At 36.8% G+C, this 115,343-nt stretch carries 97 protein-coding genes, 1 other RNA gene and 2 pseudogenes (1 of these 100 running past the window's edge); 56 read left to right on the forward strand and 44 right to left on the reverse strand.

Annotation, left to right across the window (positions count from 1 at the left end; all coding sequences use genetic code 11):
• Positions 1-275: 275 nt before the first annotated feature.
• Entirely contained in the window at positions 276-1,169 is an 894-nt protein-coding gene (locus F6K18_RS02235) for a DUF4437 domain-containing protein (RefSeq protein ID WP_287518240.1), read from the reverse strand.
• 256 nt (positions 1,170-1,425) lie between these two features.
• Here F6K18_RS02235 and F6K18_RS02240 point away from each other — a divergent pair, with 256 nt between their 5' ends.
• Positions 1,426-2,208 carry an SDR family NAD(P)-dependent oxidoreductase gene (locus F6K18_RS02240; RefSeq protein ID WP_287518242.1) on the forward strand — a complete coding sequence of 261 codons (783 nt, stop codon included), beginning with the start codon at positions 1,426-1,428 and terminating at the stop codon, positions 2,206-2,208.
• A 350-nt stretch (positions 2,209-2,558) separates the two neighbouring features.
• Here the strand turns inward: F6K18_RS02240 and F6K18_RS36350 are convergent, their stop codons facing one another.
• A complete protein-coding gene (locus F6K18_RS36350) occupies positions 2,559-2,807 on the reverse strand; it encodes a DUF29 family protein (RefSeq protein ID WP_353735000.1) in 249 nt (82 codons plus the stop codon).
• Positions 2,773-2,934: a DUF29 family protein gene (locus F6K18_RS36355; protein WP_353734987.1), complete on the reverse strand. Its 162-nt coding sequence runs from the start codon at positions 2,932-2,934 to the stop codon at positions 2,773-2,775. The genes F6K18_RS36350 and F6K18_RS36355 overlap by 35 nt, the downstream gene beginning before the upstream one ends.
• Before the next feature lie 600 nt (positions 2,935-3,534).
• Between F6K18_RS36355 and F6K18_RS02245 the strand changes: the two genes are divergently transcribed.
• Positions 3,535-4,008, forward strand: coding sequence for a hypothetical protein (locus F6K18_RS02245; protein ID WP_287518244.1), 474 nt, complete (start codon positions 3,535-3,537; stop codon positions 4,006-4,008).
• 178 nt (positions 4,009-4,186) lie between these two features.
• Here F6K18_RS02245 and F6K18_RS02250 read toward each other — a convergent pair whose 3' ends face one another.
• Both F6K18_RS02250 and F6K18_RS02255 read right to left on the reverse strand, forming a co-directional pair.
• Positions 4,187-5,197, reverse strand: coding sequence for an NADPH:quinone oxidoreductase family protein (locus F6K18_RS02250; RefSeq protein ID WP_287518245.1), 1,011 nt, complete (start codon positions 5,195-5,197; stop codon positions 4,187-4,189).
• Positions 5,198-5,657: 460 nt separating this feature from the next.
• Positions 5,658-6,104: a DUF3598 family protein gene (locus F6K18_RS02255; RefSeq protein WP_287518248.1), complete on the reverse strand. Its 447-nt coding sequence runs from the start codon at positions 6,102-6,104 to the stop codon at positions 5,658-5,660.
• 308 nt (positions 6,105-6,412) lie between these two features.
• Between F6K18_RS02255 and F6K18_RS02260 the strand changes: the two genes are divergently transcribed.
• The 4 genes and pseudogenes from F6K18_RS02260 to F6K18_RS36360 all read left to right on the forward strand — a co-directional run bounded on the left by F6K18_RS02260 (position 6,413) and on the right by F6K18_RS36360 (position 8,732).
• On the forward strand, positions 6,413-7,231 hold the full coding sequence (locus F6K18_RS02260) for a hypothetical protein (RefSeq protein ID WP_287518250.1): 819 nt from the start codon (positions 6,413-6,415) through the stop codon (positions 7,229-7,231).
• 561 nt (positions 7,232-7,792) lie between these two features.
• Positions 7,793-8,032, forward strand: a complete 240-nt coding sequence (locus F6K18_RS02265; RefSeq protein WP_287518251.1) for a hypothetical protein — start codon at positions 7,793-7,795, stop codon at positions 8,030-8,032.
• A gap of 53 nt (positions 8,033-8,085) precedes the next feature.
• Positions 8,086-8,319: a hypothetical protein gene (locus F6K18_RS02270; protein WP_287518253.1), complete on the forward strand. Its 234-nt coding sequence runs from the start codon at positions 8,086-8,088 to the stop codon at positions 8,317-8,319.
• Positions 8,316-8,732 (forward strand): annotated as a pseudogene (locus tag F6K18_RS36360) (putative toxin-antitoxin system toxin component, PIN family). The gene F6K18_RS02270 and the pseudogene F6K18_RS36360 overlap by 4 nt, the downstream one beginning before the upstream one ends.
• 460 nt (positions 8,733-9,192) lie before the next feature.
• Here the strand turns inward: F6K18_RS36360 and F6K18_RS02285 are convergent.
• The 6 genes from F6K18_RS02285 to F6K18_RS02310 all read right to left on the reverse strand — a co-directional run bounded on the left by F6K18_RS02285 (position 9,193) and on the right by F6K18_RS02310 (position 16,734).
• Positions 9,193-10,710, reverse strand: a complete 1,518-nt coding sequence (locus F6K18_RS02285) for a GMC family oxidoreductase (protein ID WP_287518258.1) — start codon at positions 10,708-10,710, stop codon at positions 9,193-9,195.
• Positions 10,711-11,435: 725 nt separating this feature from the next.
• Positions 11,436-12,050, reverse strand: coding sequence for a heme-copper oxidase subunit III (locus F6K18_RS02290; protein WP_287518260.1), 615 nt, complete (start codon positions 12,048-12,050; stop codon positions 11,436-11,438).
• A gap of 440 nt (positions 12,051-12,490) precedes the next feature.
• Positions 12,491-14,185 (reverse strand): cytochrome c oxidase subunit I, encoded by a 1,695-nt coding sequence (ctaD, locus tag F6K18_RS02295; RefSeq protein WP_287518261.1) that lies wholly within the window; start codon positions 14,183-14,185, stop codon positions 12,491-12,493.
• A 159-nt stretch (positions 14,186-14,344) separates the two neighbouring features.
• A complete protein-coding gene (locus tag F6K18_RS02300) occupies positions 14,345-15,250 on the reverse strand; it encodes a cytochrome c oxidase subunit II (protein ID WP_287518263.1) in 906 nt (301 codons plus the stop codon).
• Positions 15,251-15,631: 381 nt separating this feature from the next.
• Positions 15,632-16,297: a DUF2231 domain-containing protein gene (locus F6K18_RS02305; RefSeq protein WP_287518264.1), complete on the reverse strand. Its 666-nt coding sequence runs from the start codon at positions 16,295-16,297 to the stop codon at positions 15,632-15,634.
• On the reverse strand, positions 16,234-16,734 hold the full coding sequence (locus F6K18_RS02310) for a DUF2231 domain-containing protein (RefSeq protein ID WP_287518265.1): 501 nt from the start codon (positions 16,732-16,734) through the stop codon (positions 16,234-16,236). Before F6K18_RS02310 ends, F6K18_RS02305 begins: the two co-directional genes overlap by 64 nt.
• Positions 16,735-17,456: 722 nt before the next feature.
• Here F6K18_RS02310 and F6K18_RS02315 point away from each other — a divergent pair.
• Positions 17,457-19,685 (forward strand): FG-GAP-like repeat-containing protein, encoded by a 2,229-nt coding sequence (locus F6K18_RS02315; RefSeq protein WP_287518268.1) that lies wholly within the window; start codon positions 17,457-17,459, stop codon positions 19,683-19,685.
• A 408-nt stretch (positions 19,686-20,093) separates the two neighbouring features.
• Here the strand turns inward: F6K18_RS02315 and F6K18_RS02320 are convergent, their stop codons facing one another.
• Together F6K18_RS02320 and F6K18_RS02325 are read right to left on the reverse strand one after the other, a co-directional pair.
• The gene (locus tag F6K18_RS02320; protein ID WP_287518270.1) at positions 20,094-21,167 is read right to left on the reverse strand and encodes a YheT family hydrolase; all 1,074 of its coding nucleotides are present in this window, start codon (positions 21,165-21,167) and stop codon (positions 20,094-20,096) included.
• 1,012 nt (positions 21,168-22,179) lie between these two features.
• Entirely contained in the window at positions 22,180-23,115 is a 936-nt protein-coding gene (locus tag F6K18_RS02325; protein ID WP_287518273.1) for a DUF1624 domain-containing protein, read from the reverse strand.
• A 20-nt stretch (positions 23,116-23,135) separates the two neighbouring features.
• On the opposite strand from F6K18_RS02325, the gene F6K18_RS02330 reads away from it, so the two are divergent.
• On the forward strand, positions 23,136-23,288 hold the full coding sequence (locus F6K18_RS02330) for a hypothetical protein (protein WP_287518276.1): 153 nt from the start codon (positions 23,136-23,138) through the stop codon (positions 23,286-23,288).
• Positions 23,289-23,402: 114 nt separating this feature from the next.
• On the opposite strand, the gene F6K18_RS02335 is transcribed toward F6K18_RS02330, so the two are convergent.
• From F6K18_RS02335 to F6K18_RS02345, 3 genes are all read right to left on the reverse strand, one after another.
• Positions 23,403-23,723 (reverse strand): reverse transcriptase domain-containing protein, encoded by a 321-nt coding sequence (locus tag F6K18_RS02335; protein WP_287518739.1) that lies wholly within the window; start codon positions 23,721-23,723, stop codon positions 23,403-23,405.
• A gap of 204 nt (positions 23,724-23,927) precedes the next feature.
• Positions 23,928-24,659, reverse strand: a complete 732-nt coding sequence (locus F6K18_RS02340) for a hypothetical protein (protein ID WP_287518278.1) — start codon at positions 24,657-24,659, stop codon at positions 23,928-23,930.
• Positions 24,660-24,916: 257 nt separating this feature from the next.
• Complete coding sequence (locus F6K18_RS02345) at positions 24,917-25,210, reverse strand: EamA family transporter (protein ID WP_287518280.1); 294 nt, start codon at positions 25,208-25,210, stop codon at positions 24,917-24,919.
• A 396-nt stretch (positions 25,211-25,606) separates the two neighbouring features.
• Between F6K18_RS02345 and F6K18_RS02350 the strand changes: the two genes are divergently transcribed.
• Together F6K18_RS02350 and F6K18_RS02355 are read left to right on the forward strand one after the other, a co-directional pair.
• Positions 25,607-26,059: a VOC family protein gene (locus F6K18_RS02350; protein ID WP_287518282.1), complete on the forward strand. Its 453-nt coding sequence runs from the start codon at positions 25,607-25,609 to the stop codon at positions 26,057-26,059.
• Positions 26,060-26,106: 47 nt separating this feature from the next.
• Positions 26,107-27,285, forward strand: coding sequence for a hypothetical protein (locus F6K18_RS02355; RefSeq protein ID WP_287518285.1), 1,179 nt, complete (start codon positions 26,107-26,109; stop codon positions 27,283-27,285).
• A gap of 527 nt (positions 27,286-27,812) precedes the next feature.
• Here F6K18_RS02355 and F6K18_RS02360 read toward each other — a convergent pair.
• On the reverse strand, positions 27,813-30,713 hold the full coding sequence (locus F6K18_RS02360; protein ID WP_287518286.1) for an AAA-like domain-containing protein: 2,901 nt from the start codon (positions 30,711-30,713) through the stop codon (positions 27,813-27,815).
• A gap of 627 nt (positions 30,714-31,340) precedes the next feature.
• On the opposite strand from F6K18_RS02360, the gene F6K18_RS02365 reads away from it, so the two are divergent.
• Together F6K18_RS02365 and F6K18_RS02370 are read left to right on the forward strand one after the other, a co-directional pair.
• Positions 31,341-32,000, forward strand: coding sequence for a hypothetical protein (locus F6K18_RS02365; RefSeq protein WP_287518288.1), 660 nt, complete (start codon positions 31,341-31,343; stop codon positions 31,998-32,000).
• Between the two features lie 376 nt (positions 32,001-32,376).
• Positions 32,377-32,670 (forward strand): hypothetical protein, encoded by a 294-nt coding sequence (locus tag F6K18_RS02370; protein ID WP_287518291.1) that lies wholly within the window; start codon positions 32,377-32,379, stop codon positions 32,668-32,670.
• A gap of 331 nt (positions 32,671-33,001) precedes the next feature.
• Here F6K18_RS02370 and F6K18_RS02375 read toward each other — a convergent pair whose 3' ends face one another.
• Positions 33,002-33,823, reverse strand: coding sequence for a tetratricopeptide repeat protein (locus tag F6K18_RS02375; RefSeq protein WP_287518294.1), 822 nt, complete (start codon positions 33,821-33,823; stop codon positions 33,002-33,004).
• A gap of 665 nt (positions 33,824-34,488) precedes the next feature.
• Complete coding sequence (locus F6K18_RS02380) at positions 34,489-35,811, reverse strand: ATP-binding protein (RefSeq protein WP_287518296.1); 1,323 nt, start codon at positions 35,809-35,811, stop codon at positions 34,489-34,491.
• Positions 35,812-36,900: 1,089 nt separating this feature from the next.
• On the opposite strand from F6K18_RS02380, the gene mazG reads away from it, so the two are divergent.
• The gene (gene mazG / locus F6K18_RS02385) at positions 36,901-37,710 is read left to right on the forward strand and encodes a nucleoside triphosphate pyrophosphohydrolase (RefSeq protein WP_287518298.1); all 810 of its coding nucleotides are present in this window, start codon (positions 36,901-36,903) and stop codon (positions 37,708-37,710) included.
• A gap of 222 nt (positions 37,711-37,932) precedes the next feature.
• On the opposite strand, the gene F6K18_RS02390 is transcribed toward mazG, so the two are convergent.
• Positions 37,933-38,757, reverse strand: coding sequence for an alpha/beta hydrolase (locus tag F6K18_RS02390; RefSeq protein ID WP_287518301.1), 825 nt, complete (start codon positions 38,755-38,757; stop codon positions 37,933-37,935).
• 106 nt (positions 38,758-38,863) lie between these two features.
• Between F6K18_RS02390 and gcvH the strand changes: the two genes are divergently transcribed.
• Together gcvH and F6K18_RS02400 are read left to right on the forward strand one after the other, a co-directional pair.
• The gene (gene gcvH / locus F6K18_RS02395; protein WP_287518303.1) at positions 38,864-39,262 is read left to right on the forward strand and encodes a glycine cleavage system protein GcvH; all 399 of its coding nucleotides are present in this window, start codon (positions 38,864-38,866) and stop codon (positions 39,260-39,262) included.
• 1,313 nt (positions 39,263-40,575) lie between these two features.
• The gene (locus F6K18_RS02400) at positions 40,576-40,923 is read left to right on the forward strand and encodes a hypothetical protein (RefSeq protein ID WP_287518306.1); all 348 of its coding nucleotides are present in this window, start codon (positions 40,576-40,578) and stop codon (positions 40,921-40,923) included.
• 351 nt (positions 40,924-41,274) lie between these two features.
• Here F6K18_RS02400 and F6K18_RS02405 read toward each other — a convergent pair whose 3' ends face one another.
• On the reverse strand, positions 41,275-42,339 hold the full coding sequence (locus F6K18_RS02405) for a pentapeptide repeat-containing protein (protein WP_287518308.1): 1,065 nt from the start codon (positions 42,337-42,339) through the stop codon (positions 41,275-41,277).
• 676 nt (positions 42,340-43,015) lie between these two features.
• Between F6K18_RS02405 and gcvP the strand changes: the two genes are divergently transcribed.
• The 3 genes from gcvP (at position 43,016) to F6K18_RS02420 (ending at position 49,459) form a co-directional block, all read left to right on the forward strand.
• Positions 43,016-45,928 (forward strand): aminomethyl-transferring glycine dehydrogenase, encoded by a 2,913-nt coding sequence (gene gcvP / locus F6K18_RS02410; protein ID WP_353734988.1) that lies wholly within the window; start codon positions 43,016-43,018, stop codon positions 45,926-45,928.
• A gap of 349 nt (positions 45,929-46,277) precedes the next feature.
• A complete protein-coding gene (locus F6K18_RS02415) occupies positions 46,278-46,778 on the forward strand; it encodes a hypothetical protein (RefSeq protein ID WP_287518310.1) in 501 nt (166 codons plus the stop codon).
• On the forward strand, positions 46,775-49,459 hold the full coding sequence (locus F6K18_RS02420) for a ParA family protein (RefSeq protein ID WP_287518312.1): 2,685 nt from the start codon (positions 46,775-46,777) through the stop codon (positions 49,457-49,459). Before F6K18_RS02415 ends, F6K18_RS02420 begins: the two co-directional genes overlap by 4 nt.
• On the opposite strand, the gene F6K18_RS02425 is transcribed toward F6K18_RS02420, so the two are convergent.
• Complete coding sequence (locus F6K18_RS02425) at positions 49,456-49,587, reverse strand: hypothetical protein (RefSeq protein ID WP_287518313.1); 132 nt, start codon at positions 49,585-49,587, stop codon at positions 49,456-49,458. The genes F6K18_RS02420 and F6K18_RS02425 overlap by 4 nt on opposite strands.
• Before the next feature lie 60 nt (positions 49,588-49,647).
• Between F6K18_RS02425 and F6K18_RS02430 the strand changes: the two genes are divergently transcribed.
• Positions 49,648-50,271 (forward strand): hypothetical protein, encoded by a 624-nt coding sequence (locus tag F6K18_RS02430; RefSeq protein ID WP_287518315.1) that lies wholly within the window; start codon positions 49,648-49,650, stop codon positions 50,269-50,271.
• Between the two features lie 684 nt (positions 50,272-50,955).
• Here F6K18_RS02430 and F6K18_RS02435 read toward each other — a convergent pair.
• On the reverse strand, positions 50,956-51,255 hold the full coding sequence (locus F6K18_RS02435) for a L,D-transpeptidase (RefSeq protein ID WP_353735001.1): 300 nt from the start codon (positions 51,253-51,255) through the stop codon (positions 50,956-50,958).
• Positions 51,256-51,796: 541 nt separating this feature from the next.
• Positions 51,797-52,363 (reverse strand): 2'-5' RNA ligase family protein, encoded by a 567-nt coding sequence (locus F6K18_RS02440; protein ID WP_287518318.1) that lies wholly within the window; start codon positions 52,361-52,363, stop codon positions 51,797-51,799.
• Positions 52,364-52,387: 24 nt separating this feature from the next.
• Between F6K18_RS02440 and F6K18_RS02445 the strand changes: the two genes are divergently transcribed.
• The 8 genes from F6K18_RS02445 to F6K18_RS02480 all read left to right on the forward strand — a co-directional run bounded on the left by F6K18_RS02445 (position 52,388) and on the right by F6K18_RS02480 (position 58,920).
• Positions 52,388-52,654 (forward strand): YciI family protein, encoded by a 267-nt coding sequence (locus F6K18_RS02445; RefSeq protein ID WP_287518320.1) that lies wholly within the window; start codon positions 52,388-52,390, stop codon positions 52,652-52,654.
• A 23-nt stretch (positions 52,655-52,677) separates the two neighbouring features.
• Positions 52,678-52,774: signal recognition particle sRNA small type (gene ffs, locus F6K18_RS02450), an RNA gene on the forward strand.
• 893 nt (positions 52,775-53,667) lie between these two features.
• Entirely contained in the window at positions 53,668-54,036 is a 369-nt protein-coding gene (locus F6K18_RS02455; protein WP_287518323.1) for a hypothetical protein, read from the forward strand.
• Between the two features lie 77 nt (positions 54,037-54,113).
• The gene (locus F6K18_RS02460; RefSeq protein ID WP_124143008.1) at positions 54,114-54,539 is read left to right on the forward strand and encodes a hypothetical protein; all 426 of its coding nucleotides are present in this window, start codon (positions 54,114-54,116) and stop codon (positions 54,537-54,539) included.
• A gap of 170 nt (positions 54,540-54,709) precedes the next feature.
• Positions 54,710-55,549 (forward strand): 16S rRNA (cytidine(1402)-2'-O)-methyltransferase, encoded by an 840-nt coding sequence (gene rsmI / locus F6K18_RS02465; RefSeq protein ID WP_287518326.1) that lies wholly within the window; start codon positions 54,710-54,712, stop codon positions 55,547-55,549.
• Between the two features lie 344 nt (positions 55,550-55,893).
• Positions 55,894-56,655, forward strand: coding sequence for a hypothetical protein (locus F6K18_RS02470; protein ID WP_287518329.1), 762 nt, complete (start codon positions 55,894-55,896; stop codon positions 56,653-56,655).
• Positions 56,655-57,548, forward strand: coding sequence for a hypothetical protein (locus F6K18_RS02475; RefSeq protein WP_287518332.1), 894 nt, complete (start codon positions 56,655-56,657; stop codon positions 57,546-57,548). The genes F6K18_RS02470 and F6K18_RS02475 overlap by 1 nt, the downstream gene beginning before the upstream one ends.
• 109 nt (positions 57,549-57,657) lie before the next feature.
• Positions 57,658-58,920, forward strand: a complete 1,263-nt coding sequence (locus F6K18_RS02480) for a folylpolyglutamate synthase/dihydrofolate synthase family protein (RefSeq protein WP_287518334.1) — start codon at positions 57,658-57,660, stop codon at positions 58,918-58,920.
• Here F6K18_RS02480 and F6K18_RS02485 read toward each other — a convergent pair.
• On the reverse strand, positions 58,900-59,334 hold the full coding sequence (locus tag F6K18_RS02485) for a response regulator (protein WP_353735002.1): 435 nt from the start codon (positions 59,332-59,334) through the stop codon (positions 58,900-58,902). The genes F6K18_RS02480 and F6K18_RS02485 overlap by 21 nt on opposite strands.
• Before the next feature lie 42 nt (positions 59,335-59,376).
• Positions 59,377-59,610 (reverse strand): hypothetical protein, encoded by a 234-nt coding sequence (locus tag F6K18_RS02490; RefSeq protein WP_287518335.1) that lies wholly within the window; start codon positions 59,608-59,610, stop codon positions 59,377-59,379.
• Positions 59,611-59,689: 79 nt separating this feature from the next.
• Between F6K18_RS02490 and F6K18_RS02495 the strand changes: the two genes are divergently transcribed.
• Entirely contained in the window at positions 59,690-60,259 is a 570-nt protein-coding gene (locus F6K18_RS02495; RefSeq protein WP_287518338.1) for a hypothetical protein, read from the forward strand.
• A gap of 175 nt (positions 60,260-60,434) precedes the next feature.
• Here F6K18_RS02495 and F6K18_RS02500 read toward each other — a convergent pair whose 3' ends face one another.
• On the reverse strand, positions 60,435-61,712 hold the full coding sequence (locus F6K18_RS02500; RefSeq protein WP_287518340.1) for a sugar ABC transporter substrate-binding protein: 1,278 nt from the start codon (positions 61,710-61,712) through the stop codon (positions 60,435-60,437).
• Positions 61,713-63,184: 1,472 nt separating this feature from the next.
• On the opposite strand from F6K18_RS02500, the gene pilM reads away from it, so the two are divergent.
• The 10 genes from pilM to F6K18_RS02550 all read left to right on the forward strand — a co-directional run bounded on the left by pilM (position 63,185) and on the right by F6K18_RS02550 (position 73,776).
• The gene (gene pilM, locus F6K18_RS02505) at positions 63,185-64,282 is read left to right on the forward strand and encodes a type IV pilus assembly protein PilM (protein WP_287518342.1); all 1,098 of its coding nucleotides are present in this window, start codon (positions 63,185-63,187) and stop codon (positions 64,280-64,282) included.
• Positions 64,283-64,289: 7 nt separating this feature from the next.
• Positions 64,290-65,117, forward strand: coding sequence for a PilN domain-containing protein (locus tag F6K18_RS02510; protein WP_287518344.1), 828 nt, complete (start codon positions 64,290-64,292; stop codon positions 65,115-65,117).
• Between the two features lie 2 nt (positions 65,118-65,119).
• Positions 65,120-65,911: a pilus assembly protein PilO gene (locus F6K18_RS02515; protein ID WP_287518346.1), complete on the forward strand. Its 792-nt coding sequence runs from the start codon at positions 65,120-65,122 to the stop codon at positions 65,909-65,911.
• A 429-nt stretch (positions 65,912-66,340) separates the two neighbouring features.
• A complete protein-coding gene (locus F6K18_RS02520) occupies positions 66,341-68,734 on the forward strand; it encodes a type IV pilus secretin family protein (RefSeq protein ID WP_287518348.1) in 2,394 nt (797 codons plus the stop codon).
• 84 nt (positions 68,735-68,818) lie between these two features.
• Entirely contained in the window at positions 68,819-69,394 is a 576-nt protein-coding gene (locus F6K18_RS02525; protein WP_287518351.1) for an IS607 family transposase, read from the forward strand.
• Positions 69,297-70,472 carry a transposase gene (locus F6K18_RS02530; protein ID WP_287518354.1) on the forward strand — a complete coding sequence of 392 codons (1,176 nt, stop codon included), beginning with the start codon at positions 69,297-69,299 and terminating at the stop codon, positions 70,470-70,472. Before F6K18_RS02525 ends, F6K18_RS02530 begins: the two co-directional genes overlap by 98 nt.
• An 85-nt stretch (positions 70,473-70,557) precedes the next feature.
• Positions 70,558-70,698, forward strand: coding sequence for a hypothetical protein (locus F6K18_RS02535; RefSeq protein WP_205127210.1), 141 nt, complete (start codon positions 70,558-70,560; stop codon positions 70,696-70,698).
• A 1,290-nt stretch (positions 70,699-71,988) separates the two neighbouring features.
• The gene (locus F6K18_RS02540; RefSeq protein WP_287518357.1) at positions 71,989-73,233 is read left to right on the forward strand and encodes a hypothetical protein; all 1,245 of its coding nucleotides are present in this window, start codon (positions 71,989-71,991) and stop codon (positions 73,231-73,233) included.
• A gap of 182 nt (positions 73,234-73,415) precedes the next feature.
• Complete coding sequence (locus tag F6K18_RS02545) at positions 73,416-73,583, forward strand: hypothetical protein (RefSeq protein WP_205127506.1); 168 nt, start codon at positions 73,416-73,418, stop codon at positions 73,581-73,583.
• Complete coding sequence (locus F6K18_RS02550; protein WP_124146825.1) at positions 73,576-73,776, forward strand: alpha/beta fold hydrolase; 201 nt, start codon at positions 73,576-73,578, stop codon at positions 73,774-73,776. Before F6K18_RS02545 ends, F6K18_RS02550 begins: the two co-directional genes overlap by 8 nt.
• Before the next feature lie 194 nt (positions 73,777-73,970).
• On the opposite strand, the gene F6K18_RS02555 is transcribed toward F6K18_RS02550, so the two are convergent.
• Positions 73,971-74,570, reverse strand: a complete 600-nt coding sequence (locus tag F6K18_RS02555; protein ID WP_287518362.1) for a nitroreductase family protein — start codon at positions 74,568-74,570, stop codon at positions 73,971-73,973.
• 775 nt (positions 74,571-75,345) lie between these two features.
• Between F6K18_RS02555 and F6K18_RS02560 the strand changes: the two genes are divergently transcribed.
• Together F6K18_RS02560 and F6K18_RS02565 are read left to right on the forward strand one after the other, a co-directional pair.
• Entirely contained in the window at positions 75,346-75,750 is a 405-nt protein-coding gene (locus tag F6K18_RS02560; RefSeq protein ID WP_287518364.1) for a trypsin-like peptidase domain-containing protein, read from the forward strand.
• Between the two features lie 24 nt (positions 75,751-75,774).
• Positions 75,775-76,818: a formylglycine-generating enzyme family protein gene (locus F6K18_RS02565; RefSeq protein ID WP_353734989.1), complete on the forward strand. Its 1,044-nt coding sequence runs from the start codon at positions 75,775-75,777 to the stop codon at positions 76,816-76,818.
• 310 nt (positions 76,819-77,128) lie between these two features.
• On the opposite strand, the gene F6K18_RS02570 is transcribed toward F6K18_RS02565, so the two are convergent.
• The 3 genes from F6K18_RS02570 to F6K18_RS02580 form a co-directional block, all read right to left on the reverse strand.
• On the reverse strand, positions 77,129-78,004 hold the full coding sequence (locus F6K18_RS02570) for an SDR family oxidoreductase (RefSeq protein ID WP_287518366.1): 876 nt from the start codon (positions 78,002-78,004) through the stop codon (positions 77,129-77,131).
• A gap of 353 nt (positions 78,005-78,357) precedes the next feature.
• Positions 78,358-79,143 carry an exodeoxyribonuclease III gene (xth, locus tag F6K18_RS02575; RefSeq protein WP_287518368.1) on the reverse strand — a complete coding sequence of 262 codons (786 nt, stop codon included), beginning with the start codon at positions 79,141-79,143 and terminating at the stop codon, positions 78,358-78,360.
• Between the two features lie 1,051 nt (positions 79,144-80,194).
• Entirely contained in the window at positions 80,195-82,633 is a 2,439-nt protein-coding gene (locus F6K18_RS02580) for a GH116 family glycosyl hydrolase (protein WP_287518371.1), read from the reverse strand.
• A gap of 999 nt (positions 82,634-83,632) precedes the next feature.
• Between F6K18_RS02580 and F6K18_RS02585 the strand changes: the two genes are divergently transcribed.
• Positions 83,633-83,950, forward strand: a complete 318-nt coding sequence (locus F6K18_RS02585) for a transposase (RefSeq protein ID WP_287518373.1) — start codon at positions 83,633-83,635, stop codon at positions 83,948-83,950.
• 176 nt (positions 83,951-84,126) lie between these two features.
• Positions 84,127-84,444: a hypothetical protein gene (locus F6K18_RS02590; protein WP_287518375.1), complete on the forward strand. Its 318-nt coding sequence runs from the start codon at positions 84,127-84,129 to the stop codon at positions 84,442-84,444.
• 609 nt (positions 84,445-85,053) lie between these two features.
• On the opposite strand, the gene F6K18_RS02595 is transcribed toward F6K18_RS02590, so the two are convergent.
• Both F6K18_RS02595 and F6K18_RS02600 read right to left on the reverse strand, forming a co-directional pair.
• The gene (locus tag F6K18_RS02595) at positions 85,054-85,998 is read right to left on the reverse strand and encodes an alpha/beta hydrolase (protein ID WP_287518377.1); all 945 of its coding nucleotides are present in this window, start codon (positions 85,996-85,998) and stop codon (positions 85,054-85,056) included.
• Positions 85,999-86,221: 223 nt separating this feature from the next.
• The gene (locus tag F6K18_RS02600; RefSeq protein WP_287518379.1) at positions 86,222-86,851 is read right to left on the reverse strand and encodes a hypothetical protein; all 630 of its coding nucleotides are present in this window, start codon (positions 86,849-86,851) and stop codon (positions 86,222-86,224) included.
• Positions 86,852-87,085: 234 nt separating this feature from the next.
• Between F6K18_RS02600 and F6K18_RS02605 the strand changes: the two genes are divergently transcribed.
• From F6K18_RS02605 to F6K18_RS02620, 4 genes are all read left to right on the forward strand, one after another.
• Positions 87,086-87,430 carry a hypothetical protein gene (locus tag F6K18_RS02605; RefSeq protein ID WP_375339663.1) on the forward strand — a complete coding sequence of 115 codons (345 nt, stop codon included), beginning with the start codon at positions 87,086-87,088 and terminating at the stop codon, positions 87,428-87,430.
• Between the two features lie 59 nt (positions 87,431-87,489).
• On the forward strand, positions 87,490-88,038 hold the full coding sequence (locus tag F6K18_RS02610; RefSeq protein WP_287518381.1) for a GIY-YIG nuclease family protein: 549 nt from the start codon (positions 87,490-87,492) through the stop codon (positions 88,036-88,038).
• Positions 88,039-88,405: 367 nt separating this feature from the next.
• Positions 88,406-89,350, forward strand: coding sequence for a tetratricopeptide repeat protein (locus tag F6K18_RS02615; protein ID WP_287518384.1), 945 nt, complete (start codon positions 88,406-88,408; stop codon positions 89,348-89,350).
• A 350-nt stretch (positions 89,351-89,700) separates the two neighbouring features.
• Entirely contained in the window at positions 89,701-89,823 is a 123-nt protein-coding gene (locus F6K18_RS02620) for a hypothetical protein (RefSeq protein ID WP_287518386.1), read from the forward strand.
• A 415-nt stretch (positions 89,824-90,238) separates the two neighbouring features.
• Here the strand turns inward: F6K18_RS02620 and F6K18_RS02625 are convergent, their stop codons facing one another.
• Positions 90,239-91,351, reverse strand: coding sequence for a geranylgeranyl reductase family protein (locus F6K18_RS02625; protein ID WP_287518388.1), 1,113 nt, complete (start codon positions 91,349-91,351; stop codon positions 90,239-90,241).
• Between the two features lie 559 nt (positions 91,352-91,910).
• Entirely contained in the window at positions 91,911-92,156 is a 246-nt protein-coding gene (locus F6K18_RS02630) for a DUF4278 domain-containing protein (RefSeq protein ID WP_287518389.1), read from the reverse strand.
• A gap of 464 nt (positions 92,157-92,620) precedes the next feature.
• On the opposite strand from F6K18_RS02630, the gene F6K18_RS02635 reads away from it, so the two are divergent.
• Positions 92,621-92,800 carry a hypothetical protein gene (locus F6K18_RS02635; protein WP_287518390.1) on the forward strand — a complete coding sequence of 60 codons (180 nt, stop codon included), beginning with the start codon at positions 92,621-92,623 and terminating at the stop codon, positions 92,798-92,800.
• 99 nt (positions 92,801-92,899) lie between these two features.
• Here F6K18_RS02635 and F6K18_RS02640 read toward each other — a convergent pair whose 3' ends face one another.
• Together F6K18_RS02640 and F6K18_RS02645 are read right to left on the reverse strand one after the other, a co-directional pair.
• Positions 92,900-94,771, reverse strand: coding sequence for a PBP1A family penicillin-binding protein (locus tag F6K18_RS02640; RefSeq protein WP_287518745.1), 1,872 nt, complete (start codon positions 94,769-94,771; stop codon positions 92,900-92,902).
• A gap of 895 nt (positions 94,772-95,666) precedes the next feature.
• A pseudogene (locus tag F6K18_RS02645) lies at positions 95,667-95,916 on the reverse strand (ATP-binding cassette domain-containing protein); the annotation flags it as partial.
• Between the two features lie 629 nt (positions 95,917-96,545).
• Here F6K18_RS02645 and F6K18_RS02650 point away from each other — a divergent pair.
• From F6K18_RS02650 to F6K18_RS02690, 9 genes are all read left to right on the forward strand, one after another.
• Positions 96,546-97,856, forward strand: a complete 1,311-nt coding sequence (locus F6K18_RS02650; RefSeq protein WP_287518392.1) for a DUF3326 domain-containing protein — start codon at positions 96,546-96,548, stop codon at positions 97,854-97,856.
• Positions 97,857-97,860: 4 nt separating this feature from the next.
• Positions 97,861-99,183 (forward strand): DegT/DnrJ/EryC1/StrS family aminotransferase, encoded by a 1,323-nt coding sequence (locus F6K18_RS02655; RefSeq protein ID WP_287518394.1) that lies wholly within the window; start codon positions 97,861-97,863, stop codon positions 99,181-99,183.
• A 6-nt stretch (positions 99,184-99,189) separates the two neighbouring features.
• A complete protein-coding gene (locus F6K18_RS02660) occupies positions 99,190-99,816 on the forward strand; it encodes a class I SAM-dependent methyltransferase (RefSeq protein WP_287518396.1) in 627 nt (208 codons plus the stop codon).
• A gap of 156 nt (positions 99,817-99,972) precedes the next feature.
• Positions 99,973-100,320, forward strand: coding sequence for a cupin domain-containing protein (locus F6K18_RS02665; protein ID WP_287518398.1), 348 nt, complete (start codon positions 99,973-99,975; stop codon positions 100,318-100,320).
• 22 nt (positions 100,321-100,342) lie between these two features.
• Positions 100,343-101,086, forward strand: a complete 744-nt coding sequence (locus tag F6K18_RS02670) for a CmcI family methyltransferase (protein WP_287518400.1) — start codon at positions 100,343-100,345, stop codon at positions 101,084-101,086.
• A 5-nt stretch (positions 101,087-101,091) separates the two neighbouring features.
• Positions 101,092-101,382, forward strand: coding sequence for a cupin domain-containing protein (locus tag F6K18_RS02675; RefSeq protein ID WP_287518401.1), 291 nt, complete (start codon positions 101,092-101,094; stop codon positions 101,380-101,382).
• Between the two features lie 156 nt (positions 101,383-101,538).
• Complete coding sequence (locus F6K18_RS02680; protein WP_287518404.1) at positions 101,539-102,267, forward strand: CmcI family methyltransferase; 729 nt, start codon at positions 101,539-101,541, stop codon at positions 102,265-102,267.
• 14 nt (positions 102,268-102,281) lie between these two features.
• Positions 102,282-103,427 (forward strand): TauD/TfdA family dioxygenase, encoded by a 1,146-nt coding sequence (locus tag F6K18_RS02685; RefSeq protein WP_287518406.1) that lies wholly within the window; start codon positions 102,282-102,284, stop codon positions 103,425-103,427.
• Positions 103,393-103,812 carry a cupin domain-containing protein gene (locus tag F6K18_RS02690; protein ID WP_287518408.1) on the forward strand — a complete coding sequence of 140 codons (420 nt, stop codon included), beginning with the start codon at positions 103,393-103,395 and terminating at the stop codon, positions 103,810-103,812. The genes F6K18_RS02685 and F6K18_RS02690 overlap by 35 nt, the downstream gene beginning before the upstream one ends.
• 201 nt (positions 103,813-104,013) lie before the next feature.
• On the opposite strand, the gene F6K18_RS02695 is transcribed toward F6K18_RS02690, so the two are convergent.
• The 7 genes from F6K18_RS02695 to F6K18_RS02730 all read right to left on the reverse strand — a co-directional run.
• The gene (locus F6K18_RS02695) at positions 104,014-105,540 is read right to left on the reverse strand and encodes an NAD(P)/FAD-dependent oxidoreductase (RefSeq protein ID WP_287518410.1); all 1,527 of its coding nucleotides are present in this window, start codon (positions 105,538-105,540) and stop codon (positions 104,014-104,016) included.
• Between the two features lie 484 nt (positions 105,541-106,024).
• Positions 106,025-107,827: an ABC transporter ATP-binding protein gene (locus F6K18_RS02700; protein ID WP_287518412.1), complete on the reverse strand. Its 1,803-nt coding sequence runs from the start codon at positions 107,825-107,827 to the stop codon at positions 106,025-106,027.
• Positions 107,828-109,193: 1,366 nt separating this feature from the next.
• Positions 109,194-110,174, reverse strand: coding sequence for a chlorophyll synthase ChlG (gene chlG / locus F6K18_RS02705; RefSeq protein WP_287518415.1), 981 nt, complete (start codon positions 110,172-110,174; stop codon positions 109,194-109,196).
• A gap of 454 nt (positions 110,175-110,628) precedes the next feature.
• Complete coding sequence (locus F6K18_RS02710) at positions 110,629-111,723, reverse strand: ArsA family ATPase (RefSeq protein ID WP_287518417.1); 1,095 nt, start codon at positions 111,721-111,723, stop codon at positions 110,629-110,631.
• Positions 111,724-112,224: 501 nt separating this feature from the next.
• Positions 112,225-112,998, reverse strand: a complete 774-nt coding sequence (locus F6K18_RS02720) for a class I SAM-dependent methyltransferase (RefSeq protein ID WP_287518420.1) — start codon at positions 112,996-112,998, stop codon at positions 112,225-112,227.
• A gap of 557 nt (positions 112,999-113,555) precedes the next feature.
• The gene (locus tag F6K18_RS02725; RefSeq protein ID WP_287518423.1) at positions 113,556-114,320 is read right to left on the reverse strand and encodes a peptidylprolyl isomerase; all 765 of its coding nucleotides are present in this window, start codon (positions 114,318-114,320) and stop codon (positions 113,556-113,558) included.
• A gap of 380 nt (positions 114,321-114,700) precedes the next feature.
• Positions 114,701-115,343 carry the 3' portion of a TIGR00297 family protein gene (locus F6K18_RS02730; protein ID WP_287518425.1) on the reverse strand. 212 nt of this gene lie beyond the right edge of the window, so only the last 643 of its 855 coding nucleotides appear in the window; its start codon lies beyond the right edge, outside the window — the gene reads right to left on this strand; it ends in the stop codon at positions 114,701-114,703.

Raw genomic sequence — 115,343 nt, forward strand, 5'->3', positions numbered from 1 at the left:
ATGGCAACTATTTTAGCCATAACTATTTATCATCTTAAACATCAACTATTGTCTAAATATCTAGTATCTGAACTTAAATATCCTACAATTAAAATGACTGTTATTTAAGTTTTGATGGATTGTTTATAATCAGCAAAACTTGGCGATCGCTATAATTTTTTTTAGCGTTAGCGGAGCTTTGCGTCAGCAATCGCTTGATTTACCATGCGCTATATATAGTGTCTTTGCGTAAGTCCTGATAAATAGAGAGTTAATAATTCTCTTTCTTTGTTGATCTATAAGCGGTTTTTATAGGATAAAACAACTCCAGGTTTTGAGAGATCCCTATCAACTCTAACAAAGGCTAAACAACCATCATCTGTAATATGTCTAGGAAGAATATCAAAACTAGGACAATACCAAAAGTGATCCTTTACTAATCGATAATCGTCTAGATCAACATAGCCTGCTAAACAATATCCTTCTTCGTTGTAGCATTGAATCATGGGATAATGCCCATCATAATGAGGTAAAATAGCTATAATCCAAACACCAACACCACGATCATTTTTTCTTAAATATTTCTTTTTAGCAACTTCAAATTGGGTAGTTTCTGTTTTTCCCCAAGGTAAAAGTTTACTATCCAATGCGGGAATAAATTCGTTCATTCTAGCATTAGGACGATCTATTTTTGAAGCTTCATATTTAAAAGGAACTGGTCCATTTTCCATCCAAAGAATTTCTACAGGTTTATCTCCTAAAACCTTCCAAGGACCAACCCTAACCCCGGCAGGAATAAAAGAGTAACCATGTTTATCTAATTGGCATTCTCCTATTTGAATTACACCACTAAGGACAAAAATTTCTAGATCGGCTGTAAATATTCCTGCGGGAGCTGTAAATTGAGGTGGGAAACTAACCCTTGATGTGGATGCACCACAATTATGCCAAGATAGTAATCTTCTTGTTGCGAAAGGGACAGTTTCTGGCATTCCCTGGATGCGCCAATCTAAAATTTCTGGTATAGTATTAGAGTCAAAAATTTGGTATTGACGAGGGATAAACTGAGGATAAATTGCTGTACTTCTCCCAGATAAATTCATCCGTCCTCTACCATCTCCTCCCCAGTCTTCTTTAATTGATGGTACTTCAAATTCACTATTGCTATTTTCTTGGTTTTCGCCCATCATACTTTAGTCCCCTGTTGAAATTGGTATTTTTTAAGTAAACTATAATGTAATCTATAGTTCTTTGAAATGGCAAGTTCCACTATGCAAAATTAATTTAATATGTTGGTGGAGGTAGAAAATAAAGAATAGGGAATCAAAAATATATCTGAGTAGTAAATATCTTAATAATTGTGTCTATCTATTTATTCTAAAGGAGACAACATAGACTAATCTAACTATTAATCTCTAAACTTAAAACTTAACTATTTTAATAATTATGAAAGTTGCTTTAATTACTGGTGGAACTCGTGGAATAGGGTTAGCTATTTCTCGTAAATTAGCTGAAGATGGTTTTAATCTTATCCTGGGATATCATTCTAACCATGATGCTGCTCTTGCAGTTAAAAAAGAGTTAGAAAAATCAAATATTAAGGTTATTACTGTAGCTGGAGACATCAAAAAATCTGAAACCGTTGATGCTTTATTTCAGGTAGTCGAAGAAAACTTCAATAGTCAACTTACAGCTTTTGTTCATGTCGCTGGTTATGCTATTACCGCAACACTACCAGGAAATTTTACTTTTGAACAGTATGAAGCAGCTCAAGAAATTTATCCTAAAGCATTTATTCGCTGTATCGAAAAAGCTCTAACTTATATGGTTGATGGTCAAGGTAGAGTCGTTGTCATTTCTGCAACAGGTGTTCATAACCCAGGAAAAGTTTATGGAATGGCCGCACCAGCTAAAGCAGCAATGGAAACTTTAGCCAGACATTATGCGATCGCCGTTGCTCCACGGGGAATTACTGTTAATATTATTACCCCTGGTTATATCAAAACTCAAGCTTGGGATGGCTATCTCGATAAAGTACCTTATATTGATAAAATGCCTCCCCAAGTAACTCCTATGGGAAGATGGGGGCAACCGGAAGATATTGCTCCTCTAGTTGGGTTTTTATGTTCTCCAGAAAGTCAATTTATTACAGGTCAACATATTTATGTTGATGGAGGATTAGAATTATCTTTATTTTGGAATATTCATCGGTTTAGTCAAACTCTATAGCGCTACGCGCTAGGGAATAGGGAATAGGGAACAGCAAACTGTAATACCAAGCGTGATAAATGTTTGTTACAAATGGTAGGGACGTTGCATAAGGGCGTCCGTACGAAAGAAGGAAGAGGAAAGAAGGAAGAAGGAAGAAATATTTAAAAAAATGGAAAAACGATATAAATAACTATCTAAAAATGAACTATAATAGTTATTTTTTAGCATACCCGATCAAGGTCTACATTTTTGTAGCATTCTTTTTTTAAATTGGTGTAAAAGGATTTTAGGATTGAAAAATGTCCTAACCAATTCTTGTAGTGCTATAAAAGCAGAATAATCGATCGTCGTGATGAAAACCGCTATAATCAATTTTCTGGCAATCTTTTCATCAAATCTTCAAAAGTATAAGGACAAATATCAGGTAAACTAACATCATACATTTTTAAAACTTTGCGCTTTGCTCGCTCATATTCAGCTTCAATATTGGTTTTATTTAATAGATTATTAGTAAGTCTTCTTTCAATTTCATCTTGGAAATCATCAATTTCATCTATCCAATGTCTGCGCGATTGAATCTCGTTAGTGTAGTCTAGCTTTAACCTGTGGATTATAATTTGTTTTAATGTGGATTATAATTTGTTTTAAAAAGCTATGAACTTCATTAATTTTCTCTTTTCCCAAATTGTCTATCTCCTCCTTTAAATTCTCCAAATCAAGTGCTTTTTCATTATGTTCGCTCAAAGCTTTTGCTTGTTATTCTGTCCATTGAACAAAATCTGTTTCATCGTAAAATTTCGGTAAGTGGGAAACCACCGTCTTTTAAGCGTTGGATGGAAACGACTCGACGGATTTTAATCCGTAGTCAAAAATGTGTTATAATTAACCAATAACTTAAAAAGTAGCCTCAATGGTCTTTTGGCCGGAGAGAGTAGTGGCAATTGACACCGCCTAGTTGACTGCTGCTGTATACGTACTACGGTACGGTACTGGCAATGTGGTTGTTACGAGCAATGTGAAAATCGTGGTTTTAACCCGATTTACAACTCCTCTGAATAATCCACGCGGATTTATCCCGTGGAGTGTCAAATAGGTTAGTCATTTCAGTTATCAGTTAACAGTATTCCCTACTTTAGTAGGAAGTTTGAAGTACGAATTTTTCTCTTTAACTTTTAGCCCCTCCCCCTCTCAGGAGGGGAAGTCGGGTAGTTGGGGAGAAGTAAACATAATAATAATTAACACTAACATAGCTAAAATTAGCAAAAAAAATATTTAGATAACTTTATTTAATGTTATTTTATTTTTGGACATTTAACTATTGTCCAATAGTTAAGGAAAAAAATCATGGGTACTAGAGAAGCGTCTTTTTTATTAGGTATGTCTCGTCAACGTTTATTAGTTTTATTAGCTCAAGGAAGAGTTAAAGGAGCCGAAAAAAAAGGCAGATTCTGGGAAATACCAGTATCAGAAAGTGGAATGCCCGTAATAATTCCGGCTCGGCGGGGTCCGAAAGGTATGTGGCGCAAGAAAGAAACTACTACACCAAAAATGATTCATGTCAATCAAAACAAAATTCAAAGTAATAAAGGTAAGCCTCCAACAGAATTGGAAGCTGTAGTGTCAGTCAAGCATGGCAGTAATAACCATTATGGTTATGAGTTATATATTTCAGGTCCTTGCCAAATTGTCTATCGACCTTACAAACCAGCAAGTTGTGGCGCTCATCTGTGGATTAATACTTTTGATTCTGTGCAATTTATAGATACTAAATCGAATCCAGCTACTGCAAGGCAATCCAGCAAACAAATTTACGCCTAGTCTGGTTTCAAAGGCAGTCCGCTCATCACCAAAAAATATTTCCAAGCTCAGAGCAGCTCAACTGACAATAACTTCAGCAGGCTTTGTGCTGTTTGTTTGTGGGAAATCGTCACAGTATTTAAGATAGAAAATTTTGATTTTCCTAATTTTTGAACTCCCTACCTACTCCCCCACTCCCCTACTCCTCTACTCTCCTACTCCCCCGCTCAAGAAAATAAGGAACTACAATAATTTTTCCCATCAAACGACGCTCCTCCATTTTCGTCAATGCTGCGGACAGTCCTTCAAGACCTACTACTTGCTCAATAGTTGACTGTAACTTTCCCTCCACAAATGCTGGTATAACTAAATTTTTGAGACTTTGCCAACTTGCCTGATAATCACTGTTATACCAAATAGCAATACCGTAAACTGTAATATTCCGCCCCAGTAATTTTCCCATTGGTAAAGTAGCATCTAAACCAGTAGTCGTACCATAACAAGCAATACGACCATTATTAGCTATAACTTCTAAACAGTCAGCAAATGTCACCTTACCAGCACCATCCACTGCCACCTGTACTCCTATATTATTTGTAATTTTTCTGACTTCAGAAACTACACTTTGACTGCTATAGTCAATGCCATAGTCAGCACCCAGTTTCAATAGGTATTCCACTTTAGCTTTATTACCAGCAGTGGCAATAACTTTTGCTCCCAATAATTTTGCTAGTTGTATTGCTGCCGTCCCCACACCACCACTACCAGGATGGACTAATACCCACTCTCCAACCTGCACTTTTGCCCGATAGATGAGAGCTAAAATAGCAGTCAAATAATTAATAGGTAAACTGGCAGCTACTTCAAAAGATATATCGTTGGGAATAGGTAATAATTCTGTTGCCGGAGCGATCGCTTTTTCGGCAAAAGCTCCTTTAACGTGTCCTACCACCCGCATTCCTGGGAAAAACCCTTCAACTTTTTCCCCCACTGCATCAACTATACCTGCTGCTTCTTGACCCAGAATTTGGGGTAGTGCGTCATCCCCTGGTCTTTTATATTTTCCGTAGGTCATTTGCAGGTCTGAGTTATTAATTCCTGCTGCTCCTACACGCATTCTAATTTCACCAATATTTGGCGTTAAAGTCTCTGTTTCTTCTACTCGAATACCATTAATACCTGTATATTCATGTATACGAACTGCTTTCATTTTTTGTGTGTAATACAAATTGATAAGTTTTTGCTACAAATAGCTAGTAGCTCGTCTAAACTAAAATTGTGAGTAAAACCCAACGCTACGATCCCCCCCAACCCCCCTTGGAAAGGGGGGAGAGGTCTACATTTTCTAAAATTTACCCACATTTTCAAGCTAGACGAGCTACTAGGATATTTCTTAGGAGTCAGGAGTCAGTAGGGGAAGAAACAAGAGTATAAGGAGAAAGTTTGTTGTTTGCTGGCGCAAAACGCACGTTAACGCGGAGCGCGGAACGGAGTTCTATCCCTAATTATCCGGACATGATATCATACCTCAAATCACCAACGCCATATTTTTTAATTTCTTCCCACACTCCCCACACTCCCTTTTTTCCTTCTTCTTCTTCCCTCCTGACTCCTGAGGACTGACTCCTGACTCCTCTCTCGTTATTTATAACTATTCAACCAGACATAATTCAACCTACTCTTTCTTCTTTAATTATTGTTCGTTTAACTATTTGATGATTATTAAACCAATGCCAAGTTCTAGCGCGATGATTATTATCGGGACTAATATTAATCATTTCATAGATATATAAATCTGGCATTCCTTTATATGTAATCCACAAAATAATTGTTGAATCATCTGCTTCCCAAGCGTAACCATCCAATCTTTCTGTATCAAACCAAATTTTTTTATCTCGATAAATTCCTGGAAATTTATATTCTTCTTTTTTACCATTTTCCCACTCATAACGATTAGTTTGAAAATAGGGATATTCTCCATTATCTGGAAACTGACAAGTTAAATGGGAATTATGGCGATCGATAATATTTCCCTGATTATCTACTATTGTATATGTTCCTTTCCAATCTCCTTCATGACGGACTAATACGGGCATTTCTTCTCTAATTGTGGACATAATCTAACTCCTGATGGGACAAAGATAATTATGTTATAGCAGAAGGAAGAAGGAAAAAGGAAGAAGGAAGAAGGAAGTAAGTTTGTAGGTTGGGTTGATGCCAGGTTAACCCAACAAAAACAGGTAGATGTTGGGTTGCACTACCGCTTTTAATGTGGCGTTTCATGTTCCACAGACGATCGACGGTGCGTTATGCTTTGCTAACACACCCGACTGGACTACAATTCTTTTAAAATCAGGAATTGACAGAAATTAAATTGTAGATATCCAAATATATTGGGCAAAAATTAAAGGAATAAAAATTAACTATGGCAAGTAAACTCTGGCGGAATATTTGGCAATTTCTCAACACAGAAATAGAATTGAATTTATCGGAAACTGTTAAAGGTGGGGTTGAGTCAGCTAAGGCAGTTTTGGAAATAGCAAAAGCTCTACAAGAAAATCAGGATGCTAAAGAGTTAAAACCTTTTATTGAGAATATTGATTCTGTTTTGGATGTACTAAATTCTCCCCTGGGAAAAGTTGCCGGATCTGGTTTACCTTTTTTGCCTATTGCAACTGGAATTATTACTTTTATTATTGAAAAAAATCGTCAGGAGCCAACTTTAGAAGATGAAGTAAAATTGGTGGCTCAGGTGGCTTATTTAGAAAGTTTACGAATATTTTTAATAGACCATCCTGAAATATCGGAAAAGCTGACAGAAACTGAGGCATCGGAAGCAGTACAAAAACAGATTAAAAAATTGGATGAAGAAATAGATTTTAATGACCGAGATGCTAGGGATACTTTAATTTGTTTCTATGATTCACCTTTGAGGAAAAAGTTTGATGAAATTTTGATTGAACGTTTTAAAGAATCTGATTTGGATGAAAATCAAGCAAAAATTGTCACCGAAAGAATTTCTCGCAGTACCCACCGTTATATGAAAGAAGCAGTGCTGGAGGTGAAAAACAATGCTAAAAAATTAGCCGGAATTTATGGATATGGATGGCAACAAGATTTGGAGATTTATAGCAGTCTTGATAAATATTTAGAGAAGAATATTGCTACTAAACCAGACGAAGAAGTATTTGATGAAAAATTCACTTTTAGGCAAATTTATGTGCCACTGTTGGACAATAGTTAGCCTTGCTAATTCAATCTAAAAGTATTGAAAGATAAAGGTTTGACCATTGATTTTTGAAAAAATTACCGTTCTCACATCTCTGTTGCGCCAGAGCGATCGCTGATTTTCAGACTTTATTGATGTTTGATTTATCTGTTGGACAATAGTTAGCCTTGCTAATTCAATTTAAAAGTGTTGAAAGATAAAGGTTTGACCATTGATTTTTGAAGTAGCATTCTCACATCTGTACCGCGATAGCGATCGCTGATTTTCAGACTTTATTGATGTTTTATTCATCTGTTGGACAATAGTTAGCCTTGCTAATTCAGTCTAAAAGTGTTGAAAGATAAAGGTTTGACCATTGATTTTTGAAGTAGCATTCTCACATCTGTACCGCGATAGCGATCGCTGATTTTCAGACTTTATTGATGTTTTATTCATCTGTTGGACAATAGTTAGCCTTGCTAATTCAGTCTAAAAGTGTTGAAAGATAAAGGTTTGACCATTGATTTTTGAAAAAATTACCGTAGAAAAATACATATTATAATATTTATATCAAAGCAATTTGAAGGAATAAAAATCATGTCAGAACTACAGGAATTAAGAAAAAAATCTCTGAATTTATCAGTAAGCGATCGCCTGTTATTACTTAAGGCAATTACAGATTCTTTGAATGAGGAACTTCGCCCTCGGCCAGAGTTACCTCCTGATTTCTTAGACAAGTTCCGAGGCATAGGAAAAACAGATAGTCCACCTTCAAATGATGAGGAAGTTGAAGCTATGCTAGAAGAACGTTTAGTGGAGAAATATTTAAAATCCTGAGAAAAATACATACTATAATATTTAGATAAAAGCAATTTGAAGGAACAAAAATTATGTCAGAACTACAGGAATTAAGAAAAAAAGCTCTGAATTTATCAGTAAGCGATCGCCTCTCTTTACTCAAGGACATTACAGATTCTTTGAACGAGGAATTTCGCCCCCGTCGCGACCTCAAAGCTGCTATAGAAGGTTTGCGAGGTATAGCAAAAACTGATGGCCCGCCTCCGACTGATGCTGAGGTTGAGGCGATGCTAGAGGAACGCCTAGTGGAGAAATACTTAAAATGAAAGTTTTAATAGACACTAATATTGCGCTTGATTTTCTCCTACAGAGAGAGCCATTTTTCGGCGATGCTGATGCTTTATTTGAAGTTATTAAAAATCAGCAAATTGAAGGTTTTGTGACAGCAACAACCTTAACTAATATTTTTTATATTGTCAGAAAACAAACCAAAAGTATTGAAAGAGCAAGAGAAGCAGTTGCTATGACATTAGCATTAGAAATTTGTGACGTTAATCGTAATATTTTATAAACTGCTTTTGCTTCTAATTTGAGAGACTTTGAAGATGCAGTGCAATTAGCTTGTGCTTATGCTAAGAATGTTGATGCTATTATTACTCGTAATGCTGATGATTTTGTTGGTGCAAGTCTACCTATTTTGTCAGTTCAACAGTTATTTGAACAGATGAATAATTCTTGAGTAATATTATATTCGGACAGTAAAGTATTTGTTTGTAGTTGAGCTTCAGCGCTGCTAGATATATTTGAGGCGCTAAAGGGCAACTATGAGCTGTTATTATAAGTGTTGGTAGTCCTCAATAGTAATAGTATGCAGAAACTAAGGAATATCTTATATCATGTTCCCCCTCCAGGGGAGCTACGAATTGCGGATAATCAGTTATAATACAATTTAAGGACTCCGGGTATCGACAGTACCAAACAAATACTTAAATTATCAATACCCCCAATACCAATATTTGTTCTTTTTCTCCAATATTTCCTCCTGACTCCTGAGGACTGACTCCTGAGGATTCACAACAGTCATTTATAAGTATTCAACCGTTAGCGTAGCTCCCCCGGAGGGGGAACATGATATTACACGGGAGCAAGATGCTCCCACTGTTATGCTTCGTCAAAAAAATAATGACAATGCACGACCATTACTGTAATCTTTCCTTCAAATGTTCCCCTACCCGCAGAGCATTAGCAATAATAGTCAATGCAGGAGTCACTGCTGAACTTGATGGGAAAAAACTGCTATCCACAACATATAAATTATCAACATCGTGGGCACGACAGTTAATATCCAAAACCGATGTTTTCGGGTCTTCCCCAAACCGACAAGTACCACATTGGTTTGCTACAACCTCAATGGGAACTTCCCCACGGGGATAAATACTGCCGCGCTTCAATACAGCATTTCCCACCTCTTTGTCTACCAACTTCAATACATCCATCCAACGATGTACTAGGCGATCGTGTGCTTCCCAGTTGTTGGGAGTGTAATGGAAAAACAACTTATCCCCTTTGACTTCAACTCGGTTATTGGGGTCTGGTACTATTTCCGAATGCAACCACCAACCAATGGAACGCAATGCTAACTGTTTCAACCCAAACCCTGGCATCGCTTTTGCTAACACAGATAAAATTGGTGGAGACTCAGCAAAAGTAATATCTTGGAGCAAACCGCCTGTATTTTCAATGTGACCCATGGGATAGGCAAAATTCTCATCCCCCCAATAAAAATCATTCACACTCACACTTCTGAGAAAGTTCCCAGAGTTTGGTTTAGGACTAGGTTGCACTATGGCAGTCATCAGATGTTTCATCAGGTTGCGTCCAACTTGTCCGGAACTGTTTGCTAAACCATCGGGATGTTTTTCATTAGCAGAACGTAATAGTAATGCTGCTGAATTTACCGCTCCACAAGCAAGTACGACAATATCCCCAAAAAATAGAAATGATTGTTTGCCAATTTCTACTTCTACTGCTTTAACAGTATTGCCAGAGGAGTTGGTGAGTAAACAGACTACTTTTGCATTAGCTTTAATAGTAATGTTAGGAGAGTCGAGCAGTGGTGCAATACCGAATACTTCCGAGTCTCCAGTAGGGTCTTCCTCTTCACGGGTGAGAGTTAATGGTAAAGTTTCTGGATGTAAACCTTGCCCGGCGATCGCTTCTACAACTTTTTTAATTTCTGGATCGTGGTCAACTGCGGGATAAGGATATTCTGCACTGTGGGTAGGTTCAGTTGGGTCTTTGCTAACTTGACCGTGAACTTTATAAAGTTTTTCTGCTTCAGTGTAATATGGTTCAAAGTCTTTGTATTTGAGACACCATTCAGGAGAAATTCCTTCTTGATGTTTTACTGTTTCAAAGTCTTTTTCTCGCATTCTAATGAGAGCAGCACCATAGATTTTTGTATTGCCACCTACGGCATAATTTGTCTGAGGAGAAAAGGGTTCCCCTGCGTTGTCATACCAATTTTCGGGGGCACGATAAAGTTCTTTTTTGAAGATATCAACATGAGCTCTATTTTGAATTTCTAGGGGCATAAAATCACCCCTTTCTAAGATGAGTATTTTTTTCCCGGTATTAGCAAGTTTAGAGGCTAAAGTTCCTCCTCCTGCACCTGTACCGACAATAATCACATCATAATGTTGGTCGTCAATAATCATTTTATTCTTCCTTTAATATTTTTTTTAGGTGTTTGCTTTGTTTTTTTTGAGGTGTATTGAATAAGGATATAGGAGTCATTTCAGTTATCAGTTATCAGTTATCAGTACCTCTGCTGTTTGCGTGGCATTCCCCAGGAAAGTCAGAGGCTTGAAATATTGAACTTGATTTTTTTTTCATCCCCTTGAAAGGGGAGGCTTGAGACCCTATTTTTTGGTCAGAATTAATGGAATGATAATTCAACTTAAACTATCAATATTTAATTTTTTAGTAGTGGGAGTATCTTGTTCCCAGATTCAAAATTATCCCATTTTCAGATTTTGGTAGTGAGAGTATCTTGCTCCCAGATTCAAAATTATCCCATTTTCAGATTTTGGTAGTGGGAGTATGTTGCTCCCAGATTCAAAATTCTCTCATTTTCAGATTTTGGTAGTGGGAGTATGTTGCTCCCAGATTCAAAATTCTCTCATTTTCAGATTTTGGTAGTGGGAGTATGTTGCTCCCAGATTCAAAATTCTCTCATTTTCAGATTTTGGTAGTGGGAGTATGTTGCTCCCAGATTCAAAATTCTCTCATTTTCAGAACCCTGGTATGTGGAAAATTCTCTCATTTTCAGAACTCATGCGTGAGCGAGACGCTCACACTATCAACATTTTAAAATCTTGTAAACAGACCGCTACACAATTTATTCTGACTCCTGACTCCTGACTCCTGACTCCTAACTATTTCACTGCCAAATATAAATGAGGATAAACAAAATAATCCAAATTACGTCAACGAAATGCCAAAATAAAGAAGTAGCATTGATGCCAAAGTGACCGTTATCATAGTTGCCAGGAATGAAAGAGCGACCCAACATAATACCCTGCAACAAAATACCTGTCATAACGTGCAGACCGTGAAAACCAGTCAACAGATAGAAAGTTCCACCGAATACTCCCGTTGTGAAACCAAACTCTAGACTATTCCATTCAATTCCTTGACCTACTACAAAGTAAGTTCCCATTGCCATTGTAGCAAACAGAAATATGCGAAACCAAGTCAAGTTATCCTTTTCTAAAGCTTTTTCGGCAAAATAGATAACGAAACTACTAGAAACCAAAACTACTGTATTAATAGCAGGTTCTCTAACTTCCAAACCAGACACACCTTCTGGTAACCAGTCGGTGGCACTTGTTTTGTAGACAATATATCCGACAAAAAAACTCAAGAAAATTACGCTTTCTGAAAGTAAGAAAACGATAAACCCGAACATACTATTGCCTTCTTCATCGTGGGTATGTTCGGCAACTGCTGAATGCAAAGGTTCCTGCACTTGTTCTGGCGCAATCGAACTATCCATGTTTTAATTCTCCTTTAATTTACTGGTTTTATCCTCGCTATAGTTGCCGTAGTGGCGCGTCAAGCTTGAAATAGTGTTTTAGGAAAATTCTCCCAACCTTAGTTAGAGCAAGAATTATACTCAAAAATTTAATACACCATTTTCAGCTTGACACGCCAGTAGGTTGGGTATCGGAACGTTAGCGCAGCTTATCTGTAAGATAAACCCAACAGAAACATATTACAGTACAGATATTTTTGTTGGGTTCGCTTTCGCTTAACCCAACCTACTGGACTAAATTTGAGAGGAGCGAGAATCCCCTAACCGCCCTGACGACTGCTATATTACAAACAAATATTTTTGTTGAGTTGCGCTGTCGCTTAACCCAACCTACCACTCTTAATTTATAAGAAGAGGTAATTCGCGCATTCTAAATTCGCGCATTCTAAATTCTTGAACACCTAATTAACAGGTTCGGCAACTTCTGCATGATGTCCGTTGGGGTCATTAGAAGTCAAAGGTTCCGACTTAGCATAACCGTAGGGTTCAGCAATAATTATCGGAATTTCTTCAAAATTCTCCACATCTGGTGGGGAAGAAATCATCCATTCTAAACCGATCGCTCGCCAAGGGTTAGCAGGTGCTTCCTTACCTTGTATCCAGGAACTGACAATATTTAAAATGAATGGTAAAGTAGACATTCCTAATAAAAATGCTCCCAGACTTGCAACCAAATTCCAAAACTCATACTCAGGTGCATAAGAAGAAACTCGGCGCAACATTCCCTGTAAACCTAATGGGTGCATGGGTAAAAAGTTGAGGTTAGTGCCGATGAATGACAGCCAAAAATGCAACTGACCCAAACCTTCATAATACATTTTCCCAGTCATTTTGGGGAACCAATGGTAAATAGCAGCATACATTCCCATGGTCACGGTGCCATAGAGAACATAATGGAAGTGACCCACAACAAAATAAGTATTGTTAACGTGAATATCTACCGGAACTGCCGAAAGCATAATGCCAGTAATACCAGCAAACACAAACATGATCAACCCACCCAAGGCAAATAGCATGGGAGTATTCAACCGAATCTTTCCTCCCCAAATAGTTGCCACCCAGGCAAATACCTTAATTCCAGTCGGTACAGAAACGCACATGGTTGACAGCATAAAAATCATCCGCATCCAGGGAGGAGTACCACTCGCATACATATGGTGTACCCAAACTAAACCACTTACCGCAGCAATGAGCATTGATGAAATTACTACCACTTTGTACCCGAATAGTGGTTTGCGACTGTAGACTGGGAATATTTCGGAAAAAATGCCAAAAATAGGCAGAATAATCACATAAACTGCTGGGTGGGAGTAAAACCAGAAAAAATGCTGGAAGAGAACCGGGTTTCCTCCGTTTGCAGGATTAAAAAATCCAGTTCCCATCGTGATATCAAATAGTAACATCACTGCACCTGCTGTCAGTGCTGGCAGTCCGAACAATTGAATAATCTGAGCAGCAAATACTGTCCAAACAAAAGCTGGCATCCGGAAAAATGTCATACCAGGCGCTCGCATTCTCACAATAGTTGTGACAAAATTAACTGCCCCCATAATGGAGGAAACACCAGAAATGGCAACGGCAAGAATCCATAGTACCTGACCGTTGATTAAATTACCCGTGGGATTTTGTATACTTACTGGAGGATATGCCCACCAACCTGATTGTGCGGGGCCACCAGGAACAAAGAAACTGGCTATCATCAGGACGCCAACTACTGGGACCATCCAAAATGCTGCTGCATTTAAACGAGGAAATGCCATATCTCGCGCTCCAATCATTATGGGTACGAGATAGTTTGCTAGACCAACTAAAGATGGAAATGTCCACAGAAACAGCATGATCGTGCCGTGCATGGTGAACATTCCGTTATAAATGGTGCGGTCTACGAGGTCTGATTCTGGTGTCATTAGTTCGCCGCGAATTACCATGGCGAATATTCCACCTACTAAGAAAAATAGGAAAGAGGTAACTAGGTATTGGATACCGATGACTTTGTGGTCGGTACTGAAGCTGAAGTATCGTCGCCAGTTAGGTGGTTGTTCGTGTTCTGGTTTTTCCGTGACATCACCGATGCCGTCAATTGTTATTTCTTTCATGGAGTAATTCTTTTTTTGACTAAATGGTGTGGATAAATCAAATAAACTGAGTTGATTTGTATTGCAGTTAAAAGTTTGCTTAGGACATTATCAAATTTTTATGCCTTAGTCACATTAGGAATTTTACTTTTACTTTATGATGCTTTGCCCGTTTTACTGTCAACTATGATAATTAACAACAGGAGGTGCAGCGGGTTTAACAGTAGGCCAACCTGCTTCCACTGGTGCTTTTAATTTTTCAATATATTCAGTGGTTGCCTGATTTGCTGCGGTCGAAAGTTCGGTATTTGCTGCTTCCACAAGCCAGTTTTGGTAATCTTGAGGAGATTCAACTACTACATCTGCTGCCATTGTGGCAAAATAAGTACCGCTATATTGGGAGTCAGTGAGACTATATTTACCAACGCGAATGGGAGTAAATTCAAAGTTTATTGAATGGTTGGGAATAATGTCTTGCTTCAGTCGGAATGCTGGAATATAAAATCCATGCAGCACATCCTCTGAATTTAATGCTACCCGTACTCGCTTATTTGCTGGTAAGTGTAGTTCGGTGCTAGTAACGCCATTTTCTGGGTATCTAAATACCCAAGACCACTGTTTGGCAAAGACTTCGATTTCTTCTACAGGTTCAGTTACGGGTTTTAGTGGATCTGCAATTGCTGATTCCATTTCTAATGGTGTATGCAGATGTACTAATTCCATTGGCCCCTGAATTCCCATTTGTTGGTAGATATTGTAGCTATAAGCAGCAATCCAAAATACGAGAAAAATTGGTATTGCTGTCCAGACAACTTCTAGAGTGATGTTGCCTTCAATGTGGGGTCCGTCGCTGTAGTCATATTTAGCAGCACGTTGGAAAAGAACTGAATATATCAGGGTTCCAGTTACTCCCAGAAAAATGAATGTACCAAGGGTGACTAGAAAACTAAATAGGTCATCAATTAATATAGATTCTGCTGCTGCTTGAGGTGGTAACCATGAATAGGATAGTCGTCCAACCCATATACTCACAGCAGTTAAAACGAGAGCGATCGCTCCCAATGTCAAAATAGTCCTGATTTTCATATCAAAATACCCTACTAAATTACTTAGGGAAATCTAAAAGCATTAACATATAAAGACAAGTGCCTTTTTGGGGTCGAAAAAAGTGCCTGGTTTTCAGCTCTTGATGCTCATGCATGGAGCGTATTTTAGGCGCATAGTTGGGCAGAAAAATCATTCTTACAATTCTTACCGAAAAATTGTGATTTAAAGCCTCCTCTTTTCAGGGGATAAAAAGAAAAATTTCCTTAAGCGTCAATCCTATTAGAGGAGAGGTAATTGTTAATTATTAATTATTAATTATTAATTGTTGAATCCTACCTCCTATAAATTCCCCGTTCCTCCTGTCTCCTGTCTCCTGTCTCCTGTCTCCTACCCCATACTAAAAGACTTTTTCAGCAAACCCTACTTAAGCACCTGGTTGGGGTTTTCGCCTATTTTTAGCAATGCATCAGCAGTATTATGTACTCCAAACTCCGCAGCTAACTGTGCTCCCAGAGTTCCGTGAACATACATCAGAAACATGATGAATAAACCCACTGCTAAATAGCTCCACTGCACTTGTTGGAGTTTGTCCTTAGACCAGATATAGCGTTGAAATCCTCTCCAGATTGTCATACCCACAATGAAGGCCAACAGGAACACACCACCAACACCGTGCCAGAGCATAGTATCCATAGCTCCCAACCCCCAGGCACTTTTTAGCTCTGCGGATGGTCTCGCTAGCATGATTTCATAAAAACCTGCTGCTACCGTGAAAAATGTAATTATTGATGAAGCTAGCATATTGTACCAACCTACATCAAAAAAATTAGAACGAGTAGTGGATATTGCTAAAAGTTTAAAGACTGGTTTTTGTAGAGGAAAGAGTATACCCACGATATCAAAGGCGATCCCCATAATAAACAAACCTAAAGTCAGATGAACTAAATTAGGATGAATTGGGATGCTGTATGGGAGACCATTTGCCCCTAATTGAGAACTCAAACTATCTATTAATTCTGGGTTCATTGTAAAATTCCCTCCTCGATCGCTTCCACTACTGGTACTGTATGTAACCCATATACCCAAACCAGTTTATCTCCAAGATATACCTGGAAGAAAACTATACCTACTAGCACCAACCCCAATCCCAGATATGGCATCGGCAATTTTTCTGTATTATTTGAACGAATCACATACCGCCAACCAGTAAGTGCAGCAATGATTCCTGATAGAGACCAACCAATCAAGGTATGTAAATTTAAGACTGGTTGGACTGCTTCGTAGGGTTGTGCCAGACCTGCTTCAAACTGACCAAATATTATGGCGATAAAAATAGAAATTGTGGCGAAAAACATATTCCACCAGCTTACTTCATATAAACGGTAATTATGAGTAAAATAACCAATAAGATCGCATACGAAAGCAAATAATACCATCGCTATTACGAAGTGGACAACGATGGGATGTATTGTATCTGGGTAAGGCAAGTAATGATCGTTTAATTGTGGTAGATACTCCCACATAGTCTTCTCCTTCAGTAAATCAGTAGATATGCGTGAAAAAAATGTAAATTTTACGAGTTACTACAGGCAAATATTTTCATCAATTTTTTCTCACAACTTTCTAACTGAATTTATAAAATCTGTCTGTTTTTTACCGTATCAATTCTCACAGTTTTTCTCAAAACATACTCATTTTTTTTCTTTAATCAAAGTGAAAAAGTAATGTAGTCAAGACAACATAATTTTTTTTTCAGATTTTACGGTTTGTCATAATTAACTAAACTATTTTTATTCTGAAAAGGTAAAAAAAATCATAATCCGTAGGTCTGACAATCCTGAAAATTACATATCTTTTCTATAATGGCTATATAACTTGATTTTAAGAGATTATAGGTATTTAATTAGAGGGGATTATAAGTCGGATTTTGTATTAGTAATACTCGACCTAAACTCTATAAAAGCTAGATATTTAATTAAAATTTAATATTATGATATTTTCAATCTGAATCAAATCCTGTAACTAAATTTACAGAAAAATTTAATGTTTTTTCAGCCAAATCAGTCTTGCTTTCCAGATTTTTTTATGCTCTAATTGAGATTAGCTGAAAAAGTCTTTTAGTAGGGGTAAGAGACAGGAGACAGGAGATAGGAGAAATGGGAATGAGCGAGGAGGTAGAAATAAGAATTGTCCCAAGATTGTTCTGCCCAACTATGCGCCTAAAATACTGACTTTTTGAGCGTTTTTGCCAGAAGTTATTCAGGGGTATTCGGGGGTGTTTGCGGTTTCCTTTAGTGAGCCTACTACTTTTGCGGTGGGAGATTGGGCAAACTCAATAGTAGTAGGGGAATTCAATGGAGATGGCAATCTTGACTTAGCTACAGCTAACTCTGATTTCTCTTCTTTCTCTCCTTGGAGTGGTAGTGTCTCAGTATTATTAGGAAATGGAGATGGCACTTTTGCTGCTCCTACTACTTTTGTGGTAGGAGGTCCCCGAAGATCAATAGTAGTAGGAGAATTCAATGGAGATGGCAATCTTGACTTAGCTACAGCTAACTCTGATTTCTCTTCTTGGAGTGGTAGTGTCTCAGTGTTATTAGGAAATGGAGATGGCTCTTTTTCTGAGCCTACTAATTTTGCGGTAGGAGATAGGCCAAGCTCAATAGCAGTAGGGGAATTCAATGGAGATGGCAATCTCGACTTAGCTGTGGCTAATATTATATCCAATGATGTGTCAGTATTATTAGGAAATGGAGATGGCACTTTTGCTGCTCCTACTACTTTTGCGGTAGGAGATGAACTAAACTCAATAGCAGTAGGAGAATTTAACGGAGATGGTAATCTCGACTTAGCTGTGGCTAATGGTTTATCCGATAATGTGTCAGTGTTATTAGGAAATGGAGATGGCACTTTTGCTGCTCCTACTACTTTTGCGGTAGGAGATTTCCCATTCTCAATATTAGTAGGGGAATTCAATGGAGATGGCAATCTCGACTTAGCTACAGCTAACTCTTGGTCTGATGATGTGTCAGTGTTATTAGGAAATGGAGATGGCACTTTTGCTGCTCCTACTACTTTTGCGGCAGGAGATCACCCATTCTCAATATTAGTAGGGGAATTCAATGGAGATAGCAATCTTGACTTAGTCACGGCTGACTATTGGTCTGATGGTGTGTCAGTGTTATTAGGAAATGGAGATGGCACTTTTACTGCTCCTACTACTTTTGCTACTACTTTTACGGTGGAAGATGAACTAAACTCAATAGCAGTAGGAGAATTCAATGGAGATGACTATCTCGACTTAGGCACAAGTAATTTCTCCAATGTCTCAATACTACTCAATACTACCGGACCTCCTGGCACTCCAGAAGACGATAATCTCTCTGGCACCTCCAGAAACGAATTGATTGATGGATTAGCAGGCAATGATACTATTGACGGTGCAGGGGGAAATGACACTCTTCTGGGCAATACTGATAACGACTCCCTCATAGGTGGTGCTGGTGACGATAAACTTGATGGTGGCTCAGGAATAGACATAATGATTGGTGGGCCTGGCAATGACTCTTATGTGGTAGACAACTCAGAAGATACCGTCATAGAACTAGCTGATGCAGGTAATGATACTGTCAATTCCTCCATCACTTACACTCTAGGGGATAACTTAGAAAACCTGAATCTCACAGGCAACAATGTCATTAACGGTAAAGGCAATAACCTAGACAATACCATCACAGGCAATGGAGCAAATAATCGTGTTAATGGTAACGACGGCAATGACATTCTCAATGCTGGTGGTGGTAACGATACTGTTAATGGTGGTAGTGGTGCAGACCAAATTATTGGTGGTAGAGGCAAAGACTTGCTCCGTGGCAACGACGGCAATGACATTTTCAATGCTGGAGGTGGTAACGATACTGTTAATGGTGGTAGTGGTGCAGACCAAATCATCGGTGCTGGAGGCAATGACCTGCTGCGTGGTAACGACGGCAATGACACTCTCACTGGTCGCCCTGGGTCTGAGATCTTACTCGGTGGTAATGGTGACGACATTTTAAACGGTGGTATTGGTCGCGATCGCCTCAACGGAGGTGCAGGCAACGATACTCTCACAGGTGGAGCTAGCATTGACCGCTTTATCTTCAACACTAACCAAGAGTTTGAAACCTCCGCAATAGGTATAGATATAATTACAGACTTTGATGTACAACGAGACTTGATTTTGTTAGACAAAAAAACATTCACTGCTTTAGAGAGTGATGCAGGTGAAGGTTTCAGTGTGGAAACAGATTTTGCCATAGTTGAAAGTGATGATGCTGTTGCCACTAATGGTGCTTTTATTGTTTACAGTTCTGCCAGTGGCGCATTATTTTATAATGCTAATGGTAGTGAATCTGGTTTAGGAGATGGTGCTCAATTTGCAGTTTTGAATAATGATGTTTCTCTGGAAGCGAATAATTTTCAAATTAGGTAGTAAAATTAATTGGCTAAATATTGCTACAAAATGAGCAACTAATTAGGATTTGCTGAAAAAGTCTTATGAGTGAGGGTAGGAGACAGGAGACAGGAGACAGGAGACAGGAGAAATGGGAATTATAGAGGAGGTAGTCGGAAAAATTGTCCCTCAATTTTTCTGCCATAACCATCCCAAAATACTAGCTTTTTGCAGCTCTTGCCACTGAAAAGCTGGTACTTTTTTCAACCCAAAAATGCTAAAACCTTTATATGTCAGTGCTTTTAGATTTAATCAGTAAACCCTAATTAATATCAGGGTAAGCATTCCGCAGGAAGAGCTGACTGCTAATAGGTGTTTGCGCAGCATTCCGGAGGAAATGCTTACATATCAGGAATTAGGATTAGAACCCAATTCCAAATGATTAATTTAAGCAGTAACTGAAGTAGTTAATGTTGACATTTCATTTTGTTTAATCCACTCAAAAACTCGATTCAATGCCCACCAAACATCAGGATCTTGAGCATTAGCTTGACAAGATTTACTGCTAACATGAGCTACATGACCACCATAACGAGTTAACATTAAATCAATGGCAGAATTACTCTCACAAGCAGTTTTTAAATCTGCTCCAATTGTTGGGTCAAACATTGGATCATCTTCAGCATAAATAATCAATGTTCGTTTTTTTAAATGAGGTAAAAAATATAGAGGACTTGTTGCTTGATAGTAAGCTTCTACTGATGAAAATCCTAACTTTTCAATAATAAATTCTTCATGAAATTTCCACATACAATCTGCTCGTTCTATTGCCTCTGGATCGATAAAATCTGGATGATGTTCATGAATTAACCGAACTAATTTTTTGAGGTTTTTAGTAATTCCTTTATCCAAGTATCTTCCTAAAGGAGAACTATCTAAATAAGAGAGAGAACGTTGAGCTTCTAGACTGGGGCAAATAACTGCACAACCACCAATATCTGTTTCTGCTAATCCTAATTCTGGAGCCAAACTGTCTGCTAATTTTGCACCCCAAAGTGCTAGTTGCCCTCCGAAAGAATATGCAGTAAACCAAAAATTAGGCGGACAACCCATTGCTTTTGCTTGAGCAGCAATATGAACAAAATCCTGCCCTTCATAAATGCCATCTGAAGTTAGAGCTTGTGATAATAATGCTGTCTTGCCATGGGCACGCCAATCAAATAAAATAATGGCATAACCTTGAGCATAAGCTTTGCGTCCTAATAGTTTTAAGAACCATTGATTATCTAACTCTCCTGTAATTCCATAAGTCCCAATAATTGTACCTTTTGGGTTTTCTGGAATAGCCATCCAGCCAAAAATTGGCACATTATTTGCTCCCATAAAAATTTTCTCTTGGTAAGAAAGCTTCGGAAATGTAGTAGTTTCTTCCCAAAAACGGGGTATCCAAAAGGCTGCATAAAGAGTCATTGCTAAACCATTTTTCAGGAACCACGGAGGAGTATAAGAAGGATAACCCATAGATAAATTTTAATCTGATAAAACTTAAATTTGTTGATTAGATAGTATATCAGTTGGCGATGAAATTTTATAATCCAGAATTTTTCGGTCAATAACTGAGCAAGCATTCAGCCGTCAGCACTTCAGCCATCAGCTATTGCTTTCAGTTTTAGATAAAAGCTTTACTAATTGAGTCAGAATTTATACTTACTGTAAAAGCTGGCTGAAACAGTTTATATTCATTAAAACCCCCTCATGAGAGCTGACAGCTGACAGCGAGCTAGCTGTTTGCGCAGCATTCCGCAGGAAATGTTTACTTTACCCATACTTTTAATTCTTTGAAATCTCTCAATTGCTTTTTCCTCCTTTAAAGCTAATAAAACTGATAGCTGATAGCTGACTGCTGAATGCTTACATAACTGGTCTTTATAAGTAATTCAACCACCACTTACCGAAAAATTCAGGTATAAAGCCTCTCCATTCATAGAGAAAAAAGCGGTCGATCTTCGGAGCTTCCCGGAGGGTGGGATGGCAAGGAAACCTGCGCTATATCTATCAGACCAAGAGAAGAAAAAAATCCTTTTATCCAATTCTCTTATTTATAAGAAGAGGTAATTCTAAATTCTTAATTCGCCCATTCTAAATTATTGAACTCGATGCTTTTTCTTATACTTAGCGAACCAGTCATTTCAGTTATCAGTTATCAGTTATCAGTACCTTCTACTGAATTAGAAAGCTACGAAAACCCGATATTTATAAGTAATTTAACCACCACTTGCCTCGATGCTTTTTCTTATACTTAGCAAACCAGTCACAGATAATGTATAAAAGGAAGGTTATTAACAACCAAATTAGATAAACAATTGGTAAATCATACCCAAATTCTTTTGGTTTCCAACTGATGCCTACTTGGGAGAAAGTAAAAGGTTCTATTCCATATCTAGAAAGGGCAAATCAAATAGCAGTTAGATGAATTAAGTAGATGTGTATAACATAGAAAAATAATGGTTGCTGACCTAATATAATTAATGGTTTAAAATAACGTATTTTTGTTTTTTCCAAACAATAAAGTAATAATATTGCTAGACCGAGTGTAATTAGTAAATAGAGTAGAGAAGGCGGATGATTTATGACAATCGATAAAAGATAGTAAGGTATTAGGAAAGTTAGACTGGATTGACCAAGGATTGGGGTCGCCATAAATATTAGTTGCTCGGATAATGATAAAAGCAGCAATCGTACTTAAACCGATGTTTCTTAATAGCTGAAGTCGCCGTTCTTTTTCCATTTCAAATAGTGTTCCGAAAGCATAACCTAATGCCATTACTCCGATCCAAGGAATAAGAGGATAAAGGATAAACAAACGAAACCCAGAAATTGGTTCAATCATTTTTTGCTCGTGAAGTATTGTCCAAATCCAACCAATATTTCCTAATTGTTCTGCTTGTACGTTATCAAAAAGATTATGTCCGACTATCAGGAAAATTCCAATTGTCGCAATTATTCGAGTAGGAAGATAAATTATTGCTGCTAAGAAAATCATCGAACAACCGATCGCCCACAATACTCCGGCAGCAGAAAAAATGCGACTCAGGTCAAACCTCCAGCTAAAACGCACTATTGTTAAGTCTAGAAATACTAACCACAGTCCTCGGAGCAACAAAAACCGAGAAAGTTGTTGTTTAGTTTTGCCACGTTTGAGAGAGAGATAAGCGCTAATTCCTGCTAAAAAAATGAATGTAGGCGCGCAAAGATGAGTTATCCACCGTGTTAGAAATAGAGGAATGTTTGACTGAGTAAGGTCTAAAGGATTAAAGTCGGCATTGGAAAAAAATCCTCGTACATGGTCTAATGTCATTAGCACCATTACGAGTCCACGCAAAAGGTCTATTGATATTATTCGTGGAATGCGGTCTGGAGTTTGATTATTTGCGATTAAGACTAGCTGGTTTATATTAGATTTTTCCATCGGTGAGCGTGATAAATTAGTTGCTATTCAAACAACCAACATTTTTACAATATTTTCCTTTCCACAAGATAACACCATTGGCAACAATTTCAATATTTGAAGTGGCGTTGCTGAATCAAGGTATGAAAATAAAAACTGAAGAATCTCAAATATTTGTCATTAATATAGTTTAGCAATCGCCAAAAAATACAAATCATACCCCAAATCAGCAACGCCTTTGAAGTGTATTTTACATCTGAAGAGCGATCGCTGATTATATCATGTCTGGTAGCATCGTTAGTGTATAATCAAGTTGAAGAAAAAAAGAGCGATACGGCGCTCCACCACGCTCCACGAACGCCACTATGCCAAAACGCTTTATAGAACCCATTGGATATGTCAGCATCTAGCACATATTTAGACTTTTTGTTGGTGCTGGCATAGATGGCTGCTATGGCATCATGCGTTGGCCACCGGAAAAGACCATAGCTATTAGGTTCAAAACGTCCCTCCCATTCTGCTTCCATACCTAATTTCACCAGGACTTGTAATGCATGATCGTACATTGTTGGAATTCCCAGCGGTCGCTTTTCATCCTTTCCTGGTTTTGGTATCCAGACTCTAAAGATAGACTTTTAGGTAAAAAAGGTATAAATCCAGTATTGATAAGGGTTTTAGCCAATTTTATGGCTTTGACATCTTTCCCCTGCCTAGCCATTTTTTTAGCTAGTTTATAGTCGAAAAAATGTCTACAGCAGTTTTTATTTGAATCGACCACAGTAGGGACGTTCCATGGAACGTCCCTACAAGTATTATTGTTTTGAATGTGTGGTTCACCAATCTGAAAAGCGCTGTAAGTACCATGATCTAGGAATAACTGAAGTTATTAGCCAATATAGCTTATGCCTGAAAAAATTTTTCTCTACATTTTTCTCTACAATTGTAGGTTTTGTAGGTTGTTTCATTACCTGTAATAATGAATTTAAAGCATAATCTTCAGATGAGTTGACTTGCCTATCAAAAAGAGCAATATTCATCGCTAAAGGAAGAGCGATCGCTGCTACATCTGGCTCTAATTCTTCAACTAATAAATCGATAGATTGAGGTACTCTAATCGCAGAACGAATTCCGTCTAACATATTTTCATCTAATCCCAATTGTTGTAAATTAGGACATATTTCTTCCCATTTAATTTTCTGATTTGGTTCCCCTGCTTGAATAAGATAAGCTATCAACCTTTGCAGTTTTCCTTGTTGCTTGGCTGTCATTATTTGGATCGGTTCGGTTGCAGTTATTTCTTGGGAACTATTTTGAGGTTTTTCTATATTAATGCCATCGACAATTTTTTGCCAATCTTGGTTATCGCAAGATTCTGGTTTTTCTACAGTTAAGGAAATAGTTATTTTTTTGTCTGGACTAGCATCAAGTTCGGTTACTTCTGCTTTTACTCCCAAAAAACCTAGCCATTTAGCAATTGTATGAATTAATGTTAGACGGGTTGAGTGACAGTTTGCTAATAACCGAACCTGGGTCCGAACCATGGGACGAACTATTTGTGTCAGCATTATGATTAACGTACTGTCTTAGCTATAAATTTACCTTTTTAGAGCATAACTAATTTTTCTAGAATAAATAGCAGTATTAGCTACAGATTTTTATTAATTGAGGGAATAGGGAATAGGGGTTTTGGTTATGACGTGAGGTCATCAATCTCAAAAGCGCTGATTAATCCGAATGAAAGCAAAAATTATAGAATTTTCAGCAGACTGCCAAATACCTTGATTTGGAACAGTTATTGTTTGGAATGCGTAAGTCCTAGTTCTTATTCTTTAACAGCAGATTGACTGGATACGGCTAGATAAAGACCTAGCAAAATCGCAAAAAAAGCTACCGAGTCAAATAAGGTTAAGGCTTCACCAAAAATTGCCCAAGCTGCTATGGCAACCAGAATTGACTCTAGTAAAAGAACTAAAGCTACAAATCCAGAGGAAAACTTTTTCAGACTATAAGCAAGAAGCCCCTGACCTAATACTTGGCCAACTATAGCTAGAGAAATGACAAACACCCACCCATTTACCGAATAAACGTTTAGAAGGGGACTGTTACCCCGACTCAACCTTCCGGTTTATAGAAACCGGGGATTTAAACCCAGAGCTGCTAAAAGCTGATAGCTGAATGCTAAAAGCTAATAGCTAGTTAAACATTTGCAAAACTGACTTCCTCCCCCAGGATAGAAAGTTGAAAGAAGGCAGAAGGCAGGTGGCAGAAGGCAGAAGGAACTTCTCACCAAGGGGATTGGGACTCCTCCACGCCCAAGAGCCACACCAACCGAGTGAGCGTGGGGGATTTAAACCCTTGCTCCCGACCGTCGCTCTTAGGTACCAGGCAGATTGCCTTTGACCCTCTGTCTTCGTACTTCTGCCTTCTTGTTAAAAAATAATTAAACTTTACTTTTAAGCCAAGGCTATAAGAGTAGCATACAAAAAATGTTTTTAGAGAGTAAGAGTACAGAATGGACTTAAAACCTTTCCATTTAGCTTTCCCCGTAGCCGATCTAGAAGAAACTCGTGACTTCTATTGCAATGTAATTGGTTGCCAAGAAGGGCGAAGTACAGAGCTTTGGATCGATTTCAACCTTTACGGCAGTTCCATCTCCGCTTATTTGCATCCAGAAGAGGCCACCAGAAAGATTCCGTCCAATCACGTCGATCGCGACCAAACCCCACTACACATTCCCGTGCGCCATTTTGGAGTAGTTTTGGAGTGGGACGAATGGGAAGAACTGGTAGAGCGTTTAAAAAGCAAAGGGATCGAGTTTACCATCGGACCGCGAGTTCGTTTTGTGGGAAAAATCGGCGAGCAAGGAACGATTTATTTTAACGATCCTTGCGGTAACGTTTTAGAGTTTAAAGCATTTAAGAATCCAGAACAAAGGTTTCAACCCTTCAGTGCGAAACAAGATTAATTCCCAATTTTCAAACAGAGCAAACACAAAATATTAGGTGGTGTAAAATGAAGTCAACTATAGAAAGACTAGAACATTCCTTGGCAGATATCTTTATTGCCTGCGATAACGATCGCAATGTTGACTACTCCTATGGAGGCACTCGGATGGTGAGTCCTGAAGTTGAGAACTCAGAAGCTCAAGAGGTCTGCATTTCTTTGATGCGAGACGAAAGTGCTTTTAAAAATTATTTGATTAATGCGGCATTGCGTCAAGGGGTGGTGGACTCCTACAGGAATCGCCTTCCCGCAGGTTTCCTCAATAGTAAAGTTGGTGGTGCTCGTTGCGTCATCAAACCTAAAAGTCCAGAAACTTTTTCGATCCTCACCGATCCTCTACACCCCCAATGGGAAGATTCCATTTCGCCCATATTTAAAGAAATCGGCAATTTTCTCAACCAAACTGGCGGAAAAATTAAGCTCACCCCAGACTTCGGTCGGTTTGCGGGATTGGCAGACACCCTGAATCAGTTTACGCCTCACTCATTAGGCATTCGCTGCGAGGAAGGTGGCTGCGGGGGCAAGTCTTCTTATGCGGCAACAGGTGTTATTGCTGCCGTTGAAGCAGTTGGTATCCCAGAAGGCAAAAATAATCCAGTGACGCTAATAGGTTCGGTGGGGGCGATGGGCAGCGACGTACTCGAGTATTTTCTGAAGGAAGAGTATCCAAATCTAGCAGTCTGCGATTTAGCTTACGATGATTCTACCAAGGGAATTGCTTCTCCCAAAGGTGCGATTAAATTAGCTTCTCGATACAAAGCATTTACCGTAGAATGTTTAGAACGGGGCGGGGCGATCGTAGCTACCACAGTCGGTCAGGAATTGGAAAACTCCTTGTGGGAGACAATTCCTTCGGGAACGATCTTACTATTAGCGCACAATATGGCAATTCCGGCGGGGGATGCGGGCATCAAATTGATGCAGCGGATTCAGCAACAGGGTATTTTTGCCTTACCAGGTCAAGTGCTTACGTTAGGAGGAGCGCTGACTTCCCGAATTGAATGGTTCTGGCGACATTCTAATGCTGGCATTCCTTTTGACAAACCTCTTGCTCACGAGGTCGTCAGAGCTGTTGTTCGCTTTTTGGTGGGTGAAATCAAGGAGCGATCGGCAACATCGGGAGTGACTCCTTACGAAGCAACTCTCGATTACGCTCGAACCGAGGGGAGTACGAGCAAAATTATTTAGTTCTGAATTATCAGCACTATCAAGAATTATAACGATCTTGATAACGATATTAATATAGAGCTTCAGAAAACGGTCCGCACTCTTCTACTAAAGGCTTAAATTCATCGGGCAAATTTACCTAGAATTAATTACTGTATAATACCAAGTTTGGGCAAAAGATGACAATTCCCCTATAAATAATAGTTGAGAGTCTTTTACTCCAGGTTGCCAACTCAGCATTTTTTCTGAAAATTCTAGCCCGAATTTAGAGCATACAGCGCTTTCCTTTGTTATGAGGTAGACCAATCGCGGGCAAGATCCCGCACTAGGAAACTTTAAGCATTTGTCCTGTACATCATTTGACCGAAATATGCTGTAAGAGATTGAGAACTTTTTTCAGATTTTTGATGAAATCAGTTGAATCAATAATTAGAGGTGTCGTATCGCTGAATGCCTCAACTTCTTTGAAAACGAAGGAACTCCGGCAATTCCTTAATCCCAAATCCCAAATTCCTAAATCATCCCGCAAAGCAATGCAAGGCGTTTTCTTACTTTAACAGCATTCTGGCAAAATGTTCTAACAATAATCGATGAATAAAAATATAGCCACCTCCTACTTTCTGTAGAAAAATCAACTGAGTTGCATAGTTAAGAAAACGAGTATAATTCCAAGGGATATAACCATTAAAATACAAAATAATTCGTAAAATAAAATGTTTGACACAAGCTTCCCCTCCTCCCACAGCTAATCCGAAAATTAACCCATATTCACCCCAAGCTATGAAGTACCAGTCTAATAATTTAGCAGCTAAAGTCATTACTATTGCACCAACTAAACCAAAGATAAAAGCATTTTTAGTTGACTGCCAAATTCCTTGATTGGGAACAGTTACTTCTTCTATTCCTGGACCTGTCATACCACGAACTATTCCTAGAATTAGCCCTAAGCTTAATCCAGCTATTACTCCTCTAAGTAGAGGATGACTAATTTGATTAGGAATTTTTAAATTATAGTAGAAAATAACTGCAGATAATATACCAGAAATTAGTCCGATAGTTATGCCAATAACTACTTGGTTGATAGTATATTTTCCTAACCATCTCAAAGTAGTGACTGTTTGAATAGTTTTAAATCCAAAAAAACGCCAAAAATATACAAAACAAAATGCTACAAGTAACGCCATTTTAGGCAAAGTTAAAAATCGATAAAATAGGTTCCATAATACGAAGAATATTATCGTCAAAAGAGTAATAATATAACCAATAATATAAATTTTATTTCGTAGCCAAGTTGGCTGCATTCTTTCAATTAAAAATACAGTTTCTGACTCGCTTACCATTTGCTTTGCTAACCAAATTAGCCATTTTTTTACTTTCTCTTGAGAATAGAGAATATTAACCGAACGACGCTTAAACATTCGCTCAATATAAGCATTAAATAAATGTTCCCTTAGTTCAGTATTACTGGGACTAGGTAATTCTTCAATTGATATTCCTTGATAGGCTAAACTGATAATACTTAAAATCAAAGGAGAGCGGGAAAATTCTTGCAATTTAACATCAGATTCTAATGCTTTTCTGACTGCTGCTAATTCTGAACCTGCATTTTTTAAATATTCTTGAATTTGCTCTAAACTTAAGGGCTGTAAATATATAGCTGCTTGAAATTTCAACTGACTTGCAAGAGCTTCATAATCACGAATCCGGCTACAAACTACTATTTCTGTCTGCCCGTATTCTTGACAGAATTTATTCAAAGCATCTACACAATCTTCTCGTTTTTCTCTACTAACTTCATCTAAACCATCCAGCAATAAAAGTAACTTTTGTTCTTGTATCCAAGCTTTGCTAATTTGTTGAGAAACTTGATATTTAGTATGTAATTCTATAACTAACCAATCAGCGATCGCTTGTTTTTTACCCTCCCAAGAAGACAAGTTAAAAACAACAGGTATTGGTTGAGTTAAATCAGCTTCAGTTCTATTAATTAAATCTCGTGCTAATTCTAATAAAGTTGTCGTTTTGCCAGAACCAGGTTCACCCAAAATTAATAAAGTTCGCCCCGCACCTAACTCATCAAATTTATCAATAATTCGAGTACCGGGCGGTAATTCTTGTTGGGGATTTTCTAAGTCTGACCACAGTAAACCCCAAGGACGATTTACTGCATTTTTTCGTTCTTCTAATCCTAGTTCAATTAATACTTTACCGTGCAAGGAAGTTTCTAGAACACCTTTAACCCAATAATTTTTTACCTTGTTCAACAATATCTGACTATTTCGATATTCCTGCCGATTTATTGATAAGTTAGTATCCGAATTTCGCAGATATTTACTATCTTTTACTATTCCCGCTTCTGGCAAAACATTATTTATCCAATTTAGATTAAAAATTGCTTCATAAATGCGATTATAAACCTTTAACTTACCTCGGTTATGAACAACTAACCCAGTTAATCTTAATTCTAATTGTTCAGGACTTTGATTAACTTTTACTCCTTTTGTCTGCAAAATTTTTTGATATAACAATAATAACTTCTGACGTTGATTACTTAATAAAAGGCGGTCGCGAATCGTCCGTAAATGTTGTGGTTCATCCTGACTTTCCCAATTCTCTATTATCATGCTTCGGACAAAATTTTCTACCCATTCTTTCTCCCTACCAAGGGGAATAAAAGACTCAGATTTTAGGATGAGTTGGCATAGCTTCTGAGTCAGAAAAGGTTGCCCCCCAGTCCAATTTAATATTGCTTGTAATATTTGTTGATTATTATTATATTTTGTAGCTAATCCTGTTACTAAAGGTTGAGCTTCTTTGAAACTAAAACCAGTTAATTCTATTCCACGACCAATGTTAAAAGGACTCCCAATTTTATCTCTAATTAGATCGGCAGGAGTAGCTACACCAAAAAAAGAAAAAGTTAAACGTTTATATTCCTGATTTTGCCCTCTTTTATCGTAACAAGAGCGAATCACCCTAAAAAAATCATCTACTTGAAATTTTAAACTGAGGGTACTATCAATTTCATCAATAAAAATTATAATATTTCGGGAAATTAACTTGAGAATAATCGATTGAATAAATTTGCTAAAACGCTGCCCATAAGATAAATTATTATGCTCAAACCACCAACTTGTTAAATCGAAGCGATCGTACAAATCTAAACTACTAACAATACTGTCAATTACACTTGCATACCACTGTTCGGGAGTAATGTCTAAATTACCAATTGCACTTAGATCGATACCAGCACAAATAATTCCTTCCGTTTGTAAAATTTCCATAGTTTGTATTCGCAAACTAGACTTACCCATCTGTCGAGAATTAAGAACATAACAAAATTCTCCTGCTTTTAATCCACGATATAATTCTAAATCTGCTTGACGTTTAATATAGGTGGGAGAATCAATTGGTAAACATCCACCGACTTGATATTGATAATTTGTCATAGCTTATTTTGGCGGAAAAGAAAAAATAAAAAGTTGTAATTTATAGATTTTAGCAATTATAGCAACTTTAATTTGTATGAGAATTTTTTTTTGGTAACTAGATTAGTTTTACCGAATAATTAATAATTAATAATTAATAATTAAATAATTCTGGTTTAAAGCCTCCCCTTTTAAGGGAAAAAAAAGTGCTAGGAGATTTCCTTATATTCAATTCCGTAACGGTTTTAACCATAGGTAATTATCAATTATCCATTATCCATTAATGAACGACCTAATTTATCTCCATTTTGTACAAATTATTGATGGTTTGAAATAGATAAAAATATTGTTAGATAATTATAGATAAAGTTAGCGTTCGCCGGATAGCATGATTAAAGTCAATGGGAAAATTCTGGGAAAATTCAGTATTTCAAGCTTCTTACTGAAGATATGCTCCTCGAATAGCTTCTAATAATAGACATCTCTAGAAATTAACAATACAGTCGTGCTACTGAAGTCGATCCTATTGTGAAGCTTAAGCGAGATACGGACATAGAAGAAACCCAGAGAGAACTTAATGAAATTAAGTCAAAAATTGAGGAAATCGAACAACAACTTGACTAGATATCACAACCAGGTATTACTTTTATGGATAAAAATACTGAGCTTCAAGAACAATGGGAAGTATTGTCTACAAAAATTCGTGGCTTAAGAAAAGCTATTGCTACTGAACCAAATCCTACTCATAAATTAAATTCTCAAAGAGAGTTAGAAGAGGCTGAGAAAGAACGTTCTGAACTTGAAGAAAAAATAGATTTTATTCAAGAAGATAGAATTATTTTAAATTTGAAAGGGAGCAACAACGAAGTTCATTGTGTTTTTAAAGATTGGGCTATTATCGGGCGATCGCCAACTTGTGGTTTTTGGATTGATGATGATTCTCATCAAATCAGTAATTTACACGCTGCTATTTCTTATAATTTAAAGACTTCAGATTTGTGGGCATTGGGTGTTTGTGCTTATAGTTTACTGACAGGTATTAAGCCATTTGAAGGAGATACAGAACAAGATTTATCAAAAAAAATATTACTTAGTATTCCCGAACCTCCCAGCCAAGTATTAGAAGAAATCGATCCTAATGTTGACCCTTATAATTTTGGTGTAACTCTTCTCTTAGCCAATGGCTATTTTGAGGTAGATCTATATGAAGAATGTAAACAGGTATGTGATTATTACCTCGCTATATCTAGTTATAGCTTTGAATTTTCCGATCTTAAAAAAATATGTCAATTAAATATGGATAAGTAATCATGCAGTTTAATGTCAGATATGTGCCATATAAAATACAATTTTATGGAAAGGGTTCAGTCTTTTTCAATGATACTGCTTTAATATTTGAAGGAAGTGTTAGTAAATTTTCTATTCCCTTAATACAGCCTGTCTATCAAAATGTTATCCTTGTAAAAACAATAAGGACAGTTCCTTACTCTACAATTTTCAATTACAAAAAAATAATATTATCACTAAAATGTTGTCAAATTGATTACCGTTTACCTGATGGAAAAAAGACCGGTATAAAGTTCGTTATTCAACAAAAAAAACAAAGGTTTTTCTAAATAAGCTAAAAGAATATATGATCGCGGAAAAAAATTTATAATGAGGCTATTCTAAAATAGAAGTTAATATGACAGGTATAGGCAGCTTAATAGGTGCGATTTTATGGAGCATTGTAGTCGGCTACAATGCAAGAAAAATGGGCTATTCTGGTATATTATGGTTTTTGGTTTCAATCATTTATTGGCCTTTTGCTTCTTTGTATCTACTGGCTTCATTACCTAATAAAAATCTAGACAAAAGACGGAAACAAGAAATGCTTTTACTTCAAAAACAGCTTGCACAGAGAATATCTGCACCAATAGGTAGTTCTTCCGACATATCACGTCAAACAATTAGTGACGATCCAACAATACGATCTTGACAGAGAAAATATTGCAGCCTATTATCAACAGCAATAGGTATCAAATGTCTATTGAGAGGAGGTTTCCTCATGTTAGCGACAGTCACCCGGTATAACTTTTGTAGAAACGACATCTGGCTATTTTACCTTGAAAGCGTAGATCCTCCTCTGAAGACACTTTAGCTGCTTTGAATGACGCGATATTCTGCAACATAGAACTAAATGTTGTATCTGACCCTAGTGCAGGATGGCGGAAATAACTGGTTACAAAATCCTAAAACAATTACAAATCAATACTTTTGAATTTTGACTTTTGAATTTTGACTTTTAACTTCCGCGTAGCGGCACTAACTCATGGAGAAACCCGATCTGGAGACGAAGGTGGTAAATCTTCTATTTGAGCTAAAGTTTCTTGAATACGCGGAGTTGCCAGAAACCTTTTTGCATCCTCCAGCAAACGTTCTCCCCACAAATTTTGGTCAAGATAATCAATATCTGCATATCTGCTATCTAGTTGTAGAGCTTTTTCTCCCATAGCAAAACCTTGTTGTTTATCCCCTTTAGTGTAGAGAGCTACTGATAGCGCTAGAAGTGGTTCTGCTGCCTTACTATCTAAAGAGATAGCTTCACGCCATTTTGCGATCGCATCATCCACATTTCCCATCTCGTACTCAACTAAGCCAATATTATTAATTGCAGGCCATAGATTTTTTTCGAGGGAATAAGCTTCTTCATATTGATCGATCGCTCTTTTAAATTTACCACGTTTGTAATAAGCATTACCTAGATCGAATAAAGCACCAGGACTATCTGGTTTGAACTTCAAACCTGCTCTTAACTGCTTGATCGCTTCTCCATAATCAGCTTTTTGAAAGTAAGCTCTACCAAGAACAAATCGAATCTCAGCATTACTTGGATCGAGTTCTTGAGCTTGTTCTAAAGCTGTAATACCTTCTTCTAACTCTTCCGCTTGAATGTATAGACTGCCTAATAGTGCCCAGGTCTGTTGACTATTCGGAGCTAACTCAGTGGCCAATTCAGCTCTTGATAAAGCTAACTCAAATTGTTGAAATCTTGCTAACTGTACAGCTTCCTCAGCTAAACTTAAACCCGTTTGTTCCAATTGAGCTGAGTTTAGCTGTAGTATGTGAGGAACTAATGCTTGTCCCAGCATCGGTTTCACTGTAGTGCCCCATAGGCCAAGGGTAATGAATAAAGAAACTAAGAAATTTCGATTTGGCACGGTAAAGAGTATTTATGGTTAAGAAGTTCAGTTGAAAGTATAAAGTATATAATATGATAGGATACCATTCGACTAAACTTACCCAAACTTACCCAAAACGGTATTTTGAGCTTTGGAGCTAGCTTCCTGCGCGTGCTGACGCAATGCTGCGCAAACACTGAAGACCACTGACCCCAGTCTGTAACTTATCTTCTCCACAGGTTTAAAATCCCTGGAAACTCCACCTAGTAATTCAAGTATAACAGAAGTTTTGCCATTTACCACTAAAAAATTTGAAAAAAAGTAGGGAAAGAGTATATTTAGGTAGGATTTGAGCTTCTGTTTTTACCCTAAAAATTTTATAATTTGCAGTATACTACTATTACATATATCTGATACATATATCTGAAAAAGAATCTGAAACCCTTATCCTGTACAGGTGAAAATCTAATTTCTGGAGATGTCTATTGGAAATAATATATCTATAAATAATACGTCTATAATTTCCGCTTCAGGCTTTTAAGAAATTCTCTTGGTAAAGATCCTCTGCTCTTTTTTTTTCAGTAAGGACTGTCTGATTTATATTTTTTCTTTTCTAGAGCGTGAACAGTATTCAATTAAACTATTGGTATAATAATTTCAAATTCAGTACCCTTGCCTGGTAAGGAATTTAGTTTAAGCTTTCCACCATGTTTTTCAGTAATAATTTGGTAACAAATAGCTAGACCCATACCTGTTCCTTTACCTACAGGTTTAGTGGTAAAAAAATTTTCAAAGATTCGATCTTGTATTTCTAGAGGAATACCTTGCCCATTATCAGCTATTCTAATAGTCAGCCAATCAGACTCTTTCCTAACTATGACTTCTGTGCTTATTTCAATTTGAGGTTGCCAATCACACAAGTCCAATTCAGCTAATTTTTCATTAAGTGCATCAATACTATTACTAATTAGATTCATAAATACTTGGCTAAGTTGACCAGAATAGCAACTAATCATTGGTAAATTTGTACAATAATTCTTAAGAATTTTGATACCATTTTTAAGACGATTATTTAAAATAAGTAAGCTACTATCTATACATTCATGGATATATGCTTGTTTCTTTTGAGACTCATCCATGTGAGAAAAATTGCGAAGACTATTCACAATTTTCAGCAGTTGTTCTGAGCCAAGTTTAATACCTTGAGTCGTCTCAGCTAATTCTTCTTGTAAAGAATCATAATCTATTTGTTCTTTAATTCGATTGATAATTGGAGATGGCTCTGATATTTGATCATAAGCAGATAAAAGCTTAGTAATTTCTTCTAAATAAGAAGTTAGAAATATTAAATTATTCCAAATACAGTTAACAGGATTTCTAATTTCATGGGCTACCCCGGCAACCATTCTTCCCAAGCTTGCCATTTTCTCCGTTTGAATAGCTTTTGCCTGAGTTTGTTTTTGTAGTAGATAATTCGTAAGTTTGTGAATATTTGACTGAGCGACTAATAACTGATGCACATCCAAAAGTCTATAAACATTAGCTTCTATTTCTACAACTATTGGGTCATATAATAACTCAGGCTGTCTCTGCAAAGATTTTTGTGCTGCTTCTACTATTAACGTATTACCAGGAAGAATAGATATATCTGTTTTGGAGACATGATATAAAGCTTCTATAGGTAGCTTGTAAAACATCTCCATACCATAGCGACTTCCCATTTTTTCAAAAAATAATCTTCGGGAAATCATACCAACTAATTTATCTTGCCGATCTCTCAAAATCACACCAGGCAGCAAAGGGTTGGCTTCAAACACAGTTGCAATATCTTTCCCAAGGTAGCTAGATGCAATTTGAAAGTCTTGCAGAGGTAGTTCCTGTATAGTTGACTCTAAAGATAAAAATTGACTTTTCACCTCTAAATTAGGCACAATAAATGAATCTGATATATGACTCATACAAAGCAAACATATTAAGGGAATTCCTCGTATTTTTGTATCAATAGATACTATTTATCAAAATATTCCTGATAGTTTGCTTGCACATCTGGAATATATTATCATGGCTATCTTTAACTTTTCTAGCACAATCCTCAGAAGATCATCAGATCTGATAAAAATTGCTTAATTTTATTTCTTAATAGATTTGTTTGTTTTATCTAATATGTATAGATTATGTGGCCTATATCTTGGTCACAAATAAAAAAAGGTTTAATTATTTCATTGCACACTACTTGATAGATAATAATCTATATAGTTGGATACTATGATAAATTTATGACTGTAAATGTAGGTAAATCAGTAATTATTCTTATAAAATTTAAGTAAGTAAATTGAGCAAAGTACTCAATATTGTTATCTATAACTAATACCAATTTTATGTGAGGTTGCACAGAATTACGTGTTAGGTATTGGGTGGCGCGGTGGCACAGAATTATGAAATTTATTAACTTGTATATCTTGATCTACAATCAACTCTGATTAAAATATTATTCTATGCAACTTCATATTAATTTGGTATAACTATAATATATAATTCTGTAACGATACCAGTTATTTTTTAATAAATTGGGATCAAAATTTAATAAATTGAATATATGTAAATATGTGTATGATTATAGTTAAGATATATGGATTCACTAAGCTTACCTACTTACTTAAGTAGAAATACAAGTACTCACCCGTAAGAGTTGTCATAAATCCTAAACTTTAGACCTCTCCAAAAATAACAATTTTAGAACGGTGGCGTAAGGGTTTGAGAACCTTTTCTGGAGAGGTCTTTTCTAGATAAACAGTTTGAAAATCTTGATCCACGCTGCCTTTTTCCAGAATATTTATTATATAATCATCAAAGATGGCTGCTAGATCAAATCCTCTTAATTAGCTATAAATACTGTTTTTTTCCTTAAACTTAAATAACAGCAAAATTACTGTAGGACAAAAATATTCTAGTAATGAGTTTGGAAGTCTGCTCTATAGACAATAGGCTAAACATTAGCAAGGATTTTACTTATTTAATATTAAAATTAAACTATTTTGTTATCTAATATGGATTCAACATTGACTGCGTTACAAGAACTAATAGAAATAGTAGCAAAATTACGTTCTCCAGATGGGGGGTGTCCCTGGGATTTAGCTCAAACTTCAGAAACTTTAACTCCTTACATTATTGAAGAAGCTTATGAAGCAGTTGATGCAATAAAAAGCGGAGAGAAAGAAGCAGTAGTTGATGAATTAGGAGATTTATTATTACAGGTGGTTTTGCAAGCACAAATAGCTAGTGAAGCAAATGATTTTACCTTAGCTGAAGTCGCTCAAAAGATTAATCAAAAAATGATTAGAAGACATCCTCATGTATTTGGAGATGTGAAAGTAAATAGTACAGAAGAAGTTAAGCAAAATTGGGAACAAATCAAAGCAGCAGAAAAAGGAGAAACTAATGATTTATTTAGTACAAAACTCAGTCGATACGCTCGACAGTTACCTCCACTTATGGCAGCAATGAAAATTTCTAAAAAAGCTGCTGCTCTTGGTTTTGAATGGGAAAATATTGAAGGAGTTTGGAGAAAATTTCACGAAGAAGTTGGGGAGTTTGAAGAAGCTTTACAATCTGAAGATCAGGAACATCAACAAGCAGAAATGGGAGATATTTTATTTGTGTTGGTGCAATTGGCCAGGTGGTATGATTTGAATCCAGAACAAGCTTTACAAGGAACTAATCATCGATTTTTGCAACGGTTTGCTTTAGTAGAAACAATGTGCAACCGTCCTCTTTCTGAGTATACTTTGGCGGAGTTTGAACAAATGTGGCAAAATGCAAAAGCACAATTAGCAAGGGAAAAAAAGAAGTATGTATAGCAGTTAGAAACTGGATGAAATACAAATTTATAGATAATTGGCTCTATCAGATTTTAGGTAATATTATGTCCGTTTAATAGGGTGATGAAAAACTTTCTTCTCTTTTTCCTGATTCTTCCCTCCTGACTCCTGACTCCTCGGTTGTTATTTATAAGTACTTAATTGGACATGATATAAGTATCAAGAAACTTAAAATTATTCTTGAATCAAACTTAATTCCTGTTATTGATTTTGTTGCACCAAATTAGCAAACTCAATCATCACTTTTTCATACTTTTCACCCGCCACTTCTAATAAATCAATATGACCAGCACCATCAACCCAAAAGGAAAGCTTAGGCTCATTAGCTGTGTTAAAAAGTTGTTTCCCCTGGGAAAAAGGAATCACTCGGTCAACATTTCCGTGGATTACCAAAACTGGGCAATTAACATTTTTTATCTTATCAATATTGCGAAACCTGTCAAAGGGATAAATAGGGATACGCGTCACAACCCGAAACGCAGTTGTAAATGAACTTTCAACTACTAAACCAGCCACAGACTGCCGGGATGCCAAATCTACTGAAGGCCCTCCACCAACTGAACGTCCATAAACAATAATTTGGTTTGTAGGTATGCCCAACTGCTGGATCAAGTATTCATAAGCTGCATTAATATCTTGGTAGGCATTTTTAACTGAAGGGTTTCCCTGACTTGTTCCATAACCCTGATAGTCGTAGGAAAATATACTAAACCCAATATCTCGCAAATCTCGCAACCTGGGCAAAATTTCCCCTAGGTCTTCAGCATTACCATGACTGTAGAGAATAGTATACTTTGCTTTGGGTAATGCTAAATAAACACCTGTAATTTGGACTGTATTACTAGACTGAAGCTTGACAAATTCCTGGTTTTCTTGATAGCTAGATGGACGGGGTAAAAAAATCAGCCAATCTGAGAAAAAGAAAGCCCACAAACCAACAAGGACATAGATAATTAGGGTAGATCTGATTAGCCTAAGAACAGAAAATTTCCCTATAAGTAGTCCTATAATATTTTTCTTATCCATAAGAAAGAACTGGATATTTACCTATATTATTCTATACGGAATAATTTGTAACGCAGGTCTAGTGTTGAGCTGGCTAGCATTATTTGTACTATTGCGAGGAATATAAATGCAATTAGAATTTCCAGATGACCTCAAGTATCTTGAAACCCACGAATATGTAAGAATGGATGGCGAAATTGCCACTATTGGTATTAGTGCTTATGCTATTGAACAGTTGGGGGATATTGTATTTCTGGAGCTTCCAGAGGTAGGAGATCAAATAGAAAAAGAGGGATCGTGTGGTAGTGTTGAGTCTGTCAAAGCAGTTGAAGACTTGAAAGCTCCTATTACTGGTACAGTAATAGACCGCAATGAAGAAATATTAGAAAGTCCAGAGCGGTTATCAGAAGAAGACCCATACATAGAGGGTTGGCTAATGAAGGTACGTGTTAAAGACCCTGATGAACTAGATGGAGATGATATTTATTCTGCTGAGGAGTATCGTGAAATGGTAGAGGGAGAGTAGGTACTAAGTTTATTATATACTTCCAAAAAAGAATGTAGAGATGTTCCATAGAACATCTCTACAAGGATTGGTCGAAAACGATGGAGGAGTCAGAACTCATGAGGAAAAAATTAGGAACAGGAGAAGAAAGTTTTTTTCACGCTATTAAACGGATATGAGATAAGCCTTAAATGATGAAAATTTTTCAGCATGGGTAGACTTTTTTCTGACTTTTTCTGCCTAAGTTATTTGAAATAGTATCTAGTTAAATAAGTATTTTTCAGATTATTTACCTGATCTGCGTTTATTAATTTTTCTGCCTTATTTTCTCTAATGACGGAGGAGTAAGAACTCAGGAGTCAGGAGGAAAAAATCAGGAACAGGAGAAGAAAGTTTTTTTTCACGCTATTAAACGGAAATTATATCAGCTTTAAATGATGAAAATTTTTCAGCAGGGTGTAGATTTTTTATGACCAAAAAAGAGGGTCTCAAGCCTCCCCTTAAAAGTTATCCCTTATAAGGAACTCCTGAAAACCTTGTGGGGAGGGTGGGAAGTGTGGGTGGCCAAAATATTGTCTACAGTTCTCAAAAAAATGTATTTTTCAATACACTTTTCTCCGAAAAAAGCCGCTCCAAGACATACACATAACTTGTCGATTTTGTCAATTTTTATGTTAAGAAAGATGTTTATAAAGCATAGCCTTAAAAGGGGATGAAAAAAAGTAAACTTCAGTATTTCAAGCCTCTGGCTTTCCTACGGAATGCTGCGCAAACAGCGGTCGGTACTGAAGTCCGCAGTTCCGACCATTGGAGGCTAACTGATAACTGAAATGACTTTTTCTGACTAAGTTATTTGAAATAGTATCTAGTTAAATAAGTATTTTTCGGATTATTTACCGAATAATTAAGGTAAAAATCCTCTCCTTTAAAGGAGAAACAAGCGGTCGTTAGCGCAGCTTCCCGTAGGGTGGGATGGCGTACTTCGGAGCGGCTCTGTCACTCTTCGGGTCTCCTCGCCATATCCAATCGACCAAGAGAAGAAAAAATGTTCCTTTTATTCAATCCTCTTCCTTTTAGGGAGAGGTAATTATCAATTATCAATTATTGAACTTATCTGCATTTATTAACTTTTCTGCCTTATTTTATCTGCAGAAGTTAGTGGTATTAATGTTATTTTCTTCCTCATCATAAATTGTTTTTTGTGAATTTATCTGGTCAAGCATGGCTGATATTTTTTTTAGTTAATGTGGCTATCTTAATTCCCGGATTATGATAATTTGAAGGTGATCTGATATAATAGGAATATATAAAAAAAATATAGTCGGGGTAGTACAATGAAAAAATATATATGGTTTAGTTTAACTGTCATAATCGGCTTAATACCTATATCTGTAAAAGCAGAAACATGGAATGGGGAAAAAATTTCTCAGATGATTGGTGCTATGAGTTGGTGTACAAATAATGCTGCTAAAAATCCTTCGGAAGCATCTATTTATCAGTCTGCTAGACGTGCTGGAACCATGGCACTTAAGAAGGCTATTGATAACGGAGATATAGATAGTAATGAAAGTCTGGAAATCTTAAAAAAATCAGAGAGAGAGGGAAAGTATTTTGACCAAACACTGAATCCAGAGCGTTGTAAACAAATCTGGCAAAGTGTTAATGAAAATCCAAAATTTTAGAGACTGTTTGTAAATGTTATTAAACTACAGCAGGAATTGACAATAATTAGTTCCTGAAATCTTTGTAGTTTTTACCGAATAATTAAGGTTGAAAGCATCTTCTTCTTTGAAGAAATAAAGAAAAAAAAATCCTGTTTGCCAATCCTAATCGGTTTTCAAGCGAGGTAATTGTTAATAATTAATTGTTGAAGATATGCTTCATCTATAGGACTACGCAAATAGGACGCGGACATTCCTCTATTCCCTACCCCCTACTCCTTACTCCCAATTCCGGTGCGGAATGCTGCACAAACCACTCAAATTTATTGTCAAACGCCAAAGAACTTGCTGCTATATCACCCTGGGCGATCGCTAAGGACATTGTTCATTAGAAATTTTTCCATCTGGCATAATTGTTTGACACAAAGTAGCAAATAACAACGTTGTTTTTTTATCCAGTTTTGCACCACTAAGATTCGCATTAGTTAAGTTAGCTTGACTTAAATCTGCACCTCGCAAATCAGCATTATTTAATGTAGCAAAACTGAGATTTGCTTGATATAAGTTGGCATTATTAAGTTTAGCTTCTACTAATCTTGCATAACTTAAATCAGCTTCTACCAAAGTAGAATTTGTCAATTTGGCATGAGTAAAATTAGTACCACTTAACTTGGCTTTTTCTAAATTAGCATTCATTAATTGAGAATTTTCTAGATTAACTCGATCCAGAGAAACTATTCGATTGCAATCTGCATCTAATTGTCTGCATCGAATTAATTCTGTATCATATAGAAATTGTAATAATAATCCTTTGAGTATTTTATTATCTTCTAAACGAATTGATAAAGCTAATGTATTAGCCCTAATTAAATCTAAATAATCAAATTTATCCGTATCAGTATTATTAATATTTGGTCGGTCTACCAAAATTTCTCGTATTTCTTTCAGGTAGTTTTCCCATATTTGTTCGTGGAGGCGTTTATCAGCAATTTGTTCTTGAATTTGTTCTAAATCGTAAGTAATAAAACTGGCAATTAAACCGATAAAAACAGGCAAAAATATTTTCTCAAAAACTTCCCAAGGTTCTTTCTTAGCTATAGAGGATAAGAGGTTATTCAAGTAGATAACTGGATGAACCCTTTCTGGCTTCATTGTAATCGGGTTTAACTCTTTTTCCCGATAGATTGCAAAGACAAAAATAAAGAAAAATATGAAAGTAATTCCTATAGTATATCTGAACAAAGGCAAACTATTAATTTGTTCTAAAATAGATTCCCAATTAAAAAAATCTTCTCTTGAGTCATGCTGCCAAGTTTCAATTTGAGCATAATTAACAGTACGATCGAGTACTTGATTCTGGCGTAACTTAACTACACTAAATGATACTGATAAAATACTCAAAATTCCTAAGCCAGCAGCAATAAATTTTATTTTCATAGTCAAAAAAATACTATAGTAATCCTATTTTATTTGTGTATAAAAATCTTACTGTTTTTAGGGAACAGGAAACAGGGAACAGGGAACAGGTAAGAGTTTCAGTTTTTTTATCTACTTTTTGATTTGTCACAACCAATTTAGGATTGCTATATTACAGCAATAGTATAAACTTTTACCGAATAATTAAGGTTTAAAGCCTCTCCTTTAAAGGAGAAAAAAGCGGTCGTTTTGCTACGCAACATATTTGCGGAGCATGACCTAGGAAAAAGCGCAGCTTCCCGTAGGGTGGGATGGCAAGGTCTCCTCGCCATATCCAATCGACCAAGAGAAGAAAAAATTTTCCCTACCGCGTCAATCCTCTTCTTTTTAAGGAGAGGTAATAATTAATAATTAATTGTTGAAAATATCTTCATACTGAAAAGTTTCGATTCCGTATTATTTCAGTTCCAATAATAAAAAATCAAATCAATTATCCCACAGAAATTATCAATTCTTTCCCTTTACTGCCTAACCCCTACTCCCTACTCCCTCTTTTCCGGAGATGCCTACTGATAACTGATAACTGAATTGACAATCCCAAAATTTGGCCTCTAAACTAAAAAAATTATTTGATCTCCCATGAAGTTATGAATTTTTGTTAAAACTTAATCAGAAGTTAACTCCAAGGAATATAAAAGTGGTAGCAATACACAAATCTAATACAAAGTCAACCTATCAACCACAACACCAGAATAACGGCCAGAAATCTACTAACTTTTGCCCAAGGCATATTGGCCCAGCCTCCGACGCAATTCAAAAAATGTTGACAGTATTAAGTATTTCCTCCCTAGATGACCTAATTGACAAAACAGTTCCACAAGTAATTCGATACCAAAAACCCCTAAATCTACCAAAATCTCTGAGCGAGACTGCTGCTCTTGCCCAAATCAAAGAAATAGCGTCTAAAAACCAAGTCTTTCGTTCCTTCATAGGAATGGGTTATTACGACTGCATCACTCCACCAGTCATCCTCCGCAATATCCTAGAAAACCCTGGTTGGTACACTGCTTACACTCCTTATCAAGCAGAAATAGCTCAAGGACGAATGGAAGCATTGCTGAATTTTCAAACCATGATTACAGACTTAACAGGTTTAGAAATAGCTAACGCTTCCCTACTCGACGAAGCTACAGCAGCAGCGGAAGCAATGAGTATGAGTTACGGTCAGTGTAAAACTAAAGCAGAAGCTTTTTTTGTTGACTCTAACTGCCATCCTCAGAATATTGAAGTGGTGAAAACTAGAGCGCAACCATTAGGAATAGAAGTTATCGTTGGCGACTTTCGCACCTTCACCTTTGACAAACCAATATTCGGCGCACTCCTCCAATATCCTGCAACCGACGGAGCAATTTATGATTACCGCGAATTTGTGGCAAAAGTTCACGAAGTCGGTGGTTTAGTTACTGTTGCTGCTGACTTACTCAGCTTGACTTTGTTAACACCTCCCGGAGAATTTGGTGCTGATATTGCTGTAGGTAATACTCAACGTTTTGGCGTGTCTCTAGGATATGGCGGTCCTCATGCTGCCTATTTTGCCACAAAAGAAGCTTATAAACGACAAACTCCAGGTCGTATTGTCGGAGTTTCTCAAGATTCTAACGGCAACCCAGCGCTAAGGTTAGCATTGCAAACAAGAGAACAACATATTCGCAGGGAGAAAGCAACGAGTAATATTTGTACTGCTCAAGTTTTGCTAGCAGTAATGGCAGGTATGTATGCAGTTTATCACGGTCCGGATGGTTTAAAAGAAATTGCCGAAAATATCCATAATTTAACATCAAAATTGGCAGCAGGTTTAAAGCAGCTTGGTTATCAAATTGGTAGAGAACCATTTTTTGATACTATTCGGGTAAAATTAGGTGCTGACTCTCCCCTGAAAAGTGCAAAAGAAATTATTGATGCTGCTGTTTCAGCAGGTATTAATCTCCGGAGTCTCGACGATCGAACTTTCAGCATTTCCCTAGATGAAACCACAACTAATATAGATGTGCAAAATTTGTGGGAAATTTTTGCTGGTGGAGAAGCATTACCAGACATAGAAAACATTTCCCCTCTTGCTCAGAGTTCATACTCCCGCACCAGCAGTTATTTAACTCACCCAGTATTTAACAGCTACCACTCAGAAACCGAACTATTACGTTACCTCCACCGTTTACAGGCAAAAGACTTATCCCTGACAACATCAATGATACCGTTAGGTTCCTGTACAATGAAACTCAACTCTACAGCAGAGATGATACCTGTAACCTGGCCGGAATTTGCCAAAATTCACCCTTTCGCCCCCACTTCTCAAACCAAAGGTTATCAAATAATGTTTGAACAACTAGAGGAATGGTTAGCAGAAATCACAGGTTTTAGCGCCATCTCTCTACAACCAAATGCAGGTTCCCAGGGAGAATATACAGGTTTATTAGTAATTCGTGAATATCACGCTCACCGTGGGGAAGCACATCGCAATATTTGTTTGATTCCTGAATCTGCTCACGGTACAAACCCTGCTTCAGCGGTGATGAGTGGGTTAAAAGTTGTAGTCGTCAAATGCGATAAACAAGGAAATATAGATATCGCCGATCTAAAGACGAAGACAGAAAAACACAAAGATAACTTAGCCGCCATTATGGTTACTTATCCCTCAACCCACGGTGTATTTGAGGAAGAAATTTCAGAAATATGCGAAATTATCCACAGTAACGGCGGTCAAGTTTATATGGATGGAGCGAATATGAATGCTCAGGTAGGTTTATGTCGCCCCGCAGAAATAGGAGCAGATGTTTGTCATTTGAATTTGCACAAGACTTTTTGTATTCCTCACGGTGGCGGTGGTCCGGGAATGGGTCCCATAGGCGTTCAATCTCATTTAGCAAAGTTTTTACCAGGTCATTCTGTGATTAATATTGGTGGAGAAAATTCTAGTGGAGCGGTATCTGCTGCACCTTGGGGTAGTGCGAGTATTCTGCCAATTTCTTGGATGTATATTGCCATGATGGGTGCGGATGGTTTGACTGAAGCGACTAAAGTAGCAATTTTGAATGCTAATTATATTGCTCAACGGTTGGAGAATTATTATCCAGTTTTGTATAAAGGTAAGCATGGGTTTATTGCTCACGAGTGCATTTTGGATTTGCGTCCGTTGAAAAAATTGGCTGGTATTGAAGTGGAAGATATTGCCAAACGTTTGATGGACTATGGTTTTCACGCGCCGACGGTTTCTTGGCCTGTAGCGGGAACAATTATGGTGGAGCCAACAGAAAGTGAGTCTAAGGAAGAGTTAGACCGTTTTTGTGAAGCGATGATTTTGATTCGCCAGGAAATAGAAGAAATTGAAACTGGGAAAGCAGATAAACAGGATAATTTGTTGAAGAATGCGCCTCATACTGCTGAGAGTTTGATGGTGGATGAGTGGAAACATGGTTATTCTCGACAACGTGCCGCTTATCCCGCACCTTGGACGCGGGAGCATAAGTTTTGGCCTGCTGTGGGAAGGGTTGATAATGCTTTTGGCGATCGTAACTTTGTCTGTTCTTGTTTGCCGATAGAAGCTTATAGTTAAAGAAGCAGTCAGCAGTCAGCTATCAGCTATCAGCTAAATTTGTAGTGGACTGACACAGCTAATTTTGTGCGTTAGATTTTGGGGCGGGTTTATTTTATCCAATAGTTAAACTCGTTAATTTCAAAAACAAACCTGCCCCTAGCTATTGCAAAATTTTAGATGTGTCGGTCTACTAATGTTTTTAATAATGATGGTATAGACAGAACTTCATCAAAATCCTATAATTAAAGCTATTATGTTTAATCCTCTGTCAAATTTAGACTTTTCTGAACTAAAGCTTGATTCACTAACACTAAAGGCGATCGAGGACTTACTCAATTATACAGAATCACTAATTGAACCTGCCCAAATGCCAGAGGTGATCGCTTCTTTGCATGACTTAAAAAAACAAGTTTTCCAACTTAAAAATAAAAAAAATAAACTAGGTTCTCAAATGATTCCCGCAGGTCAGAGTGATTTACGGCAAGCTTTTTATGCTCATAAGAAAGAAGCAAAAAAAATCTCCGGAATCTGCTCTTATCTGTTACTATTTTATGCTGCTGAATGCGGATTAAAAAGTATTTATTTAAAAGGGAATAACTTATCAAAAACTGATAAAATACAAAACCAGGCATTACTATCAAAAGATGGACATAATTTAGACAGATGGATAAAAGAACTTAAAATTTCTGCTAATCAAGTTGGAGCTACACCTCATTTTCATCTAGCTAAGGGCGGTTCTAGTTTAGACATAGAAAAAGCGCATCAGGTATGGCGATACGGAATTAAAATAAAACCAGAAGATGAAAAAAAGTTAGTTGAGTGGCTAAAAAATGTTTGTAATTATATAGAGGAGAATATTAACCGATGATACCTTCAGATATTCGGCTTTATACTTGGGTTGATGTAGAAGATGTTTTGCTACGAATAAAATCTGATGAATTGCCTAAATGGTTAGTTTTTGCTCGATGCTATTGGGATGAATTAAGTATCGGAATTTGTGTGGGAAAAAAAGCAGAAGCTAAAGAGTGGCTAGAAGAAATTTTTGAGCCGAGATTCCGAGCAGGTAAAACTGAAGAAATGACAGACTGTTTCATAATATTAGAAAGTATTAAAGGAGAAGAAAGAACTCTTCCTATTTGGTTTGAAGAAACGGATGAACAAGCTCCTACTCCTAAATTAATACCTAGTTTATCAAGACCAGGAGTTATTTGGTTCGAGCCTCAAGATCGAGATATTCAACCTCCAGAAATATTTCCATCAAATATTCCTCCAATTGTCGCTTTTCATTCTTTTAAAGGAGGGGTAGGAAGAACAACTCATGTCCTAGCTTTAGCTCAAGCTTTGATTCAAGAAAAAACTACCAAAAAACGAAAGGTTCTTGTGGTAGATGGAGACCTAGAAGCACCAGGAATAAGTTGGATGTTAGAGGGAAGATTGCCTAATCCTCCTATTTCTTTTGCTGACTTTTTAGCCTTAGCTCATGGAGACTCAGCTCCCACTGCTGAAGAGGCAATTAAATTAGTCAGCGATCGCCTAAAAAGTGCTTTAATTGATGGTATTTATTTTTTACCTGCCTTTCGTTCCACTAGAAAATTTACTACCTTAGAAGTTAAACCAGAACATCTCATTAAAGGTGCTAAAAATCCCTTTTTACTAACAGAAATTTTAGCCAATTTAGGAAAAGCTTTAGGGGTAGATATTGTGATAATTGACCTTCGTTCAGGACTATCTGAACTTGCTACAGGTTTAATTTTAGATCCAAGAGTTTATCGTGTATTTGTGACTACATTAAGCGAACAATCAGTGGCGGGTACAAAGCAACTTTTAGAACTAATAGCAGAGAGAGCTATTTCCACTGTAGAAGAAAATCCATTACCTGCCGTAATTTTTACTAAAGTTCCTGAAAACGAACAGTTGAAATATTTAATAGTAGAACCAGAAGAAAGACTTTTAGAAACTATTCAACCTTTTCTAGAGAAAGACCGAGAACCTGTGAGAATAATTACACCATTTGCAGAAAATTTATTAGTATTACCCCAGAGTTTGGAAGATGTCATAATTATTCTTCAACAGTCAGGAATTGTAGAAAAAATGCGTACATTTTTAGAGTGGCTGCCAATAGATGACACTCAACTCATTGAAGAGAAAAGTTTAACATCTAAAAGAAAAAGTCTTAAGGAAAAAGCTGAAAAATTGGTATATGCTGAAAGGTCTTCAGAAATCAGTGATTTTTTTGCTACTACCCCTCTAAGAAACTTAGCATCCCGCTATCAAAATAGTCTTCCCATTACTGTAATAGTTGGTGCAAAAGGTTCGGGAAAAACTTATACATTTTTACAAATTGTGCGTCGAGAAAACTGGGGAACTTTTGCTAGAGATGCTGGTGCTATTGAAGTAGATTCTCAAGCTTTAATTGTCCCCATTTTAGAATCAAGAAACCTTGACTCTAACGCTCAAAATTTAGTAACAGAAAGACGAAATAAAACTGTAGGTGCTTTAGGTTTTGATCGACCTCAAGATGCCACAAGTATTCGGGATTGGATTTCAGATAATTGTCAGACTAAACTCCATGAGGGTCAGTGGCGAAAAATCTGGCTCGATATAATGGCATGGGCAATTGGTTTTCAACCAGAAAATAAGGATGCAGGTCAGAAGTTGACTGAGTATTTAACGCAACAAGACCAGCAAGTTGTTTTTGTCATTGATGGTTTAGAAGACTTGTTCCAAAACTTTGCCGATGATAAAAACCAACAAACAGCATTACGCGCTTTGCTTCAGGAGGTTCCTCTATGGTTAGAACAGCAACCTGGTCGTCCTTTAGGAATTGTAATTTTTATTCGACGAGATATGGTAGTTGCTGCCATTCACCAAAATGCTGCTCAAATGATGGATCGTTATCGACCTTTTGCTCTTAAGTGGAGTCGGGAAGAAGCATTAAGGTTGGTAGTATGGGTGATCGGCAAGTTTAAGATTATTGAAAGGCTTGAGATTGATAAACTTCGAGAAATGGGCGAAGAGGAATTAGCTAGAGAGCTAGTTCCTTTGTGGGGTAAAAAATTAGGTAGCGATCGCTCCAAAGAAGCACGTTCTGCTAAATGGGTATTAGATGCACTTTCTGACTTCAATGCACAAATTCAATCTAGAGATTTAGTGCGTCTTTTATCTTTAGCAGCGAGCAATTCAATCAATGATACTCGATTCGAGGATCGTCTTTTGATTCCTACAGGAATTAGAGATGCACTAACAGAATGTAGTATTCAGAAAATTGAGGAAATTTCCTTAGAAAATACAGTCTTAGAAAAAATATTTACTGATTTGAACAACTTACCTGAAAAAAGCAAAAAAACTCCTTTTACAAGGGAGAATATGCAATTATTATCTTTAGAAAAACTGAAAATATTAGAAGACAATGGTGTAATTATTCGAGAAGGAGATAATTATCATATAGCAGAAATATTTCGGTTAGGATTAGGTTTTTCTCAAGCGATCGGTCGTACTAAAATCATATCTTTAGCTAAAATAGCACGTTCTCGTGCTGCACTTGACTAATATTTTTTGTAGCCAAATTTGTAGTGGACTTCTACCTCCTGTAAATTCCCCATTTCTCCTGTCTTTCCCTCCTGGGAGGGGTTAGGGGTGGGTTGTCTCCTCCCCCTACTAAAAGACTTTTTCAGCAAATCCTAAATATAGCAATCAAAACAAAGATTAGAACATACCCCCCCCAAAAATTAAAACCAATGTCTTACAGTAAATTCACTATAGAAGAGTTGCAAAAAACCTTTAATTTAACAATAGTTGAAACCGTGGGAAAATTTAATGACTTGCCAGAAATTCCACCCAGTCAATTTTTACAAGAAGCATTGCAATATTACTTACCGTTAGCAGTCGCTATTGGTACAGAAAAAGCACGATCAGAGTTAATTATTGCGCCGATTTTATTTGCAATCAAAAAACAGTTAGACAATCAAATAAGCATTTTTTCTGGTGTAGAATTTAATATTGATATCGAACAGGGATTGAATGGTTTTTGTGACTTTATTATTAGCTGTTCCTCTTTGCAACTTTTGATTGAAGCGCCAGTTGTTGCTTTGGTGGAAGCGAAAAACGATAATATCAAATCTGGTTTGGCTCAATGTATGGCAGAAATGGTCGCAGCCCAAGTTTTTAATCAAAGAGAAAATAACGAAATTCCTCTAATTTATGGGGTTGTTACTACTGGAACTACTTGGCAGTTTTTAGAGTTAGAATCTCAAACTATGACAGTTGATTTGGAAGAATATTCTGTTAAGAATTTACCGAAAATTTTAGGAATTTTAACGAATTTTGTAAGTTATTCGACCGTGAGAATGGAAAACAAATGACAATAATCCAGGACATAGCTACACAGAAGTATTAAAGAGGCATAATAAACTTAAATCTAGAATTGATAAATTTCACAAAGTGTGAGGATGGTTGGATGAAGTTGAGAAACGCATCGGTCAACACTTTATAGATATACGTTATTCTGCTATTGACCCTAATGATAAAAATTATAAAAGCTGGTTCAACACATATCAAAAGCTTATAAAATGGCTACAAAAACAAGCCAATACACTTTAAAAAAAGAGTTTAAAATGCAAGAAAACTGGTAAGTATTACTGAAGCAGAATATCAAAAAACAATACATTAAAAATCCTAAAGAGACTAAAGAGTGGATTGATGTAAATATTTCCACATCAGGTTTGCTGAATTTAACTTTAGTTAGCGATGTGCAATTAGACGGATTTGATATGAATCGTCAAGGTGCAGTATAGAACATTTATCCCACCGCTTACCATTATGAATGGCTTTGTTGCATGAAAGTGCTAGAAGCATTATAAAACAAGGGTTTACCAATAAAACAGATAAATGAGAAAGTGCTGCCCTGTAAGGGTTTCAGGATATTAGTGCAACAAAGCCATTATGAATTAATAAAGTTAACTGAGAAACTGTAAATTCAAAGTCAAGCGATCGCTCCCGGAATTCTAAGCAAGCTGCTCTAACTACAACTGAATGCTAACACAAAGCTAGGGAACAATTTCAACAACAGTTCCAGTATCTACAAAACTGTAAATCTCATCCACATCGTGATTTTTGAGAGAGATACACCCCAATGTCCAATTTAACCGTTTTTCAATCAGAGAATCCTGACCTGCTGGCACTCCATGAATACCGATTTCTCCACCAATTGGGAGTTGCCAGTTAATATGACCAGAAAATTTCGCCTGGAAATGCTCGCGCCAAGATTCGGGTCTTGGATAATCTATCCAAATAAATTTAGACGAACCTATCCCAGTAATAAGATTTTTGCTAAAAACCCTAAATATTTTGAGAGTTAAAAACGAAAAATTAAGCTTTTAAAGTATATTTAATTTCAACAAATAAGCCTGTTAAAAATAGTGGGATAGGTTCACCAACTTGGGTGCGGGTAGAGATCGCGAATATAATAAACTCCTTCAGGGGTTTTCGATCTCCTTCATAAAGTTTGTCTCCAGTTGGGGAGCTACCCAATACAATAGGATACGACTTTAGAGGTTTAAGATTAGAGAAAATTGTTAATCTAAATTTGGATTTCTCGACAAGAATTGATATACCTTCTCGGTTTGGCTCTTTTTCCAAGAGTTGTTGTCAGGATTTTTCGTAATTTAAAAGGTTTTCGCCTTTTATTGAAGGATGAAAAGATTTCTCAGACTGACAGGAGGAAAAACACGCTACTGATAGCACTTCTGTCAATGGCATTAGGAAGCCAAACTTAGTGATTAGAAAATAAAATGTAACCCCTCCTGCTAAAAAAACAAAGAGTAATTGTAATCTTTTCTTTATAGGTACTTTGAGCTTCATAATTATGTATATGCCAAAATTGTGTATTTAGTATTTTTGAAATCCTCTAAAAAGAAATTCATTACAAATATCCCACCGCTTACCATTATGAATTAATAAGGTTAACTCAGAAGCTGTAAATTCAGAGTAAAGCGATCGCTCTCGAAATTCTAACCAAGCTCCTCGAAAATTCGTTTTAGTTAAGTCTCGAAAAGCTACTGTTACATGGGGAGAAAAAGGGCGAATTTTAGAAGGGGGATGTACAATTCCTAAAGTAGTTTCTGTAAATTGAATTAAATCTTTTTGTATTTTTAATAGTTCTGGAGTTTTGACAACATTAATATAGATAACACGAGGTGGAAAAGCAGAAAACCCAGACAAAGTAATGGGAAAAACAGAGCAATTTTGAGCAAAAGTCTGTAAACACTCCTGCAAAACTGCTAAATTTTCAGTCGGCCATTTAAAAGGAGGTTGTAAAGTAATATGAGGCACCGATTTTAAAGCATGACTGCTATTATATTGACTAGCAAAATATTCCTTAATTTCAGTTACTTGATTTTGAATATTTTCAGGTGGCACAAGAGCCACAAATAATAAACGTTTTGATTGACCCATAAAATTCAAAATTTAAAAAATAAAATGCCTTGGTTTGCCAAAATAGAAAAAGGTATAGTCGAAAAAACCATATTTGACCAGTATGTACCAGACCATATAGCTTATGTCCAAGAATTAATTGCTAAAGGACATAAAGCTCAGACTGGTTACTGGAAAAAACATCAAGGAGGAATGTTACTATTTGAAGCTTCATCTATGTCAGAAGCCCAAAAAATAGTGGCCCAAGACCCTCTCATCAAAAATAATTGTGTCAGTTATGAAATTTATCAGTGGTGCATAGTTGCAGAATGAAAATTTGTGTTATAGTAATAAGTGATTCGGACCAGCGCGGCTGTAACGCCTAAACCTTGTCAGGACCGGAAGGTAGCAGCAACACGGGATGCTTATGGTAGGCGTTGGCTCCGGGTCACCCAACTAAATGTCACGAGGGGTCTCCTGTTATACCTGTTAATCCTAACGAGAGGGAAATAACGACCCGCAAAAAAACGAGTAGCGTTCTTTAGTTGACAAGGTAGCTTAAGCCTTCTAAGTTCAGGCAAGTTAGGAGTAGCGGCAATACGCGCCTGACTGCTGAATCTAGACAACTCAAGATGTGGGGTTCAACTGGTGAAGTTCTGGTAATTCCGTATTTGAGGTAAAATTCCCTGAAGGTTGATTAACTATTAGACTTGTCGCTTTATAACTATAAAAAACTGCTAAACCCTTATCATGTAAGGATTTTAGCAATTTCCAGTTCAAAACGTATGGAATTACTACTGTGTCTTAATTTGAGCGATTTTTTCTATCTATTTAGCGACAACTCTATTGTTGATTTGCTAATATTTATTCACATAAATTCATATACGTTGATATAGTTATACCGATATAGTTGCATAGATTGTGCTATAATCATGTGCAGACAGAGTAGTTTATGGTGCAAAACCATGCCACTATGTAACCGCTATCCTGATAAGTTACCCCTAGCATGGTCAAGTAATTGAAACTTCTGCGAACGTCGATAACCAAGACGATGTAAGTGTTTAAAAAGCGTCTACAGGTTTTCTTGTAGACTTTGGGAGATACCCCCTCAGTAGGCGATCTTGCTGTGCATTGTTAACATTTGTTAGCAAAATCGTATCGGAAACCAGGTGAGTACAGAACTTTTAGTACAAGACAGCGGTGGGTCTCATCGTTGCTGCCTGTGGAGGCTTAGACATTAGTCAGCCAGGGAAGCAGGAATATCCATCCGTGAGGAGGAGAAACTTCCGCTATAATAGCGAGATTTAGCGGGAGATAACGTCACTTAACAGGAGCCAGGATATATTATGGATAATTTCGGAGGAATTATTCAAAGGGCGGTTTATCTAGGAGTGGGATTAGCCTCTTATGCAGGAGAGAAAGCTAACCAAAAATTGGCAGAACTAAGAACAGAGACCCAAAAACTGGCAGATGAGATGGTTAAGCGTGGTGAAATGACTACGGAAGAGGGTCGTAAATTTGTCGAAGATATGATGAATAAAGCTATGCAAAAGCCAACGGTAGAATCATCTCCAGAAACAGGACCAAGGGAACCACGTCGTATAGAAATTCTTTCTGAGGATGACAGTTCATCAGAGTCAAACCAAGAAGTAGATAAAATGCGCCAAGAAGTGCATAAGCTACAGGATGAATTGCGTCGGCTACAAAAAGATTAAATCTTAGGCCAAAATTAAGCTCTGCTCCAAGAGTTTAGACACCCTAAGTTTAAAGAGAAAAGCTCAAACAGATAATCATGGAAGACTGGTCAAAAAACTTGTTTGAAGTAATTGAAACTGCTGCATTAGAGGTAGAAAATTTCTTCAATGAAATGTCAGAAGAAATTTCTGAAGTATTTGATGAGTGGGGAAAGTTCTCGGAAGAGATTACTGAAGAAATACGTACTAACTTTATTGTAGAGATAGATGAGTATCTAAATGATTTAATAGATCCTATTATCGAAGTATACCTGGACTTAGATTTTGATGTGGGAGGGGAAGATATAGACTATTTTGTTGATCGTGTAGAACCAACAGTAGAAGAACATCCAGCTTGTAGGGGATGTAATAATTATCATGGTCAAGTTTATGGTGGAAATTTATTAGTTTGTGGAATGCACCCTTATGGTGTAGAGGGAGAAACTTGTCCAGACTGGGAATCAGATAATAGTAATTTGAACTAAACCAAAGTAGTAAATTTATTGGAATCAAAATTTTACGATTAATTTAGTTGTAAATTGGATCTATTTAGAAATCAAATTATTTTGACCATTCAGAGTTACTCTCTAAGCATTGAAAAACTAAAGAGACTTTACTCCTAAATGAAAGATCGAGGAAGTAGAATAGTCAAGTTATGAGTGAAGTAAATTTAGGGACTCTTTACATTGTTGGCACACCAATAGGTAATCTAGAAGATATAACATTTCGAGCAATTAAAACCCTACAAACAGTAGACTTAATAGCAGCAGAAGACACTCGCCACACCAACAAATTATTACAACATTTTGATATCCAAACTCCACAATTAAGTTACCATCAACATAACCAACAAAGTCGTATACCTGAATTAATCGAAAAATTACATCAAGGAAAAACAATTGCTCTAGTAACTGATGCAGGAATGCCAGGAATATCTGACCCTGGATATGAAATAGTAAAAGCTTGTGTTGGAGCAAATATATCCGTAGTACCAATACCAGGAGTAAGTGCAAGTATTACAGCATTAAGTGCTTCTGGACTACCTAGCAATAAATTTATATTTATCGGTTTTTTACCAAGCAAAAGTAAACAACGTCAACAAGACTTAGAAATTTTACCCAACTTACAAGAAACCATAATTTTATATGAATCTCCTCATAAGCTAAAACAAACCTTGGAAGATTTAGCTAAAGTATTAGGTAAACAGAGAAAAATAGTCTTAGCTAGAGAATTAACAAAACTCTATGAAGAATTTTGGCGTGGTACAATTGGACAAGCAATTATTCATTATCAAACTAATCAACCAAGGGGAGAATTTACCCTGATTATTGCAGGAGCTGAACCAGATACACCAGTAATATCAGAAGATACTATTAAAGTAGAATTACAAAAACTTTTAGAACAAGGAATTTCGCGATCGCAAGCTAGTCGCCAACTGGCCTATCAAACAAACCTGTCCCGTCGCCAAATTTATCAAATAGCTCTAAAAATATAGTTAGGGTTTGGGGTAGGAGACAGGAGACAGGAGACAGGAGACAGGAGAAATAGGAATTTAGAGGAGGCAGGAGTAAGAATTGTAAGAATTATTTTTATGCCCAACCTTGCCTAAAATACTAACTTTTTGAGCGTTTTAGACGTGATACCAGGCACTGCAATTCGACCCCAAAAAGGCACTTGTTTTTTATATGTCAATGCTTTTAGATTTAATCAGCACGCCCTAGTTATCAGCATTAAATATTAAGAAGATCAAAAAAAAAATAGGAAGTCATTATCGAAAACAAGATAAGATTGTATAACTTGAGTTCAACCTCAAATTTACCTAAAAAAATACACTCAAACATGAAAGTTTTCAAGGTACTGCAGGTTTCTGTAATTAAGATTACCGAGTCTCCGCTGAAGCTCTGTATTCAAGCAGAGGGACTGAGTGCAACTTCCGGATGGACAAATCCTCGTTTAGATAACTCAGCCGATCCTAATCCAGATGATTCTGTCCTAGAATTTAGTTTTGACGCTGATAAACCATCAGATGTTAGTCTTCCACGCTTAACGCCAATTATGGCTACTGTGGATTTTACACCGACTAATGGTGCAGATGCAGTAATTGTTTCAGCCCGTATTAATTCCATTACTGTTCATGCTGGTGAGTTTATCACACCTGGCCAGATAAGCTCTCAACCTACAACATTGGCGTATGGAGAAGAAGAGCCTCAATTTACGACACAGGCAGTAGGGGAGGAAGGTCCTCAACCAACGACATTGGCATACGGAGAGGAAGGCCCTCAACCAACGACATTGGCATACGGAGAGGAAGGTCCTCAACTCATTTCACAAGCTCAACCGACGACATTGGCATACGGAGAGGAGGAAGGTCCTCAACCAACGACACAGGCACTAGGAGAAGAAGGTCCTCAACCAACGACACAGGCACTAGGAGAAGAAGGTCCTCAACCAACGACACAGGCACTAGGAGAAGAAGGTCCTCAACCAACAACACAGGCACTAGGAGAGGAAGAACCTCAAGCAACGACATTGGCATATGGAGAAGAAGGTCCTACTACTTATGCTATAGGTGAAGAGAGTGGTCCGTTTGGTCGGTACTAATGATTAAATCAGGAGATGGTGGATGTTTGCTAATTGCAGGTGGGGGGTTAGATCCGAATCTAACTCGACTAATTGAAATTGCTAAAAGTCAACATGTTCCTGTTTGCGAATTATGCCATGGGCAAGAAGAGAGTCCAGAGTTTTCATGGCATCTTACCCAGGGACAACCTAGAATAAAAGACCGAGTTGTATCGGCAACTGGAGCGTTTATTCGGTATGACGTTTTTGGTAATTTGAGCGCTCCCAAATCTGGAGCATCACAACGGGCGTCGGGTTGGTATCAAACCCTCTATGGTTGGTTACTCTCACAACCTAAGATCCGTTTGTTCAATCGTAACCATTTACCTGCAGTTGGCAATAAGGCAGCAATGCTAATTTTAGCCCAAGAGTTAGGGTTGCTCATCCCTGATACTTTGATTACAAACGAAGCCGAGGAATTAGGCCAATATCCTGTGGGGAGTGCAATTGCGAAGCCAGTTGCAGGGGGTGATTTTTGTTATTCCCTAGAACAATTGTATTCCTCTATCCAGTTTAGGAATGGTTGTGCAGCTATGCCAGCTATTGTCCAAAATCGATTAGTTGCGCCAGAAATTCGGATATATATAGTAGGAAATTATGCCTTTGCTTTTGAAATTCGTAGTCAGCATCTAGATTATCGGGTCAAACCAGATGCGGAAATCATTCCTCTTGCAACACTGCCAGATGAAGTGGAGCTATTACGAAAGTTTATGGCCAATTTAAGGATGGATTTTGGAGCTGCTGACTTCAAAACAGATCCAAAAACGAAGAAACTTGTATTTTTAGAACTAAATAGTTCACCTATGTTTGTTAGGTTCGATCAAGTGGTCAAGGGGTCTCTATGTGAGGCGATGATTCAGACCTTGATAGGATAGGGGCAAACTACAGAAGAAAAAAATGGACATAGTTAGAAATTTACTGTAATATTATCAGATTACATCTACATTATATGAGGAACGCGATCGCTTTTTGGTATAAAAAACTGTGAACTCAATAGACTCTTTCCTGAAACGCTTTGAACACTTTGGCGTTGAGCTTGGTCTGGAACGCATCTACCAACTCTTAGATAACCTAGGAAACCCTCATCAACAAGTACCCATTATTCACGTTGCGGGGACAAATGGTAAAGGTTCTGTCTGTGCTTACTTATCTTCGATCCTCACAGCAGCGGGATATAAAGTTGGACGTTACACTTCACCCCATTTAGTAGACTGGACAGAACGTATTTGCCTTAACGAACAACAAATTTCTCCGACTAAACTAGAAGAGTTATTGGAAGAAGTAGAAGCAGCTATTAATCCAGAACAAGCTTCACCCACTCTGTTTGAAGTTATTACTGCAGCAGCTTGGTTATATTTTGCTCAACAAGAAGTAGATGTAGCAGTTGTAGAAGTAGGTTTGGGAGGAAGACTAGATGCCACAAATGTTTGTCAGCAACCAATGGTAACTGTGATTACTTCAATTAGTTGGGAACATTGGCAAAGGTTGGGTCCAACTTTAGCTGATATTGCTGGTGAAAAAGCGGGTATTCTGAAACCAGGATGTCCTGCAGTAATTGGGCAACTACCACCAGAAGCGGAAAAAGTAGTACAAAAACGGGTTAATGATTTGGAGTGTCCCGTAGTTTGGGTGAAACCTGCTGAATTATTAGAGGGGAGTAGAGAAAATGATTCTCTGCCAATGGCTAATTATCAAGGTATTGAATACCCACTCCCATTACTTGGAGATGTACAGTTAATAAATTCAGCGATCGCTATTGCGACAATTCATATCCTGGAAAAACAGGGTTGGCAGATTTTTCCAGCAGCAATTAAAGAAGGAATAGCTAATACTAAATGGCCTGGGCGTTTGCAATGGACAAAATGGCAAGACAGTAAATTATTAATTGATGGTGCTCATAATACTGCTGCTGCCCAAGTATTGGGGAGATATGTCAAGACACTGAGTTACCCATCCGTAAGTTGGGTGATGGGTATGCTTTCAACTAAGGAACATTCAGAAATTTTTCGCGCCTTGATTAGACCAGGCGATCGCTTGCACCTAGTTCCTGTGCCAGACCATAGTTCAGCTGATACGGGTCAGCTTACTACTATAGCTAAGAATATTTGCACAGAATTAGCATTCTGTCAAGCTTACCCCAATTTAAGAACCGCGATGGAAGAGGCTGTGGTTGACAGTGAAAATCTGATTGTTTTATGTGGTTCTCTGTATTTATTAGGACATTTTCTAGCAACTAGCGGGAACTAAAGACCCTACTACTGAAATTTCTGTTTTTGTGTTTGTTAAAGACAGGTATTTATGAAAAATTGCCTCAATTTTTTCTGGGTTTATTGGTTTATTTATAAATTCAGAACATCCTACAAACTGAGCGCGAACTCGATCAATTATACTGTCTCTCCCAGTTAGAATTACTACCGGAGTATTTTTTAAATGAGGTACTCTACGAAGTTGGCGACAAATTTCATAGCCATTAGCAATAGGCATTTCTATGTCTAAAAATATTAAATCTGGTTGTATTTCTATGAGACTAGACACAGCTAATGTAGACTTTTGAATTCCTATAAATTGATAGCCTCTTTTTGTAATAATTTTCCCCATAATTTGACTAATTATGGGGCAATTATCAATACAAACTACTAATTTTTTCTGGCTCTTTATAATAGTTTATGGTAATGATTAATTTTGTGTTTGAATCTCTTTTGCTTAACTTTTTAGTGCATCAATTTTCACTACATATAATGCAGGTAGATCAGGCAAATCAGTCAATTGAATTATTTCTTGACTCACATAATTCATCAAGATTTTAGTCAGACTTAATAAATCCTGCTTCAAGTAAAAAGCCAAATCTCGCAATGTTAATTTTTTACCGATTAATGCCTGAAATTTTTGGTAGATCGGAGTATATGTGTGTTGTTTTAGAGTTTCAGGTTTGTTCAATAGAGGTGCTAAATTGGGAGAGTAGTTGTGTAAATTTGCCTCACACCAACCTTGCCATATTGGTTTAACTTTGGTTAATATGGCTTTAAATGCTGGGGTAAAACCCTCTGAAATCTGTGCTTATGTTCAAGATGACAACTTAGGTATGGGGGGCTTAAAAGCACTCAGACAAGCTGTAGCACAGGCACAGGTTGAAGAGAAAATTTTGCGTGTTTATGACCAAGTTTTAGAGTATAAAGAAAAGGGAAATCAAGACAATCCTTTGCTTAGTCCTGTAGGATTTTATCCCCGTAATACTCTTTATGTCAGGGAAGGTTATAACTCATTAAAACAGTGGAAAAAAAACACGAAAATAAACTTTAGATTAGTCGTTACAGCAGGAACTTCTGCTAATATCACACGATTTATTAAGTTAGCTCAATACAAAGGAGAGGATTGGGCCATTTTATCCCTGTCATCTGGTCATATAGAAGAATTACAGTTCGATAGTGCCTATCTTCGTGCCCATTCCCTGTCTTGGTCGATTGGATATGGCGAGGTTTCCTCGCCATCCCACCCTACGGGAAGCTGCGCTAACGACCGCTGGCGTCTGTCGCCGACGCGGGGTCGCACCGCTTTTGCCCTCTGCCTTCCTTCCACCAAAATATAAGTATTCAAGCAGACATGATATTATAATTTTATATAGATACAACAAATAATTAGTAATAAAAACACTTCTTTCTCCTGGTAAATTCTTTGATCCTGACTCCTCCCTAATTATTTATAAATGTTTAACCGGACATAATATTACTACTTTAAGAATTCCCAATTTTCAACCTGAAAAACTATAAATTATCCCATTCAAACGCCGCATCAGCGATCGCCTGCTCAACAGTTTTCTCTGCTAACATAGCTGCCTGTAAGTTTTGAGAAATAATCTGTTTCAACTCATTCAAATTTTTAACTGTTGGAAGTAAAACTTCTGCTTTCAGCATTTGATTAGCACTAATAATTCGAGCTTTATCTTGAGTAGAAGCATTAGAAGGAAGATTTTGAAAATAACTATTCTCTAAAGTCTGAGTTATAGAAGGTAGAACATTAGTCTCTTGAGTAAAAGCCGTTTGATTTTGATTATTAGTAATAAACAAAGCAAATTTCAGCGCTTGGTCTGGTAGTTTAGTATTACTAGAAATAGCTAAATTCATTAACATCATACTTTTTTTACCAGTTTCACCTGTAATTTGAGATACAGGTTTTGATACTTGTCCAATCTCTGGTGTATCTTCAGATATTACCCCAATAACTTCTGAACCAGAAAACAACATAGCTATTTCTCCAGCTTGATATAAATCAATACCAGCTTGACTTCCTTTTGTCAATACCTCCTTTGGTAATAGCCCATCTTGATATAGATCGACCCAATACTTGAATACTGCCTGACCAGTTGGGGTATTAAAAGCAGCATTTCCATCAACATCTATCAGTGTCACTCCCATCTTGCCAAAAGATTCTAGTACCTCTGACAATTCTTCCGGTAGAAAAGAAATAAAAAATGCGTACTTATCAGTTTTTTCTTTAATCTGTTTAGCCACCTCTGCTAACTCTGAATAATTTTTGGGAGGTTGTTCTAGTTCTGCTTGTTGAAATAGCTGAGAATTATAAATAGTTATATTTGTTGTGGCATACCAGGGAATACCAAAACTTTTACCATTAATTTGACTAGCCTGCCAAAAGTTAGGTAAATATTGATTTTTTACCGAATCTGATAATATAGTATCCAAATTTAACCAGGCATTAGTTTCAGTTAATAGATATGTAAAACTTGAGTTAAGATTAACCACATCTGGAAGAGTATTTGTCAAAATAGCACTCTGAATTTTCTTTTCCATCATTGACCAAGGTATATCAATCCATCGTACTGATAAATCTGGATTATCAGTTTCAAAATCAGTAATCAATTGATTAAAATAATTCGTAAATTGAGGTTGAAGCTGTATCGTCCAAAACTTAATTTCTTGAGTATTTAAGTTAGGAGAGAGAGTGGTGCAACTAATCAAAAATGTTAAGATTAGTCCGAAGATAGCAAATAGTCTAAAACGTTGCCATTTAACAATGTAAAACATTTGATGAAATCTATAAAAGTATCTGAAATATAGTTATTTGATTGAAGTTATGATAATTTTTGCGCCTTCCATTATCAAGGAAAAATAAAATTCTTATATAATTTAAATTACTATCTTTTTGTCTATTTATAGTAGAGGTTTTATCAATATATAAAATTTAAATTTGAAAGGTGATTCAGGAATTAATTTGGGGGGGAAACAGTTAATAGCTTATAGCAGTTTTCATTAACATAGAATACAGAGATTTTGGCTTAAAGGCAGAAGGCAGAGGGCAGAAGGCAGAAGCAATGCAAGTCTACCTTTGTGAACACCGCTATAAATTGAGAATAGTAAAAAATTATAAGATTAGTTTTTAGTAACTGAATCTCAATAATTTTCTCGTTAAAAAACATTGTTTTAGATTAAATTTAAGCTGTAAAATGATACTTTTTAAAATCACTTAACTGTCTATAAAATATAAGCAATCTAGTTTTAATTTGGAAAGATATAAGCAAAATTAATTACATAATTTTATGGTAGACTAAATAGCTTATACAAAATTAAAGTGAAGTTGTATAGAATAATATTTTAATCAGAGCTGACTGTAGAGCGAGACAGAAAAGTTAATAAATTTCATAATTCTGTGTCGCCTCACGTAAAATTGGTATTATACCTAACGCCCAAAAATGAACACCTAATCCTAACCCTGTGTCGCCTCAGATAAAATTGGTATTAGACAAATATTGATTGTCTATTAACAAGTCCATCATTGACTCTTCACTATTGAGTTATCAGTTCACTGTTTCTCACTCCAATAGACAATTTTTTTGCTAATTAAACGGATTTAATATTAATTGTTTGGAGTAGATTAGAATCAAGAGTATCCCGGACTTCTTTGAGCACAGAATTGGCAAATACAGTTTCAATACTGAACCACTTTTACCAATCGCTGATAACTGCTCACTTTTTTTAACTATATTTGGTTTTCCCTTGGCCATAATTGGGAGATACAGTTGAAATGCCGAAACACTTTTACCGATTACTGATAACTGATTCAAAGCATTTTTCAGAAATTAATGCTATTCTTGGAAAATGGAAAAAATCAGCATAACAAAAGTTATTAAATACTAAACACTAACTCTTGGAAAACAAAAAATCATAGTTAAGACTTTTGGTAGTTAGTATGAGTATTTTAATAGAAATCTGATAATAAACACAACTAACTATACCTTAATACTTAATTAACTTATAGATAGTATTGCCAAGATGATCATCATCAATTTATCAATAGTTTTTAACATTGTATTTCCAACCCTCACGTTTATTTGAAAAATTAGTGTGTACATTTTTGGTAAATCAAAATCCCCATCATACACCAGAATTTCGCAGTTCCTCTGCAGGAGGCGAACTGATTCAAAACTGCCATAATTTCTAGGTCTAGTCATGGCAAATTTAGAAAAACATATTTGTATTAAATTAAAATTAGGATAACTATGGTTAATTACTTAAAAAAATTGTTAAAAAAAAAGCAACCAGGAATAGGAGTAGAGATAGGCCCAGAAAGAATTAATATTGCTGAAATCCGTCAACAAGGAGAGCAATTAAAGTTAGTAACCCTTGCCACAGCAGAAGTGCCAGAAGATGTATTTTTAGAAGGTCAAATAGTTGATCCCCCTACAGTATCAGAGCTAATAGAGTCAGCTATAGAAGAAAACAATATAAAAACCAGAAGAGTAGCAACAGCAATTCCAGGCAGAGAAGCAGTAACTCGTGTAATACCTGTACCAGCAGAATTAAACGACCAAGAATTGCAAGATTATATGAATCAAGAAGCAGGTTTATACTTACCATTTCCCAGAGAAGAAGCAGATGTAGACTACCAAAAATTAGGAATAATAGTAGACCCAAATGATGATTTAGAAAAAGTACAAGTAGCCTTAGTAGCAACTAGAAAAGAAGTAACAGATAGCTACATAGAAGTATTCACCCAAGCAGGATTAGCAATAGACGTTTTAGAAGTAAGTAACTTTGCCTTAATCCGAACAGTAAAAGATATACTTCAACAATATGGACCCCAAGAAGCAACAGTAATAGCAGATTTAGAATTTGACAGTACTGAACTTGCTATCGTAGTAGATGGAATACCTCAATTTAACCGGACAATTCCCATTGGTACTTATCAAATGCAATCTTCCTTAAACGAAGCAATGAACTTACCTCCGACCAGAGATACTACCGAACTACTGGGAATGACCGTTCCAGTATTAGATACAATGGGAGTCACAGGCAACGAACCCAACCCTGGAACTAATGCCTTACTAAAAGTATTAGCAGAATTAGGGGATGAACTGCGACGCTCAATAGATTTCTATCTCAATCAATTTGAAGATTTGGAGGTGGCACAATTATTATTAACAGGATCGGGTGCAGCAATAGGACAAATAGATGACTTTTTTATGCAACGTTTAAGTTTACCCGCATCCAAAGTCGATCCAATAGAAACTTTAGCCCTAGAAATAGAACAAGAAATTCCACTAGAACAACGTTCCAGTCTAGGAGTCGTATTAGGTTTAGGATTAAGAGAGGTTTAAATTAATTATGTATGGCTTAGATATAAATTTTCTTAACGATCGCCCAGAATATAAAAAAGATATTCCCAAACCAATAAGTGGTGGTGGACTATCACTAGAAGACCCCAGACCAATTCTGATTGGGGCAGCAGTAGCAGTAGCAGTTAATGGTCTAGTTGCAGGTGGATGGTTCTATCTCAATCGAGTAAACACCAAATTACAGGCAGACCTAGACAAATTAAATGCCGAATTGAGCAAACTAAACACTCAAATTAAAGATATAGAAGCAATCAAAGAAAAAACTAAGACATTTAAAGCAGAGGCAAAAGCCTTAGCAACAGTTTTCGACCAAATTAAACCATGGTCAGCTTTATTGGGAGAATTTGGCACCCTCATACCTAGCGGGGTCAAAATAGCTAGTATAGAACAAAAAGAACCAAAAATAGTTGCTCCAGCAGCACCTCCAGCAAGTAAAAAAGCTCCAAAAAGGGATAAAAAAGAACAGGCAGCAGCACCCCCAAAACCAACAGCAACTATATCATTTTCTGGGACAGCAGATTCTTATGGTCAAATTAATGACTTTTTATTGCTACTGCAAAACTCCCCATTTTTCCAAGGAGAAAAAACAAAACTAATTAGTGCTGCGAAAAAACCTAATCCAACCAGACTAGAATTACAAGAATCTAGGTCAACTTTAGCTCCGGATATACCAGAATTACCACAAGTAGTTGAATATAAAATCGAAACAAATCTCAGCCCCTTAGGCGCATCAGAATTATTGCCTCAATTAAAAAGTCAAGGAGCAATTGGATTAGTAGATAGGATAGAAATATTAACACAAAAAGGAGTATTTTAAAAATGGTAGTAGCAAATGAATGGAATCCAGAATTAGAAGAACAAGAAGCAGAGGGTCCGAAAATATTCGGTATCTCACTCAAAGACCCCAGATTTATCGGAGCAGTTATTGGCGTTGTCGGATTAGGAGCAGCAGGGTTTTTAGGATATAGTCATTTCAAACCAGCAATTGAAAAAAGTGCGACATTAAGAACAGAAATAGAGACAGCAAAAAACACTATAAAAGAACAGAAAAAACAAATAAAAGAACGACCAAAAGCAGAAGCAGAAAGGGCAGAAGCTGAGAAACAAAGAGAAGACGTAACCAGCTTATTTGCCAGTGAAAAAACCATGAAAACTCTGCTGTACGATATGAATAAACTGATCGATCAAATTAATACAGGAATTAGTAATGAAGACCGACAAGCCAAAATGATTAAATTTGAACCAGTGGAGTCAAAAGATGGCAACTATATAGTTAACGATAATTCATTAGGACCACTGGTAAATGGTAAATTAAAGCGACGAGAATTTAAAGTAGAATTTGAAGGAACTTATGCCCAAACAAGAGCCTTTATGATTGCTTTGGAGAGAATGCAAACATTACTGGTAGTAAAAAACTTAAATACTAAACTACAGCAAGGAAATCAGATTATCGAAGTTGAATGGAGACAAAATAGATTTATACCAGTCAGGCAACCAGAAAGTAGACTCAAAACATCCTTTGATATGCACGCTCTGTTGGCCTTAAGCAAACAAGAATCATTGGCTAAACCAGAACCTGCCAAACCAGAAAAGCAAAAAAAGAAAAGATAACATAATTTGCCAAATACTATGGTATCCTATGTTGTTATATTTATGTAAATTTGACAGTTAGTGCTTGGAAGGGTGGGAAAAGTAGAAAAAAGAAAAATTTGAAAGGTGACAGTTCCAAAGCTGTGGATAAAGCCCTATACTCTAGCCAAATACATAAAAAACGACGGTAGAGAGTTAGCTAGGCGGATTTATCCCCTGGTTGAATAACGACACGGGAGTTTTAACCCGAAGTAAAAATCTGCTCTGAAAGTAAGCTCACAGGTGGATTTTTGTCTACCCCGAGGAGTCTAGAAGTCTGTTGACAGGCTGGAAGTAAAAGTGGATTTGTCCCTTTTGCGGTGTTTTTTTACACAGAATCCAGGGTGTTTCAACCCCTGGAGATGTCAAACCAACATTTTCCTAATCATGGCCTAGCGTGGAGTGAGGACAGTGAAACAGCAAATTCAATTTAGTAGTGGACTGTTAGGAGGGGTAGCTGCGGTAATCATCGCCCAGACACCAGCTTTTGCAGTTACACAAATTACCCAAGTCCAGTTAAATTCAGCAGAAGGGGGCATGAACATTGTCCTAGTGACAAACAATGGCGATCGCCCCGAAGTTTTCTCAGTTAATAGAGATAACTCTTTCGTTGCAGACATAATCAATGCTCAACTGAGGATTCCCGAAGGCAACAAATTTCGGAAAGATAGTCCAGCACCTGGCATAAAATATGTAGAAGTAATGCAGGTAGATGCCAACAGTGTGCGGGTAGTCATCCAAGGAACAAAAGGCCCTCCCAGAGGCAGAATAATTCAAGGGGGGGGGCGAGGAATTATTCTGAGCGCTGCTGCAGGGTCAGGAGAAGTAGCTCAGGCATCCACACCTAAACCTAATAGTTTTCCCCCACCCTCAGAAGCATCTGAACCTGCCCCCCCACCTGTACAACCAGAACCTACTGTAGTACCTCCAAGAGAAACTACTACAACCGAACAACCAAAGGTATTATTACCTGATTCTGAACTCACAGGAGACGGTTTCCCCACCCTACCAGGACAACCATCCCCCAGTGAAGTCCCTCCTTTTCAACCACGAGCAGTAGCACCACCAGTAGGTGACATAGCAATATCCAATATTAATCCCTCAGTAGAAGTTATAGATTTAGGCACACAAGAAAGAATACCTCGTTTAGTTTTGCGAGATGCTCCAGTCAGAGATGTTTTAGCTTTACTAGCTAGAGCTGCCGGGTTGAATGTAGCCTTCAGTTCAGGTGGGGAAGAAGAAACTGGACCTAGTATTTCCCTAGATATTGAAAATGAGTCTGTTCAAGATGTTTTTAACTATGTTCTGCGTCTAAGTGGTTTGCAGGCCAACCGAGTAGGGAATACAGTATTTGTGGGGCAAGAATTACCAGCAGAAGCCAGAAATGTTGTAGTCCGTTCTTTCCGCTTAAACCAAGTTACTGCCCAAGCTGCTGCGGGTTTTTTAGTTAGTATGGGAGCTGAAAGTGCAGTTGTGACAAGTCAGCCAGTAACTCAGGTAAATACAGTTAATATTCCTGGAACTAATCAGGCAATTACAAATACAGAAACAATTGAAAGAACAGTTATTCAGCCTCTACGCTACGACCCCCAAGATGCTCCTCCGTTGTTAAAAGGTTTACAGGTAGTAACTGATAGCCGACTTAATAGTGTTACTTTAGTAGGTCCACCACAACAAGTAGAGATTGCTGCGGCCCAATTGGTACAGCTAGATTTGCGACAAAGGCAAGTAGCTGTAAACGTAAAGGTTATAGATATTAACTTATCAGCAGAGGAAAACCTTAATAGTAGTTTCTCCTTTGGGGTTAATGACAGTTTCTTTATTAACGATAATGGGGCAGCATCTCTAAACTTTGGTAGTCTTCAACCTGCTAGTATTACACAACAGAATGCTACTAACCCTCTTTCCCGCCCTGTCACTGGTAACCCAATTTTGGGAGACCCATTCTTTGATAGCCAACGTACATTTGAAGTTCCAGGTACTGGTATCCCTAACCTTAATCAGGGTAGAGGAACTTTCCTCAGACCTATAGCTCCCACCACAGGTGAACCGACAAGAGTTGGTATTGATGATTATGAACCATCAGAAATAGATGTTGATGATAATGGGGTAATAGATGTGGAATTAGGAGATGCAGAATTTGGCTTATTCCCTCAAATTTTGTATCCAAGGCGATTTCTCGGTCAATTAAGGGCTACTGTGAGGACTGGTAATGCCAAGATTCTCACCGATCCAACTTTAGTGGTTCAAGAAGGAGAAATAGCTAGTGTCAGACTTGTAGAAAATATTGTCAGAAGTATTGACAGTAATTTTACAGATGATGGAGGTACGAGTCGAGAAACTAGAACTGTTAGGTTTGAAGATGTAGGTTTAACCCTAGCTATACAGGTAGAGAGAATAGACGATAATGGTTTTGTGACTGTAACAGTAAATCCAGAAGTAAGCTTTATTTCAAACAGGGTGCCAACAGACGCTGATAATCAAAGTGAATTTGGTACAGAAATTGCCAGGCGTCGGGTAGAATCCGGTAGAATTCGCCTGCGGGATGGACAAACTCTGATTATTTCTGGCATTATTCAAGAGCAAGAAAGAACAATAATAGATAAAGTGCCTATTTTGGGAGATTTACCCATCATTGGTTCCCTCTTCCGCAGCAGCCAAAATGACAATCAACGAGCAGAGACAATTGTCCTACTAACACCTCAAATATTGGATGATGGCGATCGCTCTTCTTGGGGTTATCGATTTAATCCTAGTCCAGATGCTTTGCAAATGATGGAAAGGGGTCAACCAAGGCCACGCTAAAGTTAAATTTAAGGGTTGACTAACTATTATCTATTTGCTCACATATATTCACATAAGCTCCTATATGTATGCCAAGATAGCATTATGGGTTATGTTCCACCCCAGAAAGCCGTAGAAATACTTGGCTTGCATCCTAACACACTACGCAAATATGCAGATGAAGGCAAAATCGAAATTATCAAAAACGAAGCCGGGCAAAGATTGTATAACGCACAATCTTACATCAGAGGTGCAACTAGAACTACCCTTATTTGCTACTGCCGAGTCTTATCAGCAAAACAAAAAGATGACCTCAATAGACAAGTTGAGTTCATGCAAAACCAGTACCCAAAAGCAGAAGTTATCAAAGACATCGGCAGTGGACTCAACTTCAAACGAAAAGGTCTTAGAGCCATACTGGACAGACTCTTGCGAGGGGATCAGCTCACAATTATTGTTACCTGTAGGGACAGACTTACCAGATTTGGATTCGAGCTTATACAGTATTTGGTCGAACAAAACGGTGGGGAAATCCTGGTTCAAGGGCAAACTATATATTGTCCAGAATCAGAAATGGTCGCCGATGTTCTCTCGATCATTCACATATTCTCCTGTAGAGTCCACGGACTTAGAAAGTACAAACAAAAAATCAAAGAAGATTCGGATTTACCTAAATTGTGAACAAAAGCAACTACTCAGACAATGGATAGGTGTGGCTAGGTTTACCTATAACCGAACCGTTGAATACCTTCAGCAACCTGATACCAAGGCTAATTGGAAAGCAATCAAGGGTGGGATTTTGAAAAATTTACCTGAGTGGTCTAAACCTGTTCCTTACCAGATAAAATCTATTGCTGTTCGTGATGCTTGTATAGCAGTTAGAGAAGCAAAAGTTAAGTATTCTCAAACAGGACAGGTACAGCAGGTAAAATTCAAATCTCGTAAAAATCCTATTCAGTCTTGCTACATACCTAAATCGGCAGTATCAACAAAAGGTATTTACCACACTAAACTAGGTCAAATTAGATTTACAGAACCAATACCAGAAGGTTTTGGGGATGGCAGAATAGTTGTGCAACGAGGACAATATTACCTTTGTTTGTCAGTGGATTTACCAAAGTACAATCTGGAGAATCAAGGACGAGTTGTAGCATTAGACCCCGGAGTTAGAAACTTTTTAACCCTATTTTCAGAAAATAGTTTTGGTTGGATAGGTTCTGGTGATATAGGCAAAATCCAGAGACTTTGCTATCACTTAGATGATTTGATTTCTAGGCTAACTAAAGCTAAGTCTAAAACCAAGCAACGGATGAAAAAAGCAGCTAATCGAATGAGATTGAAAATTAGGAATCTTATTTCGGAGCTGCATCACAAAGTTGCTTTATTTTTAGTTCAAAATTTTGATGTGATTTTACTCCCAACTTTTGAAGTTTCTCAGATGACAACCAAATCAAGCAGAAAACTCAGAAGTAAGTCAGTGAGACAGATGTTGAACTGGGCGCACTATAGGTTTGAGCTTTTCTTAAAGCATAAAGCTGCTGAATATAACAAAGTAGTTGTAGATGTAAGTGAAGCCTACACTAGCAAAACCGTTAGCTGGACTGGTGAAATCCTCAACAATTTAGGTGGCAAAAAAGTTGTGACTGGTAACGATGGTTTTCGCCTCGAACGCGACTTAAACGGAGCGCGTGGAATTTTGATCAAAAGCGTGGTAGAAAAATTTTCTACCACATTGGGAGATACCCCCTCAGTAAGTTAATCTTACTGTGCATTGTTAACAATTGTTAGCAAAATAGTATCGGATGGTGTATATTTATCAGTTTGAACCATCCCAATTTTGTTGATTGAAAAACCTTCGTCTTACATTACCTTCAATAGGTTGGGTGCGTCTTGCCAAACCATTACCTGTAACAGCAATACATAATTGTGTGATTTCTCGTACTGCCGATCAATGGTTTATAGCTATTATAGCGGTTTTCAAATAGATAGACTACAGTGGCCAAAGCATTCTCCTACTGTCTGCTCCCTACTCCCTACTCCCGTGCACCAACAGAATTTTGTAGTCTACTTAAATGAAAAGTGCTGTAAATATGAAGTTGAGAAACCAAGTATTGAAGCACAAAGACCTACAATTGGTGTCAATATTGGAATTAAGGAATTAGCCGTTTGCTCTAATGGTAAGGTGTTTAAAAGTCCAAAAACTTATAGACCCATGAGTAATATCATGTCCGGTAGCATCGGAGCGTGTATAAAATTAAGGTGACAATAGGATAAAACCTTCTGCCTCCTGCCTCCAGCATAGCTGCCTTCCTTCCAGCAAAGTCTAATTATTCAACCGGACATGATATAAGTGTTTAAAACACCTACAGTGTCAAGTGAGCAAGAAAGTGAACGCTGCCAAAAATATTCTCAAGAAAGCACTATGTACGGTGGGGCACACCGGAACCTACCCTTGGGGAGATTGGCCTTCTGGCTGAGTTGGAGAAATTCTGCGAGGTGATGTTGAGTCAGTGTTCGCGCAGCGTTGCGTCAGCGAACCAAGAATCCCCGCATTTTTAGACTGGGGAATATCAATCTGAATACTATATAGCAATTCCCATAAACAGTGAGATACAAAATTCGTTTGTTTGAGGCAGTAGGGAGCACTAGATAACTATAATTTACTTCCTAAAAATGAAAATTCTGTACCGACCAATATTAGTACTTTTGCCAGACTACTTATTCTTAACAATGGTGTTGGTTGTAATTATTTGATTACGAATTATCCGTATTTACACTTAACTAAAAGCTTCTGCATTTACAGGATTTCAGTAAACTTATCATCAAAAAATCTACTGAACTCTTAGATTCTTCATCAAATCTTTACATAAATTCAAGTAATTCCAGAGTAAAATTAATAGTTAGAGTATAATCTAATTTTTATACTTAATTTAGCTTATAAAGATTAGTTATGGATAGGACTAAGATTGTAATAAGCAAAAGTTATAAACTAGAGTGAGTATTACAAACTTTAATCTGTATTTCAGATTTAACCTAATTCATAACGCATATTTTTAGGTAAATACGGACATTGAGCATATTTTTATATGAGTTAAATTTACTATCATAATCTCAAAAATATTGGTCTAACAAATCTGTTCAAAATTGCAATTTAATTCTTATTGAAATATCTATTCTACTAAGCCAGATATAATCATCAATTATTACAAAAATCTACTTTATTGAAGAGCAAGTTAAATTAGCTTATAATTAATTATCAGAGGGGATTTTCAAGAATGTTAAATTATAATTTAAACTCTTTATCAACTAATAATAATCATCAATCGGCCAAACAAGAACAGCGACTTTATCAGCATTTACAAGATTTAGCTCGTCAACAAGACCCCGAAGAGTTAATTGGTAATTTTAGGGCTCTATTTATTGATGCTTCTGGATATTTTATCCCTGAAATATGGCAGGTAATGGAAACAATTATTCATGCCGATCCTGATGAAGAAGAATTTCATAATATTCTCAATAGAAGTTGCTATATATTAATTAACTGTTGGTTACAAAACCCACAACTGCAAAAATCAATTCCAGAATTAGTAAGTATATTCCAGGTAAAACCAAATAACCTGCCCTCTTGTTGGACTTCTAAACGTGTACGCACTTTAATTAGCAGTTTTACTGAGACTGAAAAATATGTTGCCTTACAACGTTTAGCTAAGATGTTTATCAGGGAAACTCAAGAAAATACAAAAATTGCAGATCGGAAGTTAGAAAAATTAATTGATCGATATCCATATCTATATGAACATTGTTTTTTCAATGATGAGAGTACTGATGAAGAGCAACAAGAAATTAAAATGATTGGAAGAAGACAACAGCAAAAATATGAAATAGATTTGTCTAAATATATCACTTATCAAAGGTTGCCCAGGAAAAGCAATTCTATTGAAAATCCTACTTTAATGAAAGACGAAGAATTAAATGAAGTAGTTAAGTATTTTACCAAAAAAGTTCATGGTTGCCAAACATTACGAGACCAAGCTCAACAGTTTCAAACTTATTGTGATTTTACTTGTTCTTATGGTACTTTTAAAGATGGACTATATGAATACTTAACTGATACAATCGATCCTGGTTATAGTAAATGTCAATTTAATCGCAAATTATATGATAAATTACAAAATACTTGGTCTGATAATAATACTCAAAAACCCAATGATTCTCTAATTTTAGGTACTTGCAAAAAAATGTTAGATTTTCTAGTTGTTGAGAGTCTTGAGCAACCAAAACATTTTGTTTTTTATGACCTGATTAATAATCTTGGAGCGACAATAGTGATTGGTATGTTCTTGAAGATTGTACTATTTTGTCACCAAGCTAAACCTTATTTAGAACAAAAATTTTCTATTCTTTTTAATCATTATCAAGGAGCTACCACTGGTAAAGTTTGGTGGTTAGTGAAGTCCATGGAAACTCTTAATGTTGCTTTTAGCACTAACTTAGTAGGGATAAATCTATGGTGTTTTTAACTATTTATTCGGCGTTGCACAGTGACGAATGATTACGAGAATTGAGGAATTTGCCGATGTTTCAAATCATAGATCAGCAAGGGAATTGATCTGTACCAGTTTCATGTCTGTTATGAAGACTACCGTGCTGTTGCCTCTATTGACTTAGAGCATGATGCAGCAGATATTGACACGAAAATACAGTGTCCGTTATTGGTATTGTGGGGAGAGAAGGGAGTCATATCAAATCCGGTAGCATCGGTGTAATTAGATTGGGGGATGGGGAGATGGGACCCACCCCTCGCCCCTCCCCCTCCCAGGAGGGGAATGTGGGGAGATGGGGAGATCGAGAAATATTTGGTAATGGTTGAAGATGAAACATTTTTTTATACCGAATTAAACGGATTTGATATCATGGGAAAACTTTATGATGTTTTGGAAACCTGGCGAGAAATAGTGATAGAAGGTTTGTTGCAAGGTCAAGGTTTGAAATGCGGTCATTTTATGCTGGAGGAAGTGCCAGATGAAGTAACTCAGGCGTTGCTTGATTTTTTTAGAGGATAATTACAGGGAAGCTATGAAAATTGTACCCGACTCAAATATAATTTTGGGTAGGGCGATCGCCCTACCCTATAGTCAGTTATTAGCTAGTAGGTTGGGTTGAGGAAAGAAACCCAACACGGGCGTTATTATTGTTGGGTTTCCTACGTCAACCCAACCTACAGGAATGACAAATATTCAATTCGCTTCTTTAAAAACTAAATAAATGAAGCAGTTTGACCCCACTCTCCAGTAAATACAAAAGAATTTATCGGTTTACGACTGCGGGGAGAAAGTTCCCTCTCTCGTAAAGACTCAGGCAAAATATCGGGTTCTCCTGGATAACCAATAGCTATAGCTGCTACTGGTTCATATTCTGCTGAAATTTTATATAATTCCCGTGCTTTATCAACATCAAAACCTCCCATTTGATGAACTCTCAAACCCATTTCTGTTGCTTGAAAAGTTAAGCTGGCAACTGCTAAACCTACATCGTGAAAAGCGTGTCTATTTGGTTGATTATTTCTGTCAAAAGAAAGTTTCGCAATGGATAACATTAATACAGGAGCAAGACCTGCCCAAGGTTGATTTCCTTCTACAATACAACTAAAAAGACGGTCATATTCAGTGGGGTTTTCCTTAGTAGCAATTATGAAACTCCAAGGTTGTTCATTGAAACAAGAAGGAGACCATCTTGCTGCTTCTAGAAGTGAAAGTAATACTTCTGAGGAAACCATTTTGTCAGCAAAAGCTAAAGAACTCCAACGTTGTTTTAATAACTCATTAATTGGATATTGATTTTTTGCAGGTTTTTCCATTTTTTGAATTTTTAATAACTACTTGAGGTATCTAAATAATATCAAAATTTGTTGCTGCTTATATCATCTTTAGTTGAATATTACATTTTAGAGGGAGGAAGGAAGAGAGCAGAAGTAAAGTAGTGGCGTGACCACCTAAAATGTTACAAAAGTAGGGGCGGGTTCCAGGTTAAATTAATGGGGGTGACAAATGATGAGATAAATTCGCCCCCGCACCAATAATAACTGAGCAAATTAACTGTTTCGGTCTAGTATTAGGGTCTGGTTCCAGGTTAAATTAATGGGGTTACAAATGATTTAGATAAACCCGCCCCCGCACCAATAATAACTGAGCAAATTAACTGTTTCGGTCTAGTATTAGGGTCGGGTTCCAGGTTAAATTAATGGGGGTGACAAATGATGAGATAAATTCGCCCCCGCACCAATAATAACTGAGCAAATTAACTGTTTCGGTCTAGTATTAAGGCCGGGTTCCAGGTTAAATTAATGGGGGTGACAAATGATGAGATAAATTCGCCCCCGCACCAATAATAACTGAGCAAATTAACTGTTTCGGTCTAGTAGTAAGATTTAAAGGTAGTAGCTCGTCTAAACTAAAATTGTGAGTAAAACCCAACGCTAAAATCCCCCCCAACCCCCCTTTCCAAGGGGGGAGAGGTCTATATTTTCTAAAATTTCACCACATTTTCAAGCTAGGCGAGCTAGTAGAATGAGGTAAAATTTGGTTTTAATTTTCAGGGAAAAGCTAATCTTTATATTACTAAAGAATAAAAGAATGAACGGACAGTTAGAAAAATCTATTGTTTTAATTACCAGTGCTAGCGATCAATCTTTCAAAGCAGATGTTATTGGTACTGGGTTTGCTTTTTATCAAGAAGAAAATTACACTTATTTGCTGACTTGCGCTCATGTTGTTGAGGATGTGGGTGGTGAGGAAAATGTATTGGTAAATAATATTTCCGCAGAAGTTGTGGCAATAGGAGATACTCAGGGTTTTGATTTGGCAGTTTTGCGAGTCAAAGAACTTTTGTCTGTTCTTCCTTTAGGATTAATGATGTTACCTGGAGAGCTAGAAATAAGTTTAAAAATTTCAATTCCTGGTTATTTTCTTTGGGGTAAAAATAAGGTGCGTCGTCGCAAAACAATCAAAGGAATTATGATGGTTGAAGTTGGTGAATAAAAGGCATTCCAGATTATCAAAAATGTGGGAGAAGAAGTTGCTATTGGGAAGCTAAAAATAGAAGCTGGTAAATTGCAAAAAGGTTATAGTGGAGCACCTGTTGTAGATTTAGAAACAGGTTTTGTTGTGGGCATAACTACTCACATGGAGGGGAAAAATGAAGAGGAAGGAAAGGAGGGAACGGCAATATCTATTGAAGCTTTGAAGAAGATTTGGCCTGAAATTCCTCCTGATGTTTTTCATTTTTACTTGGAAAAATTTGACGTAATAACTGTAAATATGAAAGGCGAAGAAATTAATCGTCATTCCCACAAAGCAGCATTTTTCACTGAAGATTTGGGTAATGGTGTGATGTTGGAAATGGTAGCTATTCCTGGAGGTACTTTTACGATGGGTTCGCCAGAAAATGAAGAGGGAAGAAATTATTGGGAAAGTCCGCAACATAAAGTTACTCTGCAACCTTTTTATATGAGTAAATATCCTATTACTCAAAACCAATATCAAGCAATTATGGGTAAAAATCCTTCTGATTTTCAAGGGGGAAACCGCCTAGTAGAATCTGTGTCATGGTACGATGCAACAGAATTTTGTCAAAAGCTATCTCAGAAAACTGGGAAAAACTACAAACTGCCGAGTGAGAGTCGGTGGGAATATGCTTGTCGCGCAGGTACAACCACACCTTTTTATTTTGGAGAAACTATAACGTCTGAGTTAACTAACTACAATGGCAAATATATTTATGGCAAGGCATCTAAAGGTAAATATCGAGAAGAAACAACAGATGTAGGGAGTTTTCCTCCTAATACTTTTGGTTTATACGATATGCACAGCAATGTCTGGGAGTGGTGCGCTGATGACTGGCATCAAAACTATGAAGGCGCCCCTACTGATGGTAGTGCTTGGCTAGAAAATGATGGAAAAGAACATTATCCCGTACTGCGTGGCGGTTCCTGGAACTATAATCCTAATTTCTGCCGTTCTGCGATTCGCTACTTCAACATTAGGCGCGACATCCACATCAACCTTTTTGGTTTTCGTGTAGTATGCGATGCCGGGAGAGCTACATGAAGTCAGTAGGGGCGAATGGCATTGACTAACGTCAAGCTCCGCTAACGCCCTCACTCGATTTAGTGTCCCTGCGTAAGTCCTGATAATATTATTGGTAGTCCTGCATAGTAATGTTAGATAGTAACAATCAATGTTTACAGGGAGTACGGGAGCAAGATGCTCCCACTGTTGTGCTTCCTAACAAAAATAATTACAATGCAGCACTATTCCTATTTTTTATTGTTTAAGATTTTCAGAATTTACGCAAAACCAATATATCTAGGGCGAACGGCCGTTTGCTTGCACATACTTCGTAACGTCCCTACTTTATTCACACTCCCATTTTTCGGCGAATAAAACTCTCTACAGATTCCATTTTCATCTCAAATATTCTCTCTAAATTCTCAATTTCTTCTGGAGTGCAGAAAAATTCATTTGCCAATAATACTCTTAAAGTACCTAGACTTTTTTGTAACTCAGAATTAAACAATCCCACAGTATTTCGTAATCCATCAAACACAAATAAAGGTGGATTAATAACTATCGGTTCCCGGTTAAAAACTTTGCTAAATATCTGAGAAATTTCTCCTCTAGAAATAATTTCTGGTCCACCTACAGGCAAAATTTGATTACAAGCAGCTTGTACAGAAACAGAATCCACAGCAATTTTTGCCAAATCATCTGTACTAACTATTGAAGTGCGATTTTTGTCATCTCCAATAAGTAGATAAATTCCTGTATCTTTAAATCTTTCTGCCAGTGGTAATAAATTAGAAGCAAAACCAGAAGGTTGCAAAATAGTATAATTTAATCCACTCGTTTTGAGATATTTTTCTACCTCTCTTTTTGCCTTAAAAGTAGGTGAATCTTCATATCCTCTTTCTGCTCCTAAGACGGAGATAAATACAAAATGTTTAACACCAACTTTCACCGCACAATCTATCAGTTCAATATTAGCTCGGTAGTCAATTGCTTGAACATCATTCGCCCCACCATGAGCGCTAATAATATATTCAATTCCTTGACAAGCTTTTTCAATATCCTTGTCTATTTTTAAGTCGCCTATGAAGATTTCAGCTCCACGATTTTCTAATTCAGAATAAGAAGAATTTAGTCTGGCAAAAGCACGGACTAATATTTCTCTTTCTCTCAATATTCTGATTATTCTTTGCCCTAAGTCTCCGGTTGCTCCTGTTACTAAAAACATAATTATTTTTTGTTGGTTATTAATAGTTTAATTGGAAAATTTACCAAATAAAAAACTTAGTATTAGCTATAAATAATTGAGGTATAGTTTTAGATCCCCCCTAACCCCCCTTAATAAGGGGGGAACTTTCAAAGTCCCCCTTTCTAAGGGGCATTTAGGGGGATTGTAAATGTACCTCATAATTGTGGAAATTGCTATAAAGGAAAAAGTCCCCCTTTCTAAGGGGGATTTAGGGGGATCGTAAATGTACCTTATAACTATGGAAATTGCTATAAAGGAAATGGTTTCTATAATTACCTAATTATTGCTTCAATCTTCCCTTCTTCCTCCTTCCTTCTTCCTTCTTCCTTCTTTCAAAATTCCACAATAACTGGCGTATGGTCGCTAGGTTTTGGTAATTGTCTTGGAGATTTGTCAATTATACAACTTGTGGCTTTTTGAGAGAGGGGCAAACTCAGATAATGATGGTCAATACGCCAACCACGGTTACGGCGAAAACCTGCTGCTCTATAGTCCCACCAACTGTAGTGACCTCCTTCGCTGGTAAACTGGCGAAAAGCATCTACTAATCCCAATTTGAGAATTTCTTGTAAAGCTTGGCGTTCCGCATCGGATAATCCCACAGAATTTTTACAACCTTCTGGGTCGTGAATATCTCGGTCTTCTGGGACAATATTAAAATCTCCACATATACACAAGTTTGATGATTTGTCAAGAACAATTTTGATATATTCTTGCAAAAGTTTCAACCAATGAAGTTTATAATCATATTTTTCACTGCCAACACTAGCACCATTAGGAACATAAAGATTCAGAATACGAACATTATTTACTACCCCAGTAATTAACCGTTTTTGTATGTCAAAATCTCCCACTTTATCCTCACCTAAAATAGGTGCAAACCCACTACTAACATCTTGCATTGGGGAAAGACTAAAAATTGCTACACCATTATAAGATTTTTGACCAGAAATATAAGTATGATAGCCTAATTCTTCAAAAGGCGATCGCGGAAAATCTTGGTCAATAACTTTGGTCTCTTGTAAGCAGAGAATATCAACAGGATTTGTTTGTAACCATTCTATAACTTGTTGTTGACGAGTTCTAATTGAATTGACGTTCCAAGTAACTATTTTCATAATTTAAAGAAGGAAGAGGGAAGAAGTAAGAAGGAAGAAGGAAGAAAGAAGGAAGTTGGAAATATTAAGGAAGGAAGAGGGAAGAAAGAAGGAAGTTGGAAATATTAAGTAAGAAGGAAGTTAGAAAGTAAGCATTCAGCTATTATACCAATTTGATAAATGTTTGTTACAAATGGTAGAAGTAAGAAAGAAGGAAGAGGGAATAAGGAAGAAGGGGTAAATATTGAAAAAATAGGGAAAAAAAATAGACATAACTATCTCAAATGAACTGGAGTCGCTATTTTTAAGAATATCCGAGCAATATCTACTTTTTTGTAGCATTCTTTTTTCAAATTGGTATTAGCTGTCAGCTCGAGCGCAAAAGGAAGGGGTTTTAATGAAAATAGACTTTTTAGCCCGCTTTTATAGTTAAATATAAATTATGCCTCAATTAGTAAAGCTTTTATATAAAACTAAAAACAATAGCTGATTGCTGATTGCTGAAGGCTGTTTGCGTAGCAGTCAGCAGGAAATGCTTACGTTAGAAATATTAAGGGATGCTATTCTTTTTCATAATTTTAATTATTAGAAATCTCCAGAAAAGAGAGAACAGGGAACAGGGATTATGAATTTAAAAATGTAATAGTTCAAATACCTCCTAACTCCTAAATTCTAAATTCTAACTTTTGACTTTTGAATTGAAAATTCTAACTTTTGACTTTTGACTTTTGAATTTCAAAACCTCCTAAATTATAAATTCTAACTTTTGACTTTTGAATTTTGAATTGAAAATTTTGACTGTTGAATTGAAAATTCTAACTTTTGACTTTTGACTTTTGAATTTCAAAACCTCCTAAATTATAAATTCTAACTTTTGACTGTTGACTTTTGAATTTCAAAACCTCCTAAATTATAAATTCTAACTTTTGACTCTTGAATTGAAAATTCTAACTTTTGACTCTTGAATTTTGAATTGAAAATTATAAATTCAAACTTTTGACTTTTGACTTTTGACTTTTGAATTGAAAATTTTGACTTTTGAATTGAAAATTTTGACTTTTGAATTTTGACTTTAAAAACCTATCGCCCAAATTGCCATTGCTCTGAGATAATGACTAGCTCGAAAAGTTCCGTCAGCAGTAATAGCTTCTGGGGTGCGAAATTGTAGACCATTTTCATAAATTTGTCGCACCACCGCTTCAGTTATTTCAAAAGCTTTATCCTTCATTCCCATTTGCACCATAAAAGCAGCTAAACCAAAATTAATTCCCGTCCAAACTTCTAATGGATGGGTAGCATCAGGATTTTCTGGAGAACCATCAGGTAATACTCCATTCACTGCTCCAAACTTGCCATTATGAAACTTTTTAAAACAAGAATTATAGACAGTATTCAAAGCAGAAAAAGCACATTCATTAGGTACAATATCCGGCAATTTTAATAACTTAGCATAAAATTGACCACATAATTGATCCGCCATTACCACTTCCGAATTACTATCACTATCCAAACGATAAAATTCCCCATTCCATAACTTCTCTTGATAAACAACTAATCCTTTTTCTAACCAACTTTGATAAACAGAAATTTGATTATTAATAGCATCCACAGAATTTTTATCGACCTCAGACTGAAAACCTTGAGGTGGATAATAAGGAATTTCTCTCGGATGCTCAATTAAAACTTTCCCAATAGCGATCGCTGCCTCCAAAGCAGCTAACCATAACCCTCCACAATAAGCGCTCACTCCCCGCAACTGCCAATCATCAAAAGTTTGGTCTGGCGCTCCCTCATTTTCAGGAATACCATCATTATCCTTGTCAAAAGCCTTAAGATATGCTAGTGTCTCCACCACAGCAGACCAACATTCCCAGAGAAACTCATAATCATCTGCACCAGTCAACAGAAAATCCCGATAAACCTGCAACACAAAATCACTAGACAAATCCTTCCATTGATTGCAGTCCTGATAACTGGTGTAATTTGTCTTTTCCCAAGGATGCTCATTTGGTGCCCCCAAATCATGGGGTGTTGCTCCTGCTATCTTTCTCACCGCTGATGCTTGATTATAACCAATAATTCTCGGTGTATCATCCGCCGTCGATATTGCTCGTGCAAACGCTACTAACACCGATTTTTCCAAATCCGGCCACAACATTAACAGCCCAAAAGAACCATATAACCTCACATCTAAACTCTCATACCAACGATAATCCAAACATTCCAGAACAGCAAACTGACCTTTAGGAGCGTCTTCGCTAGCAGCACTCCAAATAGTTCCCCCACTCGTGAGGTCATAAAGTTCATTAAACAAAGCCATCTTAAACCAATTAGGCAAATCTTCCCGTTGTAGAATCGGATTTTGCCAAGCTTCAATATTCTCGCGCCAGGTTTGATAATGTTTCATGGCAGTACGAATCATCGACCAAGCATTTTTGCCATTGCGACCATAAAAATCAGTATAACGGCGATAATATGAAACCCCCGCACCAAACTCAGTCACAGGCAAATCCCAAGCTAAGAAGAAAGGAATTTTTCTGCTTCTCCCTGGTCTGATAGTGAAACGAACCGATATCCCTACTCCGATTTGCTCTCCTTCTTGTGCAGGTAGTTCATTCTCTTCATCCATCAGGGTTCCGTCTATTGCAAAGTAGCGCCAGATATCTTCTCCATTGCCAACAGGGTTCCAGCGCGTGTGATAGCTAACTTCAACACCAGCATTAGTAAAAGTCGCGATCGCCATTTGACCTTCCCCTTCTGCGGGGTCATCAGCAATGCTCAACTTAGTCATTATGCAACCGATACGATGGAAATCTTCCACTAATAAATTAAAGTTGTCCGTACTTTCTCCCCACCTTGGTTTGTATTCATAAACTGGACTACCATCATCTCTAACTTGCACTTGTGGTGTTTTCACAGAATTGGTAAACCAACCGATGGTATTTTGCCAAGTGAGCATAATGCTGAGAGTGATGGGTTCATCGGTGGGGTTGTGAGCAACCCATTCAAAGATGGCAACGGGGTAACTGGTTTCTTGATAATTACCTGCCCAAATAGGGGAAAATTGTTCGCAGCTTAATTGTGCGGTAAATACGTTTTCATAGACAAACCAACTGCGGGGATAAAGAGCATGATAAGTGCCAGTATGTAATCCTGCTTTTTGTTTCGGATACCACTGCCAAGTTGAGAGACTGCCATCAGATGGTGACTCGGTAGATAAAGCATAAGCTTGCTTGTGGCCTTTTGTTTCTTCAAAAATGCTAAATTGACAGGCAGGTAGATTTTGATAAATGTGTTCGCCACCGTCGAGATGCCAGAGATTAAAATCGCCCCGTGGGGAACGACCGATGGCACCTGCACCGAAACCTCCGAGGGGCATTCCGTGCCAGGGGCCATCATCAAGGTTACTGCTATAGCGCACTGTGTAAGGTTTGTCCCAATTGAGACCAATGGGACGATTCCAGGTATAGGGGGGAATGTTAGGGGTAGGATTTGGATTTATTCGTTTCATGCCCTATATTTTATTCAGTCAAAAGTTAAAAGTCAAAAGTCTAGTACATTGCGTAGTCAGGAGAAAGGAGTTGTCGGTAACGGAGTTTGTCCAGTTTTTAGTAGGAGTCAGAATAAGGAAGAAGGAGTCAGGGAGACGGTTTGGGAGAAAGGAGGCAAAACCCTCAAAAACCCAAAAGAACCCAAAAGCGCTAAAAATTATTAAAACACCCGCAGCGCAGGGAGTCAGAAATGCGCAGTGCTCAGAAGTTGTGGTACTGAATGCGCGAGAATGTAAACCCGAGTCAAGCGAAAATAGAAAGAAGGTAGAAAAAACTTGTTGAAACTGGTATAATTAAATGCAAAAAGACCACAAAACAAAAAGAAGAGGTCCAACTAATGAAACACAACCCCCAAGGTCATCCAACCCGACCCATGCAATCTTCATCCCCCCAAATTCCCACCTCCTGCAACCCCCAAGGTCATCCAACCCGACCCATGCAATCTTCATCCCCCCAAATTCCCACCTCCTGCCATGATCTTGTGCCAATGTGTGACGAGGACTTGGATGCCGTTTCGGGCGGCAAATATGCATATGCGAACAAACATTACGGCCGGAAATATTAAAAAAAAAAGAAGAAATAGAATTGATCGTGAGTTAAGGGGGAGCGCTAGGGAGCGCTGCTAGTCGTATATTAGTATGTATTATGTATGTGTGTGCGTGGTTCTTCCGCGCTCGCCGCTCGCTCGCGCTCTGGGGCGACGGGAGGACGGGAGGTGCTGTGCCGCTCTATGCGTGTATGAACAGTACCACACTCGCTGGTTTTATGCTAGGTATTGGCAGAAGCTAGAAAGTATAAACCATTTAAAGGCCGAAACTTTTCAGGTGATACCTGGCACGAGGAGAGAAGTCAGAAGTTTGTTTGCGCAGCATTCCGCAGGAAAGTCAGAAGTCAGAAGTGTTCGGTGTAGTTGCCAACTGACTGATAACTGATAACTGATAACTGTTAACTGAAAGGACATGGGCAGACCAAAAAGAGAATTCAAAGCAGATTATTCGTACCACATTACGACTCGGTGTAATAACAGAGATTTCAACCTCACCCGCCGTGAGACCAGAGAAATACTGTTACATATCATCAAACAAGCACAAGAAAAATACCCATTTAAACTGTATGCCTTGTGCATCATGCTCAATCATGTCCATTACTTGATGGAAGCAGAAAATCCTGTGTCATTGCGAGCCGAACGAAGTGAAGCGTTTGCGGAGCATTCCCGAAGGGAAAGCAATCTCAACCGTCGAGATTGCTTCATTACGCTGACGCTCCATTCGCAATGACTAGGTAGTAAATGCACTGGATAAATTGGTATTCTGCCATGTCTTTCAACGCCCTCCTTAACCGCAAAGGACACTTTTGGGAACAAAGGTAAACCTGCCATGGCTTCCCCAACTCTGACAAAGAAAGGGCCTTAAACACCATCCGTTATATTCATGCCAACCCCAAGGCAGCAGGGATGAAAGAAGGCTTTTTATACGACTTTTCTAACTATGGCACTTATGAACAACTAACTACCGATGGTATTACTCAATGGCATCCAGCCTTTTTTGAGTTAGGCCCATCCTTGTCAGAATGCGCCGATAGATACAAAGGTTTCTGTCGGCGTTACAAACCAAAGAAAAAACAAGCCCGTAATAACTGGGGTAAGAGAATATTGAGGGGGATATTGAGCAAAGTTCCTAAAACTAAGGTATCCCCCGGTCAAATTCCCTTACCTATTGTATGGAAAAAATTGTCAAGATTGAAATTCCAGCGATCGCCAAAACAGCGATAGATTTTATTAAAGCGAATCGTTTTCCCTATTATTCTGTGGAGTGGTAGGGGCAGGTTTAGCCAAAAACATTGATATTGACCAAGAAATTAAATAAACCCGCCCCCAAAACCAACGGGTGAAATAGGGGGCGGGTTTAGCTAAACCTTTGAAGGGATATCGATTTCCCTTGATGAACCCGCCCCTACAATTCAATTTTTTTAACGTTTAATATTCATACCGCCCTTAACATTGATATTGACCAATGAGTTAAATAAACCCGCCCCCAAAAACAACGGAAGGTAGGGACGGGTTCAGCCAAAAACATTGATATTGACCAATAAGTTAAATAAACCCCCCCCCTGGGGTTTCATATCAAATCCGGTTGAATAGTCGTCATTGCGACGATAGGAAGCAATCTCCGCGCACCCCTGAGATTGCTTCCTTCCACTCCGTTCCAGTCGCTTCGGACTTGGGTATAGTAATTATCAGGATTTGATATCATTCCCAAATCAATAAGATAGGTCTAGAGCAATACTACGAGGGAGCGTAATTGTTTGTAGTTGGGCTTCAACCCCCTCGTCCGCCCCAGACAGTAAAGACAGGAGAAATCCTGACTCTTCCCTCCTAACTCTAACTCCTAACTCCTGACTCCTGACTCCTGAGTTGTGTTAAAATTCCCTCCTGACTCCTGACTCCTGACTCCTCCGCTGCAGCAAAAAATTCCTCCAATGCTGCTAGATAGCGATCGCTATCTACTTCTGCCAGGTCATTATGTCCAGCATTTGGTATCAACAGCAGTTTTTTCGGTTCGGGTGCAGCAGCAAATAATTGTTGACTCATGGTTGCAGGTATAGTTTTATCGTTCACACCATGAATAAATAAAACGGGCATTTCCAATAATTTTACTTTGTCAATGAAGTCAAATTTTTGGGTGACCAGTAAGTTGAGGGGAAATATCTGGATTCGACGTCTGTGTCTGTATTTAGCCATATCTTTGATAGAAGTAAAGCAACCTTCAGCTATTAATCCTGCTGCTTGCGGTTGTTGTAAGCAAAGATTAGCAGCGACCGCTCCTCCAAGAGAGTATCCATAAATAAAAATTTCTTCTGGTGAAAAGTTTTTTTCTTGAGTTAAATAATTCCAAGCTACCAATGCATCTTCATAAACAGTAGCTTCTGTGGGAAACCGTCCTTTACTGTTACCGTACCCCCGATAGTCAATCATAAATACCGAAAATCCCAACTGATATAGTTTAGCAACCCGCTCGAGATTGTAACTATTTTTCCGAGCTGCCATGTTACCTTTAGCACCATGTAGAAAGAGAATAACTCTAGAATTGCTATTAGTTTGAGGAATCCACCAACCAGATATTTTTTCTGTCTGTTTGTGAGAATTTGGAATTGACAACCAAACTTCTTGATATGGAAGATTAACAGTACCAGGAGTTGCTAATACCGATGGTGCAGGTTCAAATATCAATCGGTTTTGCAGCAATCTTAGCAACACAAAAGCAGAAGTGTAGATAGTTGCTAAACTTATTAATAGAAATTTCAAGAAAGTTTCAAAAATAGTCATTAGTTAAAAGTGAATTTCTGATTTACAATAGTATCAGCTATTAATAAAATAATTTTTCTAGAATTCTAGAAGTGGAATTTATCTAGATCCACCCCAAATTTTCGATATTATAATTTTGCCATAAACATAAATTTGATTGCTGCCCAGATAACGGGGGAAAAGTTATAGATCCAGGAAAATCAAAACGGATTTTCAACTGTCTACTTTCTGCACAGCCTAATAACTAAGACTTGATTATTTTCTGTAGTTGTTTAACTGCACGAATTAGATGAATAAAATATGGCCTAACTATATCTCTGTTTAAGTCTTGTAATTTATTTACTTGTTCTTGTAGTTCCTCAATTTTATTAGACATAGAAGCATAATTTGTTGATTGTAAATTATCTCCTAAATCCTGGTGTAAATCTGTAGTTAAATCTTTTAATGATTGTAATTCCTCATCAATATCTGAAAATTTAGTATTTATTGTGTCCCAGTCTTCTTTGGTAATTGTATTAAATTCAAAATCTGATTGATTTTGAGAAAAATTTATGGGATATTCTGGAGTTAATTCAGTAATTTTTTCTTGTGTTTTCTCTGAATACCGATCGACGGAATCAATATCTATTCTTAGTTCTTCTACCTCATTGTTAATATGTGTTTGTATTTTTTCTTCAAATCTTTTTCTATTAATTGAATTTAATATTAATGCCAATGTTATTGGAGGTGCAACAAACGAAATTTTTTCCCATACTAATGCAAAACCTGAACCAACAATTGAAGCCCCTAAAGCAGTATATTCTGCTATTTGTAGCCAATGAGGCTGACTTTGGGAATTATTTGAAACTTTTGATGATGTTTCTGTGTCTTCCATAAATCAAGATCCCCATTGAATATGTTAGGTTTTATAGTCTAATAGTAGACAATACAATATTTAGGTAAAAATTTTATCATAAATTATTAGATAAAATTTTATTTTAACAAATCTTTATATTTATTTTAAGGTAGTTGAGTTGAATCAAACAAATAGTAATATAAGTAAAGGCTATTTTCTGTTTTATAGGAAGAAGCAATACTATCTCAACAGCCATAGCCCAATTTGATGAAGATGGAAAAGGAAAAAAAAGTGGGTATAAAAATTATTGAAAGCTTTGAAAGTAGTTTCACGTTAGAACAAAATGCTCAACAAATGTTATTCAAATTATTAACAAGTGAAAATTTTATTCAACAAATTACTTCACAATTACCATATGAAAAATTAGAATTTACTGAATTAATATTTCAACCAATTCCCTATAGTAAAGAAACACCTAAAGGAATGGCAAAAGAATTTGAGCAGTATCACGAATCCAGTGACTATATTATCATTAACGTTCCGCCCAACTTCATGTTTAAAGCTAAAATATTTCAACCAAGCCGTCTCTGCGCCATCTATAAAATCACCAGAGATTAATCAACTTTTATCAATTCCGAATTAATTAACATTACCCTTGAACAGGAAAATCTCAAATAATGACTAATACCGAAATTCAAATACCAGAACTGTCAGAATTAGAATATTTACCTTATATTGATTCTCAAGGAAAATTACCAATTTCTTTACAAGGAAAAATTGGTGTTTATGGAATTTTTGATCGGGATAAAAAATTACTATTTGTAGGTTATTCTCGTGATATATATCAGAGTATTAAACAACACTTAGTCCGTCAACCTCATAGTTGCTATTGGCTAAAAGTACAAACTATTGAACGTCCGAATCGTACTATATTAGAAGGTATAAAAACTGCTTGGATTAATGAAAATGGGTCTTTACCTATAGATAATGATGGCGCAGAAGCAAAGTGGAATCAGCCAATAGATGCTAAACAAGAAATGACAGAAGCAGAAGCAATACAATATCACGACCCATTAACTGATGAAGTTGCTAAAGAAAAACTCTTAAAAAATATATCTAGGCGAGTTGAAGCTAATATTTTAGAAATATTAAAAACTAGAGGTTTAGAAGAAAATATTCGCTTTAATCCCAAGCTAAAAACCAGCGGTTTATTAGATTTGAAATAATTGATACTATTGGGATGAATATTTGCTGCAAAGTAAGCATTCAGCAGTTAGCTATCAGCTATTAACTCATTGTAAGTATTCAGCTCTTAGCTTTTTAATCAATGAAGCAAGCATTCGTTTAACTTCTATTACATTTTTAATCAGAGAATGAACTACAAGAACGATGATTTTGAGTTCAATTGATACAATTCTACGGTGTGAAGTGTAGATGTTTCTCAAGAGCTGATAGCTAACTGCTGTTTGCGCAGCATTCCGCAGGAAATGCTAAATGCTTACGAAAAATCTATATTGCTTCATAAGTAAAAATCTTTGAATTTCAAGACCATAATGATTAAAACTATTTATTTCTTCTTCCTTGAAAAATGAAATGGATGGACGAATAAAAATTTCCCCAGATGATTATCAGAGCTGGTACAATATGGGAGTAAATTTTAGTAAATTGGGGAAGCATAAACAGGCTATTACTGCTTTCGATCAGGCAATAAAAATTAAACCAGATTACTATGAAGCCTGGAATAATCGAGGTAATTCCTTGAAATTAATAGGTAGATTCCAGTCAGCTTTAAATAACTTTAATCGTGCGATAGAGATTCAACCAAATTATTATTTAGTTTGGTATAATCGAGGTAATTTACTCAATAATTTAGAACAATATCGAGAAGCGATAACTTCTTTTGAGAGAGCAATAAAAATCAAACCAGATCTATATCAAGCTTGGTACAATGTTGGAAATACTTGGAGTAGTTTAGGACATTATCGAGAAGCAATTGAAAATTACAAACAAGCAATAAAGTTTAAACCAAGTTTATACCAAGCTTGGCATAATCAAGGCAAGGCATTATTTGAATTAGGAAGGTATCAGGAAGCCTTGAATTCTTTTGAACAAGTCATTAAGCTTAAGCCTAATCATTATATAGCTTGGAATTTTCAAGGAAAAACTTTATTTTATTTGGGGAATACTAAAAGAGAAATTATTAGTTATGAGAAGGCAATAGATATAAAAGTAGACTATCAGGAAGCTTGGAATAATTTAGGTCAAGCTTTATCTAATTTAGGAAATTGGGTTGAGGCGCTCGCTTGTTTTGACCAAGCCATAAAAATTCAGTCAGATTATTCTTTGGCTTACTATAATAAAGCTCGTTGTTATGCTTTACAGGATAAGCTATATTTAGCTATTGAAAATTTAGAACAAGCAATTAATTTAGGTGCTGGTCAACCATATCGAGAAATGGCAGAAGCTGATGCTGATTTTTTTAAAATTAGCTCAAATCCTAACTTTAAAGCTTTAATTAAAGATGATTTAATTGATTAATTAGGGTTTGCTGAAAAAGTCTTTTAGTAAGGGTAGGAGGTAGGAGACAGGAGACAGGAGACAACCCACCCCTCGCCCCTCCCCCTCCCAGGAGGGGAAGACAGGAGAAATGGATCGGGAGCGAGGAGGTAGGAGTAAGAATTGTAAGAATGATTTTTCTGCCCAACTATGAGCCTAAAATACTAACTTTTTGAGCGTGAAGAGCTGAAAACCAGGCACTTTTTTCGACCCCAAAAAGACACTTGTCTTGATATGTCAATGCTTTTAGATTTAATCAGCAAACCCTAATTAGCTATTACCATTCAGCTATCAGCTAAAATCGAGGGGTATAATACCAGTTTAATAAATCTTTGCTACAAATATTTAGGTTACTGCTATTGAGTCAACCCACCCCTCGCCCCTCCCCCTCCCAGGAGGGGAATACAGGAGGACCGAGTTGTATGGGAATAGGTTTGATACCATTTTTTATTTAGTAATTTATCTTTTTCGTCCAATATAGCAATCCTAAATAAGTTGTGACAAATCAAAAAGTAGATAAAAAAACTGAAACTTCTACCTGTTCCCTGTTCCCTGTTCCCTGTTCCCTAAAAGCGGTAAGATTTTTATACACAAATAAAATAGGACTGCTATAGATATTTCCTACAAATTATTTTAATACTGCTTATTATTTGTAACATTCTTTTTTCACCCTTGGTATAATACTAAATCTCCAAAGTTTTACGACATCTTAATATCATGTTCCCCCTCCGGGGGAGCTACGCTAACGGACGGGTCATTTATAAATAAAATTTAAGAACTGACAGTACCGAAGAAATGCTAAAATTATCTTGAGTTTTCTCCTTTTTTTCCTTCTGCCCTCTGCCTTCTGCCTTCATTTAGAATAAATTTTTATCTTTGCCAAAGTCGTCGCAAAGCAGAACCGACTACATCAGAATAACGCAATTCTCCAGACAAAATTTTCGTCATAATAGTAGTAGCACGAGGTCGCTTTACCCCTACTTGATAACCAATATGTGAAAAACGAGAAAATCCTTGAGCTAAACGTTGTGCCCAAACCATATCTTTACCCCATTCTTCATTAATTATTTGAGTGTATTTTTCTAAAGCAAATAAATCCCCATTTAGAGAATTATGAATTGCTGTTGCTGCTTTAATACCTGTAAACATAGAAGGACGAATTCCTTCAGCAGTAAAAGGGTCAACAATACAAGCTGCTTCTCCTGCTAAAACAGCATTTTGTGTATGTAATTTTTGATTCCCATTCCATAAACATAAAGGATGACCAAACTTCTGAATATTTTGAATATCTACCTCAAACATTGTGGCATATTCTGTTAGTAAAGCTGCAAAATTTTGACCGTGTTTTCGCCAAAATGTACCGACTCCTATTGAATATCCATCAGCTTTAGGAAAGTTCCAAACATAGCCATTATTTAACATTCCAAACTCAAAATAAGCACTATCAATTTGCTGATTTTCAACTGGTACTTCTATTTCCATCGCCCCACCTGAAAAGCGTTTACGATTGTTAAAACCAAACCATTTTGCCATGGAACCTTTAGCTCCATCAGCAGCAATTAAATAACGACCAATAAATGATTGATTATTGGTGTTAACTTGCCAATTATTGTGCTTAAATTCTATACCTATAACTTTAGTTTTATCTCTAATTTCTGCTCCCTGTTTTTGTGCTTGCTGAACGATAAAATAATCAAAAACTTCTCGGCGTACCATCCAAATTGGTTCTTGATTTTTTAGGTTAACTTCTACTAAATCGCCTTTTTTCCAAGTATAACGAATGGAATTTATTTTCAGAGAAATAGCTGGTGTAAAATCAAAATCAAACCATTCTTGAACAATAGGAGAAACTCCACCTCCACAGGGTTTATATCGAGGTAAAGTTTCTTTTTCTAAGACTAATACAGAACGTCCTTTTTTTGCTAGATGATATGCCGCACTTGCTCCTGCTGGTCCGGAGCCTACTATTATACAATCAAACATTATAATTAAGGAAGAAAGTAAACATTCAGCCGTCAGCTATCAGCTTATCATCCATTGCTTTTAGTGCGCGATCAAAGCTTGACTTAAACCCCGCCTTAAGAGCTATCCCTTACCCATAAGTCTTGAAACCTTTGTGGGGAGCAGGGGAGTAGGGAGCAGGGGAGAAAGGAGAAAAAATCATAGTAGTTAAGTAAAACTACTGAAGTTGTCAAAAAAAAGTATCTTTCCATACATTTTTTCTCCCGAAAAAGCAGAACCAAGACTTACACATAACTCCTCTATTTTGTCAAGCTTTATGTTAAGAAAGATGTGGGTAAAGCATAGCCTTAAGAGGCGGGGTCTTATTGCTGAGAGTAACAGCTAATAGCTGAATGCTTACGGAAGAAGAAAAAAGAAATATTATCTTTAGTTAGAGTAACATGGAGCAGTATAGTTTAGGAATGAGCTGGGAAATTGAAAAATTCTAAGTTTTAGAGAAAATTTTGCCCCCATGATACTTTTTGGAGTCTGTTTTATTTAAGTCCTATTATTTGTCCCTTAATGATGCAACGGCTGTAAGTTAGGCTTCCATTCTTTTTAAAGTACCAGCTTTCTCAGAAACAGGGGAAATAGAATCAGTATTAGGTTTAACATTGTATTTCACCCCACGATAGGTCAAATTATAGTGGGGTTGCATAGTGGGTGCGTTCTTGACCTTACTGAACCGAAATTCTACACCGCGATACTTGCCTGTTGCTACACTAGGAACTACTTCAACAGTAGTAGGATTATATTCATAACTAATGCCACGATAAATAAGTTTCATCAAATTTGCCTCTTAAAGTTTCCCTTGTGAATAATTAATACTAAATTCAGTTTAGCTAGACTACAAATAAGTAAACTAAAATCTATATACATATATCAAGCTTTTGTCAACTCAGATGTATGGTATATAAAATTATATTTACTATGACTCTAATGATAATCTCAGAAAAAAACAGAAGCAATAGGAAATTAAAATCTTCATCAGACCTTCATAAAACTAGGCTATTACTCTGAGAATTTACTGATATCCATGCTAGGAATAGGGATGAAATTTTAGTATTGTCAGGAAGTTTTATGCAATGTCCCTAATGCTTCAACTGATACCGTCAACGGTTACTCATCCATAGGTATTTACAGTTGAATCAACCCCACTTCTCAAATTAATTGAAGCTTTTCCATCTTGGTCTATTTGGGAGAAGGCTAGGTAAAATCAAGGATTTTCGCCTAATCTATGTTTAGTATTCTATGTCATCAAACCACCAAACTCACCACCCATCGAGTAATCCATCTGGAGGACGCTACAAACCAGGAAATCAGTATCTTCATCAAATTTTCATAAAACTCGTCCACTATTCTCACAAAACAAGCAAAGTCGGCATTGCTGAATTAAGGTATGAAAGTAAGTTTATCGGTAATAGGGAATAGGGAACAGGGAACAGGGAACAGGGAACAGTTAATATTAACAAGTAGTTCAAACAATCCCAAATTATCAAATCATACCTAGAATCAGCAACGCCGCAAAGTCTAATAATTGCTATCATCATAATCTCTATGATTCACATCCCTACCATCAGGCCCAATCTTCCCGTACCTCATCCATTTTGGCTCCACAGGTCTAGCTTCAATAGTAGGTTCGCGGTCGTAAAAACTGGGTCTGTCAGGAAAATCTTTAACAGGTATATCCTCAACTACCTGTTTCATAAACTGTCGCCAATTAAAAGCTGCCGTACTACTCACACCCCAGGTTGGTTTATTATCATCATTCCCTAACCATATTCCAGTTGCCACTTGGGGAATATAACCAATAAACCATAAGTCTCGTGCATCCTCAGTTGTACCCGTTTTGCCTGCTACAGGTCGGTCGTACAAATAAGCATTCGTACCACTACCATATTTAACTACATTTTCTAACATCCAGGTAACTATTGCAGCACTGCCACGGTCTAAAACCTGCTTTGGTTGAGCATAAGCTTCATAAACAACTTGACCATTTTGATTAATTACTCTTTTAATTCCGTGAGCACCAATAAACTTACCCTCTGCTGCCAAAGTAGCATAGGCATTTGTTAACTCTAATAAATTAACCTCCCAAGTACCCAACGCCATAGAATATGTAGCCTTAATCTCAGATTTAATTCCCATATCCTCAGCTAACTTCATCACAGGTTCAAATCCCACATCCATCAATACCTGTACCGCTACCACATTCACAGAATAAGCCAAAGAATCAATCATCGATCGCCATCCAGCATACCTTTTACCGTAATTTTTTGGTTTATAACCATCCACTGTAAAGGGTACATCTCGATAACCATCAGTGGGAGGAAAACCAGCAGCAACCGCAGCAGCATAAACAAAACTTTTAAAAGTCGAACCTGGTTGACGTTGTGCTTGAATAGCGCGGTTAAATTCACTCTCGGCAAAATCTCTACCTCCTACCAACGCCTTAACTTCCCCGGTGGTAGCATCAATAGCAACTAATGCTGCTTGATCGAATCTTTGGCGAGCACCATCAATATCAACAGCATCTTGAATTACCTGTTCCCCTATTTCTTGCCAATTGCGATCCAATGTAGTTTCTATTGTCAAACCACCTGCTTCTATGACTTCTTGAGAAACATATTTCGGTAACTCCTTCTGAATATAGTTAGCAAAATAGGGAGCTTCAACTATCAAACGTTTTGGCGCACTGGGTTGTACTTCTATTGGTTTAGCGATCGCTATCTCAGCTCTCTGTTGAGAAATCAAACCTGCTTCTTGCATTACCCCCAACACGATATTTCGACGATTTTTAGCTGCTTCTGGACTTACTAAGGGTGAATATTCACTGGGTGCTGGTGGCAAACCTGCTAAAGTTGCCATTTCTGCTAAACTTAGTCCCGAAACTGGTTTACTAAAGTAGACCCAGGCAGCATCAGTCACTCCATAAGCACCAGAACCGAGATAGACTATATTCAGATATAATTCTAGAATTTCTTCTTTGGATAACTCCCGCTCCATTTTCCAAGCTAGCATTGCTTCTCGGAGTTTACGCCAGATAGTTTGTTCCATATCTAGGAAAACCATCCGTGCTAACTGTTGTGTGATACTACTACCTCCCTGCACAACATCTCTGGCAATTAAGTTGGAAACAAGTGCTCGAATAACTCCCTGATAATCAACTCCTGTATGTTGATAAAAGCGTCTATCTTCAATAGCAATAAAAGCTTGAACTAAGGGAGCAGGAATATCTTCTAATTTAATTTTTTCTCTGGTAGCAGGTCCTGTTTGTTGGATAATTTTACCATCGGCGGCTTTTATTGTTAAAGTGCCGTCTCTACTATAGGAAGAAATATCGGCAATATCTGGTAAACTTTGCTTTAATTTCAGCCAAGTTATTCCACCATAAATGATCATACTACCTATTCCGACACCACCTAATCCTAACCAAAATTTACGACGACCTAAAATTTCTTTTATATTTTTTATATTAACTGTTCTGGCAATTTTTTCTACAACCAACTTTGTTCTTTTGATGCTGTTTTTTCCACTACTTCCTTGAGAGATATTATCTATTCTTTCCTGTTTTTTTTGGTCATCAACTTTTGGTGCTTGTAAGGGAGATTGAAATTTTTTACTCAACATTTTTGATACAGAGTAGAAATTATTATTTTTCCTAACTTTAGGCTTTATATATTGAGATTTTTTAATAAAATCTTGCTCTGTTTCTGATAATATTTCTCTTGTATTTTCAATTTTTTTATCTTTCACTTTATCCTCTTATACCAATTTGATAAATGTTTGCTACAAATACGCACGGTTGTTTCTAGTAGTCAGGGCGAATGGCCATTTGCTGACGCAGAGCTGCCGCTAACCCCCCTACAGTAGCCAGATGGCCATTTACCCGAATAGTAGCCAGTAGGAATAGCTTCAATATCATTTTTTAGGGTCAAACAATATTCTTTTTCTCAAAGATCAATCTGACTTCCAGTATTTTAGTTGACCCAATTATTGATAACATTCTTTTTTTAAATTGGTATTATATCAAGTTTCATTACTATTACAGGACTTACCCAGAGACTCTACATATAGAGAGAGCGTTAGCGGAGCTTTGCGTTAGCAAATACCATTTGCCCCTACATACGGTAGTTTAAAAGTAAGTTTGCCAATTAAGAGCTGATTTATAAAGTAAATATTAAGAGGCTGAATTCCTTGCAATACAAAGGTTTTTGGAGTTATAGTCCAATAATACCTAAATCCCTGAGAGTTAGATGACATAAGGGTTTTAGCTAAGTTTACAAATCAGCTCTAAATCTACATGACAAATAGTTGAAAGTCGATGAGCAATAACCAAGCTAGTACGTCCTTGAAAAAGATTCTTTACAGACTCTTGAATTAATTTTTCTGACTCAGAATCTAAAGCTGAAGTTGCTTCATCTAAAATGACAATTTGGATTTTTTAGCAAAACTCGGGCGGTCGCTATTCTCTGTCTCTGTCCTCCTGATAGTTTCACTCCTTGCTTGCCAATAATAGAGTTATAACCATCAGGAAAATTCATAATGTCGAAGCAGGTTCTTGTCCTACAAATAAGACTCATTTACCTTGGCTAGCGTATCGTTTAGCAATGGCAAATGCGATAGTAGTTCGACCCGTACCACCTTTTCCCAAAAATGTATAAGTAATGGTCATTTCAGTTATCAGTTATCAGTACTTCCGGCTGAAGTCAGAACCTTGAAATACTGAAGTTTATTTTTTTATCCTCTTAAAAGGGAAGTCTTGAGACCTTATTTGTAAGCATTCAGCTATTAGCTGTCAGCTCTCAGCAAAAGTAGAGGGTTTTAATGAATATAGACTGTTTCAGCCAGCTTTTATAGTAAGTATAAATTCTGACTCAATCAGCTATTGCTTTTATCTAAAACTAAAAGCAATAGCTGATGGCTGATAGCTTACCCTTATTTTTGGGTCATTATTTATTTATCAAAAGTTTAGAATCAAGGAACATTTACATTTTGTAACTATTTAGTTTATTTGAAAAAATAAATGATACTCTATCTAGTAGTCCACCATAGAAAGAAATTATGATAGGTAATTATATTCTAATATCTAAGTATTTCCAGAAAGGCAACTTCTCGAAATAATTTTGGTGGACTACTAGAACTAATTATCTAATTTAATTTATAGATTCAACTCATGTCCCAAGTCTATACCAAAGATTTTGAAATTCAATGTCCTCCACAACAGCGGACCTGGAGAAAAATTTCCCAAGAAATTGCCAACTTTCCCTTACCAGGTGTTCCTATTCGCTTGATTTTAACGAAAGTTGAAGGTGATACTCTCACTTTTGAATCAAGCTTTATCAAAACTGAGAAAAAACCTGTTTGGTCATCATTACTAGACATTAATATTCGTCAACGGGTTTCTAATAAACCGTTTGTAGCAGTTAGTATCATTCCCACAGGAGTAAGAGCAGAAATTGGTGGTTTTGCGGGAGATGCTACTCCCAGTACCAATCTGTTAGCAACCGCTTGTGACTATCTGGTAACAAATCCCAATGCAGTAACTGCGTCGGATATCTATTTCGCTCAGGATAATGTTCTCTATCTGGAAGGAAATCTGATTTGTCAATTACTACTAGGCAATATTGGAGTCATTCCAGAGAAGCGCAAAAACATTGCTGCAATTATAGAAAAGCCTAAAGATGAACGATTTTTAAACAATGTTATTAATGCTCTCAATGGCTTGCGAGCGGTGGGAGGAATTAATATCGACCCTGTAGTTGTAACTGGTGGTCCTGTGGAAACCACCTGTACCTATTCCCAGTATGGTAATGCTTCCGGGGAATTTCAAGGTATGGACGAGTTGATGAAAGCTCTAGATGTGGTAGAAAATTCTTCAGTTGGAGCAGTGGCTTTAATGACCACTTTGCAAGTAGATGACAAAGTGCGTCAAGCTTACTACCGAGGAGAATCTATTGCCAATCCCTGGGGTGGTGCCGAAGCCATTCTAACCCACATGACCACTAATTTTTATCCCTTTACTGCTGCCCATGCTCCCTTATTACTGGAGTGGGAACATACAGGATTTGGTAAATTAGTAGATCCCAGAGATGGTGCAGAATTAATTTCTAGTGCCTATCTATGTTCCCCTCTCAATGGTTTAATCAATTCTCCTCGCCCCGTAAGATTTGATACTCCTGTAGCAGCAGGTGAAACTAGGATATCCGTAGAGAATATTTCCGCAGTGGTAATGCCAGAAACAACCGTAGGAAATATACCTTTCTTAGCGTCTTTAGACCAAGGGGTTCCCATAATCTTAGTTAAAGATAATACTACGAATTACGATATTACTCCTGAAAAACTACAAATTGAAACTCAGGGACACAAGATATATCGTGTCAATAGCTACATGGAAGCGACAGGATTACTGTTAGCTTTACGGAATGGGATTGCGGTAGAAAGTACAATTCGCCCGATCCCACAACTTCAGCCGATTTTTCTGTAAATTGATGAATCAAATATCTTCTACCTATAAGTTGATTGCATCCCACAATCAGGATATTCAGATTAGCCTCTATACTCCTGCTCATCAAGGTATTAAAAGTAATGGTCATCATCTAAGTGCAGAAATTTACCAATATGATGCCCCATTTCTGACTCGTCCTCGTACTGAAAATATAGAGAAGCATTTCTCTAAGTTGTATGGCACAAAACATACTTTCTGGCTCACAGCAGGAGGTAGTCAAGGAGTTTTAACCACTTGTGCTTTACTAGGTACTCAGTATAAAAAAGTGGCGATCGCCCTCAATAGTCATATTTCCACTATAAACGGCATCATCTTAGCAGGATTAGAGCCTTATTTTATTGATTCTGAGTCGCTGATGCCTACTACTGATGAGGTAATTACGGCTTTAGAAACGAGTGGCGTATCAGCACTGTTACTAACTCATCCAAGTTATGAAGGGGTAACTATCGATCTTGCCACCATCGCTAATTATTGTCAGAAGCATGGGATAGCTCTAGCAGTAGATGAAGCTCACGGTAGTCATTTTCCCTTTCTTGACGAACAATGGCAATCGGCAATTAGTGTTGGTGCAGATATAGTTTCCCATAGTATGCACAAATATGCCGGAAGTTTAGTACAAACTGGTTTGTTACATTTACCTAAATCTTCCCAGTTTAGCACCGAACAAGTGATGGGGGTTTTACCTTTGTTTGAAACTACTACCCGCAGTAATTTGTTGATGCTGAGTCTTGAAGATGCTATTAATAGGGGATATTCTGAATCAGGCAAGGCTTTATTTAACCAAGCGATTCAAGAGTGCGATCGCTTGCGTAGTCAGTTAGATAGTTATGGTACAGTTTTAAGTTACGATCCTCAAGTGCAAGATCCTTTGAAAATCTATTTAAAAAGCGATCGCACTACAGGAGAAGAATTAGCAGATTTGTTGTACGAATATGGCATAGATGGGGAGTTTGCTGGTGAGGAGGGATTATTATTAATATTCTCTTTTCATCACAATCAACGGGATTTTCAATTTATGCGGGAAACTTTAGCGAAAGTTGTGACAATTTTGAGGGAAAAACCAGTAAAAGAGGTTTTACCTGATAGCTATTATTGTCGGATTCCTATGATGAAAATGTTACCCAAGGATGCTTTTTTTAGCCGTAAACAAAAGTTACCTATTAGGGAAGCATTGGGGAAAATTAGTAGTTGTTGGATTAAGAAAGTTCCCCCAGGAAGTCCTCTTTTAGTACCAGGGGAAGAAGTTAGTAATTGGCATCTGCAACGTTTATCCTCTGACACTTTTGTGGAAGTAGTGAAGGAATAATTAACTATGGTGGAAGAACAAGGGAAGGATTTTTTAGAAGCAAGACCTTGGTTATCGGGAATTTGTGATACCAAAAGTACCGAAGAACTGGAAAAAAAATACGATAGTTGGGCGAATAATTACGATGCAGATGTGAAAGATGATTGGTCTTTTATGCCTGTAAAAATAGCCCTAACCTTAAGCAAATTACGACCTAAGAAAGATGCAGAAATTCTAGATGCAGGTGCTGGTACAGGATTAGTAGGTGAAGAGTTAGCAAAACAGGGATTTACTAATTTAACTGCTGTGGATTTATCTGAAAAGATGTTGGAGATAGCTAGAGAAAAGCAAGTGTATAAAAACCTATATCAGGGTAATTTAGAATCTGCTTTTTTGAGTAATTCAGTAAGCTTTGATGTGATTATCACAGCAGGAGTTTTTGCTTATGCCCATGCCGGAGTTGAGGTATTAAACAATCTATTCGGTCTTTTAAAGGAGGAAGGAATTTTATTGTTGACTATACGGGAAGACTATCGCCGTGAAATGCAGACAGCCTTAGATAAATTACCCTGGACATTAGTCAGTGAAGAAAATTTTACGATCTATGACGAAGCCAAGTTGATGTATCTTCTGGCTTTTAAAAAGAAGGAGTGATCGCTAAGTTATTTGAAGTTAATTTACTTATTTCAGACTTTCCTTATACACACTCCTACCTACAAGCTCCATCTGTGAAGTACAATTTATACAAATTTAGATAAGCTTACCCTGTAACTTATAGTTGTTGATTTCAATTAAAATCCCATGAATAATATGAATCAATCAGAATTAAAACTTGGCTTAGAAAAACTAAAGCAAGATTGGGAACCAAAAGGTTTTAAATGCGAAATTTATCAAACAAATTCTGTGGAATCTTGGTCAAATCCAGGTCATAAAACTGACGAATTTATTATCCTTATAGAAGGAGAAATGGATATTTATTTTCAAGGTCAAACTTACTATCCTGCTATTGGTGAAATATTCAAAATACCTGCTAAAGTACCTCACGAAACTAGATATGGAAATTCCACCTGTCTGTATTGGATCTATGCTTTTAATTGGCAGTGGCATGAAGATGGGGTTGGTATTGAAGAGGGGAAAATTAAGATCAGCAGAAGTTAAATCTGTTTGAGGAGTGATCGAAATGAAGAATCAAAGTGCTGATCAATCCATTAGATCTGATCAAGAAATTTCACAGAATAAAAGACTTGTCAAAATTTCTGAGCGAGAAGATATCTGCTCCCTTCCCAAGGGGATTTGGAAACCTCTGACTGAAAACTATCATTTACAAACCTGGAAAGGGATACCAATGGACAAAAGTCCTATAGAAATTGCCCTTTATCCAATGCTGATTTACGAACTCCAAGCAAAGACAATTATTGAACTTGGTGCAGATACTGGAGGAAGTGCAGTATGGTTAGCAGATCAGTTGAAGTTATTTGAGATTGAAGGTCTTGTCTACTCCGTTGATATCGATTTATCCTTACTTGATGAAAAAGCAAAAGCCCAACCCAAGATAAAATTTTTGGAAGGTGATTGTAACCAGATCGATAAGGTTTTATCGACCACACTGCTTTCTACACTTCCTCATCCTTGGTTGATCATAGAAGATGCTCATGTTAATTTAGTCGGTATCCTGGATCATTTTCATAAAAATGGTTTACAAAATGGAGATTATTTAATTATTGAAGACACAAATAAAGCTTTATGGGAGGCTTGGTCAGATTGGGAAGATCAAGAATTTATTGAACGGATGAAGAGCAAAATGGGCTTACTGAGAAGCTGGCTAATGGAGCATCAAAATGAGTACCTAATTGATACTTACTACCAAGATATGTTCGGTTATAACGGCTCAAAAAATTGGAATTCGATGTTAAAAGGGATTTGAATAAAATGATAAATGAATCGAGAATAAATGAGATTAAAAACACTTGGGTAAAAAAGGGTTTCAAGTGTGAAGTTTCTATCACTCCACCTGGAGAATATTGGTCAAGTGATGGTCATGAGACAGACGAAGTAATTATCCCGTTGGAAGGAGAATTAGAATTGTCTTTACGAGGTAAAACTTTTCGCTCCACCATTGGAGAAGAAATAGTTATTCCTGCTGGTGAACCTCACACATTTAAGAGTGTTGGTAAAGTAGCTAGTCGTGTCTATTGGCTCTATGGCTACGAGCATGAATAAGGTTTTACTGGGACTCGTGTGAGTAATTAAAAAATTTAAACCAATCAAAATGAACCATGACTTAGTATGTATGTGTGCTGAATATACCCCCATTTCCCATTCCTCACTCACTTACATCACCAGAATGCATTCAACTCAACTGGGAACCGCCATATCATGATGAAATTAAGTGTATCTGAGCAAAAGACTGTTGAGAATAAGCGGTTTGTGAAAATTTCCGAACGCGAAGATCGATGTGATATTCCTAAATCCACTTGGCGTCCTTTAACCGAAAATGCCTATTTACAAACTTGGAAAGGGGTACTTCTGGAAAAAGATCCTATGCAAATTTCTTCTTACCCCATGCTAATTGATGAGTTAAAACCTAAGACAATTATTGAATTAGGTGCATTAAAAGGAGGGAGTGCAATTTGGTTCGCTGATAATTTAGAATTATTGGGGATTGAAGGTGAGGTTTACTGTGTAGATAACGATCTTTCTCAGCTTGATGAAAAAGCCAAAACAGACTCTCGAATTAAATTTTTAGAAGGTGATTGTCGAGAAATTAGTGCAGTTTTACCTACAGAATTGCTTGATAATTTGCCTCATCCTTGGTTAGTCATAGAGGATGTTAATGATAATCTAATTGGCATTCTGGAGCATTTTCATCACAATGGGTTGCAAACTGGAGATTACTTAATTATTGAAGATACTAACAAATTTATGTGGGAGGTTTGGTGGGATTGGGATGACAAAGAATATATTGAACGAGGAGTGCGGAAACTGGATGACTTTAGAAATTGGTTAATGAAACATGAAGAAGATTATGATATCGATACCTTTTATCAAGATATGTATGGATACAACGCCTCTAAAAATTGGAATTCTTTTTTAAAAAAAATCTAAAAACGAAAAAGTCAATGACCATCAATCACAGCCATCTCAAACCAGATCGAGATATTGAATTGAGTGCAAACCAATCATTTGTTAATGTTGCGGGTAAACGGTTCTACTACATTTGGTTGCGTGATAATTGCTTAGATTCTCAATCTCGCCATGGCGGTTCTTGGGAAAAACTGAATGACATTAGCAAGCACAAGACACCGCCTCAACCTTTATCAATTCAAATACAAGATAATAATCTAATTATTGACTGGGATGAAAATCCTGCGCATCGCAGTATTTTTCCAATTTCTTGGTTGCTCAATAATACCTATGATGTTCACAATACAGAAGAGATTGAAAAACAGGTTATTCTTTGGAATAAAGCATGGCTGGAAACCAACTCGATACAGAAGTACGATCTCCAATCCTGTAGTCGGGAATCTTGGATGAATCAGTTGTTGCAATTAGGATTTGTTGTTATTCGTAACATACCCTTGGAAGAGTTAGAAAGTTTTTTGGTATCCTTGGGACCAATTCGCAACACAGAGTATGGAACGATTATTACTCAAAATACCAGTTTAGCAGAGAGAGATATTGCGGCGACAAGTAATACTTTAACACCTCACACCGATTTAAGTTTCTGGTGTAATCACAAAGTAACAGAGTTTTTGTATTCCGTTACTAATGATACTATTGGTGGGGAATCTTTAGTGGTTGATGGTTTTTCTGTTGCGAGGGACTTTCGCAAAGATTGTCCTAATTACTTCCGGATTTTGGCAGAAACTCCAGTTCCTTTTTGCCGAGTAGAACCTGAATATCAATATTCTTTTCGTCCCAAACATTCTATAATTGAACTGGATCGCGAAGACGAAATTGTTGCCGTGCGTTTTAGTCACAAGAACTGTACTCCCATTCTTCCTGCCGAGCAAATAGAGGCGTTTTATCAAGCCTACATCACCTTTTCTCACTACCTGAAAAATCCGGATTACCAATACCGTTTCCGACTCGAACCAGGAGATTGTTTGCTCATGCAAAACTTTAGGATTCTGCACGGAAGGACTGCTTTTGAAGCAACTTCAGGAAGTCGAGAGTTTAGGGTTGGATATATTGAATGGGATTATGTTCTCGGGCGGTACTTTTATCAACGTGAGTTTAATCAAAAATTCAGCCATAACAATTGAATATAACCAACAAGCTTTAAACCAACTTAGCACTAAAGGAAGAAAAGAATTAAAAATTATGAAACACCTCAATATTGATTTTGAAAAACTAAAAAATGAGTGGGAAAATAAAGGTTTTAAGTGTGAAACCTATGAAACACCTCCTGGAGACGATTGGTCCAGTGACGGTCATGAGAGTGATGAAATCTTTATCCTTTTAGAAGGAGAATTAGAAGTATCGTTTCAAGGAAAAACTTACTACCCTACTATTGGTCAAGAATTTCGAGTTCCTGCAAATGTTCCTCATACGTTTAAAAATCCTGGAAAAACAGCTAATCACTTGATTTGGCTTTATGCTTACCAATGGAAAGATAATGTTAGCGGTGCTAAAATATCGGCTAATTAGGGCTTGCAGAATCACCATATCCATTCTGAAAGTAGATCGTCCTTTGGGCTATTGATACATGACAATAATTCATTCGGAAAATCCTCTGGAATTATTGTCATGTATGGGTTAAATTATAGCGGTTTTCAAATGGGTAGCTCAAATCTTTGTAGGTTATATTCCTATCCGACTGGATAATTGTTTCCATCCAAATGAAAAGCACTATAAGCTAGTTTCGAGAACATCAATAGTTGCAGCAAGCGCCGTATGAATTGCCCCTTGAATTGAAGCATGATTAATACCTAGATGTTCCCCGGCAAAGAATACACGGGGATTACTTATAGGATAAGGTTGACCAAGAAAAGGTTGATATCTCTCTCGTTCTCCTGGAGCAAAATAAGCATAAGAACCAGAACCAGGATTATTATCTTCATCCCAAATACTATGAACAATATCATCAGTATATTGTTTAATCTCAGGATGAAGTTGGGAAACTTCTTCTAAAGTTAAATCTGTTTTAGCTGACTCATCTAAAGTAACAAACTTTCTAGAATTATCTTCCCAACGATAAGCAGCAGTTAATACAGATGGCTGATAGGAAATATCTTTATTCTTAGCCACAAAATGAGGTTGAGAAAAGTTATTTGCATCTAATTGAGCATTATCGCAAGGATACCGACACTTTTCAATATTTAAGTCTGTAAAACTGCCCCCACCATAAATATTTTCTGTAAATTCCCAAGGACGAGCAGTGCAGTGTAATAGACTTTTACTAGAACTACAATAACCTAAATTGTTAAGAGCTTCCTGTTGTTTGCTAGGTAAAATAGGGTCAAAATTAATCTGAGCTAAAGCAGTAGTTGGAACAGTACAAATAATATAGTCAAATTCTGCATTCTGTTGCTGATTAAATTTATTCCAGTCAACTCGAACCCCTTTATCTGTCATTGCTATATTTGTTACTTTGGCTTCAGTCTCGATTTTTCCTGATATTCTTTTAACCAAAGCTTTAATTAAAATATCCATCCCTCCAATTAATTCATATTGTTCAACTTGATGCCAAGCAAAGAAATCAATTAAACCATTTAATAGAGAAACTTTTTCATAATGGATTGCTCCAGTAGCATGACCTAGTAATTGAAAAGCATCAGGAGAAAGATGACTACGAAAAAAGTCTGTAACCGTTAAATTATCCCATTTTCTAACTCGATCGCTGGTAAAAGTTGGCGCAAATAATTCCCATTTCTCCTGTTCAGAGAAAGAATCAATTAATTCTGACAATAAGCGATCGTAAATTACCCCAGGGTCTTCTTTTTCATCAGGGGTTAAATTATAAACAGAAAAAAGTTCTTGGTAACTATCTAAACGAGTTTTCTTTCCTCTCAGATAATAAAAAGTTGCGGGATTGTAATTAATAAAAGGTCTTTTTGGTAACTTAAACTTATCTATATAATGTAAAGTGCAACCATGACTTGTAGGAATCCGCATCGCACCTAACTCTCCATAAGTTCCATCACTAAAATAATGAGTCTTAATCCTTCCCCCTAGACGAGAATCAGACTCTAATAAAGTAACTTTATGGTTTAGTTGACTTAGTTCATAAGCACTAACAAGTCCCGCAATTCCTCCGCCAATAATTGCAACTTGTTTGCGAGTACCACCCTGGTCATAGGGAATAAGAGAGCCAGGATGACTATACAAGCGCTCAAAAGAAAATGGACAATCTAAGTCTAAAATTTGGTCGTACATTATATATTCGACTTGAATTAATTTTAATAAATCATTAAAAGCAGCATCGGTTTATCCCTCCTGAGTTAGTGCTAAAAGCAACATTAAGCTCTTCATCAATACTCTCATCCACGTTTAGAAGTCCAACAAGGGGGCAAGTTATTTGGTTTTACCTGGAATATATTGACTAACTACAGTAGCCAGATGGACATTCGCCCGTACAGTGGCCAGTAGGAATAGCTTCAATATCATTTTTTAGGGTCAAACAATATTCTTTTTCTCAAAGATCAATCTGACTTCCAGCATTTTAGCTGACCCAATTATTGATAACATTCTTTTTTTAAATTGGTATTATATCAAGTTTCATTATTATTAATATAATTGCGCTCCTTCTAAACCTTAACTCTGATTATTTTAGTAAGCATTCAGCTATTGCTTTTTTCTCCTTTAAAGATAATAAAGCTGATAGCTGACCGCTGTTTGCGCAGCATTCGGGAGGAAATACTTATTTATTTTCAGATAATTGTAGTCCGTAGAGATAAGCATATCTCCCCTCTTGAGCAATTAATTCTGCATGATTTCCCATTTCCACAATCTTACCTTTTTCAAGAACTACAATTAAATCTACATCACAAATAGTTGAGAGTCGATGAGCAATAACTAAGCTAGTACGTCCTTGAAAAAGATTATTTACAGATTCTTGAATTAATTTTTCTGACTCAGAATCTAAAGCTGAAGTTGCTTCATCTAAAATGACAATTTGGGGATTTTTTAACAAAACTCGGGCGATCGCTATTCTTTGTCTCTGTCCTCCTGATAATTTCACTCCTTGCTCGCCAATAATAGAGTTATAACCATCAGGAAAACTCATAATAAAGTTATGAGCATTGGCCGCTTTTGCTGCTGCTTCAATTTCTTCATCTGTCGCATCTAGCTTACCGTAAACAATATTATCTCTTACCGTACCGTAGAGCAGTAATGTTTCTTGAGGAACAATGCCAATATGCGATCGCAATGAATTTAAACTTACATCTCTTAGGTCGTGTTCATCAATTAAAATCCGCCCCTTTTTCGGGTCATAAAAACGTGCTGCTATTTTAGCAATTGTGCTTTTTCCAGCACCGGAAGAACCTACTAAAGCTACTGAAGTTCCTGGTTTAATATCTAAGTTGAAATCCTCAATAACTAACTCTCTATCTTGATAACCAAACCCCACTTCTTCAAATTTGATATTACCCTGAATAGAGGTTAAATTAATAGCATTTTCCTTATCAATAACTTCCAGTTTAGTATCTAGAACTGAAAAAATATTTTGAGCTGATACTGTTGCTTTTTGAATCATACTTATTAACCCATTAAACCGACTAATTGGTTTATTTAGGAGGGTGACATAACTCAAAATAGCTGTTAATTCTCCAATAGTCAAACTACCAACCATTACTCCCCAAGAAGCAAAAACTAATGCAATGACATTACCTAGTTTATTCAGGGTATTAATTACTGGTGTAGATATAGCTAAAAATCGAGTTGCCTGGAGATTTTTCTCCATATAATTATGACTATATTCACTAAATCGGTCAATTTCATACTGTTCGTTACCAAAAGATTTAATGATTGTAATATTCGATATAGTGTCTTGTAAATGATTGCTAATTATCTCTCTTGCTCGATTCGTATCTTGGAATATTTTTTTGAGTCTTTTCTGAGTAAATTGTAAAAGATAAATTATCAAAGGCCAAGTCAGGGCGATCGCTATTGCTAGAAGCCAATTACTGATTAATAAATAAATAAAAACGACAATAAAAGCAAAGCTATCAATTAGAATTGCGATTAAATTAGAATTCAGTAATTGCCCGACTATTTCTACATCTCTTCCCAATCGTAATATTAATTCACCAGTACGTTGATTTTCAAAATAACTAATGGATAAGAATTGAAGATGTTGATATAGCTTTATGCGAATACTTTTAATTGTGTTTTCTCCAAAGATTTTTATCGCATACAATTGCAAAAAAGATAATATACCTCCTACTAAACTCATCAATAGGATAAGTGCTGCTACCCAAGGCAGCATATTGAATTCTTTTGCGGGAATTATTACATCAATAACATAGCGATTAATTTGGGGAATAAAGAAAGTAACAAATGAGCCAAAAATTGTTAAGACTATGCCTAATAAAAATGGTGTTTTATGTGGCAAACCATAGGTAAATAGGCGCAGATATAAATTCTGGGTTTCTACCTTTTCTTCTGATTTTTCTGGTTCAACCTGAGTAGTAATTTTGTCTATTGTATTAGCTTTTATCATCACATCAGTTAAAAGTTAAAAGTAATTTATGATAACTGATAACTAAAATGACTGAGTAGATTATTGTCGTAGACCGACATATCTAAAATCAAGTCAAAAGTTAAAAGTTAAAAGTCAAAAGTTAAAAGTTAAAAGTAATCTCTGATAACTGATAACTAAAATGACTGAGTAGATTATTGTCGTAGACCGACATATCTAAAATCAAGTCAAAAGTCAAAAGTTAAAAGTTAAAAGTAATCTCTGATAGTTGTAATGGTAGGAACGGGTTCAGGGTTTAAATTAATGAAGCTCAACATTTGACAACATTTGATGAGATGAACCCCACTCCCCACCCCTCACCGAAGCAGAAAAATTAAGCAATTTTTACTTCTACCTCCTTTATAATTCCCCTGACTCCTAACTACTCCCTACTCCCTAGGAATCTGACTGATAAATTTGCCGTAATTGCTCGATAGTTTCCATAGTTTTGAGAGAGGCGAGAATTGTTTATAAAACCTGAATATTTTCAATAGCATTAATCTCTGAAAATATCTCCTTTCCTGATTCACCAAATTTCAATTCTAATCCTAGTTATATTCCAGAAAGTATTCCTCTTTGTTCGCCTCGTTGTTCACCAATTTCAATTCCTCGTTGTTCACCTCTTTTGACTATTTCTGTGGTTGTCCTTAGTTGGAGAATATTTATTAATACCGGATAAATAGGTTTTTTGTATTTTTATTCTGCTAATGTGGCATAAGCATGCATCCGAAGTGGCATTTCTGTGTTGTACCTTACAGCAGTTTTCTAGTTGATGAGGTACAAAGTTTTATTGCTCTAGGCAACAGCTCCGGAAGGTAACAGGCAACAGGGAATATAGAAATAAATAGTCTTATAGCTGTACCTCACTATCCTCAAAAGTGCTGTAATTGAATTTCATTCACAACAAGAAACTCTCCATATTCTTGACTAGAAACACGCAGCAAAACATACCTTTCTCGACTTACCCACTGGAAGTCTGAAGAAATAATTTCTTTGACAGTAACATTCGGAATTTAACTCACCCATTCTACCCAATGACTGGGGGCAATTCCAATTAGACGTTTACTGCTAATATCGACTTTTTTTGTTTTTTTGTCATTCGATGAAATCTAGTTTATTCTGTCTGTTGAAAATTCAAAAAATAGGGAATAGGGAGTAGGGGGAAATAATTGATGATTTCTGTGCGATTGATTATATTTAAACTCCGCCCTTAAGGGTGGGGTCTTATTAGAGAAGTCTAATAGTAGGGGCGGGTTCCAGTTCCAATTAATCATATCAACATTAGAAAATTTTTAACCTTCTTGCTTCTTACTTCTTGCTTCTTCTTATTAACTAATAACTGAAAAGACTAAACTCCTGCATGACCCAGAGCTAAACCAGTAATTAACATACCTAATACTAAAAAAGGTTGGGCACTTGCTTGATATTTCACATCATTTTCTAGAGGATTTCTGAGAAAGTACATATCCTGAAAAGTAATCTGAGGAATTACCATCAATAGCAAAATTACAGCATACAAATTTTCTTGAATACTAATTAAATAAGCTGCCACTCCAGCTTGAAAAATATCAATCATTAATACACAAATCCAAGCCGCCGTACCAATGCCAAACATAACTGGTAATGATTTTAAACCCAACTCTTCATCTCCTTCCACACTCTTAAAATCATTAACTACTGCAATCCCTAATCCAGCAAAACTATAAAACAAAGTCAGAATTACAATAGTTAAATTTAACTCTCCAAATAAAGCATGACCAGTCCACCAAGGCAAAGCAATATAACTAGAACCTAAAGCATAATTTCCTAACCAACCATTTTGTTTTAACTTTAGTGGCGGTGCTGAATAAATATAAGCTATAAATGCACCAAATAAACAAAGCACAGTAATAATTGGAAATTCGTGACCAGCAGATAAATCTAGGAGATACGATAAACCAACTCCTGCTAGTAACAACACAACAATTTGAGTTACAACTTGAGGAATAGAAATTGCACCAGAAGGAATTGGTCGATAAGGTTCATTAATAGCGTCTATTTCTTTGTCATAAAAATCATTTAAAGTTTGTGTATAACCTGTCATTAAAGGTCCTGCTAATAACATACAAGCAGCAGACATTAAGAAATTTTCTAGATTCCAGCTATAATTTCCTGAAGATGCAGCTCCACAAACTACTCCCCAAATTAAAGGAATCCAAGTTATCGGTTTCATTAATTGCAGGCGGATTTTCCAAATATTAGTTTCTCCACTTGCTGCACCTTTCATTCCTAATAGTTGTCTGGTTTTAGCAGTGCTATTTTCTTCTGTTTTTGTTTCTTGATTAGTCATTTCAGTTATCAGTTATCAGTTATCAGTTATCAGTACCTCTATGGAATAGGGAGGCCAGAAAATCCTGAAGTTTCTGTTCTCTTAGTCCATTGGATATGGCAAGGTTTCTTCCCCATCCCACCCTTCGGGAAGCTGCGCTAACGACCGCTTTTCATACCCTTAAAAGGGAAAGGTTATGACCTTACTTTTTGGTCAAAGTAATTTATATACTAAGTTTGAAAATGTTTTGTGAGAAGTTTTTCAACCTACTTTTTTGAAATTACAACAGTTTTTATTTTAGTAGACTACTGTAGGGACATTCCATGAAAAATCCCTACAAGATTTTGGTTTTGGTTGTGTAGTTAATATCTCTGAAAATTACTATAAACTTTTGAGCAAAGCAAAAAATCAATTTTTTTTCCTACTCCCCGTCACCCCATCTTCTCTACTGCCTACTCCCTACTCCCTACTGCCTCTAAAAAGAAATAATCAAATAACCATCTTGAAACTTTGCACCAGTCACAGGTTTTCCGCTAAGAGGAGGTGGAAGGAAAATATTTCTTCTTTGGTCTCCAGCTTCAATTGTTACTTCTGGTCCATATTGAGTAAGTCCAATTTGTTTTTTATCAAAACCAGGCAAAAATAAACTTACTTGACTTTTTTGAATATCTATGATAATAGGCTTAGGAGCCTTAACTGCTTGACTAAAATCTGGCAGAGCATCCATTAGAGGTTGCCAATCTTCAGTAGAACGACGGGGAATCGGAGTTACGGATAATGGTGCAAATTCATCAGCAACATTATCCGCTAAATCTGCTTGATTGAGAATTACTCCCCCTACAGTCAGATTAACTTGTTGGGCACTTCCCCATAAATATCTTGCTGTGGCGATCGCTGCTGGATCTTTAGTAGTAACTAAGTATGCTGCTACCCTATTTGGGTCAGCTATAGTAGCTTTAGCATTATCTAACAGTTCATTGATTTTTTCAGTCGGTTGAGAAAAATTATCCCCTGTCCAATCAACATTTAGAATAGCACTACTAATAGGTTGAACAAATGGAGAAATAGCTTTGTAGACATCTGAGTCGAGAAGAACTTGACGGAAGCGACGAATATACCAACTCATAATTTCCGCCGAACCCAAAAGTCGTAAAGTCTCCTTATCTCCTGTGCCATCATAAATAATTACATCATATTCCCCACTAGTACTATATCCCCGCATAGTATTAATCGTCAGAATTCCTTCTACTCCTGGTAATACTCCCAGTTCTTGACCATATACCTTTTTAAAAAAGGGTGTACGGATATATTCAGCTTCTAGTTTTTTCAGTTCTTCCCAACCGCTTTCTAGTAAACTTGCTGCCTGAATATTGACTGCTTTGAGATTGGAGTCTATTTCTGTAGGTTCTGGGCCAATATTAGCACCTAATAACAAGGATAATGCAGGAGTTGGTTCTTGTCCGACAAATAAGACTCGTTTACCAAGGCTAGCGTATTGTTTGGCAGTGGCAAATGCAATGGTAGTTCGACCTGTACCACCTTTACCCAAAAATGTGTAAGTAATGGTCATTATTTATCTATCAAAAGTTTAGAATCAAGGAACATTTACATTTTGTAATTATTTAGTTTACTTTAGAATAATACTTTAGTTATAATTAATTATCTGACACTTGATATTTATAGATTTAGCTGATTTCCCAAGTCTATACCAAAGATTTTAAAGTTCAATGTCCTCCGCAACACCGCACTTGGAGAAAAATTTCCTATACTGAACAAATGATCAGCAAGTTTGAATTGCCAGTCTAACCTTTGTCTAGCTATTAATTGATGCAGTTTAGCTATTTTGCACTTGAGAATCTTCCAAGAATCGCAAAACTTTGTGCTACTCCAAGTCCATTGATATGTTGTACAGATCAATGGACTTGCTGCTTTATGATTTGAAACATCGGCAAATTCCTCAATTCTCGTAATCATTCGTCATTGTGCAACGCCGCTAGCTGAAGTAAAGTATCGTACTGTTCTGGTTCTAAAACCAGTCGGGGATATGGATTTTGTGTCATCTCATTTTTATTTAAATCTTTTTTCCTATATAGAAAACATAGCCATAAAACTCTTTATATTTATTGTACAATTCAGCTTCATGCCGTTGATTTTCTACAAGTTCTTCGGCAGTTTTATTGCCTACATATTTTTGCAAAAATTTTTCCTGTGCAGAAACTTGTGGAGCATAAAAATTTTCAGTCCAACAATATTCAGGCAGCACAAAAGTAGCAATTGGAATATATCCAGCTTTTTCCATTTGTGTCACTTTATTTGAAATAGTATCTATTTCTGGATATTCACGATTCCAAAACTCATCTATTTCCACAGGTCGTTCTTGAGTGAACCATGATGCTTCTGAAATGGCAACGAAAGCTCCTTTCTTCAAAAATTTATGCCATTCATTTATACCTCGTTCAAATCCGATATTATAGATTGATCCTTCTGACCAGATTAAATCTAATTCTTCATTCTGAAAAGGAAGGTTATCCATTGAACCTAGAATACCATTAACTCTATCCTGGAGATTCAATTTCTGAGTATTAATATTGAATATATCTATAAAGATGGAAGACAGATCGATAGCTGTAATATTCCCTGACGTATTATTAGCTATTACCATTGTCTGACCTCCGGTACCACAACCTATATCAACAATTTTTGATTCATTTGTCAGATTATCAATAAAGCTTAAAGCTTTAATAGTTATTTCAGGACTCCCTGGTCCTTGTCGTTCCATTGTCGAAAAATATTCGTAGATTAATCTCAAATCAAACTCGTGAATGGATTTATATTCATTACTCATGTTTTTTCTATTTTCTCTAAAAGTTCTGTATTTTCAGGTATTGGAAAAGCTTATATAATTTAATGCGACAACATTACTAGAAATATTCAGAAAAGAGGGAGTAGGGAGTAGGGAAAAATAATTGATGATTTATGTACGATAATTGATTTTATTTTTGATTATGGGAGATGTCTACAGCAAATGATGAATAAATTTTAATCTCTTCTTATTTTCAATCAGAATATCATTTTTGGGTGTCGGTGAAGCGCGTGTATTATTAATATTAATTATCTAGGAGTCAACCCACCCCTAACTCCTCCCAGGAGGGGGATGACCCAGTCAGGAGGAAAGAAAGAAGAACAAAGAGTAGTAGAGGGAGAAAGTTTTTTGTTTGTGCTCTTATCCGGACAAGATATCATAACCTCTTTTCACCAACGCCCATTTTTGGATACTTAGTTATAAATCAAATATTTTTGTAGGAAATTTCCATATAACTTCCCTACTCTTCCCTCAACAAAATTCACCGCTCTTTATACTGTTAATTTGTAAGCATTACCACAGGTAATGCTTACGTTAACTTAATCATTAACATGAAGAGTAATCTTGTTATCTTGAAGTTTCTCTGATATCCAGCGCTCAAATAATTCACCGTCTAATTTTTTCCTGATTTCAGGATTATCTAAAGAGGCACCTTGTAACTGCTCTAACCTAAATAAACTCCAAAACTTATTAGTCTGAAATGGTCCTAAAATCTCTCCTGGATTAGCTGTATTAACACTATTTCTCAAATCTTCTGGCAAACTACTTAAACTAACAGCACCCATAATACCATTAAAATTTTTATCATTTGTCACTGAATATTCCTTGGCTAAATCTTCAAACCTGCTACCTTCTTCCACAATTTTTCGACGCAAAGCATCTGCTAATTCTTGATCTCCCACCACAATTCTAGATAAAATCACATAATCTAAACCTGCTTTCCGTTCATTAAAATATGTTTCTATTTTCTCTACAGTAACTGAGTCTTTTAATTGCTTTAGTTTAAAAGAATTTTCTATCTGTGATTCTAAAGCATTATAGTTAATTCGATTCTGTTGTAACCATTCTTGAAATTTTTGTTGGTCTTCCAGCTTTCTTTGCAATCTAAAATCAATAATTGCTTGTTGAAGAACTGCTGGATTGACATTAATATCTTCCCTAGATTGCAATTCTTTTTCTATCACATATTGACGGACAATTTCTGTGACAAAAGATTGTAATTTTCCAGATGCTTGTAAATACCTTAAACCTTGCCCCCAAGATAATTGTTCTTCACCTATAGTTAATAGTGGTTTAGATTCCATTTTTAATATTCCATTCTTTAGCTAATCTTGCTCCAGATTTTAGTCTATCTCAACTAATCATTTTTTCAATCTGCCTTTACTAAATCTTTACTGAATTTTTTTGAAGAAGGAAGAAGGAAGAAGAAAGAAGGAAGGACTGAAGGACTGAAAAAGTGGATGGGGATAGTCAACGACCGACCACTTCCTGTCTACAAACCCCAAGTAATTGTCCACACCCTGTAGACGGCGGGGTATTAAACCCAAAATCAAAAGATAATACGTTTTAGTTAAATTACTGAAGTTAGAGCATATGAGCATTTCCTGCGTAATACTACGCAAACAGCTAGCTCACTTTCAATAGACTGTTTTAGCCAATTTTTGTAGTAATATTTGACTCTGACTTAATTAGTAAAGCTTTTATCTAAAACTAAAAACAATAGCTGATAGCTGATAGCTGACGGCTGAATGCTTACTAGAGCATAGTACCAAACTATGGCTAATAAAATTGCAGCGATCGCCCCGATTAAAGTATTGATAATATTTACTATTTCATTGGTTAACCATTCAAACTGAGATTGTACAGTTGCCCCAATCACACTTTCTAAATTAGTAGCAATAAAGGCTGCTAATACACAAAAAGCTATTCCTGTCAAGTCAATTAAACCTACAGACCAACCAACCAGAGCGATCGCCACGGAAGCTACGATACCAGCTAAAGTCCCTTCTAAACTCACAGCACCCTCGGTTCCCCGTGGTACTGGTTGTAGAGTTGTAATTAAAAAAGTCCGCTTACCATAAGCTTTTCCTACTTCACTAGCACAAGTATCAGAAAGCTTAGTGCTAAAACTAGCTACATAACCCAACATTAGTAAAAATGGTAAATTTTCTATGGGAGGATGATTCGGGTATAACAGACCAATGATCCAAACTCCCACAGCACAGATAGCAGCAGTCAGAGCTGAACCCCAAACATTTTCTGGCCCTCTAGCTCCTTCTCGCTTTTCTGCAATTCCGGTTGCCTGTTTTTGGGCCATTCCAATGCGT

This window comes from Okeania sp. SIO2C2 (assembly GCF_010692625.1).
GTDB lineage: Bacteria > Cyanobacteriota > Cyanobacteriia > Cyanobacteriales > Microcoleaceae > Okeania > Okeania hirsuta.

What these genes read in the sequence shown, in the direction of transcription:
- F6K18_RS02265 (WP_287518251.1), top strand. Translation starts at nt 7,793, where the DNA reads ATGTCAGAACTACAGGAATTAAGAAAAAAATCTCTGAATTTATCAGTA.
- F6K18_RS02380 (WP_287518296.1), bottom strand. Translation starts at nt 35,811, where the DNA reads ATGAGTCATATATCAGATTCATTTATTGTGCCTAATTTAGAGGTGAAA.
- F6K18_RS02455 (WP_287518323.1), top strand. Translation starts at nt 53,668, where the DNA reads ATGGATAATTTCGGAGGAATTATTCAAAGGGCGGTTTATCTAGGAGTG.
- F6K18_RS02260 (WP_287518250.1), top strand. Translation starts at nt 6,413, where the DNA reads ATGGCAAGTAAACTCTGGCGGAATATTTGGCAATTTCTCAACACAGAA.
- F6K18_RS02245 (WP_287518244.1), top strand. Translation starts at nt 3,535, where the DNA reads ATGGGTACTAGAGAAGCGTCTTTTTTATTAGGTATGTCTCGTCAACGT.
- F6K18_RS02630 (WP_287518389.1), bottom strand. Translation starts at nt 92,156, where the DNA reads ATGAAACTTATTTATCGTGGCATTAGTTATGAATATAATCCTACTACT.
- F6K18_RS02515 (WP_287518346.1), top strand. Translation starts at nt 65,120, where the DNA reads ATGGTAGTAGCAAATGAATGGAATCCAGAATTAGAAGAACAAGAAGCA.
- F6K18_RS02590 (WP_287518375.1), top strand. Translation starts at nt 84,127, where the DNA reads ATGAAAGAAGGCTTTTTATACGACTTTTCTAACTATGGCACTTATGAA.
- F6K18_RS02440 (WP_287518318.1), bottom strand. Translation starts at nt 52,363, where the DNA reads ATGGGTCAATCAAAACGTTTATTATTTGTGGCTCTTGTGCCACCTGAA.
- F6K18_RS02695 (WP_287518410.1), bottom strand. Translation starts at nt 105,540, where the DNA reads ATGTACGACCAAATTTTAGACTTAGATTGTCCATTTTCTTTTGAGCGC.
- F6K18_RS02365 (WP_287518288.1), top strand. Translation starts at nt 31,341, where the DNA reads ATGGATAAAAATACTGAGCTTCAAGAACAATGGGAAGTATTGTCTACA.
- F6K18_RS02320 (WP_287518270.1), bottom strand. Translation starts at nt 21,167, where the DNA reads ATGGGTTATCCTTCTTATACTCCTCCGTGGTTCCTGAAAAATGGTTTA.
- F6K18_RS02470 (WP_287518329.1), top strand. Translation starts at nt 55,894, where the DNA reads ATGAAAGTTTTCAAGGTACTGCAGGTTTCTGTAATTAAGATTACCGAG.
- F6K18_RS02270 (WP_287518253.1), top strand. Translation starts at nt 8,086, where the DNA reads ATGTCAGAACTACAGGAATTAAGAAAAAAAGCTCTGAATTTATCAGTA.
- F6K18_RS02415 (WP_287518310.1), top strand. Translation starts at nt 46,278, where the DNA reads ATGCCAGAGGTGATCGCTTCTTTGCATGACTTAAAAAAACAAGTTTTC.
- F6K18_RS02495 (WP_287518338.1), top strand. Translation starts at nt 59,690, where the DNA reads ATGGCTTTAAATGCTGGGGTAAAACCCTCTGAAATCTGTGCTTATGTT.
- F6K18_RS02580 (WP_287518371.1), bottom strand. Translation starts at nt 82,633, where the DNA reads ATGAAACGAATAAATCCAAATCCTACCCCTAACATTCCCCCCTATACC.
- F6K18_RS02310 (WP_287518265.1), bottom strand. Translation starts at nt 16,734, where the DNA reads ATGTGGGAGTATCTACCACAATTAAACGATCATTACTTGCCTTACCCA.
- F6K18_RS02550 (WP_124146825.1), top strand. Translation starts at nt 73,576, where the DNA reads ATGGTTGAAGATGAAACATTTTTTTATACCGAATTAAACGGATTTGAT.
- F6K18_RS02250 (WP_287518245.1), bottom strand. Translation starts at nt 5,197, where the DNA reads ATGAAAGCAGTTCGTATACATGAATATACAGGTATTAATGGTATTCGA.
- F6K18_RS02725 (WP_287518423.1), bottom strand. Translation starts at nt 114,320, where the DNA reads ATGGAATCTAAACCACTATTAACTATAGGTGAAGAACAATTATCTTGG.
- F6K18_RS02360 (WP_287518286.1), bottom strand. Translation starts at nt 30,713, where the DNA reads ATGACAAATTATCAATATCAAGTCGGTGGATGTTTACCAATTGATTCT.
- F6K18_RS02615 (WP_287518384.1), top strand. Translation starts at nt 88,406, where the DNA reads ATGGATGGACGAATAAAAATTTCCCCAGATGATTATCAGAGCTGGTAC.
- rsmI (WP_287518326.1), top strand. Translation starts at nt 54,710, where the DNA reads ATGAGTGAAGTAAATTTAGGGACTCTTTACATTGTTGGCACACCAATA.
- F6K18_RS02685 (WP_287518406.1), top strand. Translation starts at nt 102,282, where the DNA reads ATGACCATCAATCACAGCCATCTCAAACCAGATCGAGATATTGAATTG.
- F6K18_RS02670 (WP_287518400.1), top strand. Translation starts at nt 100,343, where the DNA reads ATGAAGAATCAAAGTGCTGATCAATCCATTAGATCTGATCAAGAAATT.
- pilM (WP_287518342.1), top strand. Translation starts at nt 63,185, where the DNA reads ATGGTTAATTACTTAAAAAAATTGTTAAAAAAAAAGCAACCAGGAATA.
- F6K18_RS02530 (WP_287518354.1), top strand. Translation starts at nt 69,297, where the DNA reads ATGTTCTCTCGATCATTCACATATTCTCCTGTAGAGTCCACGGACTTA.
- F6K18_RS02420 (WP_287518312.1), top strand. Translation starts at nt 46,775, where the DNA reads ATGATACCTTCAGATATTCGGCTTTATACTTGGGTTGATGTAGAAGAT.
- F6K18_RS02405 (WP_287518308.1), bottom strand. Translation starts at nt 42,339, where the DNA reads ATGAAAATAAAATTTATTGCTGCTGGCTTAGGAATTTTGAGTATTTTA.
- F6K18_RS02255 (WP_287518248.1), bottom strand. Translation starts at nt 6,104, where the DNA reads ATGTCCACAATTAGAGAAGAAATGCCCGTATTAGTCCGTCATGAAGGA.
- F6K18_RS02600 (WP_287518379.1), bottom strand. Translation starts at nt 86,851, where the DNA reads ATGGAAGACACAGAAACATCATCAAAAGTTTCAAATAATTCCCAAAGT.
- F6K18_RS02540 (WP_287518357.1), top strand. Translation starts at nt 71,989, where the DNA reads ATGTTAAATTATAATTTAAACTCTTTATCAACTAATAATAATCATCAA.
- mazG (WP_287518298.1), top strand. Translation starts at nt 36,901, where the DNA reads ATGGATTCAACATTGACTGCGTTACAAGAACTAATAGAAATAGTAGCA.
- F6K18_RS02720 (WP_287518420.1), bottom strand. Translation starts at nt 112,998, where the DNA reads ATGAGTAATGAATATAAATCCATTCACGAGTTTGATTTGAGATTAATC.
- F6K18_RS02570 (WP_287518366.1), bottom strand. Translation starts at nt 78,004, where the DNA reads ATGTTTTTAGTAACAGGAGCAACCGGAGACTTAGGGCAAAGAATAATC.
- F6K18_RS02605 (WP_375339663.1), top strand. Translation starts at nt 87,086, where the DNA reads ATGGAAAAGGAAAAAAAAGTGGGTATAAAAATTATTGAAAGCTTTGAA.
- F6K18_RS02700 (WP_287518412.1), bottom strand. Translation starts at nt 107,827, where the DNA reads ATGATAAAAGCTAATACAATAGACAAAATTACTACTCAGGTTGAACCA.
- F6K18_RS02560 (WP_287518364.1), top strand. Translation starts at nt 75,346, where the DNA reads ATGAACGGACAGTTAGAAAAATCTATTGTTTTAATTACCAGTGCTAGC.
- F6K18_RS02290 (WP_287518260.1), bottom strand. Translation starts at nt 12,050, where the DNA reads ATGGATAGTTCGATTGCGCCAGAACAAGTGCAGGAACCTTTGCATTCA.
- F6K18_RS02350 (WP_287518282.1), top strand. Translation starts at nt 25,607, where the DNA reads ATGGACTTAAAACCTTTCCATTTAGCTTTCCCCGTAGCCGATCTAGAA.
- F6K18_RS02610 (WP_287518381.1), top strand. Translation starts at nt 87,490, where the DNA reads ATGACTAATACCGAAATTCAAATACCAGAACTGTCAGAATTAGAATAT.
- F6K18_RS02325 (WP_287518273.1), bottom strand. Translation starts at nt 23,115, where the DNA reads ATGGAAAAATCTAATATAAACCAGCTAGTCTTAATCGCAAATAATCAA.
- F6K18_RS02445 (WP_287518320.1), top strand. Translation starts at nt 52,388, where the DNA reads ATGCCTTGGTTTGCCAAAATAGAAAAAGGTATAGTCGAAAAAACCATA.
- F6K18_RS02675 (WP_287518401.1), top strand. Translation starts at nt 101,092, where the DNA reads ATGATAAATGAATCGAGAATAAATGAGATTAAAAACACTTGGGTAAAA.
- F6K18_RS02300 (WP_287518263.1), bottom strand. Translation starts at nt 15,250, where the DNA reads ATGAAAATCAGGACTATTTTGACATTGGGAGCGATCGCTCTCGTTTTA.
- F6K18_RS02665 (WP_287518398.1), top strand. Translation starts at nt 99,973, where the DNA reads ATGAATCAATCAGAATTAAAACTTGGCTTAGAAAAACTAAAGCAAGAT.
- F6K18_RS02240 (WP_287518242.1), top strand. Translation starts at nt 1,426, where the DNA reads ATGAAAGTTGCTTTAATTACTGGTGGAACTCGTGGAATAGGGTTAGCT.
- F6K18_RS02650 (WP_287518392.1), top strand. Translation starts at nt 96,546, where the DNA reads ATGTCCCAAGTCTATACCAAAGATTTTGAAATTCAATGTCCTCCACAA.
- F6K18_RS02555 (WP_287518362.1), bottom strand. Translation starts at nt 74,570, where the DNA reads ATGGAAAAACCTGCAAAAAATCAATATCCAATTAATGAGTTATTAAAA.
- F6K18_RS02635 (WP_287518390.1), top strand. Translation starts at nt 92,621, where the DNA reads ATGTCATCAAACCACCAAACTCACCACCCATCGAGTAATCCATCTGGA.
- F6K18_RS02655 (WP_287518394.1), top strand. Translation starts at nt 97,861, where the DNA reads ATGAATCAAATATCTTCTACCTATAAGTTGATTGCATCCCACAATCAG.
- F6K18_RS02525 (WP_287518351.1), top strand. Translation starts at nt 68,819, where the DNA reads ATGGGTTATGTTCCACCCCAGAAAGCCGTAGAAATACTTGGCTTGCAT.
- F6K18_RS02375 (WP_287518294.1), bottom strand. Translation starts at nt 33,823, where the DNA reads ATGCTGGGACAAGCATTAGTTCCTCACATACTACAGCTAAACTCAGCT.
- ctaD (WP_287518261.1), bottom strand. Translation starts at nt 14,185, where the DNA reads ATGAAAGAAATAACAATTGACGGCATCGGTGATGTCACGGAAAAACCA.
- F6K18_RS02595 (WP_287518377.1), bottom strand. Translation starts at nt 85,998, where the DNA reads ATGACTATTTTTGAAACTTTCTTGAAATTTCTATTAATAAGTTTAGCA.
- chlG (WP_287518415.1), bottom strand. Translation starts at nt 110,174, where the DNA reads ATGACTAATCAAGAAACAAAAACAGAAGAAAATAGCACTGCTAAAACC.
- F6K18_RS02475 (WP_287518332.1), top strand. Translation starts at nt 56,655, where the DNA reads ATGATTAAATCAGGAGATGGTGGATGTTTGCTAATTGCAGGTGGGGGG.
- F6K18_RS02355 (WP_287518285.1), top strand. Translation starts at nt 26,107, where the DNA reads ATGAAGTCAACTATAGAAAGACTAGAACATTCCTTGGCAGATATCTTT.
- F6K18_RS02585 (WP_287518373.1), top strand. Translation starts at nt 83,633, where the DNA reads ATGGGCAGACCAAAAAGAGAATTCAAAGCAGATTATTCGTACCACATT.
- F6K18_RS02370 (WP_287518291.1), top strand. Translation starts at nt 32,377, where the DNA reads ATGACAGGTATAGGCAGCTTAATAGGTGCGATTTTATGGAGCATTGTA.
- F6K18_RS02660 (WP_287518396.1), top strand. Translation starts at nt 99,190, where the DNA reads ATGGTGGAAGAACAAGGGAAGGATTTTTTAGAAGCAAGACCTTGGTTA.
- F6K18_RS02500 (WP_287518340.1), bottom strand. Translation starts at nt 61,712, where the DNA reads ATGTTTTACATTGTTAAATGGCAACGTTTTAGACTATTTGCTATCTTC.
- F6K18_RS02460 (WP_124143008.1), top strand. Translation starts at nt 54,114, where the DNA reads ATGGAAGACTGGTCAAAAAACTTGTTTGAAGTAATTGAAACTGCTGCA.
- F6K18_RS02430 (WP_287518315.1), top strand. Translation starts at nt 49,648, where the DNA reads ATGTCTTACAGTAAATTCACTATAGAAGAGTTGCAAAAAACCTTTAAT.
- F6K18_RS02285 (WP_287518258.1), bottom strand. Translation starts at nt 10,710, where the DNA reads ATGATTATTGACGACCAACATTATGATGTGATTATTGTCGGTACAGGT.
- xth (WP_287518368.1), bottom strand. Translation starts at nt 79,143, where the DNA reads ATGAAAATAGTTACTTGGAACGTCAATTCAATTAGAACTCGTCAACAA.
- F6K18_RS02235 (WP_287518240.1), bottom strand. Translation starts at nt 1,169, where the DNA reads ATGATGGGCGAAAACCAAGAAAATAGCAATAGTGAATTTGAAGTACCA.
- F6K18_RS02400 (WP_287518306.1), top strand. Translation starts at nt 40,576, where the DNA reads ATGAAAAAATATATATGGTTTAGTTTAACTGTCATAATCGGCTTAATA.
- F6K18_RS02680 (WP_287518404.1), top strand. Translation starts at nt 101,539, where the DNA reads ATGATGAAATTAAGTGTATCTGAGCAAAAGACTGTTGAGAATAAGCGG.
- F6K18_RS02390 (WP_287518301.1), bottom strand. Translation starts at nt 38,757, where the DNA reads ATGGATAAGAAAAATATTATAGGACTACTTATAGGGAAATTTTCTGTT.
- F6K18_RS02510 (WP_287518344.1), top strand. Translation starts at nt 64,290, where the DNA reads ATGTATGGCTTAGATATAAATTTTCTTAACGATCGCCCAGAATATAAA.
- F6K18_RS02710 (WP_287518417.1), bottom strand. Translation starts at nt 111,723, where the DNA reads ATGACCATTACTTACACATTTTTGGGTAAAGGTGGTACAGGTCGAACT.
- F6K18_RS02640 (WP_287518745.1), bottom strand. Translation starts at nt 94,771, where the DNA reads ATGATCATTTATGGTGGAATAACTTGGCTGAAATTAAAGCAAAGTTTA.
- F6K18_RS02340 (WP_287518278.1), bottom strand. Translation starts at nt 24,659, where the DNA reads ATGCTGACACAAATAGTTCGTCCCATGGTTCGGACCCAGGTTCGGTTA.
- F6K18_RS02625 (WP_287518388.1), bottom strand. Translation starts at nt 91,351, where the DNA reads ATGTTTGATTGTATAATAGTAGGCTCCGGACCAGCAGGAGCAAGTGCG.
- gcvH (WP_287518303.1), top strand. Translation starts at nt 38,864, where the DNA reads ATGCAATTAGAATTTCCAGATGACCTCAAGTATCTTGAAACCCACGAA.